104 protein-coding genes and 1 pseudogene (2 of these 105 cut by a window edge) are annotated in these 112615 nt (G+C 74.3%); 51 read left to right on the top strand and 54 right to left on the bottom strand.

Features of this window, described 5'->3' with window-relative positions; genetic code table 11:
- Positions 1–1012: the 5' portion of an amino acid permease gene (locus H7X46_RS17605; protein ID WP_186360439.1), read on the bottom strand. The gene continues 338 nt to the left of window position 1, outside the view; the window shows 1012 of its 1350 coding nt (coding positions 1–1012); the start codon lies at positions 1010–1012; the stop codon falls past the left edge of the window.
- Positions 1013–1292: 280 nt separating this feature from the next.
- On the opposite strand from H7X46_RS17605, the gene H7X46_RS17610 reads away from it, so the two are divergent.
- Together H7X46_RS17610 and H7X46_RS17615 are read left to right on the top strand one after the other, a co-directional pair.
- On the top strand, positions 1293–2798 hold the full coding sequence (locus tag H7X46_RS17610) for a leucyl aminopeptidase (protein WP_186362735.1): 1506 nt from the start codon (positions 1293–1295) through the stop codon (positions 2796–2798).
- Between the two features lie 187 nt (positions 2799–2985).
- Positions 2986–3840: an SDR family oxidoreductase gene (locus H7X46_RS17615; protein ID WP_186360440.1), complete on the top strand. Its 855-nt coding sequence runs from the start codon at positions 2986–2988 to the stop codon at positions 3838–3840.
- On the opposite strand, the gene H7X46_RS17620 is transcribed toward H7X46_RS17615, so the two are convergent.
- A complete protein-coding gene (locus H7X46_RS17620) occupies positions 3841–4212 on the bottom strand; it encodes an oxidoreductase (protein ID WP_186360441.1) in 372 nt (123 codons plus the stop codon).
- A gap of 211 nt (positions 4213–4423) precedes the next feature.
- Here H7X46_RS17620 and lpdA point away from each other — a divergent pair, with 211 nt between their 5' ends.
- The 5 genes from lpdA to H7X46_RS17645 all read left to right on the top strand — a co-directional run bounded on the left by lpdA (position 4424) and on the right by H7X46_RS17645 (position 9995).
- A complete protein-coding gene (gene lpdA, locus H7X46_RS17625) occupies positions 4424–5818 on the top strand; it encodes a dihydrolipoyl dehydrogenase (RefSeq protein WP_186360442.1) in 1395 nt (464 codons plus the stop codon).
- A 50-nt stretch (positions 5819–5868) separates the two neighbouring features.
- Entirely contained in the window at positions 5869–7647 is a 1779-nt protein-coding gene (sucB, locus tag H7X46_RS17630) for a 2-oxoglutarate dehydrogenase, E2 component, dihydrolipoamide succinyltransferase (protein ID WP_186360443.1), read from the top strand.
- A gap of 147 nt (positions 7648–7794) precedes the next feature.
- Positions 7795–8685, top strand: coding sequence for a TIGR01777 family oxidoreductase (locus H7X46_RS17635; RefSeq protein WP_186360444.1), 891 nt, complete (start codon positions 7795–7797; stop codon positions 8683–8685).
- 56 nt (positions 8686–8741) lie between these two features.
- Positions 8742–9467, top strand: a complete 726-nt coding sequence (gene lipB / locus H7X46_RS17640; protein ID WP_186360445.1) for a lipoyl(octanoyl) transferase LipB — start codon at positions 8742–8744, stop codon at positions 9465–9467.
- Positions 9468–9500: 33 nt separating this feature from the next.
- Complete coding sequence (locus H7X46_RS17645) at positions 9501–9995, top strand: ArsR/SmtB family transcription factor (protein WP_370588827.1); 495 nt, start codon at positions 9501–9503, stop codon at positions 9993–9995.
- Between the two features lie 24 nt (positions 9996–10019).
- On the opposite strand, the gene H7X46_RS17650 is transcribed toward H7X46_RS17645, so the two are convergent.
- Entirely contained in the window at positions 10020–10940 is a 921-nt protein-coding gene (locus H7X46_RS17650; RefSeq protein WP_186360446.1) for an LLM class F420-dependent oxidoreductase, read from the bottom strand.
- Positions 10941–11006: 66 nt separating this feature from the next.
- On the opposite strand from H7X46_RS17650, the gene lipA reads away from it, so the two are divergent.
- Positions 11007–12011: a lipoyl synthase gene (lipA, locus tag H7X46_RS17655; protein WP_186360447.1), complete on the top strand. Its 1005-nt coding sequence runs from the start codon at positions 11007–11009 to the stop codon at positions 12009–12011.
- A 173-nt stretch (positions 12012–12184) separates the two neighbouring features.
- Positions 12185–12922: a DUF4191 domain-containing protein gene (locus tag H7X46_RS17660; protein ID WP_186360448.1), complete on the top strand. Its 738-nt coding sequence runs from the start codon at positions 12185–12187 to the stop codon at positions 12920–12922.
- Between the two features lie 134 nt (positions 12923–13056).
- Here H7X46_RS17660 and H7X46_RS17665 read toward each other — a convergent pair whose 3' ends face one another.
- Both H7X46_RS17665 and H7X46_RS17670 read right to left on the bottom strand, forming a co-directional pair.
- Positions 13057–14013: a hypothetical protein gene (locus tag H7X46_RS17665; RefSeq protein ID WP_186360449.1), complete on the bottom strand. Its 957-nt coding sequence runs from the start codon at positions 14011–14013 to the stop codon at positions 13057–13059.
- A gap of 265 nt (positions 14014–14278) precedes the next feature.
- Positions 14279–14752 (bottom strand): RDD family protein, encoded by a 474-nt coding sequence (locus tag H7X46_RS17670; RefSeq protein WP_186360450.1) that lies wholly within the window; start codon positions 14750–14752, stop codon positions 14279–14281.
- Positions 14753–14937: 185 nt separating this feature from the next.
- Here H7X46_RS17670 and glnA (H7X46_RS17675) point away from each other — a divergent pair, with 185 nt between their 5' ends.
- The 4 genes from glnA (H7X46_RS17675) to H7X46_RS17690 all read left to right on the top strand — a co-directional run bounded on the left by glnA (H7X46_RS17675) (position 14938) and on the right by H7X46_RS17690 (position 20493).
- Entirely contained in the window at positions 14938–16359 is a 1422-nt protein-coding gene (glnA, locus tag H7X46_RS17675) for a type I glutamate--ammonia ligase (RefSeq protein WP_186360451.1), read from the top strand.
- Positions 16360–16582: 223 nt separating this feature from the next.
- Positions 16583–17989, top strand: coding sequence for a glycoside hydrolase family 32 protein (locus H7X46_RS17680; protein WP_186360452.1), 1407 nt, complete (start codon positions 16583–16585; stop codon positions 17987–17989).
- Between the two features lie 116 nt (positions 17990–18105).
- On the top strand, positions 18106–19392 hold the full coding sequence (locus H7X46_RS17685; protein WP_222131351.1) for an MFS transporter: 1287 nt from the start codon (positions 18106–18108) through the stop codon (positions 19390–19392).
- Positions 19393–19464: 72 nt separating this feature from the next.
- Positions 19465–20493: a LacI family DNA-binding transcriptional regulator gene (locus tag H7X46_RS17690; RefSeq protein ID WP_222131352.1), complete on the top strand. Its 1029-nt coding sequence runs from the start codon at positions 19465–19467 to the stop codon at positions 20491–20493.
- 18 nt (positions 20494–20511) lie between these two features.
- Here H7X46_RS17690 and H7X46_RS17695 read toward each other — a convergent pair whose 3' ends face one another.
- From H7X46_RS17695 to H7X46_RS17715, 5 genes are all read right to left on the bottom strand, one after another.
- Positions 20512–21342, bottom strand: coding sequence for a class II aldolase/adducin family protein (locus H7X46_RS17695; protein WP_186360455.1), 831 nt, complete (start codon positions 21340–21342; stop codon positions 20512–20514).
- 71 nt (positions 21343–21413) lie between these two features.
- The gene (locus H7X46_RS17700; RefSeq protein WP_186360456.1) at positions 21414–21797 is read right to left on the bottom strand and encodes a helix-turn-helix domain-containing protein; all 384 of its coding nucleotides are present in this window, start codon (positions 21795–21797) and stop codon (positions 21414–21416) included.
- A 41-nt stretch (positions 21798–21838) separates the two neighbouring features.
- Complete coding sequence (locus tag H7X46_RS17705; protein ID WP_186360457.1) at positions 21839–22447, bottom strand: TetR family transcriptional regulator; 609 nt, start codon at positions 22445–22447, stop codon at positions 21839–21841.
- 193 nt (positions 22448–22640) lie between these two features.
- Positions 22641–22907 carry a GlsB/YeaQ/YmgE family stress response membrane protein gene (locus H7X46_RS17710; protein WP_186360458.1) on the bottom strand — a complete coding sequence of 89 codons (267 nt, stop codon included), beginning with the start codon at positions 22905–22907 and terminating at the stop codon, positions 22641–22643.
- 632 nt (positions 22908–23539) lie between these two features.
- The gene (locus H7X46_RS17715; RefSeq protein ID WP_186360459.1) at positions 23540–24253 is read right to left on the bottom strand and encodes a M50 family metallopeptidase; all 714 of its coding nucleotides are present in this window, start codon (positions 24251–24253) and stop codon (positions 23540–23542) included.
- 86 nt (positions 24254–24339) lie between these two features.
- Between H7X46_RS17715 and H7X46_RS17720 the strand changes: the two genes are divergently transcribed.
- Positions 24340–25293, top strand: a complete 954-nt coding sequence (locus tag H7X46_RS17720; RefSeq protein ID WP_370588828.1) for a MerR family transcriptional regulator — start codon at positions 24340–24342, stop codon at positions 25291–25293.
- Here H7X46_RS17720 and H7X46_RS17725 read toward each other — a convergent pair.
- A complete protein-coding gene (locus tag H7X46_RS17725) occupies positions 25272–28307 on the bottom strand; it encodes a bifunctional [glutamine synthetase] adenylyltransferase/[glutamine synthetase]-adenylyl-L-tyrosine phosphorylase (protein ID WP_186362737.1) in 3036 nt (1011 codons plus the stop codon). The genes H7X46_RS17720 and H7X46_RS17725 overlap by 22 nt on opposite strands.
- Before the next feature lie 109 nt (positions 28308–28416).
- On the opposite strand from H7X46_RS17725, the gene H7X46_RS17730 reads away from it, so the two are divergent.
- Positions 28417–29622: an FAD-dependent monooxygenase gene (locus tag H7X46_RS17730; protein WP_186360460.1), complete on the top strand. Its 1206-nt coding sequence runs from the start codon at positions 28417–28419 to the stop codon at positions 29620–29622.
- Between the two features lie 19 nt (positions 29623–29641).
- On the opposite strand, the gene H7X46_RS17735 is transcribed toward H7X46_RS17730, so the two are convergent.
- The 3 genes from H7X46_RS17735 to H7X46_RS17745 form a co-directional block, all read right to left on the bottom strand.
- Positions 29642–30127 (bottom strand): cupin domain-containing protein, encoded by a 486-nt coding sequence (locus tag H7X46_RS17735; RefSeq protein ID WP_370588829.1) that lies wholly within the window; start codon positions 30125–30127, stop codon positions 29642–29644.
- Positions 30124–31467 (bottom strand): type I glutamate--ammonia ligase, encoded by a 1344-nt coding sequence (gene glnA, locus H7X46_RS17740; RefSeq protein ID WP_186360461.1) that lies wholly within the window; start codon positions 31465–31467, stop codon positions 30124–30126. Before glnA (H7X46_RS17740) ends, H7X46_RS17735 begins: the two co-directional genes overlap by 4 nt.
- Positions 31468–31530: 63 nt before the next feature.
- Positions 31531–33051 carry an alpha/beta hydrolase gene (locus tag H7X46_RS17745; protein ID WP_186362740.1) on the bottom strand — a complete coding sequence of 507 codons (1521 nt, stop codon included), beginning with the start codon at positions 33049–33051 and terminating at the stop codon, positions 31531–31533.
- A 315-nt stretch (positions 33052–33366) separates the two neighbouring features.
- Here H7X46_RS17745 and panB point away from each other — a divergent pair, with 315 nt between their 5' ends.
- Complete coding sequence (panB, locus tag H7X46_RS17750) at positions 33367–34230, top strand: 3-methyl-2-oxobutanoate hydroxymethyltransferase (protein ID WP_186360462.1); 864 nt, start codon at positions 33367–33369, stop codon at positions 34228–34230.
- On the opposite strand, the gene H7X46_RS17755 is transcribed toward panB, so the two are convergent.
- A complete protein-coding gene (locus H7X46_RS17755; protein WP_186360463.1) occupies positions 34221–35384 on the bottom strand; it encodes a glutamate-cysteine ligase family protein in 1164 nt (387 codons plus the stop codon). The two genes, panB and H7X46_RS17755, sit on opposite strands and share 10 nt — an antisense overlap.
- A gap of 181 nt (positions 35385–35565) precedes the next feature.
- On the opposite strand from H7X46_RS17755, the gene H7X46_RS17760 reads away from it, so the two are divergent.
- Positions 35566–35724, top strand: a complete 159-nt coding sequence (locus H7X46_RS17760) for a hypothetical protein (RefSeq protein ID WP_186360464.1) — start codon at positions 35566–35568, stop codon at positions 35722–35724.
- Position 35725: 1 nt separating this feature from the next.
- Complete coding sequence (locus H7X46_RS17765) at positions 35726–36511, top strand: hypothetical protein (protein ID WP_186360465.1); 786 nt, start codon at positions 35726–35728, stop codon at positions 36509–36511.
- A 9-nt stretch (positions 36512–36520) separates the two neighbouring features.
- Here the strand turns inward: H7X46_RS17765 and H7X46_RS17770 are convergent, their stop codons facing one another.
- Positions 36521–37426, bottom strand: a complete 906-nt coding sequence (locus H7X46_RS17770) for an ester cyclase (protein ID WP_186360466.1) — start codon at positions 37424–37426, stop codon at positions 36521–36523.
- Positions 37427–37597: 171 nt separating this feature from the next.
- Here H7X46_RS17770 and H7X46_RS17775 point away from each other — a divergent pair, with 171 nt between their 5' ends.
- Positions 37598–38422: a hypothetical protein gene (locus H7X46_RS17775; protein WP_186360467.1), complete on the top strand. Its 825-nt coding sequence runs from the start codon at positions 37598–37600 to the stop codon at positions 38420–38422.
- Positions 38423–38504: 82 nt separating this feature from the next.
- Here H7X46_RS17775 and H7X46_RS17780 read toward each other — a convergent pair whose 3' ends face one another.
- The 3 genes from H7X46_RS17780 to H7X46_RS17790 all read right to left on the bottom strand — a co-directional run bounded on the left by H7X46_RS17780 (position 38505) and on the right by H7X46_RS17790 (position 42560).
- Positions 38505–39272: a maleylpyruvate isomerase family mycothiol-dependent enzyme gene (locus H7X46_RS17780; RefSeq protein ID WP_186360468.1), complete on the bottom strand. Its 768-nt coding sequence runs from the start codon at positions 39270–39272 to the stop codon at positions 38505–38507.
- Positions 39269–40108: a fumarylacetoacetate hydrolase family protein gene (locus H7X46_RS17785; protein ID WP_186360469.1), complete on the bottom strand. Its 840-nt coding sequence runs from the start codon at positions 40106–40108 to the stop codon at positions 39269–39271. Before H7X46_RS17785 ends, H7X46_RS17780 begins: the two co-directional genes overlap by 4 nt.
- Positions 40109–40193: 85 nt before the next feature.
- Positions 40194–42560, bottom strand: coding sequence for a xanthine dehydrogenase family protein molybdopterin-binding subunit (locus H7X46_RS17790; RefSeq protein WP_186360470.1), 2367 nt, complete (start codon positions 42558–42560; stop codon positions 40194–40196).
- 113 nt (positions 42561–42673) lie between these two features.
- On the opposite strand from H7X46_RS17790, the gene H7X46_RS17795 reads away from it, so the two are divergent.
- Positions 42674–44323 (top strand): fumarate hydratase, encoded by a 1650-nt coding sequence (locus H7X46_RS17795; RefSeq protein ID WP_186360471.1) that lies wholly within the window; start codon positions 42674–42676, stop codon positions 44321–44323.
- 147 nt (positions 44324–44470) lie between these two features.
- Here H7X46_RS17795 and H7X46_RS17800 read toward each other — a convergent pair whose 3' ends face one another.
- Genes H7X46_RS17800 through H7X46_RS17810 form a run of 3 tightly spaced genes read right to left on the bottom strand, consistent with a single transcriptional unit; the run spans position 44471 to position 49394 of the window.
- Positions 44471–47224, bottom strand: a complete 2754-nt coding sequence (locus tag H7X46_RS17800; RefSeq protein ID WP_186360472.1) for a bifunctional GNAT family N-acetyltransferase/acetate--CoA ligase family protein — start codon at positions 47222–47224, stop codon at positions 44471–44473.
- Positions 47225–47248: 24 nt separating this feature from the next.
- Positions 47249–48421 (bottom strand): acetoin utilization protein AcuC, encoded by a 1173-nt coding sequence (locus H7X46_RS17805; protein WP_186360473.1) that lies wholly within the window; start codon positions 48419–48421, stop codon positions 47249–47251.
- Between the two features lie 43 nt (positions 48422–48464).
- Positions 48465–49394: a sulfurtransferase gene (locus H7X46_RS17810; RefSeq protein ID WP_370588830.1), complete on the bottom strand. Its 930-nt coding sequence runs from the start codon at positions 49392–49394 to the stop codon at positions 48465–48467.
- A 72-nt stretch (positions 49395–49466) separates the two neighbouring features.
- On the opposite strand from H7X46_RS17810, the gene H7X46_RS17815 reads away from it, so the two are divergent.
- Positions 49467–50189: a metal-dependent transcriptional regulator gene (locus H7X46_RS17815; protein ID WP_186360474.1), complete on the top strand. Its 723-nt coding sequence runs from the start codon at positions 49467–49469 to the stop codon at positions 50187–50189.
- Positions 50190–50312: 123 nt separating this feature from the next.
- Positions 50313–51281, top strand: a complete 969-nt coding sequence (gene galE, locus H7X46_RS17820; protein WP_186360475.1) for a UDP-glucose 4-epimerase GalE — start codon at positions 50313–50315, stop codon at positions 51279–51281.
- Between the two features lie 11 nt (positions 51282–51292).
- On the opposite strand, the gene H7X46_RS17825 is transcribed toward galE, so the two are convergent.
- Entirely contained in the window at positions 51293–52522 is a 1230-nt protein-coding gene (locus H7X46_RS17825) for a DUF4192 domain-containing protein (RefSeq protein ID WP_186360476.1), read from the bottom strand.
- A 224-nt stretch (positions 52523–52746) separates the two neighbouring features.
- On the opposite strand from H7X46_RS17825, the gene H7X46_RS17830 reads away from it, so the two are divergent.
- Positions 52747–54237 carry an FGGY-family carbohydrate kinase gene (locus tag H7X46_RS17830; protein ID WP_186360477.1) on the top strand — a complete coding sequence of 497 codons (1491 nt, stop codon included), beginning with the start codon at positions 52747–52749 and terminating at the stop codon, positions 54235–54237.
- Between the two features lie 85 nt (positions 54238–54322).
- Here H7X46_RS17830 and H7X46_RS30770 read toward each other — a convergent pair whose 3' ends face one another.
- Positions 54323–55237, bottom strand: coding sequence for a M23 family metallopeptidase (locus H7X46_RS30770; RefSeq protein ID WP_370588831.1), 915 nt, complete (start codon positions 55235–55237; stop codon positions 54323–54325).
- A gap of 560 nt (positions 55238–55797) precedes the next feature.
- On the opposite strand from H7X46_RS30770, the gene H7X46_RS17840 reads away from it, so the two are divergent.
- The 3 genes from H7X46_RS17840 (at position 55798) to H7X46_RS17850 (ending at position 58186) form a co-directional block, all read left to right on the top strand.
- Positions 55798–56607, top strand: coding sequence for an SGNH/GDSL hydrolase family protein (locus H7X46_RS17840; protein WP_186360478.1), 810 nt, complete (start codon positions 55798–55800; stop codon positions 56605–56607).
- Positions 56608–56844: 237 nt separating this feature from the next.
- On the top strand, positions 56845–57699 hold the full coding sequence (locus tag H7X46_RS17845) for a glycerophosphodiester phosphodiesterase family protein (RefSeq protein ID WP_186360479.1): 855 nt from the start codon (positions 56845–56847) through the stop codon (positions 57697–57699).
- A 40-nt stretch (positions 57700–57739) separates the two neighbouring features.
- The gene (locus tag H7X46_RS17850; protein WP_186360480.1) at positions 57740–58186 is read left to right on the top strand and encodes an SRPBCC family protein; all 447 of its coding nucleotides are present in this window, start codon (positions 57740–57742) and stop codon (positions 58184–58186) included.
- Here the strand turns inward: H7X46_RS17850 and H7X46_RS17855 are convergent, their stop codons facing one another.
- Positions 58187–59392 (bottom strand): RtcB family protein, encoded by a 1206-nt coding sequence (locus H7X46_RS17855; RefSeq protein WP_186360481.1) that lies wholly within the window; start codon positions 59390–59392, stop codon positions 58187–58189. It lies immediately after the preceding gene.
- A 136-nt stretch (positions 59393–59528) separates the two neighbouring features.
- Here H7X46_RS17855 and H7X46_RS17860 point away from each other — a divergent pair, with 136 nt between their 5' ends.
- Positions 59529–59993 (top strand): hypothetical protein, encoded by a 465-nt coding sequence (locus H7X46_RS17860; RefSeq protein ID WP_186360482.1) that lies wholly within the window; start codon positions 59529–59531, stop codon positions 59991–59993.
- On the opposite strand, the gene H7X46_RS17865 is transcribed toward H7X46_RS17860, so the two are convergent.
- On the bottom strand, positions 59966–60373 hold the full coding sequence (locus H7X46_RS17865; protein WP_186360483.1) for a YkvA family protein: 408 nt from the start codon (positions 60371–60373) through the stop codon (positions 59966–59968). The genes H7X46_RS17860 and H7X46_RS17865 overlap by 28 nt on opposite strands.
- A 47-nt stretch (positions 60374–60420) precedes the next feature.
- A complete protein-coding gene (locus H7X46_RS17870) occupies positions 60421–60864 on the bottom strand; it encodes a CBS domain-containing protein (RefSeq protein WP_186360484.1) in 444 nt (147 codons plus the stop codon).
- A gap of 106 nt (positions 60865–60970) precedes the next feature.
- On the opposite strand from H7X46_RS17870, the gene H7X46_RS17875 reads away from it, so the two are divergent.
- Complete coding sequence (locus H7X46_RS17875; RefSeq protein WP_186360485.1) at positions 60971–62578, top strand: thiamine pyrophosphate-binding protein; 1608 nt, start codon at positions 60971–60973, stop codon at positions 62576–62578.
- Positions 62579–62624: 46 nt separating this feature from the next.
- Here the strand turns inward: H7X46_RS17875 and H7X46_RS17880 are convergent, their stop codons facing one another.
- The 11 genes from H7X46_RS17880 to H7X46_RS17930 form a co-directional block, all read right to left on the bottom strand.
- Entirely contained in the window at positions 62625–63998 is a 1374-nt protein-coding gene (locus H7X46_RS17880; protein ID WP_186360486.1) for an MFS transporter, read from the bottom strand.
- A 71-nt stretch (positions 63999–64069) separates the two neighbouring features.
- Positions 64070–64534: a hypothetical protein gene (locus H7X46_RS17885; protein WP_186360487.1), complete on the bottom strand. Its 465-nt coding sequence runs from the start codon at positions 64532–64534 to the stop codon at positions 64070–64072.
- The gene (locus tag H7X46_RS17890; protein ID WP_186360488.1) at positions 64531–66177 is read right to left on the bottom strand and encodes a thiamine pyrophosphate-binding protein; all 1647 of its coding nucleotides are present in this window, start codon (positions 66175–66177) and stop codon (positions 64531–64533) included. Before H7X46_RS17890 ends, H7X46_RS17885 begins: the two co-directional genes overlap by 4 nt.
- A 34-nt stretch (positions 66178–66211) precedes the next feature.
- On the bottom strand, positions 66212–66994 hold the full coding sequence (locus H7X46_RS17895; protein ID WP_186360489.1) for an SDR family oxidoreductase: 783 nt from the start codon (positions 66992–66994) through the stop codon (positions 66212–66214).
- A gap of 20 nt (positions 66995–67014) precedes the next feature.
- Positions 67015–67779, bottom strand: a complete 765-nt coding sequence (locus H7X46_RS17900) for an SDR family oxidoreductase (protein ID WP_370588832.1) — start codon at positions 67777–67779, stop codon at positions 67015–67017.
- Positions 67776–68570, bottom strand: a complete 795-nt coding sequence (locus H7X46_RS17905; RefSeq protein ID WP_186360490.1) for an alpha/beta fold hydrolase — start codon at positions 68568–68570, stop codon at positions 67776–67778. The genes H7X46_RS17900 and H7X46_RS17905 overlap by 4 nt, the downstream gene beginning before the upstream one ends.
- Positions 68567–69322, bottom strand: coding sequence for an aspartate dehydrogenase domain-containing protein (locus H7X46_RS30775; protein WP_186360491.1), 756 nt, complete (start codon positions 69320–69322; stop codon positions 68567–68569). Before H7X46_RS30775 ends, H7X46_RS17905 begins: the two co-directional genes overlap by 4 nt.
- Positions 69319–70269 (bottom strand): VOC family protein, encoded by a 951-nt coding sequence (locus tag H7X46_RS17915; protein ID WP_186360492.1) that lies wholly within the window; start codon positions 70267–70269, stop codon positions 69319–69321. The genes H7X46_RS30775 and H7X46_RS17915 overlap by 4 nt, the downstream gene beginning before the upstream one ends.
- Positions 70266–71591: a recombinase-like helix-turn-helix domain-containing protein gene (locus H7X46_RS17920; protein ID WP_370588833.1), complete on the bottom strand. Its 1326-nt coding sequence runs from the start codon at positions 71589–71591 to the stop codon at positions 70266–70268. The genes H7X46_RS17915 and H7X46_RS17920 overlap by 4 nt, the downstream gene beginning before the upstream one ends.
- Before the next feature lie 29 nt (positions 71592–71620).
- Positions 71621–72571 (bottom strand): PDR/VanB family oxidoreductase, encoded by a 951-nt coding sequence (locus H7X46_RS17925; RefSeq protein ID WP_186360493.1) that lies wholly within the window; start codon positions 72569–72571, stop codon positions 71621–71623.
- Positions 72572–72603: 32 nt separating this feature from the next.
- The gene (locus H7X46_RS17930) at positions 72604–73116 is read right to left on the bottom strand and encodes a cupin domain-containing protein (protein WP_186360494.1); all 513 of its coding nucleotides are present in this window, start codon (positions 73114–73116) and stop codon (positions 72604–72606) included.
- A 169-nt stretch (positions 73117–73285) separates the two neighbouring features.
- On the opposite strand from H7X46_RS17930, the gene H7X46_RS17935 reads away from it, so the two are divergent.
- A complete protein-coding gene (locus H7X46_RS17935; RefSeq protein WP_370588834.1) occupies positions 73286–74812 on the top strand; it encodes an aldehyde dehydrogenase family protein in 1527 nt (508 codons plus the stop codon).
- Between the two features lies 1 nt (position 74813).
- Here H7X46_RS17935 and H7X46_RS17940 read toward each other — a convergent pair whose 3' ends face one another.
- Both H7X46_RS17940 and H7X46_RS17945 read right to left on the bottom strand, forming a co-directional pair.
- Positions 74814–75314: a MarR family winged helix-turn-helix transcriptional regulator gene (locus H7X46_RS17940; RefSeq protein ID WP_255426159.1), complete on the bottom strand. Its 501-nt coding sequence runs from the start codon at positions 75312–75314 to the stop codon at positions 74814–74816.
- A gap of 98 nt (positions 75315–75412) precedes the next feature.
- Positions 75413–75733: a hypothetical protein gene (locus tag H7X46_RS17945; protein ID WP_186360497.1), complete on the bottom strand. Its 321-nt coding sequence runs from the start codon at positions 75731–75733 to the stop codon at positions 75413–75415.
- A 319-nt stretch (positions 75734–76052) separates the two neighbouring features.
- On the opposite strand from H7X46_RS17945, the gene H7X46_RS17950 reads away from it, so the two are divergent.
- Positions 76053–76712, top strand: a complete 660-nt coding sequence (locus H7X46_RS17950) for a PadR family transcriptional regulator (protein ID WP_222131354.1) — start codon at positions 76053–76055, stop codon at positions 76710–76712.
- Between the two features lie 17 nt (positions 76713–76729).
- Here the strand turns inward: H7X46_RS17950 and H7X46_RS17955 are convergent, their stop codons facing one another.
- Entirely contained in the window at positions 76730–78031 is a 1302-nt protein-coding gene (locus H7X46_RS17955; protein WP_186360499.1) for a nitrate/nitrite transporter, read from the bottom strand.
- 134 nt (positions 78032–78165) lie between these two features.
- Between H7X46_RS17955 and H7X46_RS17960 the strand changes: the two genes are divergently transcribed.
- From H7X46_RS17960 to H7X46_RS17975, 4 genes are all read left to right on the top strand, one after another.
- Positions 78166–79134, top strand: coding sequence for a PAC2 family protein (locus tag H7X46_RS17960; RefSeq protein WP_186360500.1), 969 nt, complete (start codon positions 78166–78168; stop codon positions 79132–79134).
- 24 nt (positions 79135–79158) lie between these two features.
- A complete protein-coding gene (locus H7X46_RS17965) occupies positions 79159–80487 on the top strand; it encodes a serine hydrolase (protein WP_222132126.1) in 1329 nt (442 codons plus the stop codon).
- Between the two features lie 194 nt (positions 80488–80681).
- Entirely contained in the window at positions 80682–82490 is a 1809-nt protein-coding gene (locus tag H7X46_RS17970) for a BCCT family transporter (protein ID WP_186360502.1), read from the top strand.
- A gap of 261 nt (positions 82491–82751) precedes the next feature.
- Positions 82752–84500, top strand: a complete 1749-nt coding sequence (locus tag H7X46_RS17975) for a hypothetical protein (protein ID WP_186360503.1) — start codon at positions 82752–82754, stop codon at positions 84498–84500.
- A 6-nt stretch (positions 84501–84506) separates the two neighbouring features.
- On the opposite strand, the gene H7X46_RS17980 is transcribed toward H7X46_RS17975, so the two are convergent.
- Together H7X46_RS17980 and H7X46_RS17985 are read right to left on the bottom strand one after the other, a co-directional pair.
- On the bottom strand, positions 84507–85472 hold the full coding sequence (locus H7X46_RS17980; RefSeq protein ID WP_186360504.1) for an NADPH:quinone oxidoreductase family protein: 966 nt from the start codon (positions 85470–85472) through the stop codon (positions 84507–84509).
- A gap of 70 nt (positions 85473–85542) precedes the next feature.
- Positions 85543–85851 carry a hypothetical protein gene (locus H7X46_RS17985; protein WP_186360505.1) on the bottom strand — a complete coding sequence of 103 codons (309 nt, stop codon included), beginning with the start codon at positions 85849–85851 and terminating at the stop codon, positions 85543–85545.
- A gap of 198 nt (positions 85852–86049) precedes the next feature.
- On the opposite strand from H7X46_RS17985, the gene H7X46_RS17990 reads away from it, so the two are divergent.
- Positions 86050–86337: a hypothetical protein gene (locus H7X46_RS17990; RefSeq protein ID WP_186360506.1), complete on the top strand. Its 288-nt coding sequence runs from the start codon at positions 86050–86052 to the stop codon at positions 86335–86337.
- Here H7X46_RS17990 and H7X46_RS17995 read toward each other — a convergent pair.
- Complete coding sequence (locus H7X46_RS17995) at positions 86309–86737, bottom strand: hypothetical protein (RefSeq protein WP_186360507.1); 429 nt, start codon at positions 86735–86737, stop codon at positions 86309–86311. The genes H7X46_RS17990 and H7X46_RS17995 overlap by 29 nt on opposite strands.
- Before the next feature lie 330 nt (positions 86738–87067).
- On the opposite strand from H7X46_RS17995, the gene H7X46_RS18000 reads away from it, so the two are divergent.
- From H7X46_RS18000 to H7X46_RS18010, 3 genes are all read left to right on the top strand, one after another.
- Positions 87068–87619: a hypothetical protein gene (locus H7X46_RS18000; protein ID WP_186360508.1), complete on the top strand. Its 552-nt coding sequence runs from the start codon at positions 87068–87070 to the stop codon at positions 87617–87619.
- Positions 87620–87648: 29 nt separating this feature from the next.
- Positions 87649–88728 (top strand): DNA polymerase IV, encoded by a 1080-nt coding sequence (locus H7X46_RS18005; protein ID WP_186360509.1) that lies wholly within the window; start codon positions 87649–87651, stop codon positions 88726–88728.
- 700 nt (positions 88729–89428) lie between these two features.
- Positions 89429–89794, top strand: coding sequence for a hypothetical protein (locus H7X46_RS18010; protein WP_186360510.1), 366 nt, complete (start codon positions 89429–89431; stop codon positions 89792–89794).
- Between the two features lie 520 nt (positions 89795–90314).
- Here H7X46_RS18010 and H7X46_RS18015 read toward each other — a convergent pair.
- On the bottom strand, positions 90315–90764 hold the full coding sequence (locus H7X46_RS18015) for a DoxX family protein (protein WP_186360511.1): 450 nt from the start codon (positions 90762–90764) through the stop codon (positions 90315–90317).
- 171 nt (positions 90765–90935) lie between these two features.
- Here H7X46_RS18015 and H7X46_RS18020 point away from each other — a divergent pair, with 171 nt between their 5' ends.
- Positions 90936–91352 (top strand): hypothetical protein, encoded by a 417-nt coding sequence (locus tag H7X46_RS18020; RefSeq protein WP_186360512.1) that lies wholly within the window; start codon positions 90936–90938, stop codon positions 91350–91352.
- A gap of 50 nt (positions 91353–91402) precedes the next feature.
- Positions 91403–93376 carry a M13 family metallopeptidase gene (locus tag H7X46_RS18025; protein ID WP_186360513.1) on the top strand — a complete coding sequence of 658 codons (1974 nt, stop codon included), beginning with the start codon at positions 91403–91405 and terminating at the stop codon, positions 93374–93376.
- A 36-nt stretch (positions 93377–93412) separates the two neighbouring features.
- Here H7X46_RS18025 and ribA read toward each other — a convergent pair whose 3' ends face one another.
- Complete coding sequence (ribA, locus tag H7X46_RS29820) at positions 93413–94204, bottom strand: GTP cyclohydrolase II (protein ID WP_370589077.1); 792 nt, start codon at positions 94202–94204, stop codon at positions 93413–93415.
- Between ribA and H7X46_RS29825 the strand changes: the two genes are divergently transcribed.
- Positions 94106–94816, top strand: coding sequence for a creatininase family protein (locus H7X46_RS29825; RefSeq protein WP_255426681.1), 711 nt, complete (start codon positions 94106–94108; stop codon positions 94814–94816). The genes ribA and H7X46_RS29825 overlap by 99 nt on opposite strands.
- Before the next feature lie 114 nt (positions 94817–94930).
- Here the strand turns inward: H7X46_RS29825 and H7X46_RS29830 are convergent.
- From H7X46_RS29830 to H7X46_RS18050, 5 genes and pseudogenes are all read right to left on the bottom strand, one after another.
- Positions 94931–95788 (bottom strand): annotated as a pseudogene (locus H7X46_RS29830) (lysylphosphatidylglycerol synthase domain-containing protein); the annotation flags it as partial.
- Complete coding sequence (locus H7X46_RS18035) at positions 95785–96627, bottom strand: class I SAM-dependent methyltransferase (RefSeq protein ID WP_186360514.1); 843 nt, start codon at positions 96625–96627, stop codon at positions 95785–95787. The pseudogene H7X46_RS29830 and the gene H7X46_RS18035, both read right to left, overlap by 4 nt.
- The gene (locus tag H7X46_RS18040; protein WP_370588835.1) at positions 96624–97706 is read right to left on the bottom strand and encodes a glycosyltransferase family 4 protein; all 1083 of its coding nucleotides are present in this window, start codon (positions 97704–97706) and stop codon (positions 96624–96626) included. Before H7X46_RS18040 ends, H7X46_RS18035 begins: the two co-directional genes overlap by 4 nt.
- Entirely contained in the window at positions 97703–98101 is a 399-nt protein-coding gene (locus tag H7X46_RS18045; protein ID WP_186360516.1) for a 6-carboxytetrahydropterin synthase, read from the bottom strand. The genes H7X46_RS18040 and H7X46_RS18045 overlap by 4 nt, the downstream gene beginning before the upstream one ends.
- Positions 98068–99126, bottom strand: coding sequence for a zinc-binding alcohol dehydrogenase (locus H7X46_RS18050; protein WP_255426160.1), 1059 nt, complete (start codon positions 99124–99126; stop codon positions 98068–98070). Before H7X46_RS18050 ends, H7X46_RS18045 begins: the two co-directional genes overlap by 34 nt.
- Before the next feature lie 183 nt (positions 99127–99309).
- On the opposite strand from H7X46_RS18050, the gene H7X46_RS18055 reads away from it, so the two are divergent.
- From H7X46_RS18055 to H7X46_RS18065, 3 genes are read left to right on the top strand one after another with little or no spacing between them, the layout of a single operon-like run.
- Complete coding sequence (locus H7X46_RS18055) at positions 99310–99834, top strand: sigma-70 family RNA polymerase sigma factor (protein ID WP_370588836.1); 525 nt, start codon at positions 99310–99312, stop codon at positions 99832–99834.
- The gene (locus H7X46_RS18060; RefSeq protein WP_186360518.1) at positions 99831–100580 is read left to right on the top strand and encodes a zf-HC2 domain-containing protein; all 750 of its coding nucleotides are present in this window, start codon (positions 99831–99833) and stop codon (positions 100578–100580) included. Before H7X46_RS18055 ends, H7X46_RS18060 begins: the two co-directional genes overlap by 4 nt.
- Positions 100581–100585: 5 nt before the next feature.
- A complete protein-coding gene (locus H7X46_RS18065) occupies positions 100586–101290 on the top strand; it encodes a dihydrofolate reductase family protein (RefSeq protein ID WP_186360519.1) in 705 nt (234 codons plus the stop codon).
- Between the two features lie 76 nt (positions 101291–101366).
- Here H7X46_RS18065 and H7X46_RS18070 read toward each other — a convergent pair whose 3' ends face one another.
- Positions 101367–102704, bottom strand: coding sequence for an MFS transporter (locus H7X46_RS18070; protein ID WP_255426161.1), 1338 nt, complete (start codon positions 102702–102704; stop codon positions 101367–101369).
- A gap of 226 nt (positions 102705–102930) precedes the next feature.
- A complete protein-coding gene (locus H7X46_RS18075) occupies positions 102931–103830 on the bottom strand; it encodes a LysR substrate-binding domain-containing protein (protein WP_186360520.1) in 900 nt (299 codons plus the stop codon).
- A 327-nt stretch (positions 103831–104157) separates the two neighbouring features.
- Between H7X46_RS18075 and H7X46_RS18080 the strand changes: the two genes are divergently transcribed.
- From H7X46_RS18080 to H7X46_RS18110, 7 genes are read left to right on the top strand one after another with little or no spacing between them, the layout of a single operon-like run.
- A complete protein-coding gene (locus H7X46_RS18080; protein WP_186360521.1) occupies positions 104158–106314 on the top strand; it encodes an acetate--CoA ligase family protein in 2157 nt (718 codons plus the stop codon).
- 28 nt (positions 106315–106342) lie between these two features.
- Positions 106343–108463 carry an acyl-CoA dehydrogenase family protein gene (locus H7X46_RS18085; RefSeq protein WP_186360522.1) on the top strand — a complete coding sequence of 707 codons (2121 nt, stop codon included), beginning with the start codon at positions 106343–106345 and terminating at the stop codon, positions 108461–108463.
- Between the two features lie 16 nt (positions 108464–108479).
- Complete coding sequence (locus H7X46_RS18090; RefSeq protein ID WP_186360523.1) at positions 108480–109631, top strand: transporter; 1152 nt, start codon at positions 108480–108482, stop codon at positions 109629–109631.
- Positions 109632–109640: 9 nt separating this feature from the next.
- Positions 109641–110033 carry a Zn-ribbon domain-containing OB-fold protein gene (locus H7X46_RS18095; protein ID WP_186360524.1) on the top strand — a complete coding sequence of 131 codons (393 nt, stop codon included), beginning with the start codon at positions 109641–109643 and terminating at the stop codon, positions 110031–110033.
- Positions 110030–110518, top strand: a complete 489-nt coding sequence (locus H7X46_RS18100) for a MaoC family dehydratase N-terminal domain-containing protein (RefSeq protein WP_186360525.1) — start codon at positions 110030–110032, stop codon at positions 110516–110518. Before H7X46_RS18095 ends, H7X46_RS18100 begins: the two co-directional genes overlap by 4 nt.
- Entirely contained in the window at positions 110515–110970 is a 456-nt protein-coding gene (locus tag H7X46_RS18105) for a hypothetical protein (protein WP_186360526.1), read from the top strand. The genes H7X46_RS18100 and H7X46_RS18105 overlap by 4 nt, the downstream gene beginning before the upstream one ends.
- A complete protein-coding gene (locus H7X46_RS18110; RefSeq protein WP_186360527.1) occupies positions 110946–112067 on the top strand; it encodes a nitronate monooxygenase in 1122 nt (373 codons plus the stop codon). Before H7X46_RS18105 ends, H7X46_RS18110 begins: the two co-directional genes overlap by 25 nt.
- A gap of 16 nt (positions 112068–112083) precedes the next feature.
- On the opposite strand, the gene H7X46_RS18115 is transcribed toward H7X46_RS18110, so the two are convergent.
- Positions 112084–112615 carry the 3' portion of an alpha/beta hydrolase gene (locus H7X46_RS18115; RefSeq protein ID WP_186360528.1) on the bottom strand. It continues 407 nt past the right edge of the window, so 532 of the gene's 939 nt are visible here — the last part of the coding sequence; the start codon falls outside the window, past its right edge; the stop codon is at positions 112084–112086.

Genomic DNA, 112615 nt, shown 5'->3' on the forward strand with positions numbered 1-112615 from the left:
CGACCCACGGGGCCCCGCGGGGCCCGCCGCGGCCGAGGAACGCGGGCAGCTCGCCGGCGCGGGCCAGCCGGGCCGCCCCGGCGGCGGCCCGGGAGAGCGCGCCGAGCAGGGCCGCGGCCGTCGCCGCGGCCGCGGCGATCCGGACGAGCACCCCCACCGCGGGGCTGCCCCCGATGTCCATCAGCGACGCGAGCGGCGTCGCCGACCCGGCGAGCCGCTCGGCGCCCAGCCCGGACAGCAACGCGGCCGACAGGACCAGCACCAACACCGTCGTGATCAGGACGGCGGCCGCGGGAGCCCGGCGGATCGCCCGCATCGGGTCGCGCAGGCTGCCGCCGAGTTCCGCGACCCTGGCCAGCCCGGTGTAGACGAAGAACACGAACGCGGCCGCGGTGAGCACCCCGAGCGGGCCGGGTTCGACGGCCGCCTGCAGCGTCCCGACGACGGGTTCGGCAGGTGTCCCGGCACCCTCGGTGACGGCCGCGCCGGCGGCGGCCGCGGCCGACGACGGCCCGGTCTCGTCCGGCCCGGGCGGCCCCAGCCCGACCACCGCGACGACGGCCAGCACGAGCAGCGTCGCGGCGACCAGCCCGGTCGAGGCCCCCGGCGAGACGCGGATCCCGGCGGCGTTCACCCCGATCACCGCGAGCACCGCGACCACCGCGACCGGCAGCGGCTGGGACGGCAGGACGTACGCGCCGAACACCCCGGCGGCCGCCGCGGCCGCCGCGGTCCGCGAGATCACCCGGGCGACCGCACCGAGGCGCAGCATCGGGGCCGGCAGGTCCCCGCGGACGAGCTCCGGCCCGGCCGGGCGGGCCGTCGCGAGATGTGCGACGGAGGCGACGACGCCGAGCGCGACGAGCGCCGCGAGGACGATCCCCAGCGGGAACCAGGTGCCCGCGAACGCCGCAGCCGGGGCGAGCGCCGCGTACAGACCGGTGCCGAACATCGCCGCGAGCGCGACGACGACAGCCGTCGCGGTGCGGATCCGGTGCGGGGGCTCGGCCACCCGGTCACCATCCCACCGACCCTGTGCCTCATGGGGCCGCGGGGGTGTCATTAGCATTTCGGTCCGGTCTCGCCGGACCGCTCCCCACCCGACCCGGCGCACGGAGAGCACGGGCCGGTGACCGCGCGTGAGGGATGACCTGGGCGTTCACTCGTCCGGGCGCCGGTCGGCGCGGTCCGCCCGCCGCCCCGCCGCGACGACGCCGGGTCGCCGACCGGCCGGGACCGGACCCGGGCGGGACCGCGCCCGACAGCTGCGAACGAGGAGTGTGCCCGTGCCCATCGCCGAACCGACCGTCCCGGAGACCAGCGCACCGACCGGCGGCCCCGCGACCGCAGAGGCCGACGCGCTCGTCGTCGGCCTGCACCAGGCGGACGCGGAGGACGGCCCCGCCGCCCCGGTCCTCGCGCCCGGCGCCGAGGAGGTCGACGCGGCGTTCGGCGGCGAGCTGGTGGAGCTGCTGCGCGTCGTCGGCGCGACCGGAAAGGCCGAGCAGGTCGTCTCGCTGCCGACCCGCGGCGCGGTCGCGGCGCCGCGCCTGGTCGCGGTGGGGCTGGGCGCGCCCGCCGAGGGCGCCGCCGGCGCCGACCTGGTGCGCCGCGCCGCCGGTGCGGCCGCGCGTGCGCTGGCCGGGACGGAGCGTGCGGTCAGCACCCTGTCCGCGGTCGACGCCGAGGCCGCCGTGGTCGGCGCGCTGCTCGGCGGCTACCGGTTCGACGTCCACCGCACCCGCACCGACCCGGGGTCCGCACCGGTCGCGTCGTGGGCCTTCACCGGCACCGGAGCGGACGAGGTCCGCAGGGCGACCCTGGTCGCCGAGGCGGTCGTGACCGCGCGCGACCTGGTGAACACCGCCCCGAACGTGCTGGTCCCGGAGACGTTCGCGGCCCACGCCGTGGCGCTCGGCGAGCGCGCCGGGCTGGTCACCGAGGTGCTCGACGACGTCCGGCTGCGGGAGAACGGCTACGGCGGCATCATCGGCGTCGGCCAGGGTTCGGCGAACACGCCGCGGCTGGTCCGGCTGACCTGGAACGGCGGCACCGCCGCGACGAAGCGGGTCGCGCTGGTCGGCAAGGGCATCACGTTCGACACCGGCGGCATCTCGCTGAAGCCGAACGCCGGCATGGCCGACATGACCTCGGACATGGGTGGCGCGGCGGCCGTCGTCGCGACCGTGGTGCTGGCGGCGAAGCTGGAGCTCCCGGTCACCGTGACCGCCACCGTGCCGATGGCGGAGAACATGCCGTCGTCGACGGCGTACAAGCCCGCCGATGTGCTCACCATGTACGGCGGCACGACCGTCGAGGTGCTCAACACCGACGCGGAGGGCAGGCTGATCCTCGCCGACGCGATCGTCCGCGCCGCCGAGGACTCCCCCGACTACCTGGTCGAGACCTCCACGCTGACCGGGGCCCAGCAGGTGGCGCTCGGCCTGCGCACCGCAGGTGTCATGGGGTCCGACGACCTGCGCGACCGGGTGGCCGCGCACGGGGTCGCCACCGGCGAGGACGCGTGGGCGATGCCGCTGCCGGAGTACCTGCGCGGTGACCTGGACTCCCGGGTCGCGGACATCGCGAACGTCAGCGGGCAGCGGTTCGCCGGGATGCTGCTGGCGGGGACCTTCCTCAAGGAGTTCGTCCCGGACGGGCTGCCGTGGGCGCACATCGACATCGCGGGGCCGTCGTTCAACACCGGTGGGCCGCGCGGCTACACGACCAAGGGCGGCACCGGTGTGCCGGTACGCACCCTGATCGCCCTCCTGGAGGACATCGCCGCGCACGGCTGAGCCGCCGAGCCGGGACTCATGGAGCTTTGGTCCCGTGGCACAGGACCAAAGCTCCATGAGTCCCAACGGCGCGGAGGGCGAGCGGCGGGCACGGAGGGCGAGCGGCGCGGAGGGCGAGCGTCGGGGTGCGGGTGCTGCGGGGGCCGGGCGTCGCGGGGTTACCGGCGGGTAGGGCATACTCCCGCGCATGATCGGACGACGTCGGGCCGGCCGCCACGAGATCCCCGCGCACGCTCCCCGGTCCGCGGTGGTCACCGGGGCCGCCCGCGGCATCGGCGAGGCCGTCGCGGCCGAGCTGGTCCGGCGCGGCTACCGGGTGCTCGTCACCGACCTCGACGCCACGGCCGCGCGGGCCACCGCCGAGCGGATCGGTGCGGCCGGGGGGCTCGCCCACGACGTCACCGACCCGGCCGGGGCGCACGCCGTCGTGGCCGAGGCCCGCCGGCTGGCGCCGCTCGGGGCCTGGGTCAGCAACGCCGGTGTCGGTTTCGACGGCACGGTCACCGAGCTGTCCGAGGCCCACGCCCGCGCCCTCGTCGAGATCAACCTGCTGGGCCCGGTGTGGGGCGCGCGGGCCGCGGTCGCGGCGTTCCGCGAGCAGGCCGCCGCCGGGGTGGCGCACGGCGGCGAGATCGGGGTGACGGTGTCGCTGTCGGCGCTCGGCCCGGTGCCCGGCCTGTCGGTGTACGCGGCGTCGAAGGCGGGCGCGCTGTCGGTGGTGTCCGGGCTCGCGTCCGAGGTGCGGCGGGAGGGCATCCGGGTGCACGCGGTGTGCCCGGACGGGGTGAACACCGACCTGCTGCGCGGCATGAAGCCGGGCGGGCAGGCGCAGGCGCTGGTGCGCTCCGGGACGCTCGTCACGACCGAGCAGGTCGCGGCCGGCCTGGTCGGGATGTTCGGGACGAGCCGGGTCTACCGCACGATCCCGGCCTGGCGCGGGGCGCTCCTGCGGCTCACCGCGCTGGCCCCGGGCCCGGCGCTGCGGCTGGAACCGGCGATGCGGGCGCTCGGGGAGCGCAAGGCGCGGTCGCTGCGGCCGTAGCTACCCGTCGCGGTCCTTCTCCCGGAGCCGGCGCAGCATCTCCTCCTGCCGCTCCCGCTTCCGGATGGCGCGCCGCCGGGCGTCGTGCTCCCGCATCCGGTTCGGGTATCCCACCAGCTGGACGTCGTAGATCGGGATCCGCATCGAGCGGGCCAGCTTCCGGGCGCGGCCGGGGTTACCGACCCGGCGCCGGGTCCACTCGCCGTCGTGCGCGACGAACACGACCGTCGTCTCGGTCACCGTCGTCCGCGGCTCGACGAACGCCTCGACACCGATCCGCGTGCGCGCCCATTCCCGCAGGTAGGACTCCCCGTCCGGGGACTTCGTGCCGCCGGACGACCGGCGGGAACGAATCCTGTCCAGCAGGCCCATGCGCGTCATCCTCTCGTCCGGCCGTGCGGCGCCCGTACCGCCGGGCGGCCGAACGGACACACGGTGTCTCGCCCTTCCCAACGTGCGACGGCCGTGATCTGCTCCCGACACCCCCCTGGCGCGCCGGGCGGGTAGTGACAAGATGGGCGCCGCATCGCGGCGTCACGGCCGGCGGCGGACGAGCCGGGCGTGACCGGGAGGGAGCTGATCGGTGTCCGAAGAGGGCGCACAGGGCGTCGCCGACCTGGTGATCCTGGGTGGCGGGTCCGGTGGCTACGCGTGCGCGCTGCGCGCCGCCGAGCTCGGGCTGTCGGTCGTGCTGATCGAGAAGGACAAGCTCGGCGGGACCTGCCTGCACCGCGGCTGCATCCCGACCAAGGCGCTGCTGCATTCCGCCGAGGTCGCCGACCACGCCCGCGACGGGGCGAAGGTCGGCATCCGGTCCACGTTCGACGGTGTCGACATGGCCGGGGTGAACGCCTACAAGGACGGCGTCGTCGGCCGCCTCTACAAGGGCCTGCAGGGCCTGGTCGCCTCCCGCGGGATCACCGTGGTCGACGGCGCCGGCACGCTGGAGGGCCCGGGCGTCGTCCGGGTCGGCGAGGACCGCTACCGCGGCCGGCACGTGGTGCTGGCCACCGGTTCCTACGCCCGCTCGCTGCCCGGGCTCGAGCTCGACGACCGGATCGTCACCTCGGACGCCGCGCTGGCCCTCGACGAGCTGCCGGAGCGGGTCGTCGTGCTGGGCGGCGGGGTGATCGGCGTCGAGTTCGCCAGCGCGTGGCGCTCGTTCGGCGCGGAGGTCACCGTCGTCGAGGCGCTGCCCCGCCTCGTCCCGAACGAGGACGAGTTCTGCTCGACCCAGCTCGCCCGCGCCTTCCGCAGGCGCCGGATCACCGCCCGGACCGGCGTGCGCTTCGCGAAGGCCACCCGCAGCGGCGACACCGTCACCGTGTCGCTGGAGTCCGGCGAGGAGATCGAGGCGGACCTGCTGCTGGTCGCGGTCGGCCGCGGGCCCAACACCACCGGCCACGGCTTCGCCGAGGCCGGCGTCGCGATGGACGGCGGTTTCGTCACCGTCGACGAGCGGCTGCGGACCAACCTGGACGGTGTCCGCGCCGTCGGGGACGTCACGCCCGGCCTCCAGCTGGCCCACCGCGGGTTCGCGCACGGGATCTTCGTCGCCGAGGACGTCGCCGGGCTCGCCCCGGCCCCGGTCGCCGACGACGGCATCCCACGCGTCACCTACTGCGATCCGGAGATCGCCTCGGTCGGGCTGACCGAGGACGCGGCCCGCGACCGGCACGGCGAGGTGCACTCGTTCACCTACGACCTGGCCGGCAACGGGAAGTCCCAGATCCTGCAGACCTCGGGCGCGATCAAGCTCGTCCAGGCGGGCCCGGCCGGTGCCGGCGGGCCCGTGGTGGGCGTGCACATGGTCGGGTCGCGGGTCGGCGAACTCGTCGGGGAAGCTCAACTGGTCTACAACTGGGAGGCGCTCCCCGCCGACGTCGCACCGTTGATCCACGCCCATCCCACGCAGAGCGAGGCCCTCGGAGAGGCCCACCTCGCGCTGGCCGGGAAACCGCTGCACACCCACAGCTGACCCGGCCCCGACCCGAACACCCACGCGGAACAAGAGGAGCTCCACCCGACATGGCCGTCACCGTTGAGATGCCCGCTCTGGGCGAGAGTGTCACCGAGGGCACCGTCACCCGCTGGCTCAAGTCCGAGGGCGACACCGTCGAGGTCGACGAGCCGTTGCTCGAGGTCTCCACCGACAAGGTCGACACCGAGATCCCGTCGCCGGCGGCAGGCGTGCTCAAGCGCATCATCGCGGGTGAGGACGAGACCGTCGAGGTCGGCGGCGAGCTGGCCGTCATCGGTGACGCGGACGAGGCCGACGGCGGGTCCTCCGGCGGCGGCGCGCCCCAGCAGGCCGCCGAGCCCGAGCCCGCCCAGGAACCGGAGGCGGAGCCCGAGCCGGCGCAGGAGGCGCCGAAGCAGGAGCCCTCCGCCGGCGCCGGCGGCGGTTCCGGGACCCCCGTGACCATGCCCGAGCTGGGCGAGTCGGTCACCGAGGGCACCGTCACCCGCTGGCTCAAGCAGGTCGGCGACTCGGTCGAGGTCGACGAGCCGTTGCTGGAGGTCTCCACCGACAAGGTCGACACGGAGATCCCGTCGCCGGTCGCGGGCACCGTGCTCGAGCACACCGTCGGCGAGGACGAGACCGTCGAGGTCGGCGCGCAGCTCGCCGTCGTCGGTGACGCCTCGGCCGCGCCGGCGCAGGAGGCACCCCCGCAGCAGGCGCCGAAGGAGGCCCCGGCGCAGGCGGCCCCGACGCAGGAGAAGGCGCCCGAGCCGAAGCCCGAACCGAAGCCCGCGCAGCCCAAGACCGAGGCCCCGCCGGAGGAGAAGGCCGCGCCGGCCGGCTCGACCGACACCACGGCTCCGGCGCCGTCGTCGAACGGTGCCGGCGAGAAGCCGTACGTGACGCCGCTGGTCCGCAAGCTGGCCCAGGAGCACGGTGTCGACCTGGCCACCGTCACCGGTTCCGGGGTCGGCGGCCGCATCCGCAAGCAGGACGTGCTGGCCGCGGCCGAGCAGAAGTCCGCGCCGGCGCCCGCCGCCGCCCCGGCCGCCGCCGCCCAGCCCTCCGGTGGCGCGCCGCAGCAGCCGCAGGCGGTCCCGACCCGCTCGGGCGACGCCCCGGAGCCGGGCACGACGGTGAAGCTGCCGCGCCTGCGCCAGGTCATCGCCCAGCGGATGAGCGAGTCGCTGTCGGTGTCGGCGCAGCTGACCACCGTCCAGGAGATCGACCTCACCCGCATCGTCAAGCTGCGGACGCGGGTCAAGGACGAGTTCACGCGCCGCGAGGGCGCGAACCTCACCTTCCTGGCCTTCATCGCCAAGGCGACCATCGAGGCGCTCAAGGCGTTCCCGTCGCTGAACGCCTCGATCTCCGAGGACGCCAAGCAGGTCACCTACCACGGGTCGGTGCACCTGGGCATCGCGGTCGACACCCCGCGCGGCCTGCTCGTCCCGGTGATCAAGGACGCCGACGACCTGTCGCTGGCCGGGATCGCCAAGAAGATCGCCGACGTCGCGGCCCGCACCCGGGACGCGAAGATCGGCCCGGACGAGCTGTCCGGCGGCACCTTCACGATCACCAACATCGGGTCCGCCGGCGCCCTGTTCGACACGCCGATCATCAACCAGCCCCAGGTCGGCATCCTGGGCACCGGCGCGATCGCGAAGGAGCCGAAGGTCGTCACCGGCCCGGAGGGCGAGGACGTCATCGCCATCCGATCGGTGTGCTACCTGCCGCTGACCTACGACCACCGCCTGGTCGACGGCGCGGACGCCGGCCGGTTCCTCTCGGCCGTCCGGGCCCGCCTCGAGGAGGGCGCGTTCGAGGCGGAGCTCGGCCTCTGACGGTCGACCGTTCGTAGCCACACGATCGCGGCCCGTCCCGGTGCCCCCGGGGCGGGCCGCCGTCGTCACCCGGCCGGATGATGCGGTGATCACGGTCGCGGCATGTCCGGGTCGCGCGTCGCCGCCGGACCGGGAAGGATCACGGGAGTGCGAGTCGTCGTCGCCGGTTCGTCCGGACTGATCGGAACGGCCCTGGTCGCCCACCTGCGGGGCGCGGGGCACGAGGTGCTGCGCCTGGTCCGGCGCGGGTCCGCCGCACCGGACGAGCGGGGCTGGGACCCGCCCGCCGGGACGATCGAGGACGGCGCGTTCGACGGCGTCGACGCCGTCGTCAATCTCAACGGGGCCGGCATCGGGAACCGGCCGTGGAGCGGGGCCCGCAAGCAGCTGATCCGGGACTCCCGCAACGTGCCGACCGACGTCCTCGCGACGGCCGTCGCGCGGCACGGGGTGCCGGTGCTGGTGAGCGGCTCCGCCGTCGGCTACTACGGCGACACCGGCGACCACGTCGTCGACGAGTCGGCGCCCTCGGGCAGCGGGTTCCTCGCCGACGTCTGCCGGGACTGGGAGGCGGCCACCGCCCCGGCCGCGGACGCCGGCGTCCGGGTCGTGCTGGTGCGCACCGGCCAGGTGCTCTCCCCCTCGGGTGGCCTGCTCGCGCGGCTGCGCCCGCTGTTCAAGGGATTCCTCGGCGGCCGGATCGGGCCGGGCACCCAGTACCTGCCATGGGTCTCGCTGGACGACCACGTGGCGGCCCTGCAGTTCGCCGTCGAGACCGGTTCGCTGTCCGGCCCGGTGAACGTGACCGGGCCGGTCCCCGTCACGAACGCCGAGTTCACCCGGGAGCTCGGCCAGGCAGTCGGGCGGCCCACCCCGTTCCCGGTGCCCGCACCGGTGGTCACGGCCGTGCTCGGCGAGATGGGCCGGGAGCTGCTGCTGAGCGGGCAGCGTGCCGTGCCGACGGCGCTGCTCGACAACGGGTTCGAGTTCCGCCACCACACGGTCGCCGACGCGCTGTCGGCCGCGATCGGCACCTGAGCACCCGGTAGCCGACGTGAGCAGGCGTTCACGCCGCCGCGGGTAGCCTCTCCCCCATGCCCGCCCCGCACCTGAGCTGCCGTGCCGGAACCGACCCCGTCCGCGTGGACCGCCTGGGCCGCGTCGAGTACCTCACCGCATGGGACACCCAGCGCGCCCACGCCGCGGCCCGCAAGGACGGCACGGGGCCGGACGTCCTGATGCTGCTCGAGCACCCGCCGGTCTACACCGCGGGTCGGCGCACCCGGCCCGAGGACCGGCCGGCCGACGGCACCCCGGTGATCGACGTCGACCGCGGCGGGCGGATCACCTGGCACGGGCCGGGCCAGCTGGTCGGCTACCCGATCATCGCGCTCGGCGAGCCGATGGACGTCGTCGACTACGTCCGGCGGCTGGAGGAGGCCCTGATCCGGGTCTGCCACGAGCTCGGCCTGGAGCAGGCCGGCCGGGTGGAGGGCCGTTCCGGTGTCTGGCTGCCCGCCGCCGGCTTCACCCCGGAACGCAAGATCGCCGCGATCGGCGTGCGGATCCAGAGCGGGATCACCCAGCACGGGTTCGCGCTCAACTGCAACTCCGACCTGGGCGACTTCGGCCGGATCGTGCCGTGCGGGATCGCCGACGCCGGCGTCACCTCGCTGACCGCGGAGCTCGGCCGCGAGGTCACGATCGACGAGGTCACCGACGCCGTCGGCGCCGCCGTGCTGGACGCGCTCGAGGGCAGGCTGCCGGTCACCGAGCACCGGGTCGCGCGGATGGTCGACCTCATGTCGGGCCTCGGCTGAACAGTTCCTCCGTATTTCCGTAGTATCGTGACCGTGTCCGACGCCGATCGCCGCCTCACCGACCTGGAACGCCGGGTCGACGTCCTGGAGCAGCGGCTCGGCGGTGCGGACACCGGTGGCCGCGGGTCGGGGGGTGCCGCGGCCACCGGCGCCGGGACCGTCCGGTACGCCGGTGAGGTCGCCCTGCACGGTGAGGTCGCCTGGAGCATCCAGTACGACGCCGGCGCCGCGCTCGCCCTCGACGACGAGCCCCGCACCGCCGTGCTCGCCGCGCTCGGCCACCCGGTGCGGGTCCGGATCGTCCGCGGGCTGCTGCACGGCCCGCGCGGCACCGCCGAGCTGACCGAGGTCGCCGAGCTCGCCTCGACCGGGCAGCTCTACCACCACCTCCGGGCCCTGACCCACGCCGGCCTCGTCGAGCAGGACGGCCGCGGCAGCTACCGGATCGCGCCGCGGGCCGTCGTCCCCACCCTGGTCCTGCTCACCGCTGCGTCCGACATCGCAGGCCAGCTGCCCGTGAGTACTTAGGAGGGCCGGGACCCTCCGAAGCACTCACAGGCACAGGGACGCGAACTCCTCGATGTGGTCGAGGTCGGCCAGGTCGAGGATCTGCAGGTAGACGCGGGTCGTGCCGGTCCGTTCCGCCCACCGTCCGAGCTGGTCGACGACCTCCTCCGGGGTACCGGCGAGGCAGTTCTCGCGCACCTCGGCGACGTCACGGCCGACCGCCTCCGCACGCCGGGCCACCGCGGCGTCGTCCTTGCCGAGGCACAGCATCTGGGCCACCGAGTACGTCAGGTCCGCCGGGTCGCGGCCGGCCGCACTGCAGGCCTCGCGGACCCGGCCGAACTGGGCGGCGACGACGTCGGGCCGCTGGAACGCGACGTTGAACTCGGACGCGAACCGGGCCGCCAGGGCCGGGGTCTTCCGCGCCCCCGTCCCGCCGACGATGACCGGCGGGGCGTCCTGGACCGGGCGCGGCAGCGCCGGCGAGCCGGTCAGCGTGTAGTGCCGGCCCCGGTGGTCGAACCGCCCGTCGGGTGGGGTCGCCCACAGCCCGGAGAGGATCTCCAGCTGCTCGGTGAGCATCTCGAAACGTTCGCCCAGCGGCGGGAACGGGATGCCGTACGCGGTGTGCTCGGCCTCGAACCAGCCGGTTCCGATCCCGATCTCGATCCGGCCACCGGACATCTCGTCGGCCTGCGCGACCGCGACGGCGAGCGGGCCGGGCAGCCGGAACGTGGCGCTCGTGACCAGGGTGCCGAGGCGGATCCGCTCGGTCTCGCGCCCCAGCGCGGCGAGGGTCACCCAGGCATCGGTCGGGCCGGGCCGGCCGTCGCCGTCGCCCATCGCCAGCCAGTGGTCGGAGCGGAAGAACGCGTCGTAACCCGCCTGTTCGGCGGTCTGCGCGACGCGCAGCAGGTCGGTGTAGGTGGCGCCCTGCTGGGGCTCGGTGAAGATCCGGAAGTCCACGGCGGACGACGGTAGTACGCCTGCGGGCGTGGGGACCTCGCACGGTTCGGGAGGTAAGGTCGGGGCGTGACCGTCGCACCCGAAGGCCGCAAGCTGCTCCGCCTCGAGGTCCGCAACAGCGAGACTCCGATCGAGCGCAAGCCGTCCTGGATCCGCACCCGCGCGCGGACCGGTCCGCAGTACACCGAGCTCAAGGGGCTCGTCCGCTCCGGCGGGCTGCACACGGTGTGCGAGGAGGCGGGCTGTCCCAACATCTACGAGTGCTGGGAGGACCGGGAGGCGACGTTCCTGATCGGCGGGGAGCAGTGCACGCGGCGCTGCGACTTCTGCCAGATCGACACCGGGCGCCCGTCGGAGCTGGACGTCGACGAGCCGCGCCGGGTCGCCGAGTCGGTGCGCCAGATGGGGCTGCGGTACTCGACGGTCACCGGTGTCGCCCGCGACGACCTCGACGACGGCGGCTCCTGGCTCTACGCCGAGACCGTCCGCCAGATCCACGCGCTCAACCCCGGCACCGGCGTCGAGCTCCTCATCCCGGACTTCAACTCCCGCGACGACCAGCTGGGCCCGGTGTTCGACGCCCGGCCCGAGGTGCTCGCGCACAACCTGGAGACGGTCCCGCGGATCTTCAAGCGGATCCGGCCGGCATTCCGCTACGAGCGGTCCCTCGAGGTGATCACCAAGGCCCGCGACGTCGGGCTCGTCACCAAGTCCAACCTGATCCTGGGCATGGGCGAGACCCCGGACGAGGTGACCGCCGCGCTGCGCGACCTGCACTCCGCCGGCTGCGAGATCATCACGATCACCCAGTACCTGCGCCCGACCAAGCGCCACCACCCGGTCGAGCGGTGGGTCAAGCCCGAGGAGTTCGTGGAGCACTCGAAGGCGGCCGAGGAGATCGGGTTCGCCGGTGTCATGGCGGGGCCGCTGGTGCGGTCGTCGTACCGGGCGGGGCGGCTCTACGCCCAGACTGTCGCGCACCGCGGCGAGGAGCTGCACCCCGACCTGGCCCACCTGGCCGACTCCGGCCCGGCCGCCCAGGAGGCGAGCTCCCTGCTCGCCCGGAGCTGACTCTCCCGGCCTGCGCTCCGCCCGGCCTGCCACTCATGGAGCTTTAGTCCTGTGGCACGGGACTAAAGCTCCATGAGTCCCAGCCAGGTGGGGCGGATGTGGCAGGTGGTACGGATGCGGTCACTCGGCGACCACGGCGACCGTTGATCATGGCGGGGACGTAGTCTGGACCCATGCCCGGCAAGCCCCGCAAGCCCACGCCCGAAGAGAAGAAGGCGCTCAAGGCCCAGAAGAAGGCCGCGTCGAAGCAGCGTCGCCAGCAGATGTGGCAGGCGTTCCAGATGCAGCGCAAGGAGGACAAGAAGCTCCTCCCGATCATGATCGGCGTGTTCCTCGGTGCGGTCGCGCTGCTCACCCTCATCGGCTGGCTCCTCGGGTTCACGTGGTTCTTCGTCCCGTTCGGCGTGCTGATCGGCGGGATGGCCGCGTTCGCCGTCTTCGGCCGGCGCGTGCAGAAGTCGGTCTACCTGAAGGCCGAGGGGCAACCGGGCGCCGCGGGCTGGGCGCTGGACAACATGCGCGGGCAGTGGCGGATCACCCAGGGCGTCGCGGGCACCACCCATCTCGACGCCGTGCACCGGGTCATCGGGCGGCCCGGGATCATCTTCGTCGCCGAGGGCGCCCCGCACCGGGTGAAGAACCTGATCGCGCAGGAGAAGAAGCGCACCGCGCGGATCGCCGGCTCCACCCCGATCTACGAGGTCGTCGTGGGGAACGAGGAGGGGCAGGTCCCGCTGAAGAACCTGCAGCGGCACCTGATGAAGCTGCCGCGCAACATCTCCGCCGCGGAGATGGACACGCTGGAGAGCAAGCTGAACGCGCTCGGCAGCCGCGCCGCGGCCATGCCGAAGGGCCCGATGCCGCAGGGCGCGAAGATGCGCAGCGTGCAGCGCACCGTCCGCCGCCGCTGACCCCTACGCCCGCTCGCACCCCTACCCCCTGGACCCACTCATGGCCCTTTAGTCCTGTGCCACGGGACCAAAGGGCCATGAGTGGCGTCCGGTTCGGGGTTCGTGTGGTCGATGTGGCTGGTGTGGCTACCGGGTCAGGGACGCCAGAGGCTGGCGGTGACCGCCGGGGGTGGCATGGCCGCGGCCCGGGCGTAGGCGTCGGTCAGTTCGGCGACGACCATCCGAGGCTCGGACCGGAGCCGCTTCGCGAGCGTGGGCACGAGGACGACCCCCGCCCGCGGTAGGTCGACCTGCTTCTCGACGTCACGCTCGAAGGCCTCCGGCGCGAGGTGGTACGCGTTCGACTGGATCTCCCAGGCCAGGCCCACGTCATCCCAGTAGGCATCGACGACGCCGAGCATCCGGCCGTCGGGGGCATGCAGCGCGACGTTCCACTGCGGGGACGGCAGCGACGATCCCCTGATCACCTCCCGGGCCCAGGCCTCCGCCGCGGAGCGCGCCCCGCCGTCGATCTCGATCAACGCGGCGCGGGCACGGGCGGTGTAGGGACGCCGGGGCTCGTCGAGCTCCGCGGTCAGGTCCGCGACCCGGCACAGCCCGCGCTGGACGGCGTCAGCGAACAACGCCCGCACCGCGTCCCGGTCCGCGCATCGCGCCGCGGCGTCCACCAGGCAGCGGGCGAGCGGCGCAACCGGCAGTCCGCGCCGGGACTCCGGGTCCGGTGGCCGATCGGTCCGCATGACCAGGACGAAGTCCCGGCTCGCCACGCGCCGTCCCGCCGGGATCAGCACCGCGATCCGCCGCTCGTCCGGGGTCCGGACGACGCCGTGCAGGCCGGCCCCGGCGACCCCGGTCAGCATGGCGCCCGGCCCCGCATGCAGCAGCGCCGCCCTGCAGTACTGGTGCGGGGTCGTCCGCCGGCCGTCGAGCTGGACGATGCCCATGACGAGCTTCTTCCACGGACCGCCGGGGCGGCACCGGGCGTCGATCGTGTTCTTGCTGATCCCGAGGGCCAGCAGCTGGGCACGACTCGCGACGCCCTCCGGGAAGATCTCGGCGAGCATCGGGGCGCGGGCGAGGGAACGCGGCATGTTCCGAGGGTGCGGCCGGCCGAGCCGCCTGCGCCGACGAATGTCCGAGCCTGTGGATAACTCTCGGCACCGGCAGCCGCGGTGTGCCCGGGCCCGCGACACACTCATGGAGCTTTAGTCCTGTGGCACGGGACTAAAGCTCCATGAGTGTGCCTGGAGGCGGCGGGGTACGCGGAGGCTGCGGCAGCGGGGTGCGCGGAGGCGGCGGCAGAGTGCGCGAAGCAACGATGGAGGGTGCGGCGCGCAGGCGGCAGTGGACGAGGGCTCAGGCCCGGATGACGCGTACGACGATCGTCGAGCTGGCGCGGTCATGCCAGCCCCGCCCGTCGGCGTCGAGGAAGAACACCGGGATGACGACCGCGATCATCGCCGTCCGGAGCAGGGCCCGCGGGACGCCGACCTGCTCGGCCATGTCGGTGCGCGCGACCCGCATCCCCAGCGCGAGGTGCCCGGGCGACGACCCGAGGACGGCGACGGTCAGAACGGTGAAAACGAACCAGGTCCCGAGCACCCACCAGCCGACGTCGGCGGTGCCGATCACGTCGGTCCCCGCGACGAGCACGACCAGCAGGTAGGCGAGCAGCCAATCGAGGCAGACGCCCGCGATCCGGCGCCCCACACCGGCCACCGAGTAGTGCCCGGAGGCCGGCAGCCCGAACCGCTTCCCGGCGTGCCCGGCGGCGTCGTCGCCGGGTCCGGTGGGTGAACCGGGAAGCCAGGACTCGATCCAGCGGGCCATGGCTTCTAGCCTAGGCGTCGCGGCGGCACGACCGCCGCCGACGGGCGCCGGACATCGGACGCGTGTGTGACTGCAGTCGCGGTCGGGCCAGTTAACGTCGGTGAAACAGATGAGTGATGGGTGAGCAACACGGCGCTTCTACCGTCACCCACGATCTCCACCAGCGATTGAAGGAGCCCGCGAGAGTGTTCAGCAACGCCGAAGAGGTACTCAAGTACATCTCGGACGAGAAGGTCGAGTACGTCGACATCAGGTTCTGCGACCTGCCCGGCGTCATGCAGCACCTCACCGTCCCCGCCAAGACGGCCGGCGACCTCCTGGAGAACGGTGCCGCGTTCGACGGTTCGTCCGTCCGCGGGTTCCAGGCGATCAACGAGTCCGACATGGCGCTGTTCCCGGACCCCGCCACGGCCCGGGTGGACCCGTTCCGCAAGCACAAGACGCTGAACGTCAACTTCTTCGTGCACGACCCGGTCACCGGTGAGCCCTACTCCCGTGACCCGCGGAACGTCGCCCGCAAGGCCGAGGAGTACCTGGCCGCGTCCGGGATCGCCGACACCGCCTTCATGGCCCCGGAGGCGGAGTTCTACGTGTTCGACTCCATCCGGTTCGGCACCGACCCGCACCAGGCCTACCACCACATCGACTCCTCCGAGGGCTGGTGGAACACCGGCCGCGAGGAGGCGGGCGGCAACCTCGGCTACAAGGTCAACTACAAGGGCGGCTACTTCCCCGTCCCGCCGGTCGACCACTACGCCGACCTGCGTGCCGACATCGTCAGCACGATGCAGGAGTCGGGCTTCGACGTGGAGCGCGAGCACCACGAGGTCGGCACCGCCGGTCAGGCCGAGATCAACTACAAGTTCAACACGCTGCTCCACGCGGCCGACGAGATGATGCTGTTCAAGTACCTCGTCAAGAACGTGGCGTGGCAGAACGGCAAGACCGCGACCTTCATGCCGAAGCCGCTGTTCGGCGACAACGGCTCCGGCATGCACGTCCACCAGTCGCTGTGGAAGGACGGCCAGCCCCTCTTCCACGACGAGTCCGGCTACGGCGGGCTGTCCGACACCGCGCGCCACTACATCGGCGGCCTGCTGCACCACGCGCCGTCGCTGCTGGCCTTCACCAACCCGACGGTGAACTCCTACCACCGCCTGGTCCCCGGCTTCGAGGCCCCGGTCAACCTGGTCTACTCGGCGCGCAACCGCTCGGCCTGCATCCGGATCCCGCTGTCCGGCGACAGCCCGAAGGCCAAGCGCATCGAGTTCCGTTGCCCGGACTCCTCGGGCAACCCGTACCTGGCGTTCTCGGCGATGCTGATGGCCGGCCTGGACGGCATCAAGAACAAGATCGAGCCGCCGGCGCCGATCGACAAGGACCTCTACGAGCTCCCGCCGGAGGAGGCCAAGGACATCGCGCAGGTCCCGGGCAGCCTCGCCGCGGTCATCGACAAGCTCGAGCAGGACCACGACTACCTGCTCGACGGTGGCGTGTTCACCCCGGACCTGATCGAGACCTGGATCGCCTACAAGCGGGAGAACGAGATCGACCCGCTGCGGCTGCGCCCGCACCCGTACGAGTTCGCCCTGTACTACGACGTGTGATCGAGGCGGCCGCCCGACGCGGGGATCCCCCGCCGGGCGGCCGTGACGGGCCGCCCTCAGGCCCTGACGACACCGGAGGCCCGGTGTTCCGTCCCCGGACGGAACACCGGGCCTTCGTCGTGCGCAGGGTCCGCGCACGACGTGACCTAACTCGTATTAGGCAATCGAGCTTTCACGTGTTAGCTTCTTTCGCGCAGCCCCTCCGACGACGCATGGAGCTCCGATGACCGACCGCGACACCCCGCGCCACCACGTCCGTCCCGCCGCGGGGGGCTGGTGCAACGACCCGAACGGTCCGGTCCGGGCCGGGGGCCGCTACCACCTCTTCCAGCAGCACAACCCGGGCTCGACCACGTGGGGCGACATCCACTGGTCGCACGCCTCGAGCGCCGACCTGGTGACGTGGACCGACCACGGCATCGCGCTGGCGCCGACCCCGGGCGGGCGGGACGGGCTCGGGGCGTGGTCGGGCTGCGCGGTCGTCGAGGACGGGGTGCCGACCGCCGTCTACACCGGCATGGACCGCACCGACGGCATCGGCTCGGTGATGCTCGCCCGCAGCGCCGACGACGCCCTGTCGACCTTCGAGGCCGACCCCGTCCCGGTCGTCGACGGGCCGCCGCCGGGCACCGACCTGCTGGCGTTCCGCGACCCGTACCTGGTCGAGGCGCACGGAGCGCGGTGGGGCCTCATCGGCGCCGGGCACGCCGGTGGCGGACGGCCCGACGTGCTCGTCTACCGCGTCGACCGCCTCGACGAGTGGCACTACGCCGGCTCGCTGCTCGACGCCGGCGACCCGGTCGCCGCGCGCCTGGCCGGCCCGGCCGACGCCTGGGAGTGCCCGGCCCTGCTGCCGGCCGGTGACGGCCGGTGGGTGCTCGTGCTGTCGCTGTGGGTCGACGACATCACCTACACCACCGTCGCCCTCACCGGCACGCTCGACCACGGCGAGGGCCTGCGCTTCCGCCCGGACGGCGGCGGTGGCCTGCTCGACCACGGCCGCGACCACTACGCCGCGACCGCACTCGTCGAGCGGGACCGCACCCTGGTGTGGGGCTGGAGCTGGGAGTCCCGCTCCCCCGCCGCGTCGGCCGACGCCGGCTGGGCGGGCTGCGCGACCTTCCCGCGGGAGGTGGGCACGCACGACGACGGCGGGCTGCGGATCGTCCCGGCGCGCGAGCTGGTCGCCCTGCGCGGAGCCCCGCTGGACCCCGGCACCGAGCTCCCCCCGGCCTACGAACTGGACCTGCGCGCGACCACCGCCGTCCCGGAGACCCAGGTCGAGCTGTGGCTCGGCCCGTCGGTCGTCGTGCGCGCGACGCCGTCACGGGGGCTCGTCGAGCTGGACCGCTCCGCCGTACCGGCCGAGTCGTCCCACCCGGTGCCCCGGCCCGGATCGGTGACGGCGGCGGTGCCGGCCGGCACCGCGGTCCAGCTCCGCGTCCTGGTCGACGGCCCGGTCCTCGAGATCTACGTGAACGACCGGGCCGTGCTCACCGAGAAGGTGTACCCCGCGCCGGAGGGCACCGCGGAGGTGTCCGTGCCGCGCGGCGACGCCACGGTGGAGCTGCGCGGCTGGGCCCTCGACCCCGCCGTCGCCGGCACCGGCACGACCGGTCCCACGCTCTGACCGGCCACGAACTCCCGGGCCCCGCGCCCGCACGCCCCGCGACCACCGGTCGCCGGGTCACCCCTCTCGTCCACAACTGACCGTCACCGAAAGGAATGGTGTCCGGAGTGGCTTCAATGGAGCGGACACTCAAGAACACGTCGTACCTGCAGAGTTCACTGACCCTGCTTCTGTTCTTCTCCTCGTGGGGCATCTGGTGGTCCTTCTTCCAGATCTGGCTCACCAGCGAGGAGTCCGGTCTGGGAATGACCGGCTCCGAGGTCGGAATCGTCTACGCGGCGAACGCGCTGGCCACGCTGCTCATCATGTTCGCCTACGGGGCGCTGCAGGACCGGCTCGGCATCAGGCGCCATCTCACCATCCTGGCGGCGGTCGCGATGACGCTCGTCGGACCGTTCTTCATCTTCGTCTACGAGCCGTTGCTGTCGCACGCGTTCCTGCTCGGCGTGATCGTGGGAGCGCTGTTCCTCTCGCTGGGCTTCATGGCCGCGGCGGGACTGTTCGAGGCCGTTTCCGAGCGCCTGAGCCGGACCTACGGATTCGAGTACGGCCAGGCCCGCATGTGGGGCTCGTTCGGCTACGCCGGCGCGACGCTGGCGGCCGGCTTCCTGTTCACCGTCGACCCGACCCTGAACTTCGCCCTCGGATCGGTATTCGGCCTCGTCTGCCTGCTGGTCCAGCTCTTCTGGAGGTCGCCGGCAGCGCCGGAGTCCGGCACCGGCGCGCACGGGGTACCGACCGTCCCGGGCATCCGCGAGATGCTGGGCCTGCTCAAGATGGGCCGGCTGTGGCTGATCATCGTCCTCGTCTTCTTCACCTGGACCTTCTACACCGTCTACGACCAGCAGATGTTCCCGGACTTCTACACGACCCTGTTCGCCGCCGAGGCGCGCGGCCAGGAGGTCTACGGCGTCCTCAACGGTGTGCAGGTGTTCGCCGAGGCCGCGATGCTGGGCGTCGTCCCGGTCGTGATGCGCAAGGTCGGCGTGCGGACCACCCTGCTGCTGGGGGTCGCGGTCATGTTCACCCGGATCCTGGGCAGCGCCGTGTTCTTCGACCCGGTGACGATCTCGGCCGTGAAGATGCTCCACGCGATCGAGGTCCCGCTGTTCATCCTGGGAATCTTCCGCTACTTCACGCTGCACTTCAATTCCGCCCTGTCGGCCACCGTGTACATGGTCGGCTTCCAGATCTCGGCCCAGATCGGCAACGTGGTGCTCTCCACGCCGCTCGGCGCGCTGCGCGACTCGATCGGTTACCAGCCCACGTTCTACGTCATTTCCGCCGTCGTGGCCTGCGCCGCGGTCTACGCGTTCTTCATCCTGCAGAAGGACGACCAGGACGTGCACGGCGACCCGTTCGTCCGTGATTCCGGACGAACGAAACCGGCCACATCGGCGTAGCGCGTCCGGCGGGCGGGCCGCACAGTGGTCACGGAGTATCGTGCGGCGACGGCAACCGGGAGAGGGTGGGGTGTGGGCACGCGTCGATCGGGGCGGCCGACGTCGAAGGACGTCGCGAAGCTTGCCGGGGTCTCGCACACCGCGGTCAGCTTCGTGCTCAACGGCCGGGCCGAGGGCAACATCGCGCCCGCCACCCAGGAACGCATCCGGGCCGCGGTCGAGGAACTGGGCTACCGCCCGGACACCCTCGCCCGCGGGTTGCGCCGGCGCCGCACCGCCATGCTCGGCCTGGTCACCGATCACATCGCCTCGTCCCCGTTCGCCGGTGAGCTGCTGACCGGCGCGATGGACACGGCGTGGGCCGCCGAGCACCTGGTGCTCACCGTCGACTCCGCGGGTGACCCGGAGAAGGAGGCGGCGGCCGTCGACGGGCTGCTCGACCGCCGGGTCGACGGGATCGTCTACGCCGCGATGTCGCCGTACCGGGCCGTGCTCCCGGCGGGCCTGCGGTCCACGCCGACGGTGCTCGCCAACTGCCTGCCCGCGCACGGCGACCGGGCCGCCGTCGTCCCGGACGACCGGGCGGGCGGGGCCGCCGCGACCCGGGCGTTGCTGGAGGCCGGGCACCGGCGGATCGCCGTGGTCGGCGGGATCGACGACATCGCCACCGCCGAGCGGCTGGCCGGTCACCGCGACGCGCTCGCCGCGGCCGGTGTGGCCGAGGGTCCGGTCCGGCCCGGAGGCGGTGACCTCTCCGACGGCTACGCCCTCGCGCGGACGCTCCTCGACGGCCCGGACCGGCCGACCGGGATCACCTGCTACAACGACCGGGTGGCGACCGGTGTGCTGCTCGCCGCCGCCCGGCTGGGGATCCGCGTTCCCGACGAGCTGTCCGTGGTCGGCTACGACGACCAGCAGATCCTCGCCGCGCACACGACCCCGCCGCTCACCACGGTGGCGCTGCCGCACCGGGCGATGGGTGAGACGGCGGTCCGGCTGCTGCTGGACGCGCTCGCGGCCGGGACGGCGCCGGAACCGCAGCTGCTGCGGCTGCCCTGCACGCTGGTCGAGCGGGACTCGGTGGCCCCTCCCCCGGGCTGATCCCGGCCGCCGGCGTCCTCAGTCGAACAGGTCCGGGTCGGTGCGTACGACCTCGTCCCACAACGGCTGGAACGAGAACCAACCGGCGTGCGGGTTCCCGGTCGCCGCGCGGGTGTACCGCGCGTTGTCGGGGTCGATGAGCACCGGCGTGCCCGCGGCCTCGGCGAGCAGCTGCGCCTGGCAGTTGCGTTCCGTGCTCACGAACCACCAGGCCGCCTCGGCGACGGTCGAGCCGACGGTGAACAGGCCGTGGTTGCGGTGGAACGCGGCCCGCTTGTCCCCGAGTCCCTCGGCCAGCAGGCGCCCGGCCTCCTCGTCGACGACCACGGCGCCGGCACCGTCGGTCACCACGGCGTGGTTCTCGTAGAGGGCACACGCGTCCTGGGTGATCGGGTCCAGCACCCGGCCGAGCGCGGACCACGCCTTGCTGTGCACCGCGTGCGCGTGGCACATCGCCACCACGTCGGGGCGGGCGGCGTGCACGGCCGAGTGCAGCACGAAGCCCGCACGGTTCACCGGACGGCCGCCCTGCACGACCGTGCCCTCGTGATCGACGAGGATCAGGTCCGACACCCTGATGTGGCGGAACGACATGCCGAACGGGTTGACCCAGAACATGTCCGGCTCGCCGGGGTCGCGCACCGAGATGTGCCCGGCCACGCCCTCCCCGAACCCGAACCGGCCGAAGATCCGGAACGCCCCCGCGAGCTGCTGCTTGCGGTGGGTGCGCTCCTCCTCGACGGTGTCGAACACCGGCGGCCGGGGCAGGGCGAGGCCGTCCTGCGTGGGCTCGAAGGCGTTCTCCGGGGACGCGGTGGACGGTCCGGGACGCTGTGTCGGCGCTGCCATCCCGCCACCGTCGTCGACGCCGTGCCGCCGGTCAACACCTTTACAAACCGGTCGGTATGTGATGGACGTGGTCAGTCGCCGACGTAGGAACGGTAGACGGCGGTGAGCGCCGTCTTCTGCTCGTCGGTCAGGCGCCCGTCGGCGCGGATGGCGGCGACGACGTCGGGCGGCGCCGACCCGTCTCGATCGGCCGGGGACGGCTCGGGATCCGCGCCGGTGCGGAGCCCGGCCTCGGCGAGCAGCCGGTCGGGCGGCAGGCCGAGCGCCTCCGCGATGGAGCGGAGCACCCGCACCGAGGGCTGGTGCAGCCCTCGTTCGATCTGGCTCAGGTAGGCGTTGGAGACCTGCGTCCGCGCCGCGAGGTCCCGCAACGACAGCTCGGCGAGCTTGCGCCGGGCACGCAGGTACTCCCCGAACGCCTGAGCGTGGGACTCCCACACGTGGTCACTCCGCATGATGTGCCGAGTCTAGGCCGACCGGGCGACGGCGCCGCCGGTCAGCTCCCGGGGCGCAGGGCGGCGAGCAGCATGTCGGCGAACTCGGCCCCGATCTCCCGCGGCTCCAGCCGGCCGTCGGGCCGGTACCAGAACGGTAGATGGTGCACGGCACCGAAGAAGTACTGCGTGGAGAGGTCGGCCGAGACCTCCCGGCGGAAGATGCCAGCCGCCTGGCCGTCCTCGATCAGCCCGCGGAACATCTCGTGGTAGCGGCGCCGGTCCCGGCGCAGGGCCCGCTGCTGCTCCTCCCCGAGGTGGTGCAGCGACCGGAAGAAGACGGTGCTCGGCGCCAGGTTCTCGATCGAGGTGGTCACCACGTCGGCGGCCGCGTCGTGCAGCCGCCGCTCGACCGCGTCGGGTTCGGAGACGACCTTCTCCAGCCGGGCCGTCTGCATCGCCAGCACCGGAGCGTAGATCGCGAAGAGGAGATCCTCCTTGGACGCGAAGTAGTGGTACATCGCGCCCTTGGTCACGCCGGCGGCCTCCACGACGTCCTGCACGGAGGTGGCGTCGAACCCGCGCTCGGCGAACAGCTCGGTCGCCGCCCGCACCAGCCGCTCGGGAACGGTGAGCCCGTCGACCGACGAGCGTGGACGGCCCCGTCCCACCCGTTCTCGAGTCACTCGTCACCGTCCCGCATCCGTCCGCCGCAGCGTCGTCGCAGGATACCGACCGGTCGGGGTGCGCCGCCGGGACGAGCCGGGTCGCGCCGCACACCGCCTGCCCGACCGCCACGGCGGCCCGCCCGGACACACGACGGCGCCGCCCAGAGATCCGGGCGGCGCCGCAGGAGCCGTGGGGTCAGCGACCGACCCGCTTGCGTCCGGTCACCTTGTTGTAGACCACCAGCACGACGATCGCACCGATGATCGAGCCGATCCAGCCCGAGGGCTGGAAACCCTGCCAGCCGGTGAAGATGCTGGCCACGAGGCCACCGAGGAACGAGCCCGCGATGCCGAGGACGATCGTCATGACGATTCCGATGTCGTCCTTGCCCGGAACCACGGCGCGGGCGATGAAGCCCGCGACGAGGCCCAACACGATCCAGCCCAGAATGGTCCACAGCATGGCTTTCCTCCCTTATCCCGGTTCGTCCCCCGACGGACCGTTGCGACCTGTTGGAGTCGATCTGCCATCGAGTGACCAGCAGGAGGTCGCTCGAAACGCCGCCGACGGTATCCCTCACAGGTCACGGCAGCATCGCGGACGCGCGGCCGTGCCCCGATCCGGTGTCTCCCCGACCCGGATCGGGGTCGTCCCCGATGGCGGCGCCCCACCACCTCCACCTGAGCGAGTCCGTCCGGAGCAGCGGTGTCGCCGGATCGGTTCAGCCCTTCTCGCGCCGCGGCGCGGTCCGCGCAGCCGTTGACACCGGCCGAACCGGCTGGTTGACTCGCCTTCACCGTGTTCCGCGTCACATCGAGTGAAGGTCGGACCGGCCCGCCACGAACCGTGACGTCCACCTGCGCACCACCGCAGATCACTGCCATGCCACACCCCGCACGCGCGAGACCGCCGCGTGCCCACGATCGTGCACGGCCCTTCCTCGGCGGCAGGGTCGTGTCCCCTCCGCGCCCCCGGGCTGCCTCGTCGCCCGGGGGTGCGGCTCGTACCGACAACGTCCCCTCCGCGACCGCGACATCGGGCTGCCTCGTCGCCCGCGGGTGCGGCTCGTCCCGACAACGTCCCCTCCGCGACGGTCAGGCGGTCGCGCCGCCCGGGGCGAACACCACCCAGCCGGCGACGGCGGCCGCGGCCACCGCCGCGAGCAGGAAGAACGAGGCCCACACCCCGCCGGACACCGGGGTCAGCTCGGCGAGCCGGTCGGCGTCGGAGTGCCGCAACCGGCCACCCCGGCGGCCGTGGCGCAGCTCCGTGCAGGCCTTCACCCCGCCGAACAGCAGGAACCAGGACAGTGCCGCCGCGAAACCGGTCCGCAGGTCCTCCTCGGCCCGCAACGCCACCAGCACGAGCAGCGCCCCGGTGAGCACCACCGCGAGCCCGCCGTAGAGGTTGCGGATCTGCAGCAGCGTCGCGGCGAGCAGCACGACACCGATCCACAGCATGGCCTCGGTCGCGTCCGCGGCCACCAGCACGGCCCCGCCGAGGCCCAGCAGCGGCGGGAACACGTAGCCGGCCAGGAACATCACGACCACCCCCGGGCCGCGCCCGGCACCGGTCGAGTAGGTGACACCGGAGGAGTCGGCGTGCAGCCGGATGCCGGTGAGCCCGCGCCCGACCAGCACCGCGACCAGCGCGTGGCCGCCCTCGTGGGCGATCGTCACCGCGGTGCGGGTCAGCCGCCAGGTCGGGGTCCACGCCACCACCACGAGTGCGAGCAACGCCGCCAGCAGCGACGCGGGCCGGGCGGCGAGGAGCTCGTAGCCACGCGTGATCAACTCGAGGGGCTCCACCGGTCCAGTGAACCAGCGGGCCGCCGGAACCCGATCCCGGGGCACACGCTTGACCTCCAGTCGCTGGAACCCGCCAGGCTGTCGCCGTGACCGCGTTGCACGACCACGACCGCCCCGTCCCCCTCACGATCGGGCACCTGGCCCGGCGGACCGGGGTTCCGGTGCGGACGATCCGCTTCTGGTCGGACGAGGGCCTGGTGCCCTCCGACCGGAGCAGCTCGGGGTACCGGGTGTACGACGCGGCCGCGGTGGCCCGGCTCGACCTGGTCCGGACCCTGCGCGAGCTGGGGCTGGGCCTGGACGACGTGCGTGCCGTGCTGTCCCGCCGGCGGGGGGTCGGCGAGATCGCGCAGGCGCACGTCCGGGCCCTGGACGGCCGGATCCGGGAGCTGAAGGCGCAGCGCGCGGTGTGCGTGCTGCTGGCCCGGACCACCGGCGAACCCGACGAGAGGAGCGTGGCCCTGATGAACGACCTGGCACGCCTGTCCGCAGGCGAGCGGCAGGCCCTGATCGACGACTTCGTGACCGAGGTCTTCGCCGGCGCCGACCCGGCGGCGCCCGGCGCCGGCATCGCCGACGGGATGCGGACGCTGCCGTCGGAGCTGCCCGACGACCCGACACCCGAGCAGGTGGCGGCCTGGGTGGAGCTGGCCGAGCTGGTCCGCGACCCGGACTTCCGGGCCCGCTGCCGGGAGATGGCCGTCGCCGGAACCACCGAGCCGGCCCACGCCGGGCGCCAGGCCGACCCGGCGGCGGTGGCCGAGCACGCGGGCGCCGCGGAGGGCGCCGGTGTCGACCCGGCGAGCCCGGAGGCGGCGGAGGTGCTGGCCCGCATCCCCGGCGTCGCCGAGCTGGACGCCGGGGCGCGGTCGGCGATGGCGGACACGGTCGAGCTGTTCTCCGACCGGCGGGTCGAGCGGTACTGGGCGCTGCTCGGGACGCTGAACGGCTGGCCGGCCCGGGAGCCGGTGATCCCGGCGTTCGAGTGGTTCGCCGCCGCCCTGCGTGCGGCCCCGGCTCAGTCCTCGGTCCAGCCGTAGAACACCCGCTCGACGACGTGGCGGGCCCGGCGGGTGGTGCGCCGGTAGTCGTCGAGGAACTCGCCCGGGTCCCCGCCAGCCGGGTACCCGAGTGCGACGGCCACGGCGGCCAGCTCCCGGCCCGAACGCGGGAGCTGGTCGCCGGGCTTGCCCTTGACCAGCATGATCGCGTTGCGGGCGCTGGTGGCCGCGCGCCAGCCCGCCTCCAGCTCCGCGGCGTCCTCGGCGGAGATCAGGCCGGCCTCGCTCGCCTCGCGCAGCCCCTCGAGGGTGGAGGTGGTGCGCAGCTCGGGGAGGTCGCCGGCGTGCTGCAGCTGCAGCAGCTGCACCGTCCACTCGACGTCGGCGAGCCCGCCGTGGCCCAGCTTGGTGTGGGTGGAGCGGTCCGCGCCGCGGGGCAGCCGCTCGTCGTCGACCCGGGCCTTGATCCGCCGGATCTCGGCGACCGAGGACGCGGGCAACCCGTCGGCCGGGTACCGGATGGGGTCGATCAGCGTGGTGAACTCCCGGCCGAGCGCCCGGTCCCCGGCGATCGGCCGAGCCCGCAGCAGCGCCTGTGCCTCCCACACCTCACCCCAGCGGGCGTAGTACTCCCGGTAGGACGCCAGCGTCCGCACCATCGGGCCGGACCGCCCCTCCGGGCGCAGGTCGGCGTCCACGGTCAGCGCGGGGTCCGGGCTCGGGGAGCCGAGCAGCCGCCGGACCTTCTCGACGACCCGGGTCGCCCACTTGACCGCCATGTGGTCGTCGACGCCCTCGGCCGGGGCGCACACGTACATGACGTCCGCGTCGCTGCCGTAGCTGGACTCGCCGCCGCCGAGCCGGCCCATCCCGATCACCGCGAGCGCGGCGGGCCGCTCCGGCTCCGCGCGCAGCACCGCGTCGAGGGTGGACGCGACGACCGCCTCGTTCACCGAGTTCAGGGCCACGCAGACCTCGTCGACCCGGAGCAGGCCGAGCAGGTCGGCGCAGGCGATGCGGAGCATCTCGTGGCGCCGGTAGGAGCGCGCCGACGCGACCGCGGCCTCCGGGGTGCCCTGCCGGGCCACGGTCCGCCGCAGCGCCACCGACACCTCGGCCGGGTCCCGGGTCAGCTCCGGGCTCTGCACCCCCGACGAGATCGCCAGCATCCGCAGCACCTCGGGTGCGCGCTGCAGCAGGTCCGGGACCAGCGCCGAGGTGCCCAGCAGGGTCATCAGGCGCTGGGCGACCGCGCCCTCGTCGCGCAGCAGCCGCAGGTACCACGGCGTCGAGGCCAGTGCCTCGGACACCCGCCGGTAGGCGAGCAGGCCGCGGTCCGGGTCGGGGCTCTGGGACAGCTCGTCGAGCAGCACGGGCAGCAGCGCGCGCTGGATCGACGCCGCCCGGGACACCCCGCCGGTCAGGGCCCGCAGGTGCCCGAGCGCACCCTCCGGCGACGCCCAGCCCAGCGCGGCCAGCCGGGCCTTCGCCGCGTCCGGGGACAGGACGGCCGCCGCCTCCTCCCCCGCCAGCCGGGACACCGCCGACAGCAGCGGCCGGTAGAACAGCTTCTCGTGCAGCCGGGTGACCCGGCGGGCGTTGCGCTGCCACTCGTCGACCAGCACCCCGACGACGTCGCGCCGGCCGTCCGGGCGGATCCGCGCCGACCGGGCGAGCCAGCGCAGACCGTCGAGGTCGTCGGCCGCCGGCAGCAGGTGGGTGCGGCGCAGCTTCTGCAGCTGCAGCCGGTGCTCCAGCAGCCGCAGGAACCGGTAGGACGCGGCCAGGTTGGCGGCGTCGTCGCGGCCCACGTAGCCGCCCTCGCTGAGCGCGGCGAGCGCCACCAGCGTGTTGCCGGAGTGCAGCGTGTCGTCGGTGCGGCCGTGCACCAGCTGCAGCAGCTGGACGGCGAACTCGACGTCCCGCAGCCCGCCCCGGCCCAGCTTCAGCTCCCGTTCGCGCTGGTCGGAGGGGATGTTCTCGATCACGCGGGTGCGCATGGCCTGCACCTCGGCGACGAAGTCGTCCCGGGAGGACGCCTGCCAGACCATCGGGGAGAGCGCGTCGACGTAGGCCGCCCCGAGCTCCGGGTCCCCGGCGACCGGGCGGGCCTTGAGCAGCGCCTGGAACTCCCAGGTCTTCGCCCAGCGCTTGTAGTAGGCGACGTGCCCGTCCAGGGTGCGCACGAGGGCGCCCTGGCGGCCCTCCGGGCGAAGGTTGGCGTCCACCTCGAAGCACGCCTCACCGGCGATCCGCATCACCCGCGACGCCAGCTTCGTGGCGGCCCGGGTCAGCTCGCCGCCGGGTTCGGCGACGAAGATGACGTCGACGTCGGAGACGTAGTTCAGCTCCCGGCCGCCGCACTTGCCCATCCCGACGATCGCCAGGCGCAGCTCGTCCGGGGGGTCCTGCTCGGCGGCGGCGACGGCGAGCGCGGCCGCCAGCGCCGCCTCGGCGAGGTCGGCGAGCTGGGCGGCGACGTCGTCGACCTCCATCACCGGCAGCGTCGGGTCGCCGACGGCGGCGAGGTCGGCCGAGGCGAGGCCCAGCAGCTCGTCGCGGTAGGCGCTGCGCAGCGCGACGATCGCCTCGGCGCCGGTCAGCGTGGCCCGCGCCCCGCCGGGGGTTCCCGGCGGCGGGGCCGCCGGGTCGGCGCCGACCGCGCGCAGCAGGTTCGCGGTGCGCCGGGCCAGGTCCGGCGGCGGATCGAGGCGCTCCACGGTGTCGGCGAGCAGCGGCCAGCGGTCCGGGTGGGTGATCAGATGGTCGCCGAGTGCGGTCGAGGAGCCGAGGGTGGCGAACAGCCGCCCGCGCAGGCCCCGGTCGGTGCGCAGCGCGCGGTCGATGTCCGGCCAGGGCGCGGTGTGGGCGAGCCGCTCCACGGCACGCAGGGCGAGCGCCTGGTCGGGGCTGCGGGCCAGCGCCCACATGATCTCCTCGCACCCGGGGACCGGGCCGTCGCCGTTCCACCAGCCGAGAGTGCGCAGCGTCGCGTCCGCGCCCGGCCCGGGCAGCCCCAGCCGGGCCAGTGAGGTCCCCGCGCGCCGATTCATCACGGCTGCCGATCCTGCCCCATCACGGCCCCGGTACGCGGTCAGGGCTTGTCGGGCGTGCCCGCGGTCGGCAGGCTCGGACGCCGGGGCACGGACGAGGGGGTCACGGATGCCGGACGTGGTGGTCGTCGGGGGCGGGATCGGGGGGCTGGTCACGGCGTTGGCCCTGCACCGGCACGGGATCGGGGTGACCGTCCTCGAGCAGGGGTCCGGCCGGCGCGAGCTCGGCGTGGGGTTGAACGTGCTCCCGCACGCCGGGCGGGTGCTCGACGAGCTCGGCGTGCTCGACCGGGTCGCCGAGATCGGGGTCCGGACCGCGGAGATGACCTACGCCCACCGGCTCGGGATGCCGGTGCTGCGCCGCCCGGTCGGGATCGACGCCGGGTTCGCGTTGCCGCAGGTGTCCTGCCACCGCGGCCGGCTGCAGCGGCTGCTGCTCGACACGGTGCTCGAGCGGCTCGGCCCGGACGCGGTGCGCACCGGCGCCCGCGTCACCGGGGTCGACCCCGGCCGGGCGCGGGCGACGCTGGCCACCGGTGAGGTCGTCGAGGGCGGCGTGCTGGTCGGCGCGGACGGCATCCACTCCGTGGTGCGGGACCGGCTGTTCCCCGGGGAGGGCCCGCCGCGCTGGAACGGTGTCGCGATGTGGCGCGGCGCCACCGACTGGCCGGCGTTCCGCGGCGGGCGGTCGATGATCGTCGCGGGCGGGAACGACGCCAAGCTCGTCGTCTACCCGATCGGCCCCGGCTCCCGGCCGGGCACCGTGCTCACCAACTGGGCGGTCTGCATCCGCACCGGCGAGGCCGGGACCGCTCCCCCGCAGCGCCAGGACTGGGCCCGGGTCGCCGACCCCGCCGACCCGACCCGGCACGCGCACCGGTTCCGGCTCGGTGAGATCGACCACCACGGGCTGATCGCCGCGACCGCCGAGTCCTACGAGTTCCCGATGTGCGACCGGGACCCGCTGCCGCACTGGACGGACGGCCGGACCACGCTGCTCGGCGACGCCGCCCACCCGATGTTCCCGATGGGCTCCAACGGGGCCGGCCAGGCGATCCTCGACGCCGAGGCGCTGGCCCGCCACCTCGCCACCGGCCCGGACGGCGCCACCGCGCTGGCGGCCTACCAGGACGAACGCCTGCCGGTCACGTCCGAGGTCGTGCTGCGCAACCGCGTCGGCGGGCCCGAGCAGGTGATCGACGAGGTGGAGCGCCGCGCCCCGGACGGGTTCGACCGGCTCGCCGACGTGATCACCGACGAGGAGCTGGAGACGATCTTCTCCGGCTACCACCGGGTGTCCGGCAACACCCGCTGATCCGGTCGTCGGACACCGGTCAGTCGGCCCCGGGGACGCTTCCGGGCGGCAGGAAGTCGACGTCGTGCAGGGCCGACTGCCGGACCACCTCCGCCGGGTCGGTGAGGTCGTGCAGCCGGTCGAACAGCTGGGCCAGCCGGCCGGCCGGGCTCACCCAGAACAGCGCCCGGGCGTTCCCGTCCTCCTTGTTGTAGTACGCGTGCGGCAGGCCCTTCGGCATGAGCACGGTGTCGCCGGGCCCGGCCGTCTCCCACTGCCCGTCCAGGTACAGCGTGAACACCCCGTCGAGGACGTGGATGTGCTCGTCCTGGGTGGGGTGCACGTGCGGCGGCACGCCGGTGCCCGGCGGGTCCAGCGTCTCGAACGCGAAGCTGGTCTCGCTGATCGCCTTCGCCCAGTAGGTGTGGCCCAGCACGTTCCACACCCGCTTGTACTGGCCCTCGCCGGCCCGCGTGATGCCCTTCGGCAGCGGACCCAGGATGATCTCGTCCTCGAAACCGGTCACAACACGGGAAGATACGTGGCCAGCTCGTGCGGGGTCACGTTCCGCCGGTAGGCGTCCCACTCGGCGCGCTTGTTCCGCAGGAAGAAGTCGAAGACGTGCTCGCCCAGGTACTCGGCGACCAGCTCGGAGCGCTCCATCACGTCGAGCGCCTCGGTCAGGTTCTGCGGCAGCAGCTCGTAGCCCAGCGCCTTGCGTTCGGTGTCGGTGAGCGCCCAGACGTCGTCCTCGGTGGCGGGCGGCAGCTCGTAGCCCTTCTGGACCCCGGTCAGGCCGGCACCGAGGATCACCGCGTAGGCCAGGTAGGGGTTGCACGCCGAGTCCAGGGTGCGGACCTCCACCCGGCGCGACGACGACTTGCCCGGCGAGTACATCGGCACCCGGACCAGCGCGGACCGGTTCGCGTGCCCCCAGGACACCGCGGTCGGGGCCTCGCCGCCGGTGATCAGCCGCTTGTAGGAGTTCACCCACTGGTTGGTGACCGCGGTGATCTCCCGGGCGTGCCGGAGCACGCCGGCGACGAACGCCTTGCCGGTCGCCGAGAGCTCGTAGGGGTCGTCCGGGTCGTGGAAGGCGTTGTGGTCGCCCTCGAACAGCGAGAAGTGCGTGTGCATCGCCGAGCCGGGGTGCTCGGAGAACGGCTTGGGCATGAACGACGCCCGCACGCCCTGGGTCAGCGCGACCTCCTTCACGACGTAGCGGAACGTCATGAGGTTGTCGGCCATGGTCAGCGCGTCGGCGTAGCGCAGGTCGATCTCCTGCTGGCCGGGCCCGCCCTCGTGGTGGCTGAACTCGACCGAGATCCCCATCGACTCGAGGGTCTCGATGGTGTTGCGCCGGAAGTGCGGGGCGACGTCGTGGCTGGCCTGGTCGAAGTAGCCGCCGGAGTCGGCGGGGACCGGCCGGGACCCGTCGTCGGGCAGGTTCTTCAGCAGGTAGAACTCGATCTCCGGGTGGACGTAGCAGGTGAACCCGGCCTCGCCGGCCTTGTTCAGCGCCCGGGTGAGCACGTGCCGCGGGTCGGCCCAGGACGGGGAGCCGTCCGGCATCGCGATGTCGCAGAACATCCGCGCCGAGTAGTGGTCCCCGGACTCCGTCTCCCAGGGCAGCACCTGGAACGTCGACGGGTCCGGCTTGGCCACCATGTCCGACTCGTAGACCCGGGCGAAGCCCTCGATCGCCGAGCCGTCGAACCCGATCCCCTCGGCGAACGCTCCCTCCAGCTCGGCCGGCGCGACCGCCACCGACTTCAGGTACCCGAGGACGTCCGTGAACCACAGGCGGACGAAACGGATGTCGCGTTCCTCGAGCGTGCGGAGCACGAACTCCTGCTGGCGGTCCATGCGGCGGAGCCTAGGAACTCGGTGTTACGCGGATGTTTCCGGGGTCGCCCCGGCCGGTGCCGGTCACGCCGGCGGCAGCGCGCACCGCGCCCCCTGCTGCGGGAGCTTCAGGTCGACCAGGTAGTCCACGGCCAGCTTGTCCACGCACGGATCACCCTGCAGGGATGCGGTGTGCTTCTGGCCCTCGACCGTGACGAGACTGCCGCGGAGCTGGCGGGCCAGGTCCACACCGGCCTGGTACGGCGTCGCGGGGTCACCGGTCACCGACACCACGAGCACCGGCGGGAGCCCCGGTGCCTGCGGGACGTGCGGCTGACCGGTCGGTGGCACCGGCCAGAACGCGCAGGAGTCCCGGGCACCGACCGGTCCGCGGCCGGTGGACCGGAACGGCGCGGCCTCGTCGGAGCGCCGCGCGAGCTCGGCCGCCTGGGCCGGGTCGGTCACCGGCTGCTGGTTCACGCAGGTGATCGCCTGGAACGCCTGCAGCATGTTCGAGTACCGGCCCTGCGGCTCGCGCTGGTGGTAGTAGTCGGCCAGCATCATCAGGAAGTCGCCGTTGCCGCTCGCGACCTGCGAGATGCCCTGCTGCAGGGCCGGCCACAGCTCGGACAGGTAGAGCGCCTGGCTGACACCGGTCTGCGCGTCGGTGAAGCTCAGCACCCGGCCGTCGCTGGTCGGGACCGGCTTGTCGATCAGCGGCTGCATGATCGTCTGGAAGGCGCGGGTGGCCCCGGCCGGGTCGGTGCCCAGCGGGCAGTTCGGCTTGCGGGTGCAGTCCTTGGCGAAGTTGTCGAACGCCAGCTGGAAACCGGCGTTCTGCTTGACCGTCGACTCGAGGGTGGTCTGGGTCGGGTCGACCGCCCCGTCCAGCAGCAACGCGCGGACGTTGCGCGGGAACGCCTCGGCGTAGGCCGTGCCGAGCTCGGTGCCGTAGGAGAAGCCCGCGTAGGTCATCTTCTGGTCGCCGACGGCGGCCCGCATGATGTCCATGTCCTTGGCGACGTCGCGGGTCCCGACGTGGGCCAGCACCTGCGGACCGGTGCGCTGGGCGCAGCGGTCGGCGAACTGCTTGTAGTGCGCCTCGGCGGCCGCGACCCCGGCCGGGGACGGGTCGGCGAAGACCTTGGTGCGGTCCTGGTCGTTCTCCTGGTCGGTCAGGCAGCGGATCGCCGGGAGGCTCGCCCCGGTACCGCGCGGGTCGAACCCGATCAGGTCGAACCGGTCGCCCAGGCCGGTGGTCTGCCACGTCGCGGCCTGGCTCGCCATGAACGAGGTGCCCGACGCCCCGGGGCCGCCGGGGTCGGTGAACAGCGACCCGATCTTGTTGCCTCCTGCCTTCTTCCGCAGCAGGGCGATCTGCATGGTCTCGCCGTCGGGCTTCGCGTAGTCCAGCGGGACGGTGACCCGGGTGCAGTCGAGCTGCGGGTCGGCGAACGCCTGCCGGTCCTGGTCGGTCTGCGCGTAGTCGCCGCACGGGCCCCAGGTGAGCTTCTGGTCGTAGAACCGGGCGAGGTCCGGCGGGGTCGCCGGGGCCGGCGGGCCGCCCGCACCCGGAACCGCGTCCGCGCAGGCCCCGGCCAGCATCAGCACGGCCGCACCGAGCGCCGCCACGCCGGCCGCGCGGCCGCGCCGTCGCCGCCGGGCGGCGGGGGGCGGCGGTGTCGCGGGTCCGGGGCCGCGGAGGCGCAGCAGGCGGGGAACCATGACGGCGAGCATGCCATCGACCCCCGACCGTGACCGGTCGCGGGTCTCCGCGGCCGGTCGCCGAGACCCCGGGTGAGCGTTCCCACACCCGCGTCTCCCGGGGCCTCCACGCTGCCACCCTGGCGAACGCCACCGACGGCGAAACCCGGGGACCCGCGAGCAGCGCGGGCCTCGAGGCACGGAAGGAGCTCAGTGGTGAGCACACACAGCGGCACGCCCGCCGGGAACGCGGCCGAGGCCCCGTACCGGACGACCGCGGCGCCGAAGCGGACGCGCGTCCACCACCTGCTGCAGTGGAAGCAGGAGGGCCGGCACTGGCCCATGCTGACCGCCTACGACGTCTACTCCGCCGAGATCTTCGACGACGCCGGCATCCCGGTGCTGCTCGTCGGCGACTCGGCCGGCAACAACGTCTTCGGACACGACAACACCATCCCCGTCACCGTGGACGACCTGATCCCGCTGACCCGGGCCGTCGTCCGGGGTGCGCGCCGCGCCCTGGTCGTCGCCGACCTGCCGTTCGGCAGCTACCAGGTCTCCCCCGGCCAGGCCCAGGAGACCGCGTTCCGGTTCATGAAGGAGGCCGGCGCGCACGCGGTGAAGCTCGAGGGCGGCGCCCGGTTCGCGCCGCAGGTCGAGGCGCTCACCGCGTCCGGCGTACCGGTGATGGGCCATCTCGGGTTCACCCCGCAGAGCGAGCACGCGCTCGGCGGGTTCCGCATCCAGGGCCGCGGCGACGCCGCCGACCGGCTCGTCGAGGACGCGCTCGCGATCCAGGAGGCCGGCGCGTTCGCGATCGTGCTGGAGCTGGTGCCCGCGGACGTGGCGAAGCGGGTCACCGCGGAGCTGCGCGTGCCGACCGTGGGGATCGGTGCCGGCCCGGACTGCGACGCCCAGGTGCTGGTCTGGTCGGACATGGCCGGGATGAACCGCGGGCGGATCCCGCGCTTCGTGAAGCGCTACGCCGACGTCGGCACGGTGCTGCACGACGCGGCGGCCGCGTTCGCCGCCGACGTCCGGGCCGGCGAGTACCCGGCCGAGGAGCACAGCTACCGCTGAGCCGGCTCCCCTGCGGCGGCGGGGGCGACGCCCACGATCCCGCCGCCGCAGCGGTGGCGCGCGAGCATCCGGCCGGCGGGGGTGTCCCGCCGGCCCAGCCGGTCCCGGAGCAGCGCGAGCGCGGCCTCGTGGGCCGGCTCGCCCGCCAGTGCGGCCGCGGCGGCGCCGAGCACGGCGAGCGACCCGGCCCGCAGGCCCGGGTCGGCCCAGCCGCGCAGCGCCGCGCGCCGGTGCGCAGCCGCGTCCGGGGTGCGGCGGCGCCCGCCGAGGGTGTCGTCCCGCAGCAGGCCGGTGAGCAGCGTCAGCAGCGCGCCGAGCAGGCCGGTCCCGCCGCCGTCGGCGGGCTCCTCCCCGGCGACGGCGGCGACCGCGTCGAACGCCTTGAACTCGATCCGCCCGATCTCGCCGGGGATGCCGGCGTGCCGGACCAGGCTCGGGTCCGACGGCAGCAGCGGCGCGCCCGGCTCCAGGTAGGCCAGCGCGGCCGGCCGCGCGCCGGTGCGCAGCGAGGTCCGGGCGGACAGCCCGCCCCAGGGCCGCCCGCCCCGGAACGGCGCCGAGAACGACCACGGCACCAGGTACGGGCTGTAGTAGGTGAGCTTGGCGGCCGCGTCGGCCAGCACCGCCGGGTCCGTGCCGGACTCGGGGAACGACAGGTTCAGGTCCGGGCCCCAGGTGACCATGTGCAGGTGCGCGGTGCGTTCCTCGGGCGAGCCGGCCATCACGGCCCGCTCGTGCGCGTTCGGCGGCGGGTCCAGCCGGTACGACGACCGCACCGGGTGGAAACCGATCGCGACCGGGCGCAGGCCGTGCCGGGCGGCCACCGTCGCCAGCGTGCGCGCGTCGGCGGCGAGCGCGGCCTCCGCCGCGGCGGCCGAGTCGTGCACCGCGGTCCGGATCTCGATGCCCTTCGGGACGAAGCGGAGCAGCTCGCCGTGGGCGTCGAGCCGCTCGTACCCCTCGGCGTACCACCGCTTGCGGCGGATGCCGGCGTCACCGATCCGCAGGTCGGTCTGCGTGTCCGGGAGGTCGGGGAGCTCGTCGACGATCGCCGCGACCTCCGCGTGGGTCAGCGAGGCGAAGTCGGCGAGTGCCCCGTCCGCCCGCAGCAGGGCCAGCTCGTGTTCGATCCCGTACCGCGCCGCGCCCCGCATCGATCACCCCTCGTGTCCGCCCGGTGCTGCACGGTACCGGTGGCGCGGGCCCGGGCCGGCGTGATCGGCTTTCCGGCCGAAACACCCGTTCCGCGCTGGACAACGGCGCGTCGAGCGGTCAGCCTGGTGACGGCGGACACACGACGGGCTCCGCCGGGACCCCGGAACTCGGGAGGGCGTCATGAGGCTGGGTCGCAAGATCTCCGAGGGATACGTCGTCGATCACGAGGCCGAGCGGCTCGCCGCGGACCGTCCGGAACCCGCCCCCGCACCGGCGCCCACCGACCCGTCACCGGTCGAGCACGAGCAGCCGGCGCGCTCGGGGTCGCGCGAGGACTGAGATGCCCGGCGGTCTGTTCCGCCGCACCCCGCAGGAGCGGCCGACCGGTCCGCTGACGGGCCACAAGCTGGCCTTCCCGATGCTGTCCGCGGACGGCCGGACGGCCGGGTTCAGCGGCGTCACCCTCGGGCGGGCCCACGTGTACCGCACGGTCGACGACGCCATCTGCGCGCACGGCTGCCGGCACTCCTGCCCGTCCCGCTGGTGCGACTGCGGCTTCTACTGCTTCCACTCCGACTCCGACGCCCGCGAGCTCGCGTGCGCGCCCGAGCACCAGGGCGCGATCCTGCTCGAGGTCGCCGTGTCCGGCCGGTTCCGGCGCTACGAGCTGGGGCTGCGGTACTCCCGCCAGCGGGTGCGGGCGATCCGGATGCGCCCCTGCCGGTGCGGGGCGACGGTGTCCGCGCTGGCCGACACCGGCACCGGGCAGCACGGGTGGCGGCGGCTGGAGCCGGTGTGCGCGCGCTGCGCGGGCGCCCGCCCGGTGCTGACCCCGGAGCGGTTCGCCCGGCTCGCCGCGGTCACCCTGCTGCCCGACGACGTGCCGGCCGGCCCGCTGTCCCCGGCCGACCCGGGCGCTGCCGACCGGCCCGGCGAGGACCGCCCGTTCGACGACTCCGCGTTCGGCCGCCCGGACCCGATCGACGGCGACCCGGTCGCGACCGCCGGGGCGGTCGCGGTGCTCACGGCGGAGATGGCGCTGCTGCAGGCCCGGCTCGACGAGATGGCCCGCCAGCTCGGGCGGGCCACGGCCCGGTTGGACGAGCTGGAGGGCCGCGACGCCTGACCCGGGCCGCTACAGGTACGACCCGACGGTGAGCTCGGCGCCGCAGTCGCAGCGCGGCGCCGCGCCCGGGTCGAACCACACCTTGGTGCCGCACGCCGGGCAGTCGGTCTGCTGCTGGTTGAGCCGGTGCGGGACCCAGATGCTGGTGAAGCCGCGCGGCAGCAACCCGTCCCGGCGTACCCGGGCCACCGCTTCGCGGTGCCCGGCACTGCGTGCCATCGCCGATGCCGCGGCCTCGGGGCTCGTCCAGGCCGTCACGGTGTGCATGCGGCGGCCGGACGCGGTGCCCAGCCAGGCGATGAAGCCCGGTTCGGCGGCGACCTCCTGGACGATCTGCCGGCTGCGGATCTGCACCTCCTCCTGCTCGGCGTCCGAACCGACGTCGGTCCAGGTCATCGAGAGCGCGCCCGGAACCGTCGGGTTCCCCAGGTCGGTGCGCACCGAGTAGCCCCACGTCATCGGCGGCTCGTCCGCGGGGACCACGAGCGCCTGCAACCCGAGCTGCTCCACGAACGTCTTCTGGTCGAAGTAGCCGACCACGCTGGTGATCCCGCCCTCGCCGACCGTGATCACATCGACCCCGGGCAGGTCGCAGGTACCACCGGTCGGCTCCGGGGCACCGGGCAGCGGGCCGGTGTTGGTGCCCTGCATCCGCCACCGGCCGATCACCCGGTCGCCGTCGACCGCGACGTCCTCGAGCGCGAACCGGAGGTCCGGGAACGCGGCCACGAGCCCACCGACGTAGCCCGCGAGGTGGTCGCCGCCGATCGGCCCCGGCAACGTCGGGTCCAGGTAGGTGCCCGCGGGCGCGAAGGTGCCGACCACGGCGATGCCGTCGTGGGCGTTCCACGCGTCGAAATAGGCCTGGGCGAGCTGCAGTGGCGCCGAGGACACCGCTGGGATCGTGTCGGTCATCGTCGTCTCCCATGAGTCCGGATGTGCCGCAGCGCTCGGGACGATCTCTACGCGTGTTACTCCCCGAGGGTCAGATGTACTCAAGAATGACGAAGGCGGTCGCGTCGAATCTTGACCGCGCGTATCCCGCACGGAAACATGGGGTGTCCACGCCTTCGATCGGGGACCGACGTGTGGAAATGGATCCGTGAGCACGGGATTGTCGCCACCACTATCGGTGTCGTTCTCGCAGGTGCACTGACCTTCACCCTCGCGCCCCTACAAGAAGTCTTTGCGCAGCGAGCGGTCGACCGCGATCAGGAGCGATCCGACGCCGCGCGTGCGCCGATATCGGTTGAAGGTGTGCGCCGGGACGAGGAAGTACTGCGCTCGCTGTCGTTTCCCGGCATCGTGCCGCCCGAGTACGTGCACAAGAGCGCCCAGCCCGGATTCCTACCCCCGGAGGTGGTGGAGACGGGGATGGTCCAGGACTTCGAGGAGGGGACCGGCGATCCACCTCGGGTCTTCGACCAGTTCTTCTTCACACTGGTCGGGCAGCACAGCGAGACAGTGAAGATACGCGACATCGACGTCCGCGTTACGTACCGTCAGGAGCCGTTGTCCGGCAGTCTCGGATACTGGACGCCGCAAGGCGCAATGGCGCAGGAACCTCTCGGGTTCGACCTGGACTCCGCGAACACGCGAGCCCGGCAGATGGTGCCGGATTCCAGCCCGCCGGAAGAGACCGGGCGAATGTACTTCGACGAGCGCCAGGTCACTCTCGAGAAGAACGAGAAGATCGAATTCAAAGCGGCAATCATGACGAGAAGCTGCCGATGCGAGTTCGTTCTCGACGTATCGACGGACGACGGGCGCACTGTCGAGGTGAACAACGACGGAAAGCCGTTCAAGATTTCAGGCTTCGCGCATGTGTACGACGCTCCGTATGCCCACGACATATCTGTCGATCGAGTGGTTCCGTGCCGGTGGCCGGATGAGTGTCTGACGAGGTACTAGTACGAGCCCTCCCATCCGGGAGAGCGGGATTCTCAACAGCCTCTCCGCCCACCGTCGTCCGGACATCACGAGACCCCTGCTCCTACAGCCAGTCGGGCAGCCGGGGTGGGAGGCGGCCCTCGGCGTCGCGCAGGCCCTTCCCGAACGGCCTGCCGAGCAGCCACGCGATCAGGTCGGGGGCCCTCCCGCGGACCGTGCCCAGGTCGCCCGGATCGCCGTCCTCGGTGGCCGGGCCGGGCCCGAACTCGCGGGCCTGCCCGGTGCGGGCCTCCACGATCCGGACGTGCGGGCAGCCCGGCCGGGTCTCCAGGGTCGTGACGACGTCCGCGACGAGCACCCGGCGCATCGGGATCGGGAGGTCCTTGAACGACGCCCCGACGTCGAGGTCGACGGCGTGGATCCACACCTCGCGGGCCCGCGCCCACGGCACCGCGGTCGCCGGGACCTCGACGCCCTGTGCGTTGCGGACCCGCGCCGACCAGGCGGTCTGCGGGAACTTCCGTACGGCGTCGGCCAGCCGGTCCGAGCTCGCGACGACGTCGGCCCGGATCTCCTCGGGGCTGCGCCCGGCGCCCGCGGCGATGTCGGCGTCCCGCGCCGCCCGGTCCCGGTAGGCCGGCGTCTCCACCCCGGTCCGCGCCCAGGTCAGCAGGTTGACCATGGCGTCGGCGTTGCGGGCGATGTGGGTGAGCACGTGCGCTCGGGTCCAGCCGGGCAGCAGCGAGGGCGCCGTGTAGGCCTCGTCGCCCATCCGGGACATCAGGCCGCGCAGGTGTGCCTGGCCGTCCGCCGCCCAGGCCAGCGAGTCGGCCAGCGGCGGCGGGACGGCGACCGGATCGGCGGTGGTCACTTCACGGCCCGGGCCACGTTGCGGCACTCGCCGACGCCCTCGACCGCGGTGACGATCTCGCAGCCGTCGGTGAGGTAGCGCGGGGGCGTGCGCGCGTCGCCGACGCCGCCCGGGGTACCGGTCGCGATGACGTCGCCGGGGTTCAGCGTGACGATCGTCGACAGGTAGACGACCAGCTCGACCGCCGAGAAGACCAGCTGCTCGGTGGTCGAGTCTTGCATGACCTCGCCGTCGAGCTCGGAGGAGATCCGCAGCGCGCCGCCGTCGGCCGGGTCGGCCGGGAGCTCGTCGGGGGTGACGAGCTCGGGGCCGAGCGGTGTCGAGTGCTCCCAGGTCTTGCCCTGGAGGAACTGCTTGGTGCGCCGCTGGTAGTCGCGCATGCTGACGTCGTTGAGCACCGTGTAGCCGGCGATCGCGGCCCGCGCCGCGTCGGCGTCGGCGTGCCGGACCGGACGCCCGATGACGATCGTCAGCTCGGCCTCGTAGTCGACCCGGTCGGACTCGGCCGGCAGCTCGATCTCGTCCCGGGCCCCGATGAGCGCGGGCGCGAACTTGGCGAACAGCGTCGGGTACTCGGGCAGCTCGTTGCCCATCTCCTGCACGTGGTCGCGGTAGTTCAGGCCCACGCAGATGATCTTCTCGGGCGCCGGGACCAGCGGCGCGAGGTCCAGCGTGGACGCCTCGTGCACCGGCCCGTCGGCGGCCGCGGCGTGCTCGGCCCAGTCCGGGCGCTCGAGCAGCGCGCGGACGTCGGCCTCCCCCGTCTCGACGGCGTGGTCGCCGTCGATCCGCACCGCCCGGTGCCCGGTCGCCGTCCGGATCGTCGCCAGCCTCATCGTGCGGGTCCCTCCCGTTGTCGCTGTCCGTGTCCGGCGGTGAGTCTGCGCCACCGGGCCCGCCGGGCACAGCCAGGGGTGGGTATCAGATCGCGGCGGTGTCGTCCTCGGCCGCCGCCCCGCCGCGGACGGGAAGGCCGTCGAACACCGCCGGGGGCTCGCGCCACGCGCCGTCCGCGGTCCCGGCGCGGGCCGCGGCGACGGCCCGCCACACCCGCTCCGGGGTGCAGGGCAGGTCGATGTGCCGCACCCCGAGGTCGGCCAGCGCGTCGACCACCGCGTTCTGCACGGCGGGAGTCGAGCCGATCGTCGCGGACTCACCGATCCCCTTGGCGCCCAGCGAGTTCAGTGGCGTCGGGGTCTCGGTGGTCGCGGCCTCGAAGCCGAACAGGTCGGCTGCCGTCGGGATGGTGTAGCCGGCGAGGCTGGAGGTGAGCGGCTGGCCCTCGTCGTCGAACAGGACGTGCTCGTAGAGGGCCTGCGCGATGCCCTGGGCCAGGCCGCCGTGCTGCTGGCCCTCGACGAGCAGCGGGTTGAGGATCCGGCCGCAGTCGTCGACGGCGACGTGCCGCAGCGGCGTGACCCGGCCGGTCTCGGTGTCGACCTCGACGACCGAGACGTGCGCGCCGAACGGGTACGTCGCCCCGCTCTGCTCGGAGTCCAGCCCGACGTGCAGGTCCTCCCCCGTCGCGGCGGCCCTGCGGTGCACCTCGGTCCAGGTCACCGTCGGCCCGGACGGCACCCCGGCGACACCGAACGTGCCCTCCTCGGTGATCGTGACGTCCTCCGCGGAGGCCTCCAGCACCGTGGCGGCGATCTTGCGGGCCCGCTCGTACAGCTCGTGCGCGGCCTCGGACACGGCGGTGCCGCCGAGCTGCAGCGACCGCGACCCGCCGGTGCCGGCGCCGCGCGGCACCCGCGCCGTGTCCGACTGCACGTAGGTGATCTTCTCCAGGGGGATCCCGAGCCGGTCCGAGACGAGCATCGAGAACGACGTCGCGTGCCCCTGCCCGTGCGCGGACGTGCCGGCCGAGACGGTGGCCGTCCCGTCCTCGTGCACGGTCACCGAGCCGTACTCGCCGCCGCCCCCGCCGGCCGTGACCTCGACGTACACCGAGACGCCGATGCCGAGCCGCACCGGGTCCCCTGCCGCCCGGCGGCGGGCCTGCTCGGCGCGGAGCTCGTCGTACCCGACCCGGTGGAGCGCCTCGCGCAGCGGCAGGTCGTAGTCACCGGCGTCGTAGGCCGCGCCGGTCGCGGTGGTGTGCGGGAACGACTCCGGCGGCAGCAGGTTCCGCCGCCGCAGCTCCACCGGGTCGATCCCCAGCTCGGCGGCCGCGACGTCGACGAGGCGCTCCAGGTGCGCGGCGGCCTCGGGCCGGCCGGCGCCGCGGAAGGCGCCCATCGGGGTGGTGTTGGTCAGCGCGGAGGCCGCGTCGAAGCGGACCGCGGGGATGTCGTACACGCCCGGCGCCATCAGGTAGGTCATGTACAGCGGCAGCGCGCCGCCGAAGCCGGCGTAGGCCCCGGCGTCGCCGATCACCCGGGCCCGCAGCCCGGTCATCCGGCCGTCCCGGGTGAGGCCGAGCTCGTAGTAGCCGACCTGGCCGCGGCCGTGCGGCATCGAGACCAGGTTCTCCGAGCGGGTGTCCACCCAGGCGAGCGGGCGCCCGAGCGCGCGGGCGGCGCCGACGGTGGCGGTGTGCTCGGCCAGCACCCCGGCCTTGGCGCCGAAACCGCCGCCGACGTGCGGGGCGATCACCCGGACCGTTCCGGGGTCGAGACCGAGCACCTCGCACATCTGGGCGTGGAAGCCGTGCGGCATCTGGGTCGACACGTGCAGCGTGAGCCCGAAGTCCTCGGTCGTCGGGTCGGCGACGATCGCGTTCCCCTCGAGCGGGACGGCGGCGACCCGCTGGTTCTCCATCCGGGCCCGGACGACGACCTCGGCGCCGTCGAGCGGGTCCCCCTGCCCGCGCAGGCCCGCGGCCAGGTTGCTGCCGTGGTCGGGGAACTGCAGCTCGGCGCCGTAGGCGAGCGCCTCCTCCGGGTCGGTCACGGCGGGCAGCGGGTCGTAGTCGACCTCGACGAGCTCGGCGGCGTCGACGGCCGCGGCCCGGGTCTCGGCCACGACCATCGCGACGGCCTCGCCGGAGAACCGCACCCGGTCGGTCGCCAGCGGCGGGCGCGGCAGGTCCGGGTTGAGCACCATGAGCCCGTGGTGGGCGGGCAGGTCCAGGTCGGCGGCCGTGTAGACGGCCAGCACACCCGGCGCGGACGCCGCCTCGCCGGTCTCGATGCCGGTGATGCGGGCGTGCGCCAGCGGCGAGCGGACGAACACCACGTGGGCCAGGCCGTCGAGCCGGAGGTTGCCGACGTAGGTGCTCGCACCGGTGACCAGGTCGGCGTCCTCGACGCGGCGGACGGAGGTTCCCAGGATCGATCCAGGCATGTGAGCCACGCTACCGCACCAACCGGAGGGTCGTCCGGTTACGGTGCGGGTCACGCGTCGCCTGCGTCTCCACCGGAGGTCACGGCGGTACGGCGCCCGGTAGCGTCCCGGCCATGCCCGACTTCCACCACACCGACGTGCTCCCGCTCGGACCGGACGACACCGAGTACCGCGAGCTCGATCTGCCCGCGGGCTCCGTCGTCGAGGCTGCGGGACGGACCTTCCTGGAGGTCCCGCCGGAGACGCTCACCGGTCTGGTGCGCGCCGCCGTCACCGACATCCAGCACCTGCTCCGGCCGTCCCACCTGAAGCAGCTGCGCGCGATCGTCGACGACCCGGAGGCCTCCGCCAACGACCGGTTCGTCGCCACCGACCTGCTCCGCAACGCCTGCGTGTCGGCCGGTGGCGTGCTGCCGATGTGCCAGGACACCGGCACCGCGATCGTCGTCGGTAAGAAGACCGAGACCGTGCTGACCGGCGGCGACGACGAGGCCGCCGTGTCCCGCGGGGTGTTCGAGGCCTACCAGGAGCTGAACCTGCGCTACTCGCAGATGGCGCCGCTGTCGTTCTGGGAGGAGCGCAACACCGGCACCAACCTGCCGGCCCAGGTCGAGCTGTACGCCAAGCCCGGCCGGGACCCGTACTACGAGTTCCTGGTCATGGCCAAGGGCGGCGGCTCGGCGAACAAGACCTTCCTCTACCAGGAGACGAAGGCGCTGCTGAACCCGAAGCGGCTCGCGGCGTTCCTCGACGAGAAGCTGCGCTCGCTGGGGACGGCGGCCTGCCCGCCGTACCACCTCGCGATCGTGGTCGGCGGCATGTCGGCCGAGTACAACCTCAAGGTCGCCAAGCTCGCCTCGGCCCGCTACCTCGACGGGCTCCCCACCGAGGGCTCGCCGCTCGGCCACGCGATCCGGGACACCGACCTGGAGCAGCAGGTGCTCGAGCTGACCCGCAACTTCGGGATCGGCGCCCAGTTCGGCGGCAAGTACTTCTGCCACGACGTCCGGGTGATCCGGCTGCCCCGGCACGGCGCCTCGCTGCCGGTCGGGGTCGCGGTGTCCTGCTCGGCGGACCGCCAGGCCAAGGCCAAGATCACACCCTCCGGCGTGTACCTGGAGCAGCTCGAACGCGACCCGGCGCAGTACCTGCCCGAGACCACCTCCGAGGACCTGTCCGACGAGGTCGTGCGGATCGACCTCAACCGGCCGATGGACGAGATCCGGGCCCGGCTCTCGCAGCTCCCGGTGAAGACCCGGCTCTCGCTGACCGGGCCGCTGGTCGTGGCCCGCGACATCGCGCACGCGAAGATCGCCGAGCGGCTGGACGCCGGGGAACCGATGCCGCAGTACCTGCGCGACCACGCGGTCTACTACGCGGGGCCGGCCAAGACCCCGGAGGGCTACGCGTCCGGGTCGTTCGGCCCGACGACCGCCGGCCGGATGGACTCCTACGTGCGCCAGTTCCAGGAGGCCGGCGGCTCCCTGGTGATGCTGGCCAAGGGCAACCGTTCGAAGCAGGTCGTGGACTCGTGCGCCGCGAACGGCGGGTTCTACCTGGGCTCCATCGGTGGCCCGGCGGCGCGGCTGGCGCAGGACTGCATCCGCAAGGTCGAGGTGCTCGAGTACCCGGAGCTCGGCATGGAGGCGGTCTGGAAGATCGAGGTCGAGGACTTCCCGGCCTTCGTCGTGATGGACGACAAGGGCAACGACTTCTTCGCCGACACGTCCGCACCGACCCTGCAGGTGACCTTCCGGACCTGAGCCCCTCCGCCCTGCCCGCGCCCACCCAATCCCGCTCCCACCCCCGCCCCCGCGAGCCACTCATGGAGCTTTAGTCCTGTGGCACGGGACTAAAGCTCCATGAGTCCCAGGGGTGGGGCGGGGGCAGGGGGCGGGCGCGGGGTCCGGTCAGGCCAGGCGGCGGGGGCCGGTGTCACGGCGGTTCGGCACCGGGCCGACGGTGACCCGCACCCCGGTGACGAACACGCCCTCCGGTGAGGCCAGCACCGGGTCCAGGGCAAGCGACCGGACCTGCGGGATGTCCTCGGTGAGCCGGCCGACCCGCAGCACGACGTCCTCCAGCGCGTCGGTGTCCACCGGGTCGGCGCCCCGGTAGCCGGTGAGCAGCGGGGCCGCCCGGGGCGACCGGATCAGCCGCTTGGCGTCCTCGGTGGACACCGGCAGCACCCGGTAGGCGCGGTCCTCGAGCAGCTCGGTGGCCAGGCCGGAGAGCCCGAACGCGATCAGCGACCCGAACGACGGGTCGTCCACCACGTCGATCTTGCAGGACGTGCCCTTCGGGGCCATCCGCTGGACGTACACCTCCTCGGAACCGGTGACCCGGACCAGCTCGGCGTGCGCCCGGCGGACCGCGTCCGGCGACACCAGGTCCAGGCGGACACCGACGAAGTCCCCGCGGTGCCGCCACCGCTCACCGGTCGTCTTGAGCACGACCGGGTACCCGACCTTCTCCGCGGCCGTGACCGCGGCCTCGGCGCCGGTCACCCGCTCGAACTCGGTGACCTCCAGGCCGTAGCAGGCCATCAGCTCGACCGCCTCGGAGTCGGTCAGCTCGTGCTCGCCGGGGCCGAAGGAGGCGACGAGCCGGCGGGCGCGTTCGGTGTCGATCCCCTCGGGGACGACGAACTCGCCGACCGGGGTGTTCCGCCACTCCGCGTAGCGCACGACGCGGCCGAGCGCGGTCGCGGCCCGCTCCGGGCTCGCGTAGCTGGGCACCGACCCGCGGCCCGGTGTGCCGTCGACCGGGGCCACCGTCAGCTCGGCCGGGATGCCCTCCGCGGCCAGGAACACCGCGAGCACCGGGACGCCGGCGTCCCGGGCGGCGTCCCGCAGGGCGTGGGCGTGCGCCGTGCCCTCGACGGCCACCGGCGGCACGAACACGGCGATGAGCGCGTCCGGCCGGTCGGGGCCGTCGAGTGCGGCGTGGACGGCGTCGGCGAACTGCTCCGGCGACGCCTGCGTACCGACGTCGACGGTGTCCCCCACGGGTTCCAGGCCCTCGTCGAGCAGGCCGTCGACGACGAGCAGGTTGACCGCCCGCGAGTTCCCGACGACCGCGACCCGCCGCCCGGTCGGGAGCGGCTGGTAGGCCAGCAGCAGCGCGGTGTCGAACAGCTGGGGCAGCGTCTGGACCCGGATGACACCGGACTGCTCGAACAGCGCCTGGACGCTGGACTCGTCGATCTGCGCCCCGACCGACGCCAGCGAGGGCAGCGGGCCGGTGTGCCGCCCCGACTTCACCGCGACGATCGGCTTCGTGCGGGCCAGCCTGCGCGCGACCCGGGCGAACTTGCGCGGGTTGCCGAACGTCTCCAGGTAGAGCAGCACCTGGTCGGTGCCCGGGTCGGTCTGCCAGTACTGCATGAGGTCGTTGCCGGACACGTCGGCCCGGTTGCCGGCCGAGACGAACGACGACAGCCCCAGCCCCCGGGACCGGGCGTTGGCCAGGATCGCGGTGCCCAGCGCGCCGGACTGGCAGAAGAAGCCGGTGCGGCCGGGGCCGGGCAGCGCCGGGGCCAGCGTCGCGTTGAGCCGGACGGCCGGGTCCGGGTTCGCGACCCCGAGCGCGTTCGGTCCCACCACCCGCATGCCGTGGGCGCGGGCCTCGGTCACCAGGCGCCGCTCGGCGACCGTCCCGCCGCCGCCGGCGTCGGCGAACCCGGAGCTGATCACCACCAGCACCTTGACGCCCTTGGCGAGGCAGGAGTCCATGACCTCGTCGATGTTCGCCGCCGGGACGGCGACGACGGCGAGGTCCACCTCGTCCGGAATGTCGATCACCGACGGGTACGCCCGCACGCCCCGCACCGAGCGGGCGTCCGGGTTCACCGGGTAGACGGGCCCGGTGAACCCGGCACGCAGCAGGTTCGCCAGGACCGCGTGCCCGATCTTGGTCTCGTCCGCGGACGCGCCGATCACCGCGACCGAGGTCGGGTGCAGCAGGTTCGCGACGCTGCGGGCCTCGGCCGCCTGCTCGCGGGAGTCCCGCACGGCGATCGACTTCTCGGTCGGGTCGATGTCGAACTCCAGGTGCAGCACGCCCTCCGCGAACGCCCGCTTGACCTGGTAGCCGGCTTCCCGGAACACCCGCACCATGGCGTGGTTCTCGACGAGCACCTCGGCCTCGAACCGGGACAGGCCATTCTCGCGGGCGGCTGCGGCCAGGTGCTCGAGCAGGATCGAGCCCAGGCCGCGGGACTGGTGGTCGTCGCGCACCACGAACGCGACCTCGGCCGAGGTGACCGGCTTGTCGGTGCCGGCGCCCTCCTGGGAGGCGGCGCCGCCGTCCGGGGTGAGCCCCTCGTACCGGCCGACGGCGATGATCTCGTCGCCGAGCAGCGCGAGGAACGCGACCCGGGTGCGGTGGTCGACGACGGTGAAGCGCTCCAGGTCGCGCGGCGAGATCCGCGGGTAGGGGCCGAAGTAGCGCAGGTACCGGGTGCGGTCGGAGAGCCGGGAGTGGAAGTCCAGCAGGGCGTCGGCGTCGTCGGGGGTGATCGGTCGCAGGTGGACGATCCCGCCGTCGGAGGCGACGACGTCGGCCTCCCAGTGCCGGGGATACGGGTGCTCGGTCCTCTGCTGCCCGGTCCTCGGCTGCTCGGTCGTCGCCTGCTCGGTCTTCTGCGGCTGCTCGTCGGGCATGGGTGTGCTTTTCCTGTCCGCCCGTCAGTCCCGCGGGTCGTCGGGGTCGAGGCCGTGCAGCGGGAACACCGCACGGCGGGTCTCCAGGATCGCGGAGTCCACCCGCTCGCCGAACGACCCACCCCACTTCTCGAACGACGGGTCGGCCTCGTCTGACATCGACACCGGCAACGGTGCCCGGGTGTGGGTGGACGCCGTCGCCATCCAGTCCGCGGGGATCGGGGTGTCCGGGTCGACGTCCCGGTCGAGCGCGACGGCGAGCAGGTGGGTCCACGAGCGGGGCACGACCCGGTAGAGGGCGTACCCGCCGCCGCCGAGCACGAGCCACTTGCCGTCGGCCGTCGTCTCGGCCAGCTCGCGCAGCGTCTGGTAGATGGCCCGGTGTCCGTCCACCGAGAGCTCGAGGTTCGCCAGCGGGTCCTCGGCGTGGGTGTCCGCGCCGCACTCGGTGACCAGGACCTGCGGGCGGAACTTCTCCAGCAGCGACGGGACGACACCGTGGAACGCCCGCAGCCAGCCGGCGTCGCCGATGCCCGGGGGCAGCGCGACGTTCACCGCGTAGCCCTCGCCGTCACCGCGGCCGAGCTCGCCGGCCCAGCCGGTGCCGGGCCACAGGGTCAGCGGATGCTGGTGCATCGAGATCGTCAGGACCCGCGGGTCGTCGTAGAACGACGTCTGGACGCCGTCGCCGTGGTGGACGTCGACGTCGACGTAGGCGATCCGCTCGTAGCCCTGGTCGAGCAGCCAGGCGATCGCGATCGAGCAGTCGTTGTACACGCAGAACCCGGCCGCCCGGTCCGGCATCGCGTGGTGCAGGCCGCCCGCCATGTTCACGGCGCGGTCGGCGCGTCCCTCGGCGATCTCGCGGGCCGCGGCCACCGATCCCCCCGCGATCAGCGCCGCCGCCTCGTGCATCCCGAAGAAGATCGGGTTGTCGGCGGTGCCCAGGCCGTGGCCCACCCCGAACGGCGTCTCCGGGGCCGACCGCACCGCCGTCTGGTAGCCCGGGGTGTGCACGCGGGTGAGCTCCGCGTCGGTCGCCGGCGGCGGCTCGATCAGGTCGACGCCGTCGAGCACCCCGAGCTCGCGGGACAGCTCCATCATCAGATCGAGCCGCACCGGGTTCAGGGGATGGTCGTCGGACAGCTGGTAGGTCAGGAACTCCGGTGTCCACACGACCGACGTGCGCGCGCTCATGGCACGGGACCGTATGCCAGGGGGACGGTCCCGGTCACTCCTCTCACCGGTCCCGGGCGTGGGGACGTTCGCCCACCGCCGCCGGGCGCGCCGGGTCGGCGCTCCACTCCGACCAGGAGCCCGGGTAGAGCGCGGCCGGAGCCTCCGGCGACGTCAGGCCGGACTCCTCCAGCGCCAGGACGAGCGCGCAGGCGTTGATCCCGGAGCCGCAGTAGGCCCCGGCCGGGACGCCGGGACCGACACCGGCGGCGCGGAACCGGTCGGCGAGGACGTCCGCGCCGACCCAGCGGCCGTCCGGGCCGGTGCTGGCCGCGGCGGGCACGTTCCGGGCGCCGGGGACGTGGCCGGCCCGGGGGTCGACCGGCTCGGTCTCGCCGCGGAACCGGGCGGGCGCGCGGGCGTCGAGCAGCACCCCGTCCCGGGCCAGGGCCGCGGCCCCGTCGGCGTCGACGGTCGGCATGCCGCCGGGCCGGACGACGAGGTCCCCCGCGGGCAGCGGCGCCGGCTCGGCCGCGTCTCCCCCGCTGCCCGCGACCGGGAGCCCGGCGGCCTCCCAGGCGGCGAACCCGCCGTCGAGCACCCGGACCCGGTCCGGGGCGACCCCGGCCCAGCGCAGCAGCCACCAGGCACGGGCGGCCACCGAGCCGTCGCGGTCGTCGTAGGCGACCACCGGCTGGCCGGGGTCGTCGTCGCGGACGCCGGCCGCCCGCAGCACCGCCTGCAGCGCGGCCGGGTCCGGGAGAGGGTGCCGGCCGCCGGGTCCCGGGGTGGCGGGTCCCGCCGCCAGCTCGGTGTCGAGGTCGACGAAGACGGCGCCGGGAATACGGCGGGCCGCGTGGTCGTCCCGACCGGGTGGCCCGGTGAGCCGCCACCGCACGTCGAGGAGCACCGGCCGCGCGGCCCCCGCCCGCCCGGGGGTCAGCACATCGGCGAGGGTCTCGGGAGAGATCATGGAGCCGGACACGCGACCCATCCTGCCCCGGATGGGTGCGCCGTGCCCGGGGCTCGCCCTGGGTAGACTGGCCATCGAACGAAGGGGCCCCACGTGAACGACCTCATCGACACCACCGAGATGTACCTCCGGACCATTTACGAGCTCGAAGAGGAGGGCGTCGTCCCGCTGCGCGCGCGGATCGCCGAACGCCTCGGGCAGAGTGGTCCGACCGTCAGCCAGACCGTCGCCCGGATGGAGCGGGACGGTCTGGTCGTCGTGGCCGGGGACCGCCATCTGGAACTGACCGACGACGGCCGCACCCGCGCCGTCGCCGTCATGCGCAAGCACCGCCTCGCCGAGCGCCTGCTGATCGACGTCATCGGCCTCGAATGGGAACTCGTCCACGCCGAGGCGTGCCGCTGGGAGCACGTGATGAGCGAGGACGTCGAGCGGAAGCTGCTCCGCCTGCTGGACAAGCCGACCGTCTCCCCGTACGGCAACCCGATCCCGGGCCTGGAGGAGCTCGAGCGCGGCGGCGACGAGCTGTCGCCGGCCTCCTCGGTCCCGCCCTCGCTGGAGGTCGGCCTGCAGCGGCTCGACGAGCTGGCCCGCCGCGGCGGCGGCCGGGTCGAGGTGCGCCGGATCGCCGAGCACGTGCAGAGCGACGCGGACCTCATGTCGGAGCTGAAGCTCGCCGGCATCGTGCCGGGCCTGGTCGTCGAGGTCGGCGCGATCCCGCGCTTCGGCGACCCGGTCCCGGTGACCTCCGCGGAGGACGAGAAGGCCACGGTCGCGCCGCTGGTGGCGCACGCCGTCCTCGTCAAGTCGCAGTAACGCCGGCCGCGCGTCCCGCCCGGGTGCGCGGCTACCGCCGCGCGGCCCCGTGAGAAGGTCGTGCCGACACCTCGGCGCCGTACGGGACGGTGCCGTACGGATCGGCAGGCGCGGAGGACCGGAGTGAAGCTGCTCGTCACCGGCGGGGCGGGGTACGTCGGCAGCGTGTGCGCAGCACACCTGCTCGAGGCCGGCCACCAGGTCGTCGTGCTCGACGACCTGTCCACCGGCCACCGGGACGCCGTCCCGGACGGGGCGCGGTTCGTCGAGGGCGAGCTGGGCGCCACCGCCCGTGCGGTGCTGGGTGAGGGCGGGTTCGACGGGGTCCTGCACTTCGCGGCACGCTCGCTGGTCGGCGAGTCGGTGGAGGCACCGGAGAAGTACTGGGACGGCAACGTCGTCGCGTCCTTCCGGCTGCTGGAGGCGATCCGCGAGCACGCGGTGCCCCGGCTGGTGTTCTCCTCCACGGCGGCCACCTACGGCGAGCCCGACCAGGTGCCGATCCCGGAGAACGCGCCGGCCCGGCCGACCAACCCGTACGGGGCGAGCAAGCTCGCGATCGACCACATGATCACCTCGTACGCGGCCGCGCACGGCCTGGGCGCCACCAGCCTGCGCTACTTCAACGTGGCCGGCGCGCACGTGACCGGCACCGTGCACCTCGGTGAGCGGCACGCGGTGGAGACCCACCTGATCCCGCTGGTCCTGCAGGTCGCCTCGGGCACCCGGGAGTCGATCTCGATCTTCGGTGACGACTGGCCGACCCCGGACGGCACCTGCGTGCGCGACTACATCCACGTCGACGACCTGGCCGACGCGCACCTGCTGGCCCTGCAGCACGCGAGCGCCGGCCGGCACGACGTCTACAACCTCGGCAGCGGCCACGGCTTCTCGGTGCGGGAGGTCGTGGACGCGTGCCGCACGGTCACCGGGCATCCGATCCCCGCCGTCGTCGCCCCGCGCCGCGCCGGAGATCCCGCGGTGCTGGTGGCCTCCAGCGACCTGGCCGCCTCCCAGCTGGGCTGGAAGCCGTCGCGGACCGAGCTGGAACGGATCGTCGCCGACGCGTGGGAGTTCGCCCGCGGTCGCTGACCCCGCACCCGTCACCGGTCCGCACCCCGCTCGAGCAGCGCGGTGAGCAACCGGCGCAGGCCGGCCGGCCCCGCGTACGAGGCCGGAGCGGTGCCCGGGGCGAGCACGCCCCGCAGCGAGCTGCACACCACGGCCGCGAGGACGTGGTCCGGCCGGTCGCCGAGCGCGCGCTCGACGGCGAGGGTCGCCAGCGCGCCGTCCCCCCGGAGCAGGGCGCAGACCGCCAGCAACGCGGACGGCCCGGCCCGGTCGGGCGCGGGCAGCGCCCGGGTCAGCGCCGCCCACAGCTGCTCGGCGTGCGGGGCCTGCGACCCGAGACACACGCGCAGCGCCTCGTCTCGGAAGTCGGGATCGTCGAAGGCCGCGCAGAACTCGAGCGCGAGCGGGTCGTCGATCACGAGGCGGCCTGCTGCCGCGGCCGACAGGCAGGTGTCGAGCAGGGTGGAGCCCGACCGGCCGGCATCCGGTTCCGGGCGCCCGGTGGCCGGCGACCGGTCCGGTTGACGAGCCCCGGCGCGGAGCCGGGCTCGCCGCTCGTGCGCCGCCGGGTCACCGTCGAGCTGGGCGCGGACGGCGGCACGATCCGGCAGGACCGCCCGGCCGCGCACCGCGGCCGCCACCGCGATCGGGCTCGCCGTGGGATCCGGCACCGTGCCCGCGCACCGGCAGTCCTGCCCCGGCAGCGGGTAGCAGCTCCAGCGGTCACCGGCCCGGGTGCCGGAGGCCCACAGCACCGCCGTCGGCGTGATCCCCGCCCACCGCAACGCCCGCCGGGCGGCGACCGCGACGTCACGGCGGACCCGGCGCTGCATCGCGGCCCCGGGCCGGCCCCGGACGACGACGGCGACCGCCCGCGCCGCACCGCTCCCGGCCAGCGCCGAGACCGCGTCGTCGCACACCGCGCGGACCTGCCGCGCGTACGGCAGGTCGACGCGGACGGTGAGCCCGACCCGGCCGCGGAGCTCCGGCCCGGCCATCCCGACCAGGATCAACGAGTCCTCGGGATGGAAGCCGATCAGCACGGGCACGGCGGCGATCAGCTCCGCCGGCCCGGCGAGCCGGATCCGGGTCACGGCGGTGCCATCCGGGTCGGCCCACGGCCACGGGTCGGCCGGTGTCCCGCCCGGTGGCCAGGGAGGCGCGGCCTGCGGGCCGGGTGGGCCGGCGGTGGAAGCCGGGCGGCCCGCACGGATGCGGGACGGCGAGTCGGGGTCGGGGTCGGGCTGCGGCAGCGCGGTCATGGCGTCGAGCGTGGGGCAGCGGCCCGGCTCCCGGGGCGGTCCCGGGCCGAGCCTGTGGACGGAGCCGGCAGAACCGGCTTTCCGAGGGGGTGTCGTGGACAACTCGCGGCGTGCGAGGGCCGATGCCGCCGGATCGTCGGTCCCCTGTGCTATGGCCGCAACCGGCACCGATGTTCACGGCCGGCCCGGTGCACAGCGGCCCGCGCACCCGGTAGGAAGAGGCCATGCAGGTCTATCTCGGCGTCGACATCGGAACCTCGGGCTCGAAGGGCGTCGTCGTCGACCACGGCGGGCGGGTGCTCGCGCGCGCCGACCGCGCGCACGACACCGCGCAGCCCCGCCCCGGATGGGTGGAACACGACGCGGAGACGATCTGGTGGGGCGACTTCACCGCGATCGTCCGCGAGCTGGCCGCCGCCGTCCCGGACGCCGAACCCGCAGGCCTGGGCGTCTCCGGGATCGGCCCGACCCTGCTGCCCGCGGACGCCGACGGTCGCCCGCTGCGTCCCGCGATCCTCTACGGCGTCGACACCCGGGCCGCCGCGGAGATCGACGAGCTGACCGCCGAGCTGGGCGCCGAGCAGATCCTGCGCCGGGCCGGGACCCCGCTGTCCTCGCAGGCGGTCGGCCCGAAGTGGCGCTGGCTCGAGCGGCACGAGCCCGAGGTGTTCGCGCGGACCTCGCTGTTCCTGATGTGCTCGTCGTACCTGGTCCACCGGCTCACCGGCGAGTACGTGCTCGACCACCACTCGGCCAGCCAGTGCGACCCGATGTACGACCTGGCGGCCGCGGACTGGGCCCGGGACTGGGCCGATGCGGTCGCACCCGGGATCGCGCTGCCGCGGCTGCTGTGGCCGACCGAGATCGCCGGGCACGTCACCGCCGCCGCGGCCGCCGAGACCGGGCTGCCGGAGGGCCTGCCGGTCACCGCCGGGACCGTCGACGCCTGGGCCGAGGCGACCAGCGCCGGCGTCACCGCACCGGGCGAGGTCATGGTCATGTACGGCACCACGATGTTCCTGATCGAGGTCATCGACCGCCCGCGGCCGCACCCGGCGATGTGGACGACCCGCGGGGTCGTCCCCGGCACGTTCACGCTCGCCGCGGGGATGGCGACCTCCGGCGCGATCACGAACTGGCTGCGAGATCTCACCGGCGAGGGGTTCCCGGAGCTGGTCGCCGAGGCGGGCGAGGTCCCGCCGGGCAGCGGCGGCCTGCTGCTGCTCCCCTACTTCGCCGGGGAGCGCACGCCGCTGTTCGACCCGGACGCCCGCGGCGTCCTCGCCGGGATCACCACCGCGCACACCCGCGGCGAGGTGTACCGGGCCGCGTTGGAGGGCATCGCGCACGGCGTCCGGCACAACCTCGAGGTCATGCGCGAGGCGGGCGGCGGGACGAAGCGCCTGGTCGCCGTGGGTGGCGGGGTGCAGGGCGGGCTGTGGACCCGGATCGTCACCGACGTGACCGGTGTGCCGCAGGACGTCCCGGAGCAGACCGTCGGTGCGGCGCTGGGCGACGCGTGGCTGGCCGCCGTCGCCACCGGGGCGGAGCCGGAGCTGCGCCGGTGGAACCCGGTGGCGCGGACCATCGAGCCCGACCCGGTCGCCCGGGAGGTGTACGACCGCTTCCACCGGCACTACCGCTCGCTCTACACCGCGACCCGGGAGACCGCGCACTTCCTCGCCGCGGAGCGCAGGCGCTCCTACGACGCGTGACGCGTCGCCCGGCCGCGGGGCGACCGGCCGCGGCGGCTCGCACGGGCCGGTCGCCGTCCCGCGGACGGTGCGGCGCTGACGGGGATCAGGTGTAGGAGAACCCGTTCGCGTCCAGCCACGGCTTCGGGTTGATCTTCGTCCCGCTCGGGTCGACGACCTCGATGTGCAGGTGCGGCCCGGTGGACTGGCCCTTGTTGCCGACCTCGGCGATCTGCTGTCCGGCCGCGACCTTCTGCCCGACCTTCACCAGCGAGCGGTTGATGTGGCCGTAGACGGTGACCGTGCCGTCGTCGTGCTTGACCCGCACCCACATGCCGAACCCGCTGGCCGGGCCGGAGCTGACCACCGTGCCGGCCAGCGGGACGTGGATCGGCGTGCCGATCGGGGCGGCGATGTCCAGGCCCATGTGCTTGGTGCCCCAGCGGGAGCCGAACCCGGAGGTGACCCGGCCGGACACGATCGAGGTGCCACCACCGGCCGAGGCGGACTGCGCCGGGGCGGACTGCAGCGACCCGGTGGCGCCCGCGGCACGCGCGGCCTCGGCGGCGCGGGCCCGCTCGGCGGCGGCCTGCTGCGCCTTCGTGACCGACGCCGCCGCACCGCGCACCGCGTCGGTGGCACCGGTGTGCGCACCGGAGGCGGTGGTCACGGCGCGCGCGGCGGCCGACCCCCCGGTGGCGGCCGGGGTGGCCAGCGACGCGATGGTCGCCGAGTCGGCGATCGGGGCCGCCGGAGCGGCGTCCGTCGCGGCGGGGACGGCGGCCGCGGCGTGGGTGGTGGCCGCGGTCGTGGCGGTGCCGGTCTCGAACCACGCGGCCGGGGACGGGAGCCCGCCGGAACCGGCGGTGACGTGCGCGGCGCCGGCGATACCGCCGACCGCGACGACCGCCGCCGCGATCCGGGTGGACGCGGAGACGCGGGAACCGTCGTCGGAGGTGCGGGCGTGCCGGACGTGCGGACGGGCGGGGAACGCGTCGACCGTTCCTCCGACTCCTGCCACCGCGAACTGCGATGGCAGGAGCCCGAGGCTCGCGCTTCGGCCCTGGGGGGAGCGATGCCGTGCCACGATGTTTCCTTCCAGATCGCGGAACGGCGGACAAACCCGTGGGGAGCGGGCGGGCCCGTCGGGGATCGGGCCGCGTCCGGTTCGTGACCGTTCCGTGATCCGACGCCACGCTAACCACGGCCCCGGAGCCCGCAAACCCGAACGAGTGATCACGAGACCACCGGAACGCGGCGCGCGGTGAGCGGACGCTCCGTGACCGAACCGGAAGCAACCTGCCGTTCACCGCAGCGACGACCGCCGCTCGACATCCAGGACGAGGCCGTGACCTGGGACGATGCCGGACACTCGTCGACTGGCGAGTGGTTCGGCCATTTGTCGGTATGTGGGCGCGGTCACCCAGGGTGGTCGAGGTCGCTGGTCACGGGGCCGCGGCCCGGTGGTGCCCGCGCCCCGTTCGGCCCACATGACGGTCACACCCCGGTCCACCGGCCCGGTGACCGCTCACCCGGAACCGTGATTGCCCGCGCCCGCGGCGGCCGGGTTGGGTGGACGTCGTGCGCCGACTCCTCGTCCCGCTGCTGGCCTGCGCCCTCGTCGTCGCCCTGGCCCCGGCGGCGGCCGCGGCACCCGTGGCCGGGCAGGCCGCGACCCGGTACGTGGCTCTGGGCGACTCGTACGCCGCCGGCGTCGGCGCCGCCCCCGATCCGGCGACCGGCGCCTGCCGCCGAAGCGACGCCTCCTACCCGGCGCTGTGGTCGGCCCGGAACGCGCCGGCGTCGTTCACCTCGGTCGCGTGCAGCGGCGCGACCAGCGGGGAGGTCGTCGCGCGGCAGGTCCGTGCGGTGGCGCGGGACACGACCCTGGTGACGATCACGGTGGGCGGCAACGACACCGGGTTCGGTCCGGTGCTCGCGACCTGCAGCACCGCGCCCGACGACGAGACCTGCTTCCGCGCGATCCGCGGCGGTGAGCGGATGGCCCGGCTGTTCGCCCCCGGCGGGCTGATCTCGGTGATCGTCGGCGTCCGGTTGCAGGCCCCGCAGGCACGCATCGTCGTCCTCGGCTACCCGCGGCTGTTCGAGCCCGGCGCGTCCTGCGACGTGCCCGGCGTGCCGAACGCGGCCCGCCGCGCCGCGCTGAACCGGGCCGCCGACACCCTCGCCGCCGCGCTCGCCGACGCCGCCCACCGGTTCCGCGGGCAGTTCGTCGACGTCCGGGACGCGTTCGCCGGGCACGGGTTGTGCAGCCCCGACCCGTGGATCCACCCGCCGTCCGCCGGGCGGCCGGCCGCCTACCACCCCGACCCCCGGGGCTACGCCGACGGCTACCTGCCTGCACTCACCGCGGTGACCACGCGTCCCTGACCGGCCGGCACCGCTGTGCCGCCGGTCGTCACCTGATCCCCGTCGGCGTGCCGCGCTGCAGGTCCGTGCTGCGGCGACGCAGATCACGCCGATGGGCCGCAGCGAGCCGGGCGGCCTGTGCGACGATCGGGATGCGGCTGAGACCCGGAACCGATCGACGGGCCCGGACGGCTGCCAGCTCCCCACACACCGGCACGCAGGGTTGCACCGGATCATGTCCGCCCGCCCGGAGGTCCCGTGCGCCCGACGTGCCGCCCGCCCGGCCCGCCGCTCCCCGTCTCCCTCGACCCGGCCGCCCGGTCCGCGGTACCGAGCGTGCACGCGGCACCGGCCGAACCGGAGCGGGCCCGCACCGGTCCCGAGGTCGTCGCGCACCGCGGCGCGTCCGGGGACTCCCCGGAGAACACCCTCGCCGCGGTCGACGAGGCCCTCCGGCAGCGGGCCGACACGATCGAGATCGACGTCCGGCGCACCGCCGACGGTCACCTGGTCGTGCTGCACGACAGCACCCTCACCCGTACCACCGACGTCGAGCGGGTGTTCCCGGGCCGGGCACCCGACCCGGTCGGCACCTTCACCCTCGCCGAGCTCAAGCGGCTCGACGCCGGTTCCTGGTTCGGGCCGGCGTTCGCCGGGGAGCCGGTCCCGACGCTCGCCGAGGTCGTCGCGCACACCGGGGACCGGGCCGGGCTGCTGGTCGAGCTGAAGGACACCGCCCACTACCCGGGCATCGAGCAGGAGGTCGCCGCGGTGCTCGGCGCGCCCCGCGCGGGGGTCGCGGTGCAGTCGTTCGACCACGACACGATGCGCCGCTTCGCTGAAGCCGCACCGGACGTCCCGGCCGGGTGGCTGTTCGACGACCGGCCCGGCCGGGCCCGGCTCGACGAGGCCGCGGCCGCCGGTGCGCACCAGATCACCCCCGGCGTCGAGGGCACCGACGCGAGCCTGGTCGCCGCGGTCCGGATCCGCGGGATGGAGACCGGCGTCTACACCGTCAACACCGGGTCCGACATGCGGCGGCTGCGCGACACCGGCGTCGACCGGATCATCACCGACCACCCCGGCCGCCTGCGCGCGGTGCTCGACGGCTGAACGATTGCCCTCCGACCGCGCCGGCTGGGAGGCTTCCGGCGTGGCCCAGGTGGACGTGACCAGCGACATCAATATCGACCGCCCGCGGGCGGAGGTGGCGGCGTTCGCCGTGGACCCGGACCACGCGACCACCTGGTACCGCAACATCAAGGCGGTCACGTGGGAGACACCGCGACCGCTCGCCGTGGGCTCCCGGCTCGCGTTCGAGGCCGAGTTCCTGGGCCGCCGGCTGGCCTACACCTACGAGGTGCGCGAGCACGACCCGGGCCGCCGGTTCGTGATGAGCACCGCCGAGGGGCCGTTCCCGATGGAGACCACCTACACCTGGGACGACGCCGGGCCGGGCGCGACCCGCATGACGTTGCGCAACCGCGGCGCGCCCTCCGGGTTCGCGAAGGTCGGCGCGCCGCTGATGGCCGCGGCGATGGGCCGGGCGAACCGCAAGGACCTGGCCGAGCTGAAGCGGGTCCTGGAGGGCACGCCGTGATCACCCCTTGACGCAGAGGATCGTCCGGAGCCGGTGCTCGACCCGGACCAGATCGGCCTGCTCGGTCATGACGGTGTCCAGGTCCTTGTAGGCCCCGGGGATCTCGTCGAGCACGCCGGCGTCCTTGCGGCACTCGACCCCCTCGGTCTGCGCCTGCAGGTCCGCCACGGAGAACTGCCGGCGCGCCGCCGCCCGGGACATCCGCCGGCCGGCACCGTGCGCGGCCGAGCAGTACGACTCCGGGTTCGCCAGGCCGGACACGATGAACGACCCGGTCCCCATCGAACCGGGGATGATCCCCTTCCGGCCGCCCTCGGTGGAGATCGCGCCCTTGCGGGTCACGACGAGGTCGACGCCGTCGTAGGTCTCCTCCGACACGTAGTTGTGGTGGCAGGACACCTCCGGCTCGAACGCGACCGGCCTGCCCAGCGCGCGGGCCAGCGCGGCCTTGAACAGCTCCGTCATCACGTGCCGGTTGAGCCGCGCGTACTCCTGCGCCCAGTACAGGTCGGCCCGGTAGGCGGCCATCTCGGGTGTCCCCGACAGGAACACCGCGAGGTCGCGGTCGGGCAGGTCCCGGTTGTGCGGCAGCTCCTTGGCCCGCTCGATGTGCCGGTTCGCGAGGACGTTGCCGATCCCGCGGGACCCGGAGTGGAGCATCAGCCAGACCCGGTCGTCGCCGTCGGTGCACAGCTCGAGGAAGTGGTTGCCGCTGCCCAGCGAGCCGAGCTGCTGGTGCGCCTTGCTGCGCAGCCGGTCCCGACCGGCCCCGGACGCGTCGCGCAGGTGGTGCAGCCGGTCGAAACCCGACCAGAACCCCGCCCAGTCGTAGCCGCGGTCGATGCCGAGCCGCGCCAGGTCCGGGCCCTCGCGGTGACCGGCCCGGCCGACCGGGACGTTCCGCTCGACCTGCGCGCGGACCCGGGACAGTGAGCCCGGCAGGTCGGCCGCGGTGAGGTCGGTACGGACCGCGGACATCCCGCAGCCGATGTCGACGCCGACCGCGCCCGGCGACACGGCGTCGCGCATCGCGACCACCGATCCGACGGTCGCGCCGTAGCCCTGGTGCACGTCCGGCATCACGGCGACACCGTGGGTCCACGGCAGGTTCGCGCAGTTGCGCAGCTGGGCCAGCGCGCCGGGCTCGACGGAGTCCGGGTCCGTCCACAGGCGTACCGGCGCCGTGGTGCCGGTGAGCGTGTGCATGCCTCCTCCTTCTCGATCGTCGAGGCCTGCCGCGGGGCCTCCGGATCGTCCCGCTCCGGGTGACGGGCGTCGGCGGCGTCGGCACCGGGCCGGAACTAGACTTCAGGTACGGAACGGGCACGTGGAGGCGCAATCGATGACGGCTGTTCGGCGGCTCGGGCTGCTCCTCCCGGCGGTACTGCTGGTGCTCGCCGGGTGTGGCGACTCGCTGGCCACCCAGCCCGGATCGTCCCGCCCGCCGACGACAACGCAGGCCCGGGCCACGACGCCGTTCTGCGAGGCGCTGCAGGACAGCGAGGAGGCCGCGGAGCCCGTCAGCGGCATCGCGATCGGCAGGCCGGTGGAGAACATCGGGGAGATCGCGGCGGACGTCCGCCGGGCCAACGAGCAGGTGACCGCGCTGGCCCCGCAGGAGATCCGGCCGGACTTCGACCGGGTCAACCAGCTCGCCGAGCGTCAGCTGGACCTGCTGGAGGCCAACGGGGGCGACACGCTGGCCGTCGCCCGGGACCCGGAGATCGCCCGCGCCCGCGCCGACCCGAGCTACCAGGTGGCGACGCAGCGGATCAACGACTACGTGCGGTCGACCTGCCCGCGGTGAACGCCACCGTCGACGACCATCGGGGTCTCCCGGCGCCAGCCGAGGTACCGGTCGGCCTCGACCAGGAGCGACCCGCCCAGCCACATCGCGACGACCGCGTCGTCGGTCAGCCCGAGGACGGTCAGGAACACCTCCGGCACGACGTCCACCGGGGAGACCAGGTAGGCCAGCGCGAGCAGGAACATCGCCATCCGGCCCTTGGCCAGGTGCGGGTAGCTGCCGCGCCAGGCGTCGCGGACCATCGCCGGCAACGCCCGGACGCGGTCGACGGGGCCGGGCGCACCGGGTCCGCCGCGTCGGGTCAGGGCGCGGACGAGCGTGGCGAGGGCCGCCGTGCGGCCGACCCGGCGGCCACCGGACGAAGCAGGTGCAGCGCTCATGTCCTCCACAACGCCGGCGCCGCCGCCGGCGTTCCCGGCGGGACCGGTCAGTGACTCGCGAGGTAGATGTCGCGCAGGACGCCCGCCTCGGTGCTCATCTCCGCCAGCCGCTGCTTGACGACGTCACCGATACTGATCAGCCCGCAGAGCTTCCCGTTCTCGACGACCGGTAGGTGTCGGTGCCGCCAGCGGTTCATCGTCGCCATGACCTCGGCGATGGAGTCGTCCGGTGAGCAGGTGATGACGTGCCGGGTCATGATGTCGGCGACGGTGAGCTTCACCAGGCCGGCGCCGTCGGACGCGAACCTGCGGACGATGTCGCGTTCGGAGACGATCCCGTCGACGCGCTCGCGGAACCCGTCGTCGGAGACCACCAGTGCGCCGATGGCCGGCGGCCCTGCGAGCCGGGCGGCGGCCTCCGGCACCGTGTTCCACGACAGCACGGTGTGCACCGAATCGCCCTTGAACTGCAGGATGTCGGACACCTTCATGGGACGCTCCCTTCCCCTGGACCCGAACACTCGAAGTGTCCGCCCTCACAGTCGTGTTGTACAAGCGATCGAGCCCCGTGATCGGCGGAGGAACGGGAGGACCCGGGTGAGCAGGACGAATGCGACCGTGGCGGCCGACATCCTCGGCGTGCTCCACCAGTCGGGCGCGACGACCGTGTTCGGCCTGCCGGGGGTGCACAACCTCCCGTTCTTCGGGCCGGGCCCGGGCTCGCCGGTGGTGGTGCGGCACGAGCAGGCGGCCACGTTCGCCGCGGACGGCTGGGCACGCCGGTCCGGCCGGCTCGGTGCGGCCGTCGTCACCACCGGGCCCGGTGCGACCAACGCGCTCACCGGGTTCGGCGAGGCGGCCGCGGCGGGCTCCCCGGTGGTGCTCGTCGCCTCGGAGATCCCGCAGCGGCTGCGCCGCGACGGCCGGCTGCGCGGGGTGCTGCACGAGTCCCGCGACCAGGCGGCGGTGTTCGCGCCGCTGGCGAAGGCGGTGTTCACGCCGCGTACCGCCGCCGAGGCGGCGACGGCGATCCGGGAGGCGGTGGCCCTCGCGACCGCCCCGCCGCGGGGGCCGGTGTACGTCGACGTCCCGGCCGACGTGCTCGGCGCCCCACCCTCGCCACCCGATCCGTGCGGCTCGGGCACGACGAGCGGTGGCCGCACGAGGCCGGACCGCACCGCGGCCGGCGACGTGCGGGCGGTCGCCCCGGTCGTCGGGGGTGCGCGGACCGTCGTCTGGGCCGGGCCGGGCTGCCTCGACGCGCCCGGGCCCGTCGCCGCGCTCGCCCGGCACCTCGGCGCGCCGCTGGTCACCGCGTTCGGCGCCCGCGGGCTCGACGGCGCGCTCGCCGCTCCCCCGCACGAACCGGAGGTCGCCGAGCTGATCGGCGCGGCGGACGTCCTGCTCGCCGTCGGCGGCGGCCTCGACGGCATGAACACCCGCAACTGGACGATGCCCCGCCCGGCCACGCTGGTCACGCTGGATCCGGTGCCGCCGCCCGACCCACCGGAGTGGGCCGACGCGCACGCCCTGACCGGTGACGTCGGCGAGCTGGCCGGGGCACTGCGGGCCGCGACCCCCGCCCGCGCGCCGTGGTGGGACACCGACCTCGCCGTCCGGGTGCGCGACCGGCTGCGGGCCGATCCGGCCACCGCGGAGGCGTTCGCGCTGGTCGAGGCGGTGGAGTCGGTGACGACGGCCGGTGCCGCGCTGGTCTGCGACATGGCCGTCGCCGGCTACTGGACCGGCGGATACGCCCGGCTCGCCGGTCCCCGCGGGCTCGCCTACCCGGTCGGCTGGGGCACGCTCGGGTTCGGGCTGCCCGCGGCGATCGGGGTCGCCGCCACCGGGACACCCACGCTGGCCGTGGTCGGGGACGGCGGGCTCGCGATGGCCGTCGGCGAGCTCGCGACGCTGGTCCAGGAGCGGCTGCCGGTGACCGTGCTGGTCGTCGACGACGGCGGCTACGGGATGCTGCGCTACGACCAGGACCGGGCCGGGGCGCCGCACGCGGGCGTCGACCTGCACACCCCGGATCTCGTCGCGCTGGCCGGGGCGTACGGGCTGGACGCGGTGGACACCGGGATCGACGGGCTCGGGGCCGCGCTGCGCGACGCCGCCGGGTCGGGCCGCCCGCGCCTGGTGCGGGTCGCGGCGGCGCTGCTGCCGCCGCGCACCACGTCCCCACGCTGGCACGACACCTGAGGGCGGTGCCGGGCGACGGCCGGTCGGGGCCGCAGCCGGCGTCCGCTCAGGGAGAGACCTCCTCCAGCTGCCGGTTGCGGGTCTCCGGCCCGAACAGCACGATGAGCGCCCCGAGCGCGGCGACCCCGCCGAGCAGCGCGAACGCGGTCGCGATGCTGCCCGCGGTGACCGCCCCGGCGACCACGATCGGCCCGAGGATGACACCGACCCGGTTGAACGCGGCCCCGATGCTGGTGCCCAGCGCCCGGGAACGGGTCGGGAACAGCTCCGGCGAGTACAGGTACAGCGTGATGTTGGAGGCGAAGCTGCACAGGGCCGCGATCGTGGTGAGCGCCGCGACCTGGGCCACCCCGGACGCGCCGAGCGCGGCCAGCACGATCAGCGTCCCCGCCGTGAGCGCCATGCCGAGCCCGAGGACGGCCCGCCGGCCGATCCGGTCCACGCCCAGCGCGGCCAGCACGCAGCCGAGGAAGCCGGCCGCGGTCGCCAGCAGGGACAGCTGCAGCGCCTGGTCGAGCGGGAGCTTGTAGCTGCCGGTGTAGATCGTGGGCAGCCAGGAGGTCAGGCCGTAGTTGACGAAGAACGCGGTGAACCAGAGCCCGCAGACCAGCAGCAGCCGCCCGCGGTAGCGGCCCGCGACCAGCTCGCGGACCCGGTCCCCCGCCGGCGGTGCGTCCTGCACGGTGACCGTCTCGGCGGCCGCGGGCAGGTCGCGGCCGGTGGAGCGTTCCACCGCGGTCTCGATCCGGTCCAGCTCGGTCTCGGCCTCGGCGTACCGGCCGCGGGCGGCGAGCCAGCGCGGGGACTCCGGAACGTGCCGCTTGATCAGCACCAGCATCACGATCGGCAGCGCACCGACGAGGTAGATCGACCGCCACCCCAGGGTCGGGACCATCCAGGTCGCCAGCAGCGCCGCGAACAGCGTGCCGGCCGGGAACACGAGCTCGTAGAGCAGCACGAACCGGCCGCGGCCGTGGGCCCGGGCCAGCTCGCCGATGTAGGCGGCGGCCACCGGGACCTCACCGCCGATGCCGAGGCCCTGCACGAACCGCAGCAGCACGAATGCCGCGAACGATGGGCTGAAGAACAGCCCGATGCTGGCGAGGACGGTGAGCGCGAGGGCGATCCGGATCGTCCGGACCCGGCCGAGGGTGTCGGCGGCCCACCCGGACATCAGGGCACCGACCAGCATGCCGACCGAGCCGGCGGTGACGGCGAGGGTCATCTGGCCGGGGCCGAGCCCCCACTCCGCGCGGATCGGGGGCAGCGTGTAGGCGACGAGCAGCTGGTCGAAGGCCTCGAAGAAGGTGACCACACCGATGATCAGCCGGACCTTCACGTGCCAGCGGGAGTGCGGGATCCGTTCGAGCCGCGCCATCAGCGAGTGGGCGGCTCCGGTCGAGTGCCGTGCAGAGGTCATCGTGGCGTCCTTGTCACTGTGGCGTCCTTGTCACTGTGCCGTGTCTCTGTGGCGTGTCTGTCGGGGTTGTGTCACCGGGGTGTCAGGTGGTGGTGCCCGTCGACGAGGTCCGGCCCGGGCAGGCCGAGCCGGTCGGCGGCGCGGGCCGCGGCCGGCATCCCGGCACCGGCCCCGGCCAGCCGGATCGCGGCGGGCACGATCCCGAGCCGGCCCGTGAGGTGGTCGACCGCGCCGTCGACGTCGGCGTCGACGTCGGCCGGGTCGAGGCCCGCGTACGCGGCCGCGGCGCGGTCGGGGTGCGGGTAGTCGGGTCCACCGTCGCGGAAGTACAGGTAGGGCACGACGACGAGCGACCCGCCCGCCGCGGTGGCGCGTGCGCGGGCCTCCAGCTCGGCGTCGATGCCCGGCTCGCCGTGCACGATCACGACGGCGCCACCGGGGGCCCGCTCGTCTCCGGTGACGAACAGCGGGGCCGACGTGGTGTGCACGACGCGGCCGCGGTTGGCCGGCCCGTGCGCGTGGTGGTGCTCGCTCACCGGTCGTCACCACCGTCGGGCACGTGCACCGGTGGCACGAACGGCACCGCCATCGGCCCGATCGCGGTGAGGTCGACCTCGACGATCGACGGCGCGTGCTCGGCGAGCGCCTTGGCCAGCGCCTCGTCGAACGCGGGGGCGTCGGTCACCAGCCGGTGCTCCAGCCCGACCGACCGGGCCAGGGTGCCGAAGTCCGGGGTGTACAGATCGACCCCGGCCCGCCGGCTGCCGGTGGCCTCCTGCATGGAACGCAGCACGCCGTAGCCGCCGTCGTTGAACACGACCAGCACCAGCCAGGGCCGCTGCTGGGCGAGCGTGGCGATCTCGCCGAGGTGCACGGACAGGCCGCCGTCGCCGGCCATCACCAGCGTGGGGACGTCCGGCCGGGCCTCGGCGGCGCCGAGGCCCATTGCCAGGCCCTGCCCGATCCCGCCGCCGAGCGGGAACACGTTCGTCGCCGGGTCGAGCACTGGCAGCAGCCGGTTCCCCCAGGTGCTGGACGGCACGGTCACGTCGCGGGCGATCACCGACCGCGCGGGCAGCCGCTCGCGCACCGCGTCGCAGACGACGTCGTAGGGGGCGACCGCGGCACGGTGCGCGGCCCGGACGGCGGCCCGGGTCTCGCGGGCCCGGTCGGCCCAGCCCGGTTCGGCCGTGTGGTCACCGGTCCGGTCGAGCAGCCCGGTGAGCACCTCGGCGGCGTCACCGACCACCCCGGCCGTGGCCGGGTAGCTGCGGCCGATCGCGCGCGGGTCGACGTCGATCTGCACCGACCGTGCGGGCAGCAGCAGCGAGAACTGGGCGGTCTCGTTGGACCGGAAGTGCGAGCCGATGCCGATCAGCAGGTCGGCGTCGATGACGAGCTCGCGGGCGGAAGGTGCGGTCCCGTAGTTCCCGACGACGAGCTCGTGCGTCTCCGGCACGGCGCCGCGGCCGGCGTTGCTGGTCAGCAGCGGCGCGCCGAGCCGCTCGACCAGCTCCCGCAGCTGCGGGCCGGCCGCGCGGGCGCCGCCACCGGCCCAGACCAGTGGACGGCGGGCGGAGCGCACCAACTCGGCCGCCGCGTCCAGCGCGGCCGGGTCCGGTGCCGCGGGGCGCCCGGGCGGGACCGGGGTCGCGGGCGCGCCGGCCTGCGCGGCGTACTGCAGGTCGATCGGCCATTCGACGCTGACCGGGCCCTGCGGCGGGGTGAGCGCGCGGGCGGCGGCGTCGCGCAGCGCCGGCCCGGCCGCGGCGGGCGTCCGGATCGTGGCCGCGTGGGCCGAGACCGCGCGGAGCATGCCGGCCTGGTCGGGCGTCTCGTGGATCACGCCGCGGCCCTGGCCGAGGTACTCGCTGTCGATCTGGCCGGTGACGTGCAGGACGCGGCTGCCGGCGGCGAGCGCCTCGATCAGCGCCCCGGCCGCGTTCCCGGCACCGGTGCCGGTGCTGGTGACGGCGACTCCGAGGCCGCCGGAGGCCCGGGCGTAGCCGTCGGCGGCGTTGACGGCGGCGGCCTCGTGCCGCACCGGGACGAACATCCCCGCCGCGTCGAGCGCCTCGACGAGCGGCAGGTTGTGCACGCTGACGACACCGAAGGCGCGGGTCACGCCGTGGTCACGTAGCAGGGCGACGAGCAGGTCGCCGCCGTTCGGGCGGGCCATGGTTCCTCCGTGGTGGGCGGTCGGTTCGGGCCGGTCAGACGTAGCGGGCGACGCCGCCGCCGACGTCGAGCGTCGCGCCGGTGACGTAGGAGCTGCGCGGTGAGAGCAGCGAGACGATCGGGAAGGCGACCTCGTCGGCGGTGCCGAGCCGCCCGAGCGCGACGCCGCGGTCGGCGGCGAGCGCGCCGGCCCAGGTGTCGAAGTCCTGCGCGGAGCCGGATTCGGCGTACCGGCGCCGCCACTGGCCGGTGTCGATCAGGCCGAGGCAGACCGAGTTGACCCGGATGCCGTCCGGGGCGAGCTCGGTGGACAGCGTGGTGGCCAGGTTGAGCAGCGCGGCCCGGGCCGCCGAGGTCGCGGCCAGGCGCGGCTCGGGCTGGCGGGCCAGGATCGCGTTGACCGCGACGACCGCGCCGGCGTCGCTGCGGCGCAGCCAGGGCAGGGCCGCGCGCACCGGGTTCAGGACGCCGGCCAGCTTGAGCCGGACCTCCTCGTCCCACTGGTCGTCGGTGGTCTCCAGCACCCGCGACATCAGCGAGCGCCCGGCGTTGGCGACGATCCCGTCGATGCCGCCGAGGTCCCCGGCTGCCTCGGTCACGAACTCCTCGACCGCGGCCGGGTCGCGGACGTCCGCCGCGGCGGCGAACACCCGGCCGGGGCCGGGCAGCGGGTCGAGCGCGGCGCGGAGCCGGTCGGCGTCGCGAGCGCAGGCCGCCACGTGGGCGCCCTCGGCCCGCAGCAGGCCCGCGACGGCGAGCCCGACACCGGAACTCGCCCCGGTGACGACGACCGTGCGGCCCTTCAGCCCGAGATCCATGGTGTTCCCTTCAGCGTCCTTCAGCGGCAGACGAAGCCGCCGTCGACCAGCAGCGTCTGCCCGGTGACGTAGGCGGCGGAGTCGGAGAGCAGGAACCGGACGGCGCCGGTGACGTCGTCGGGCTGCTGGGTGCGGGTGAGTGCCCGGTTCAGCCGGAACAGCTCGTGGCGTTCCGCGGGGATGCTGCGGGTCGCCTCGGTCTCGGTGATGCCGGGCGCGACCGCGTTGACCGTGATCCCGTCCGGGCCGGCGTCGCGGGCCATCGCCCTGGTCATGCCGACCACGGCGTTCTTCGAGGTCACGTAGTGCAGCAGCCGCGGGGGCCCGTAGAAGGCGACGTCGGAGGCGATGTGCACGATCCGCCCGGCGCCGGCGGCCCGCATGCCCGGGTAGAGCGCGCGGGCGACCAGCCAGGGTCCGCGGACGTTGACCCGCAGCACCCGGTCGAAGTCGTCGGCCGGCAGGTCGGCGAAGTGCTTCCCGCCGACGCCGTCGGCCAGGGCGGCGTTGTTCACCAGACCCCAGGCGCCGCCGAGCCCGTCGACGGCGGCGGCCAGCGCGGCCACCGAGGTCTCGTCGGCGACGTCGGTGTCGTGCCGGTGCACGGTCCCTCCGGCTGCGGTGAGCTCGGCGGTGGCGGACGCGGCCGTGTCCGGGTTCCGCTCGGCCAGCACGATCCGGGCCCCGGCGCGGACCAGCTCGTGGGAGATCGCCAGGCCGAGCCCGCGCCCGCCCCCGGTGACGACCACGACCCGGCCGGCCAGGTCCCCGAACGCCGCGCTCACCGGGACACCCCGGTCCGCACGCCGGCGAGGAACCCGCCGACGATCCGGTCGAACTCGGCCGGCTGCTCCTGGTTCGCGGCGTGCCCGGCGCCGGGGACGAGCGCGAACCCGGCCCCGGGGATCGCCGCGGCCAGCGCCCGGGCCTCCTCGACACCGGTGACCACGTCGTGCTCGCCGACCACGACCAGCGTGGGCACGCCGATCCGGGCCAGGTCGGCGGAGTGGTCGGTGGCCGCCATCGAGGCCGCGGCCAGCGCGTACCCGGCGGGCCGGACCCCGGCCATGATCGCCTCCACCCGGGCGCGGACCGGTGCGGGGGCGTCCGGTGCGACCAGGCGCCCGGCCCGGCGCGCGGCGAACTCCCCGGCGCCGAGCTCGGCGAGCTCCTCGACACGGCGGGCCATCCCGGCCCGGCCCTCGGGGGTGCGGCCGGAACCGCGGGTGGAGTCGGCCAGCACCAGGCTGCGCAGCAGGTCCGGGCGGCGCAGCGCCATCCGGGTCGCCACCACCCCGCCCCAGGAGACGCCGACGACGTGCGCCGGGGTGCCGTCGAGCACGGCCAGCGCGGCGTCGGCGAGCCGGTCCATGACCGTCTCCGGGGGCGTGCCGGGAGGCGGGTCGGGCGAGTCGCCGTAGCCGGGGGCGTCCCAGGCGAGCAGCCGGTAGGTGCCGGCCAGCCCGCCGTCGAGCTGGGGCCGGAACGACTCGGCCGCTCCCCCGATGCCGTGCAGGAGCAGCACGGTGTCCCCGGACCCGGCGGCGCGCACGGCGACCGGGTACCCGCCGGTCACCGGAGCACCGCCGGGGCGCCTGCGAGGTCACCGACCGCACGCAGCACCGCGTACGGGGTGATCGCGCTGGTGGTCGGGGTGCGTTCCGAGGGCCGGTTGGCGATCTCGATCCGGTAGTCGCCGGACGGGCCGGTCGCCTCGATCACGTGCCGGGTCAAGGTCGCCGCCGGGTCCGCGACGACGGCGGCCTCGACGACGTCCCACCGGCCGGTGGCCAGCGCGACCGCGGCGACGACGTTCGTGGAGCGCGGGAAGCGGGCGGCCACCTCGCGGGCCGTGCCGCGGAACAGCTCGACCGGGCCGTCCGGGGCGGGCCGGTCCGGCAGCAACGCGGAGGCGGCCTTGGTGGTGGTCACCGTGACCCGCTCCGGGCCGCCGTCCATCAGCGCGGCCGCCCGCAGCACGTCGAGCCCGCCGATCGCGCCGGTGCACAGGTGCACCCGGCCCGGCCCGGCCGACAGGGCGGCGAGCAGGTCGTCGTCGGTGAGCGCGCCGATCGACACCACCAGCAGGTCACCGCCCGCGGCGATCACCTCCGGCGCGGTCGCGGCCAGCGCGGCGTGCCCGGCGCACTCGACGACCAGGTCTGCCCCGCGCACCGCGGCCGCGGTGTCGATCACCGGCAGGCCGGGCGGGTCTGCCGGGTCGCGGTGCACGACGCCGATCAGGTCGGCGCCGGGCACCGCGCCGCCGGCGAGCGCGCGGGCCACGACCTCGCCGATCGCCCCGCAGCCGAGGACCGCGACCTTCACGAGTGCACCTCCGCGCCGCGGCGGCGGGCGAAGTACCCGGGATCGGGTTCACCGGCCATGTGCGCGCGGACGTCCGCCGACGGCGGCCCGGCCGTGCCCCACAGGTCGGACAGCTCCGGGGTGCGCCGCCACACCCGGCACAGCCAGGCGTCCTCGGTGACCTGGTCGACCTCGGAGGTGTACTCGCACACCAGCCCGGCCGGGTCGGCGAAGTAGGAGAAGGTGTTGTTGCCGGGCCCGTGCCGGCCCGGCCCCCACAGCGGCAGCATCTGGTGGTGCCGCAGCCGCCCGATGCCGCGCATGAAGTGGTCGATCGAGCCCATCTCGTAGGCCACGTGGTTGATCGAGGTCCAGGCGGCCTGGTTGAACGCGATCACGTGGTGGTCGGAGTTGCAGCGCAGGAACGCCATCTGGTGCTCGGACCAGTCGGAGATCCGCATGCCGAGCACCGAGGTGTAGAACGCGCAGGCGGCGTCGATGTCGACGGTGTTGAGCACGACGTGGGCGAGCTTGCGCGGCCGGGCCGCGCGGCCCTCCGGGTCGCCGGGCACCACGGCGTAGGTGTCGCAGGACAGCTCGACCAGTCGGCCCTCCGGGTCGACCAGGCGCAGCCCGTAGCCGCCGCCGGCCTGGTCCAGCGGGCCCGGCCCGGCCACGACCGGGACTCCGCGGCGCTCCAGCTCGCGGGCTGCCGCGTCGATCTCGGCCGGGGTCGCGACCGCGAACGCGATCTTGTCGAGGCCGTTGGCCTCGTCGTCGACCAGCTGCAGGATGTGGTGCTCGGGTCCGGTTCCGCGCAGCCACACGGCGCCGGTGTCGGTGTCGGTGGTCTCCAGCCCCCAGACCTCAGAGTAGAAGTCCGCGGCGTCGCGCAGCGCCGTCGTGCGCAGCGACGCGGAGCGCAGCGCGCGCAGCCGGACCACGGGGCCCTCCGCCGGGGCGGTCACCGGGCCGCTCCCGCGGTCGCGGCCGGGCGGGAGCCGGTGGCCGGCGGGGCGGGTTCCCGGTGCTCGCGCAGGTACCGTTCGGCCCGGTTGCGCAGCAGCCGCCGGACCCGCACCAGGGCGATGTCGTGCTGGTAGAGGCCTTCGCGGACGGTGGCGTCCTCGGGCATGTCCTCGAGCATCACGCGGTCCTGCTCCAGCACGGCCCAGTGCCGCTCCTCGAGCAGGGTCCGGTAGAGGAACCGCCAGGAGTCCCGCTGCCAGCCCTGCACCTTGCGGCAGCGCCAGAAGAACGCGGCGTGCCGGCCGGCCGAGATCGGCGTGACCATCGCGATGATCGCGAACGGGCCACCGGGGCCGGCCGACGGCGGGTAGGGGATGTCGAGGCGGACGGCCTGGAAGCCGTCGTCGATCCACTCCGACCAGTCGAAGTTGACGGCCTTCTGGTCGGTCTTCTCGAACACGAAGCCGGTCGCGGTGTCGCGGACCTGGAACACGGCCTCGCGCTTGCCGCCGAACATCGAGTGCGACTCGCGGTGCAGGAACGCGCCGTGCATCGGGTCCATGAGGTTGTCCAGCGACAGTGCGTACGGCGCGTCCCACTCGACGTAGCAGAGGAAGCTCGACCAGTCCGGCGCGGCGATCTGCTCGGGCAGCGCCAGCGGGGCCGGCGGGGTGCCGTCCTCGGTGATCCAGGCGAACACCGCGCCCGCCCGTTCCTGGGCCGGGAACGTGGTGACCGCTCGGCGGCCCTCCAGCGCGCAGCCGGGGCTGCCCGGTACGGACACGACGGTGCCGCCGGCGTCGACCTGGACGCCGTGGTAGTTGCAGGCCACCCGGTCGCCGAGGTGCACGCCGCGGGACAGCGGGGCGTTGCGGTGCGGGCAGCGGTCGCGCTGGACGTGCACGGTGCCGGCGCCGTCGCGCCACAGCAGCAGGTCGATCCCGGCCCGGTGCAGCCGGACCAGCTCGCCGGACGGCACGGCCGCCGACGGGCACAGCGCGTACCACTGGTCGGGCAGGCCGCGGGCCAGCAGCTCGGCGGCCGTGCCCGGCCGGCCGGCCCGCTCGCCGGCCGGGTCCAGCGCCAGCGGCGCGGGCGGGGCGGCGCCGTCGGCGCCGAGCCGGGCAAGCTCGGCGACGACCGACTCGGCGGTCCAGTCCCCGCCGTCCGGCGGGCGGGTACCGCCGGTGTTGAGCCCGGCCGCGAGCGCGGCGGGATCGGCGGCGCCGGTGGCGTAGACCCGCTCGAGCTCGGCCGCGAACGTGCTCTCGTAGCTCGTCGGCGGGCGGCTGCGGGACTGGTGGATCTGCAGGTGCGACACGGTCGCCTCCGGTGGTGGGTCGGTCGGGGTCAGAGGTCGAGAACGAGCTCGGGGCCGCGGCAGCGGGAGACGCAGACGAACATCGATCCGCCGGCCGCGCGCTCGTCGTCGGTGAGCACGAGGTCGCGGTGCTCGGGCTCGCCCGCGAGGACCTTGACCTCGCAGGTGCCGCAGATGCCCTCCTCGCAGGAGGACGGCACGGAGATCCCGGCACCGCCGAGTGCGGCCAGCACGCTGCAGCCCGGCTCCACCCGCACCCGCACGTCGCTGGCGGCGCAGTGCACGTCGAACCCGGTGTCCGCGGTGGCGCTGGGCGCGACCTCCGGTGCCCGGAACCGCTCGACGTGGACCCGGCCGGGGTCGGGCGCGAGCTCCAGTACGGCGTCGATCATCGAGGTGGGGCCGCAGCAGTGCACCGTGGCCCAGGGCCGCCCGGCCAGGACGGCAGCCAGGTCGGCGGGGCCGCCCGCCTCGTCGTCGAGGTGCACCCGGACCCGGGATCCGTCCGGGTCGAGCGCGGCCAGCTCGTCGAGGTAGGCCAGCGCGGACCGGGTGCGGCCGCAGTAGAGCAGCGACCAGTCCGCGCCCGCGGCGGCGAGCGCGCGGGCCATGGCCAGGATCGGGGTGATGCCGATCCCGCCGGCGACGAGCAGGTTCTCCGCCCCGGCCTCGAGCGGGAAGTCCTGGTGCGGGCCGCCGACGGGGAGGAGGGCGCCGATCCGCACGCCGTCGTGCACGTACGCGCTGCCTCCGCGGCTGTCCGGGGCCCGGTGCACGGCGACCGTCCACCCGGTGCGGTCGGTGGGCGGGCCGCACAGCGAGTACTGGCGGGTCAGCCCGACCGGCAGGTCGAGCGTGAGGTGCGCGCCGGGCTCCCAGCCCGGGAGCTCGCCGCCGGCCGGGTCGGCCAGGCGCACCTCGACGACGTCGTCGGAGAGGCGGGTCAGCCGCTCGACGCGCAGCGTGCGGGTCTCGGACATCGGTGTCCTCCTCGGCTCCGGTCCGGCGTGGCTCAGCGGCGGACGCCGTGCATCGGCGAGGTCGGGGGGTAGGTCGGCAGCTGCGGCTTCGGCGAGCCGATGACCACGCAGAACAGCGCGTCGGTGTCGCCGATGTTGCGCAGGCTGCGCGGGACGCCGGCCGGGACGCGGATCAGGTCGCGGTAGCCGAGGACCCGGCTGGCGGTGCGGGTGCCGTCCTCGACGTCGTGCACGGTGACCTCGAGCTCGCCCTCCAGGACGTAGAAGACCTCCTCGACGTCGTGGTGGGTGTGCTCGGGGCCGATCGCGCCGGCCGGGAGCCGCATGTTCGAGAACGTGAAGTGCTCGGCCGGCAGGATCCGGTTGTCGGTCTCGTGGTTGCCGGTGGCGCCGGATCCGATGTAGCGGATCTGGGCCCGGCGGAACTGGTCACCGGCCGCGGCGGCCTGGAAACCCAGCGTGTCCCAGTCCTCGTGCCGCGAGGCGGCACCTGCGATGCAGCTGTCGATCAGCTGCTCCAGGTCGGTGCGGGCGGGAGCGCTCATCGGGAACCTCGTTTCTCTTAGCCCTAAACCATCGGACGAGGAGATTGATAGCAGCGACCCACGCCACACCACAAGCCTTCCGGGCACGATTCTTTCCGTGTCGACCCAATCACTGCTGGTCAGAGCGTCGAGATTGTTCATCGCTAAACGATCAGGCACACTGCGCCAGGTGACGACCACCGCCGTTGAGCCCCTCGCCCCGCCCGCGCAGATCCCGGCAGACGAGCTCCTCGTCGCCGGCGAGTGGCGCCCCGGAGCCGGCCCGGAGATCACCTGCACCGACCCCGCGACGGGCTGCACGATCACCACCCTGCGCGGCGCGTCGGCGTCCGACGTCGACGCCGCCGCACGGGCCGCCCATGCGGCCGCCGACGCCCCGGCCTGGCGCGACCTGCTGCCGCACCGGCGGGCCCGGCTGCTGCACCGGATCGCCGACGGGATCGACGGGGCCGCCGAGGAGCTGGCCCGGCTCCAGACCCTCGACACCGGCAAGACGCTGGCCGAGACCCGGGCGCTCGCCGCGAGCGCCGCCGGCACCTACCGCTACCTGGCCGCGGCCTGCGAGACGGCCGATGGCGAGCTCCCGACCCCGCGCGGGGAACACCTCGCGATGACCGTCCACGAGCCGGTCGGCGTCGTCGCCGCGATCACCCCGTGGAACTCCCCGATCGCCAGCGACGCCCAGAAGATCGCGCCCGCGCTCGCGGCCGGCAACGCCGTGCTGCTCAAACCCGCCCCGTGGGCGCCGCTGGTGTCACTGGCCGCCGGCCGGATCGTGCACCGCGCGCTCCTCGACGAGGGGCTGCCACCCGCCCTGGTGTCCGTGCTCCCCGGCAGCGGCGCCGAGGCCGGCGAGGCCCTGGTCCGGCACGACGACGTCGGGATCGTCTCGTTCACCGGCGGCACGGCCACCGGGCGGCGGATCGCGGAGATCGCGGGCCGGCGGCTGATCCCGGTGTCGCTGGAGCTCGGCGGCAAGTCACCGGCGATCATCTGCCCGGACGCGGACCTCGACCACGCGGTCGCCGGCACCCTCTACGGGATCTTCTCCTCGAGCGGCCAGAGCTGCGTCGCCGGTTCCCGGATCTTCGTCCCGCGCGACCGGCACGACGAGCTCGTCGCCCGGCTCGCCGACGCGACCCGCCGGCTCCGGGTCGGGCCCGGCACCGACCCCCGCACCCAGGTCGGCCCGCTCGTCCACCACGACCACCGCGACCGGGTCGCCGCCATGGTCGACCGCGCCGTCGCCGCCGGGGCCCGGGTCGTCACCGGCGGCCGGATCCCGGACGACCCCGCGCTCGCCGGCGGCGCCTACTACCTGCCGACCGTCCTCGACCGGGTCGAGCCCGCCTGGGAGATCTGCCGGGAGGAGGTGTTCGGACCGGTCGCCGTCGTGCTGCCCTACGACGACGAGGACGACCTGGTCCGGCAGGCCGACGACACCGCGTACGGCCTGGCCTGCGGGATCTGGACGGCCGACCACCGCAGGGCCTGGCGGATCGCGCGCCGGGTCCGCGCGGGCACGGTCTGGGTCAACACGCACAAGCAGTTCAGCATCTCCACCCCGTTCGGCGGGGTGAAGGACTCCGGCCTGGGCGTGGAGAAGGGACGGCTCGGCCTGCGGACCTACAGCACCACCAAGAGCGTCTACTGGAGCCTGGCCGAGGACCCGATCCCGTGGGCGGCGCCCCGCTGAGCTACTCGCCGGAGCGGGTCGCCGCGTCGTCGAGCGACCGTTCCAGCTTGCGCAGCAGCCGGGCGAGCTGGCGCTGCTCGGCCTCGCCGAGCCCGGCGAGCATCTCCTTCTCGTTCGCGAAGTGCGCCCGCGAGACCCGGTCGATCAGCTCCAGGCCGGCCGGGGTCAGCTGCACGTGCACAACGCGGCCGTCGGCGCCGTCCCGCTCGCGGCGCACCAGGCCGGCCGCCTCCAGCCGGTCCACGCGCTGGGTGAGCCCGCCGGCGGTGACGAGCGTGACCCCACCGAGGTCACGCATCGTCTGCCGGTAGGGCTCGCCGGAGCGCCGCAGCGCCGCCAGGACGTCGAAGGCCGCCATCGAGATGCCGTGCGCCTCGAAGACCGGTGCGAGCTGGGCCTGGTAGCGCAGGAAGCTGCGGTGCAGGCGGCCGAACACGGCCATGGCCGACGGGTCGAGCTCCGGGTCGTGGCGGGCCCACTGCTCCAGGATCCTGTCGACCATGTCCGGTTCACCCGAGCGCCTGCGCGCCGCCATCACTCTCCTCCCACGCGGGCGTTCAGGTTAGTGGAGCGCCGCGACCGCCCGGAGCACCCGTGCGGTCAGGCGGGCCCCGGCCGGCGCGTCCGCCGCACGACCAGCAGCGCCCCGACCCCGGCCGCCACCGCGCCACCGGCGAACGGCGCCGCGGCGCGGGCGATCTCCCCCGCCCGTCCGACCAGCGCGGTCCGCCGCTGCGCGATCCCCGCACCGAGCCGGTCCAGGCTCCTCCGCAGCTCCACCGCCGCGCCGACCACGCGCGCGTCCCGGCCGTCGGAGAGTGCCGCCAGCCGGTCGCGCAGCTCGGCCGCCGACACGGAGGTCAGGTCAAGCTCCTCCGCGGAGTCGTCGACGCCCTCACCGTTCCGCTCGTGCCGCCCCACGCGTCCTCCTCTCGCCCGGCCGGGCACCCTCCCGGACCTGCGGATCAGTCAACGTCATCGGCGTCGGAACGGCCACCGCCGAACGGGACACCGCTCAGCAGATTCTCAGACATATCTCGTTGCTACGGCGACACTTCACGATATATCGTGATGACACGCGAGCCGATCGAAGGGAAGGCTCACGAGGACGAGGAGACCCATCATGATTCCGCGAGACATGCCCTGGGGCCCGCCCGCCGGGCGCCGGGGGCACGGACACCGGCGCCCGCCGTTCGCCCGGCCGGCACACCCCGGCCCCTGCGGCCCCGAGGAGGCAGACATGCACGACGAGAGCAACGAGGAACACGGCCCGCATCGCGGGCACCGGCCGCACCGAGGCCCGCACGGTCGCGGACGCGGGTTCGGGCCCGGCGGCCCGTTCGGTCGCGGCTTCGGGCCGGGCGGCCCGTTCGGCCCGGGGGGCCCGTTCGGGCCCGGCGGGTTCGGCCCGGGCTTCGGGCCGGGCGGGCGCGGGCGGCGCGGCCGCCGGACCGCCCGCGGCGACGTCCGGACGGCGGTGCTCGCCGTCCTCGCCGACGGGCCGCGGCACGGCTACGAGATCATCCAGGAGATCACCACCCGCTCCGGAGGGCAGTGGAAGCCGAGCCCCGGCTCGGTGTATCCGATGCTGTCCCAGCTCGAGGACGAGGGCCTCGTCCGGTCCGAGCAGACCGAGGGCCGCCGCGTCGTCCACCTGACCGAGGAGGGCACCCGGCACGTCGCGGAGAACCGTGCCGCGCTCGACGCGGTCTGGGCCCCGTTCTCCGAGGAGGGCGCCGCCTCCTCCGACGACCCGGCCGACGTGCTCGGCGAGGAGCTGTCGAAGCTGCTCGCCGCCGCCCAGCAGGTCGCCGCGGCGGGCACGGCCGAGCAGGTCGCCGCGGCGACCGAGGCGCTGGCCGAGGCCCGCAAGGCGCTCTACCGGCTGCTGGCCGAGTGAGCCGCGGCTGACCCGGATCAGGACCCGTCGCGCCGCCGCTGCCGGGACCGGCGCAGCACCTCCCGCAGCGGCGGGACGACGACGCCCTCCTGCGCCATCACCCGGCGGGCCTTGCGCCGGGCCACGACCACCCCGACCGTGGTCACCGCCCAGATCGGGAACTGCACCAGCCAGGCCGTCCGGAACGCGTCCGGGGTGTACCCGCCCGCGGCCCCGAGGACCGCGCCGACGAGCAGCGTCGTGAGCAGCGACGCTGTGAACCCGCCGACGTTGACGATGCCGACCGCGGTCCCGCGCCGGTGCTCCGGGTTGAACGTGCGGGCGAAGTCGAAGCCGACCGCCGAGCACGGGCCGTTCGCGGCGAGCACCAGGACCAGCAGCACCAGCAGCCACAGCGGCACCGGCGGGGGCACCAGCAGCACGACGGTCCACATCAGCGCGGTCGCCGCGATCACGAACAGCACCAACCAGGACCGGCGCAGCGGGTGCCGGGCGGTGAACTCGCCGAACACCGGCCCGACCACGCCGCCGGCCAGCACCAGCACGGTGAGCATCACCGACGCGCCGGACGGGCTCATCCCCTGGCCCGCGACCAGGTACGGCACGCCCCACAACAGGGCGAAGACCAGGCCGGAGAACTGCGTCCCGGCGTGCGACCACAACCCGAGCCGGGTACCCGGGTGCCGCCACGCGCCCTTCAGGCCGTCGAGGACCTCGCGCGGGCTCGCCACCGTGGTGGGAGCGGGCGTCCCCGGTGGCCGGTCCCGGAACACCGCGAGCACCGCGATCCCGGCGACCGCGCCGGCAGCGGCGGCGGCGAGGAACGCCGTCGTCCAGCCGTAGCCGTGCAGCAGGGTCGCGAGCGGCACCGCGGACAGCACCTGCCCGAACTGGCCGAGCAAGGCGGTCAGCTGCGTCATCAGCGGCACCCGGCGGGCCGGGAACCACACCGACACCACCGACAGCACCGAGATGAAGGTCAGCGCGTCCCCGATGCCGACCAGCACCCGGGCCGCGATCGCCAGCGGCAGCGCGGTCGCCAGCGCCACCAGGATCTGCGCGGCCGTCATCGTCACCGCCCCGGCCAGCACCATCGTCCGGGCACCGAACCGGTCCAGCAGCAGCCCCACCGGGATCTGCAGCGCGGCGTAGACCAGCAGCTGCAGGACCAGGAAGCCACCGAGCACGGTCGGGGACGCGCCGAACCGGTCGGCCGCGTCCAGCCCGGCGACGCCGAACGAGCTGCGCTGCAGCACCGCCACCACGTAGGCGAGCAGACCGGCGGACCAGACCAGGTAGGCGCGTGACGGTGAGTGCATGACGACTCGCAGTCTGGTCCATCCCGGCGCCGGGTACCCGCCCGGACGGCCGGTTTCACACCACCGTCCGCGAGCCCACCACCCGCCGGGGCCGGATAGGGTCGGCCGCGCACGCCACGACACGGAGGACGCCGGTGCTCGATCCCGCCCAGCTCTACCAGGTCGATCCGGCCGCGCCGCAGCTCGACGAGCCCGTCCTGATCGTCGTGCTGGACGGGTTCGTGGACGCCGGGAACGCCGGCGCGCTCGCGGTCGGCGCGCTCACCGACGATCGCGAGACCACCACGGTGGCCACCTTCGACGTCGACCAGCTCGTCGACTACCGCTCCCGCCGCCCGCCCCTGCGGTTCGAGACCGACCACTGGGCCGACTACGACGCCCCGTCGCTCGACGTCGTCGCGGTCACCGACACCGCCGACACCCGGTACCTGCTGCTGTCCGGCCCCGAGCCGGACGCCCAGTGGGAGCGGTTCGTCGCCGCGGTCGGGCTGCTCGTCGAGCAGCTCGGGGTCCGGCTCGTCATCACCCTGCAGGGCATCCCGATGGCGGTCCCGCACACCCGGCCGATCGGGGTCACCGCGCACGCGACCCGGCAGGAGCTGGTCGAGGGCCACACCCCGTGGTTCGCGACGGCGGACGTCCCGGGCAGCGCGGTCGCGCTGATGGAGTACCGGCTCGGCCAAGCCGGGCAGGACGCGATGGGCTTCGCCGTGCACGTCCCGCACTACCTGGCGCGCTCGGCGTACCCGCAGGCCGCGCGGGTGCTGCTGGACCACGCGGGGCTCGCGGGCGGCCTGTACCTGCCGACCGAGACGCTGACCCGCGCCGCCGAGCAGGCCGATGCCGAGATCGCCGAGCAGATGGCGGAGTCGGACGAGGTCGTCCAGGTCGTGAAGGCCCTCGAGGAGCAGTACGACCAGGTCGCGGCCGCCCGCGAGTCCGGGGAACCCGGCAGCGGGCCGGACCTGGGCGACCTGCCCAGCGGGGACGAGCTGGCGGCCGAGTTCGAGCGCTTCCTCGCCGAGGGCGACAAGTCCGACGGCGACAAGAGCGGTGGCGACGACCCGCCGCAGGAGCCCCCGGCGCCGCCGTCGCCGTCCTGACTACGGTGCGGGAGCGTGCCCGTACTGCTCCCCACCACCCAGCGCACCCTGCTCGCCCGCGTCGCCCGCGCCCAGCGCGATGGCCGCGTGCCCTCCCTCGTCGCCGGGGTCGTCCGCGACGGCGAGCTGGCCTGGCACGCCGGCCGGGGCGCGCTGCCCGGCGGCGCGGACGCCGACGACGTCCAGTACCGGATCGGGTCGATCACCAAGACGGTCTGCGCGGTCACCGTGCTGCGGTTGCGCGACGAGGGCCTGCTCGACCTCGACGACCCCCTCGACACGCACCTGCCCGGCACCCCGTTCGGCGACCGGACGGTCGGCCAGCTGCTCGCGCACCTCGCCGGCGCCGGCGCGGAGAGCCCGGGGCTGTGGTGGGAGCGCACGCCCGGCGGCCCGCTGGCGGAGCTGGGCCTCTCCGACGACGACCGGGTACTGCCCGCGGCGCGCCGCTTCCACTACTCCAACCTCGGCTTCGGCCTGCTCGGTGAGCTGGTCGCGCGCCGTCGCGGGCGGTGCTGGACCGAGGTCGCCCGCGACGAGGTCCTGCTCCCGCTGGGAATGACCCGTACCTCGACCCGGCCGCAGGACCCCGCGGCGGCGGGACACGCCGTCCACCCGTGGGCGGATCTCGTCCTCGCCGAGCCGGAGCACGACGCCGGGGTGATGGCCCCGGCCGGGCAGCTGTGGTGCACCGCGCGGGACCTCGCCCGGCTCGGCGCGTTCCTGCTCGGGGACACCGGCGGGGTGCTGTCCCCCGCGACGGTCGAGGAGATGACGGTCCCGGCCGGCATCGACGCGTCGTCGCCGGTGTGGGCGGCGTACGGCCTCGGCGTGCAGGTGCACCGCGTGGAGGGCGCCACCCTGGTCGGGCACGGCGGCTCGATGCCCGGCTTCCTGGCCGGGCTCTGGGTCGACCGGGAGGAGGGCACCGGCGCGCTCGCCCTGGGCAACACGACCGCGGGAATGGACCCGGGGCTCGGCGCCGGGCTGCTCGCCGACCTGCGCGCGGCCGAGCCCCGCATCGTCGACGAGTGGTCGCCGGAGCCGTCGCCGGTGGACCCGGCGCTGCTCGGCCCGTGGTTCTGGGGACCGTCGCCGTACGTGCTGCGCGCGGTCCCGGGCGGGCTGCTGCACCTGAGCGGGCTGGGCCGTCCCGGACGGACGTCGCGGTTCCGCCCGGGCCCGGACGGGACGTGGGTCGGCCTGGACGGCTACTTCGCGGGCGAGACGCTGCGGATCGCCGACGGCCATCTGTGGCTGGCCACGTTCGTCTTCACCCGGACGCCGTACGACCCGGCGGCGCCGGTACCCGGCGGTGTCCACGAGTCGGGCTGGCACCACCGAACCGGATGAAACCGGACAAACAGGACGGCTATATCGAATCGCAACAGTCGGCCGCGGGCCCATGACCAGGAACGACCCGCACGGGCGGCCTGTAGTGCAACGACACCGCCCGGTTGGGTCCCTACACTTGCCCGGCCACGACTTGTGCACGTTTCATCGTTTTCAACTGGGAGGGGGGACGCGCCCGAGGGGCGTTACCTGTCATGACACAGGCGGAACCACGCACGGACGCCGGCACTGCCGGGTCCGGTGAAGGTCGGTCACGCACCGACTGGACGATTTTCGGGGTGGGCGCGGCGCTCGCCCTGATCTTCGTCGCCTGGGGGATCGTCGCCCCCGACAGCCTGGCGAACACCGCGACCACCCTGCTGAGCGGTGTGATGCGGGGCGGCGGCTGGGGGTTCATCCTCGCCGCGACGGGCTTCGTCGCGTTCTCGCTGTTCCTGGCGTTCAGCAAGTTCGGCCGGATCAAGCTGGGGACCGACACCGAGGAGCCGGAGTTCCGGACGGTCTCCTGGATCGCGATGATGTTCTCGGCCGGCATGGGCATCGGACTGATGTTCTTCGGCGTGAACGAGCCGCTGTCGTTCTTCACCACCTCCACCCCGCCGGGGACGGCAGCGCCGGGCAGCACCGAGGCCATGCAGGTCGCCATGGCGACCTCGCTGTTCCACTGGACCCTGCACCCGTGGGCCATCTACGCCGTGGTCGGCCTGGCGATCGCCTACTCGACCTTCCGCAAGGGCCGCAAGCAGCTGATCAGCCAGGCGTTCATCCCGCTGATCGGCAAGCGCGCCGCCGAGGGCCCGATCGGCAAGGTCATCGACATCCTCGCGATCTTCGCGACGCTGTTCGGTTCCGCGGCCTCGCTGGGTATCGGCGCGTTCCAGATCGGTGGCGGCATGCAGAGTGCCGGCTGGACCGAGGGCGCGGTCGGGCCGGGCGTGCTGGCGGCGATCGTCGTGGTGCTCACCGCGGCGTTCATCCTCTCGGCGGTCTCCGGGATCGCCCGCGGCATCCAGTGGCTGTCCAACATCAACATGGTGCTGGCCGCGCTGCTGGCCCTGTTCGTGTTCGTGTTCGGCCCGACGGTGATCATCCTCGACCTGATCCCGACCTCGATCGGCGCCTACTTCTCCGACTTCTTCGAGATGGTCGGCCGCACCGAGGCCGTCGGCGGTGAGCCGATGCTGGAGTGGCTGTCGAGCTGGACGGTCTTCTACTGGGCCTGGTGGATCTCCTGGACCCCGTTCGTCGGCATGTTCCTGGCCCGCATCTCGCGCGGGCGCACCATCCGCGAGTTCGTCGGCGGGGTCATCCTGGCTCCCAGCCTGGTCTCGCTGGTCTGGTTCTCCGTGTTCGGCGGTACCGCGATCACCCAGTCCCAGCAGGGCGTGCAGTTCTCCGACGACTCCAACGTCCAGCTGTTCGAGCTGCTCAACGCCTACCCGTGGGCGGCCGCGACCGGGTTCCTGGTGATGCTGCTGGTCGGCATCTTCTTCGTCTCCGGTGCCGACGCCGCCTCCATCGTGATGGGGACGCTGTCGCAGCGCGGCACGATCGAGCCGAGCCGCTGGGTGGTCATCTTCTGGGGTTCGGTCATGGGCGCGGTCGCCGTGCTCATGCTGGTCACCGGCGGCGAGGACGCCCTGTCCGGCATCCAGAACCTCACCATCCTGGTCGCCGCCCCGTTCGTGGTCATCATGGTCATGCTCTGCATGGCCCTGTACCGCGACCTGCGCCGTGACCCGCTGATCCTGCGGGAGAAGAAGGGCGCGGAGGTCCTGGAGCAGGCCGTGGACTGGGCCACCGACCGGCACGGCGACGACTTCTACGTCAAGGTCGGCGCGTTCCCGCCGGACTACAAGGAGGAGCCGCCGGAGGGCGGCTGGGTCAACGGACCCGGCACCGGCCCCGGGTACACGATGCTCGAGCCCGGTGAGGGCCCGATCGCACCCGACGACCCGGACACCGGATCCGACCGGAAGGACAGCCCGGTCGGCGGCGACTGAGTACCTCGTCGGCGCACGGACACGGCGGCCGGACACCCTCTGCGGGTGTCCGGCCGCCGCCGTCCGTGGCAGCGTCCCGAACGGGTCCGGTGAACGGCCGGGGAGTCACCGGCGCCGCACCCGCTCGTTGCACGGGTAGCACCCTCCGGGCCGCGGGTCCCGTGTGCGCCGGAGAGCATCGGCCGCGGTGCGCCGCAGCCGGAGTGGATCATCGACCACCCCGCGACGGAACGGATGGAGGGACCTGACACAGTGGGCCGGATGCGTCTCGTGTTCACCCCCGGGGACGACCAGGGGTATGCCGAGGCCCGGAGCAGGCTCCTGGAGCAGTTCCTCGTGTGGGCGCGCCGGCGCCGGGTCGAGGTGGACACCGCGCTGGTCGCGGCGGCCGTCGACTACAAGTACGCGCGCGACCGGCGACTGGGCCGGTGGACCCGCGCGCACATCGCGGACGCGCTCGGCATGTGGTTCCCGCGCAAGGTGACGGTCCTGGAACCCGACGACGTCGCCCCCGCGTTCCACGCCCTGATCGACTTCCTGGACGACCACGACTGGTTCGACCCGCAGTCGTCCCCGGTCGACGCCCTGCACCGCCAGGTGGTCGACTCCACCCCCGCGCTGCACGACGGCCTCGCCGACGAGCGCAACTACGACCTCGGCAAGTTCTGGGGCGTCCAGCTGCACCGCAACGGCGTCGACCCGGCCGACCCGGTCGCCGTCCAGCGGTTCCTGGACCGGGCCGGCGCCGGGGAGGCCGACGTCGACCGGCACGCGCTCGCCGAGATCATGCGCCGGGACGCGGCCCGTCCCGAGCGGCCCGAGTGGAACCCGGAGCTGCCGCCGGTCCCGATGCCGAGCGCGGCGACCCTGGTCGAGGCCGCGGAACGCTCCGAGGGCCTCGACCTGCTGCGCAAGCTGACCGTGTGGGTGCGGGCGGGCCGCAGGCTCACCTCGGACGGCCGGCTGGGCCGCGCGGACGCCCTCGACCTCGCCGCGCACCTGCAGCTCGACCACCTCTACCGGGAGACCGCCCGCACCAGCGACGACCTGCCGGAGGTCTCGCTGCTCCTGCGCTGGGCGCGGGCCGCCCGGCTGGTCCGGGTCGTCCGCGGCCGGCTGCTGCCGGTCAAGAGCGCGGGCCCGCTGCTGAACCGCCCGATCGAGCTGTGGCGGCGGGTGTTCGAGTCGGTCGGCCGGCTGGGCGACAACCTGGGCGGCACCGACGTGTTCGGGGCCCCGTCGCTGTTCGGGATGTCGATGTCCGAGGCGTTCCCGATGCTGTGGGTGGGCCTCTACGGCACGGGCGGCGGCCCGGTCCCGCTCGAGCACTTCCACCGCCAGGTCCGCGACACCGTCAACGACGAGGCCGGCTGCGTGGTCGACGACCTCGCCGGGGACGTCGAGCAGCGGCTGTGGCGGCGGGACGTGACCGCGCTGCTGGACGCCTGCGAGCTGCTCGGGGCGATCGAGCTGACCGAGACCCTGGACGCCGACGAGCTCGACGAGCTCGCCCGGATCGCGCACCGGGACGACCCGGACCCGACGGTCGTCACCCTGACCCCGATGGGCCTGTGGGCGGTCCACGAGTACCTGCTGGAGCAGGGCGTGCACGTCCCCGCGCCCGGCGAGCTCGCCGACGAGGACCTCGAGTACGTCTGCGTCCGGATGAGCGGGGTGCGCCAGGAGGTCGCCGAGGCCGAGCTGGCCGCCTGGGCCCGCGCCCGGGCCACCGGGGACGCGGTGCGTGAGCTGGACCGGTTCCTGCGCCGCTGCGAGGTTCCCGCGCACCGGGCGCTCGCCCTGCACGCGCTCGGCGAGACCGGGCCTGCGGGCCGGGCCGTGGCCGCCCGGCACCGGCTGCACGTCGCCGAGCCGGTCGTGGCCGCACCCGGGCCCCGGCCGCACTGGTCGGGCCCGGCCCCCGCCCCGCGCGACCCGGCGGCCGGCCGGCCCCCGGAGACCCCGCACCCGCGAACCCCGGTGCGGCAGAACCTGGAACCGGCCGGCTGAGGCCCGTCAGGTTTCGAGGACGACCTTTCCGGTCACGACCCGGTCGTCGATCCGGGCCAGCGCGTCACCCGCCCGCTCCAGCGGGAAGCGTTCGCTGATCAGGGGGTCCAGCGCGCCGGAGCGCAGGTGCGGCAGGAGCGCCTCCCACTCGGAGCGGAGGAAGTCCGGCCGGCCCAGCGCGTAGGCGCCCCAGCCGACGCCCCGGACGTCGATGTTGTTCAGCAGCAGCCGGTTGACCTTGACGGTCGGGATCTCCCCCGCGGTGAACCCGATGACCAGCAGCCGGCCGAGCGGGGCCAGGCAGCGCAGCGAGTCGGTGAACCGGTCACCACCCACCGGGTCGACGACCATGTCGACGCCGGCCCCGCCGGTGATCTCCTTGACGGCGTCCTTGAACCCGTCGGCAGCGACCGTGTGCGCGGCACCGGCCCGCTTCGCCACCTCCGCCTTGGCCTCGGTGGAGGTCACCGCGATCGCGGTGGCGCCGAGCGCCGTGGCCAGCTGGATCACCGCGGTCCCGATGCCCCCGGCCGCACCCTGCACCAGCACGGTCTCCCCGGCCCGCAGCCCGCCCCGGACCTCCAGGGTGAAGTGCGCGGTCAGGTAGTTCATCGGCAGGCAGGCGCCCGCCGCGAACCCGACCTCGTCGGGCAGCGGGAGCACCATCTGCTCCGGCACCGACACGACCTCGGCGAACACGCCGGACATCGTGAACGCGACGACCCGGTCCCCCGGCGCGAACCGGCTGTCCGGTGCGGCCTGGCGCACCGTCCCGGCGCACTCCGAGCCGAGCGTGAACGGCGGCTCCGGCTTGTACTGGTACAGGCCCTTGGTGAGCAGGACGTCCGGGAAGTTCACCCCGGCCGCCGCCACGTCGATCAGGACCTCGCTGTCCCCACGCACCGGCGGGTCGACCTCACCGACCCGGACCGACGACGGCCCTCCCAGCTCGACGACCTGTACTGCGCGCACGTGCTCTCCCCGTGGTTCGACGGCGGTCTCGCCGCCATCGAACCACGGCCGGTGCGGGTGTGTGGATGATCTACAGCGGCTGCGCGTCGCCGTAGCGCGGGACCGCCGGCTCGGTCAGCGACTCGCACAGCTCGGACAGCCGCTGGTCGATGCGGTCCTGCACGCGCTCCAGCGCGTCCAGCTCCAGCATCAGGTCCAGCGCGTCGGCGCCGCCCTCGCCGCCGGCGAGGATCCGTTCCAGGTCGGCGCGACGCTCCAGGGTGCGCCGCCGGCACGCGTCAGCCGTCGCCTTGTGCGCGGCGAGCCGGGCGCGGGCCGGGTCGGCCAGGCCGGTACGGCTGACGGTCGCGACTCGCTCCTCCAGCAGATGCGGGTTCACTCGGGGTCCTCCGATGCGTCGGCGTGCGGTGGGTCCGCCTCGGTTCGGGCGTGACGGGTGACCGTCACCACACCCACGCTAGAGGATCAGCATGTGCCGTGCATCACACCAGGCTTTCGTCAAGCGTGACGACGCCCCGCGCCGGGCGGGCGCGGACACTGTGCGGATCACGTTGGGCGCGCCGCGGAGGAGGCTCCCGTGACGATCAAGCTGTTCCCGGGGCAGCCCCCGATCACCGGCGACGCCCCCGGTCTCGCCTTCCACGAGAAGGCCAGCTACCGGGCCGCGGCCGGGCACGCCCGCCGCGCACTCCCGGGACCGGTGGGCGAGCTGGTGCACCGCGAGCTCACCGCCTACGCCGAGTTCGGCCACCGTTTCGGGGACGGGCTGATCCCCCGCCTGATGGCCGCGGTGCTGGCCATGCCCTCCGACGGACGGCCGGACGCGACCAGGGGGCTCAGTCGCCGCGACGCGGACGCGGGATGAGCTCGGCCGGGGTCCGCCGGCGCTCGGCGACCTGGTCGGTCGTCAGGTGGAAGTGCCCGCGCTTCGAGCGCCGGCACAGGTAGGCCCGCTGCGGGCGTCCACCGAGCGCCTCCAGCTCGCGGGCCGCGCACTCGGCGGCGGCCCGGTCCGGGTAGATGACCTTGCCGTCGCTGCCGGCGAGACCACCCGCACCGAGCCGCTCGCGTTCCTCGATCTCCCGGCGCCCCGGGCGGCACACCTCGGGTCGCCCGGACCGCATGAGCCGCGCGTACCGGGCCAGCACCCGGCCCCGCTCGGCGTCGACGACGCCACGACCCGACGGCAGGTCCTCCACCGGGCGCCGGGCCGCCGGGACGAGCCCGGGGTGCACCGCCGCCGTCCTGTTCCACTGGCCGTCCATGTCGCCTCCACGTCGCCGTCACTTGTGGATCGCTGGCCACATCCTGCCTCGTTACCGGACCCGGCGGGGTCGCACGATCGTGTCACGCGCCACCGACCGCCACCCGATCCGGTGGCGGACCGTCACCCGGACGCCCGCACCGGCGCGGTCCGTCGGCGATCCGTCGGCGGTTCGCGGTCGCCCCTCACCTCAGTGGGTACAGCCGTTCGCGCTGGCCTGCGCACCCGTTCGGCGGCACGTATCCTGGAAACCCGGCCCGCGCGTGACCTGCGTCACGCCACGTGGGCGTGCGTGGCCCGGCCGGACTCGCGAGCGGCCCCGGGGGACGAGATGGCGATCCAGCCCGAGACAGGTGTCGGGGGTCCGCGCTGGGACGAGGTGTTCGTCCCGTCGGACCTCGGGAGCGGGGTGTTCGAGGTCCGCTGGGACCTCCGCCCGCGGCTGCGCCGCTGGCTCTCCGCGCAGGACCTGCCCGCCGCGTCCGGCCGCGAGACCCACCGGCCCGCGATCGACGCCTGGGCGTTGCTCGACGGTGGCGTGATCGCGGTGTCCGCGGTGACGCTGCCCGGCGCGCCGCCCGGCGCCGTCCCGCTGCCGGGCCGCCCGGCCACCGCGGGGCTGGTGCCGGGGCCGCCCTCTCCCCTGCTGACACCGGGCATGCGGGTGATCGGCTTCCGGGCGCTGCGGCTGCTGATCGCCCGGCTGCGGCTGCCCGGCCCGGAGCAGGCGCTGCGTGGTGAGCACCTGGACGTCCCGGGAGTTGTCGAGGACCTGTTCGACGCCCGCCGCCACGACACCGCGGCCGTCGAGCAGGCCGAGCTGCTCGCCACCTGCACCGACCGCTCCACGCTGCGCTGGGTCGTCACCGCGCTGCGGCCCTGACCGCCGGCCCGGTCCGGCATCCTCGCACCGTGAGCCGCCGGATCCTGCACGCCGACCTCGACCAGTTCCTGGCCGCGGCCGAGCTGCTGCGCCACCCGGAGCTCGCCGGGCGGCCGCTGGTCGTCGGCGGGGAGCCGGAGCAGCTCGACGACCCCGAGGCACGCACGGTCGTCGCGACGGCGTCGTACGAGGCCCGCGCCCACGGCGTCCGGTCCGGCATGCCGATGCGGCTGGCCCGCCGCCGGCTCGCCGGGGCCGACGCGGTGTTCCTCCCCTCGGACAAGGCGTACTACGAGCAGGTCTCCGACGAGGTGATGCGCCTGCTGCGTGACCTCGGCGAGCCGGTCGAGGTGATCGGCTGGGACGAGGCGTTCGTCGGCACCGACGGCGAGCCGTGGGCGCTCGCCCGCCGCATCCGGGAGACGGTGGCGAGCACCGGACTGTCCTGCGCCGTCGAGATCGGGGACAACACGCTGCGGGCGAAGACCGCGACCGGCTACGCGAAGCCCGGCGGCATCCACGAGCTCACCGCCGCGAACTGGTTCGCCACCCTCGGCTCCGACCCGCCCGAGGCGCTGCCGGGGATCGGCCGCGCCACCGCGCGGGCGCTCGCCGAGCTGGGGATCACCACGGTCACCGCGCTCGCCGAGGCCCGCCCCGGCGACGTCGCGGCCCGGCTGGGGCCGAACCGCGGGCCGTACTACGTCTCGCTCGGCCGCGGGATGGGCCGCACCGAGCTGGACACCGGTCCGTGGGTGCCGCGCTCCCGCAGCCGGGAGACGACCTTCCCCGCCGACCTCACCGAGCGGTCCGCACTGCACGCCGAGCTGCACACGCTGGCCCACCGGGTCGCGGCCGACGTCGTCGCCGAGGACCGGGACTGCGTCCGGGTCGGCATCCGGGTCCGGACCCGCCACTTCCGCACGACCACCCGCAGCCGGGCGCTCGACCCGCCCGGGCGGGACGCCGGCGCGATCGCGGCCGTCGCCGCGGCGCTGCTCGACGAGCTGGACCCGGATCGCCCGGTGCGGCTGCTCGGGGTGCGGGCGGAGCTGGGACCGCCGCCCCCGGCAGGTGCCGCGGCTCGCGCCGGATCGACGCCGGCCTGACCGCCGGGGAGCCACGGCTCGCGGCGACCCGGGCGACTCGCACGGTCCCGCCCCGCACCAGGCGAACACGTGCAGATCAACACCTAATGCCCCGGGCGACTCGCACGGTCCCGACCCTCTCCCGGCGAGAACGTGCTGATCGACTCCGTGTCGACCGACGAGTCGCACGTTCCCGCCCCGCCCGGGACGAGAACGTGCAGATCGACTCCCTACGCCACGGCGACACGCACGGTCCCGCCCTCCGCCCGGCAAGAACGTGCAACTCGACTCCTTGCCACCGCGTGAGTCGCACACTCCCGCCCACCGCCAGGCGAAAACGCGCAGATCGACTCCATGAGCCCGGGTGACTCGCACACTCCCGCCCTCCGCACGAGAAGACCGTGCTGATCGACTCCCCACGCCAGGGCGACTCGCACGGTCCCGCCCTCCGCGGCGAGTACGTGCAAATCGAGTCCATGAGCCCGGGTGAGTCGCACGCTCCGGCCCCACGCGGGGCGAGAACGTGCAGATCGATTCCTTGCCACCGGGCGACTCGCACGTTCCCGCCCTCCCACCGACGAGAACGTGCTGATCAGCTCTCCACCCCTAGGGTGAGCTGCACGTTCTCGCCCGCCCGGGCGCGAACGCGCCGACCAGCCGCCGCGACCCTCTGCAGACGTCCTCGAGGACCGAGAACCGCGGCTCTGCGACGCTGTCCCCCGTGACGACGTGGACCAGCGACGAGTGCGCCGCGCACTGGGGCGTGCAGGTGGGCACCTGGAACTCCTACGTCAGCCGCGGGCAGGCGCCCGCGCCCCTGCCGGACCCCGGCCCGGACGGCCGCAAGGTGTGGGACGCCGGCGAGGTCCGGTCGTGGCCGCGGCCCGGCGCCGGGCGGAAGCGCACCTCCGGCGACGCCGAGGCGCTGCTCACCCGGATGCACGAGACCGGGGCCGAGCTCGCGGCGCTGCGGGACCGGCAGCGGGAGCTGCTGCGCGCGGGTCGCGCGGCGGGCTGCGAGATCAGCGCGATGGCCGCGGCGCTGGGGATCTCCCGGCAGACCGCGTACGCCTGGTTGAAGGACTGACTGCTCGGCAGCCCGGCCCAGCGGCCCAGGGCCACCCGGCCGTACACCGTCGAGGTTGATCGTCAACCGTGACGATTCCGGAACGGAGTTGCGATACCCGGACGTAATCTCGGAGATCGGTCGGCAGGACGCCGACGGTGCCGGGGGGGCGGGCGACACATGGCTGCATTCGTGATGGCTGCTGCCGCACAGGGCGGCGGCAACGGCGGACAGACCCTGCTGATCATCGTGGGGCTCCTGCTCCTGGGCTACATCGCCTCGCTGTACCTGCACCCGTACTCGAGGTGCGGCCGGTGCAAGGGAAGCCCGCGGCAGTACGGGGCGGTCTACACGAAGTCGTGGCGACACTGCGGCCGATGCGGAGGATCGGGCCGCGAGACGCGACTCGGAGCCCGCATTCTCGGAATCGGCGACTGACGGGAAGAGGTGGCACGCTCGCCGGAGCGATCCACCCGGCACACCTGCCGACACGGAACCCGTCGCGCCGGCTGGGGCCGGCTCCCTCGGTGATCGAACCGCGTCAGCCGCGGTGGGGCGCGACCGGCTCGCGCGCAGCCGCACCGCGGCCCGCCAGCAGGTGGTCGACGGAGAACCGGCCCGGCCCGGCGGCGGCGAGCGCGAGCGCACCGGCCGCGATCACCCCGACCAGCTCCCACCCGCCGTCGGCGACGAACACGGTCGTGCCGAAGTGCGCGAACAGGAACGCCCCTGCCATCGCGACGACCGTCGCGAGCCCGGCCGCGGTCGTCGCGGCACCGGCGACGAGCAGGACGCCACCGACGTTCTCGACGACCATGACGAACAGGGCCGAGACGGTCGGCAGCGGGACGCCCATGCCCGCGAAGCCGTCGGCGACCCCGCCGACACCGCGACCGAGCTTCTGCAGGCCGTGCGCGACGAGCACGGCGCCGATCAGGAGCCGGGCGGCCAGCAGGGCGGCGTCGGCGACGGGAGCGGGGAGCGCACGCATCGGAAACCCCCCTCAGTAGTTGAATGCTCAATCTGGCGGCGCCGACGATACCGGGCGCCCCGCCCCGTGCCACGACCGGCCGCGATCATCGGGCACCCTGTACGCGTGCCCCGCCTGCGACCCGCCGCCGAGCCATCGCCCGCCCCGCTGTCGCGGTACTGGAGGAGCTACGTGGCCGACTGCACAGAGCAGGTCAACCGGTACCACCGGATCACCGCGGTGATCACCGCCGTGCAGATCCGGTCCTGGCTGGCCGAGATAGGGAAGCGGCTCGACACCGAGCTGGAGGCCGTGCACCGGCTCGCCGCGGTCGGCGACTCGATCGAGCCGGCCCGGTACCGGATCACCGAGCCGCCTGCGAAGCGGATCGCCAACCGGCTCGACAAGGCGAAGGCGTCCCTCAAGCGCTCGGTCGACCAGGCCGCCGAGATCGCCGAGCAGGCGGTGCTGGACCCGACGCACGACGACGTCCGCGTCCACCTCCAGGTGCTCGGCGAGCAGGTCGGCCGGCTGGCGATCGCCGCGCCGCTGGAGGACGACCCGGAACCGGAACCCCGCCGGCGCCCGTGGCGGCGCACGGCCCGGTAGCCCGCGAGGGCTCCTCGAAACCGTCGGACCCGGCAGGCAGGATGGGCGCCATGACGACCACCGAGCCGAAGCACTCCGGCCTCGACCTGGCCTGGGTCGACCCGGACATCCGCCCGCAGGACGACCTGTTCGCCCACGTCAACGGCCGGTGGCTGGCGACCCACGAGATCCCCGAGGACCGCTCGCAGGACGGGGCGTTCCGGGTGCTGCGCGACCGCGCAGAGGAGCAGGTGCGCGAGATCGTCCAGGAGTGTGCGGCGGGTGCACCCGGTTCCGGCCCGGACGCCCGCAAGGTCGGCGACCTCTACACGTCCTTCATGGACACCGAGCGGGTCGAGCAGCTCGGCGTCGATCCGCTGCGCCCGCTGCTGGACGAGATCCACGCCGCGACCGGCAAGGCGGAACTCGCGGCCGTGCTGGGCCGGCGCCAGCGTGACGGGCGGGCCGCCCTGTTCGGCGAGTTCATCGCCACCGACGCCAAGGACTCGTCCCGCTACCTGGTCAACCTCAACCAGGCCGGGCTGGGCCTTCCCGACGAGGCGTACTACCGGGAGGAGAGCTCCGCGGAGATCCGCGCGGCCTACGTCGAGCACCTGCGGCGGCTCGCCGGGCTGGTGGGCCTGGCCGAGCCGGAGCGGGTCGCCGAGCAGGTGATGGACCTGGAGACGGCGCTCGCCGCGGCATCCTGGGACCGGGTCACCAACCGTGACGCCGAGAAGACCTACACGCTCATGACCCGCGAGGAGCTCCGCGCGGGCGCGCCCGGGTTCGACTGGGCGGAGTGGGAGACCGCGCTCGGGGTGCCGGCCCACGCCTACGACGAGGTGATCGTCCGGCAGCCGAGCTTCGTCACCGCCGCCGCGGCGCTGTGGGCGGACCGCCCGCTCGAGCAGTGGCAGGCCTGGCTGGCGCTGCAGGTCGCGTCGTCCTGCGCCGAGTACCTGTCCTCGGACCTGGTCGAGGAGGACTTCGACTTCCACGGCCGCACCCTGTCCGGCACCCCGGAGCTGCGCGAGCGGTGGAAGCGCGGCGTGTCGCTGGTCGAGGGTGCGCTCGGCGAGGCCGTCGGCAAGCTGTACGTCGAGCGGCACTTCCCCCCGCGGGCGAAGGACCGGATGGAGGAGCTGGTCGCCAACCTCGTCGAGGCGTACCGGCAGTCGATCTCCACGCTGGACTGGATGAGCCCGGCCACCCGCGAGCGGGCCCTCGACAAGCTCGGCAAGTTCACGCCGAAGATCGGGTACCCGGCGAAGTGGAAGGACTACTCGACCCTCGAGATCGACCCGGCCGACCTGCTCGGCAACGCGGGCCGGGCAGCCGAGTGGCGGCACGACTTCGAGTACGCGAAGCTCGGCGGCCCGGTCGACCGCGACGAGTGGCTGATGACCCCGCAGACGGTCAACGCCTACTACCACCCGCGGCTCAACGAGATCGTCTTTCCGGCCGCGATCCTGCAGCCGCCGTTCTTCGACGCCGACGCCGACGACGCCGCGAACTACGGCGGCATCGGCGCGGTGATCGGCCACGAGATCGGGCACGGCTTCGACGACCAGGGCTCCCGCTACGACGGCGACGGCAACCTCACCGACTGGTGGGAGGAGGCCGACCGCAAGGAGTTCGACTCGCGCGCGCAGATGCTGATCGACCAGTACAGCGCGCTGTCCCCGATGGGGCTGCCCGACCACAAGGTCAACGGCGCGCTCACGGTCGGCGAGAACATCGGCGATCTCGGCGGGCTCACCATCGCGCTGAAGGCCTACCGGATCGCGAACGAGGGCGCCGAACCGCCGGTGCTGGACGGCCTGACCGGCGAGCAGCGGGTCCTGTTCGGCTGGGCGCAGGTGTGGCGGGCCGTCACCCGGGACGCGGAGGCGATCCGCCGGCTCGCGACCGACCCGCACTCGCCGCCGGACCTGCGTTGCAACGCGGTCGTGACGAACCTCGACACCTTCCACGAGGCGTTCGGGGTCACCGAGACCGACGCGCTGTTCACCGAGCCGGGCCGGCGGGTCCGGATCTGGTGAGCCGCCCGGCGCCGGTTTCGCTCGTCCGGTCGGCCGCTACCGGACGCGGTTGCCCGGGGCCGCCCCGTCCACGTGCGGCAGGTGGTGGCCGAGCCGGTCCCGCTTCGCGGACAGGTACCGCGCGTTGTGCTCGGTCACCGGTGCCAGCAGCGGCACGCGCTCGGCCACCCGGATCCCGTGCCGGGTGAGCGCCGCGGCCTTGTCCGGGTTGTTGGTCAGCAGCCGGACCGCGCCGACCCCCAGGTACCGCAGCACGGCGGCCGCCGCGCCGAAGTCGCGCACGTCGACCGGCAGCCCGAGCGCCAGCGCGGAGTCCACGGTGTCGAGGCCGTCGCCGTCCTGCAGCACGTGGGTCCGGATCTTCGCCAGCAGCCCGATGCCACGGCCCTCGTGCCCGCGCAGGTACACGATCACCCCGCAGCCCTCGGCGACGACGGCGTCCAGTGCGGCGGCCAGCTGGTCACCGCACTCGCAGCGCAGCGCCGCGAAGACGTCGCCGGTCAGGCACTCGGAGTGCACCCGGACCAGCGCGGCGGCGGCCGCCGCCGGCTCGCCGTGTACCAGGGCGAGGTGTTCGGGCCCGTCGTCGTCCTCGCGGAACGCGACCGCACGGAACCGTCCGTGCCGCGTCGTCAGCTGCGACTCGGCGACCTCCAGCAGACCGCCCCGATCCGGTTCGTCCACCGTTCCTCCTCCGTCACCGGGCGGGCGAGTGGCAACCTCGCCGGCATGGATCCCCTCCCGACCGACACCACACTGGACGTCCGCGGCCGTCCCGTCACGGCCGCCGTGCTCCCGGTGGGGAGCTTCGAGCAGCACGGCCCGCACCTGCCGCTGACCACCGACACCCTGGTCGCGTGCGCCGTCGCCGGTGGTGTCGCACGGGCGTACCCGGTCCGGCTGCTGCCCCCGGTGACGATCTCGTGCTCGCACGAGCACGCCGCCTGGCCCGGCACCGTGAGCATCTCGGCGGCCACGCTGACCGCCGTCGTCACCGACGTCGCCGCCTCGCTGCGCGCCGCGGGCGTGCCCGCGCTGGTGCTGGTCAACGGCCACGGCGGCAACCACGTCCTGCGCAACGTCGTGCAGGAGGCCTCGGTCGGCCCGCTGCCGATGGCGCTGTTCCCCGGCGGCGAGGACTGGGTGGCGGCGCGGGCGGCCGCCGGGATCGTCACCTCGCACGCCGCCGACATGCACGCCGGCGAGCTGGAGACCTCGATCCTGCTGCACACCCACCCCGACCAGGTGCGGCCGGGGTTCGCCGGGGCCGACCACGACGCCGACGAGCGACCGCACCTGCTCAGCCGCGGGCTGCAGGCGTACACGGACTCCGGGGTGGTCGGCAGGCCCTCGCTGGCCACGGCCGGCAAGGGACGCGCGGTACTCGACGCCCTGGTCGCGGCGTTCGCGGGTCACCTGCGAGCGCTCGCTCCCGGCTGAGCCCCCGGCCGTGCTGCGGGCGCGCCGCAGCAGCACCAACCCGCCCGGCGCGCACGCGACCAGGCCGAGCACGCCGTAGATCACGGCGGTGGCCAGGCCCTCGGCGGCCGGGAGCCCGACCGCGGCGAAGCCGGAGGCCGCCGCCGCCTCCCGCGGGCCCCAGCCACCGACGTTGAGCGGCAACGTCATCGCCACCATCGCCAGCACCAGCAGCGGGAGCAGCTCGACGAGCCCGGTGACCGATCCGGCCGCCCGGGCCGCCAGCACGAACATCGCCAGGTAGCAGCCCAGCCCGGCCGCGGACGCCACCAACACCGCGGCCGCGGGCCCGGCCCGGAGCAGGGCACGGACCTCGGCGGCGACGCCGGCCAGCCGCCGCCGGAGGGACCATCCGGCCGCGGCCACCGCCACCACCAGCGCGAGCAGCAGCGGGCCGGCCCCGCCGGGCACCAGCGCGCCGGCCGCACGCAGCAGGGCCGGCTGCCCGGCGAGCACGGCCACCGCGACGGCCGCGAGCACCAGCTGACCGGCGAGCCGCTCCAGCACCACCGCGCGGACCCCGCCGCCGACCTGCCCGACCCGCCGGCCGTGCCCGAGCGCCCGGTGCACGTCACCGAGGACGCCGACCGGCAGCACCGAGTTGAGGAAGGCCGCCCGGTAGCACTCGCCGACCGCCTCGCCCCAGCGCAACGGCAGCCCCAGCGCCCGGGCCACCGCGCACCACCGCCACGCGGTACACGCCGTGCCCAGCGCGCCCAGCACGAGCGCGGCCAGCACGGTCGTGATCTCCACGGCCGCCAGCCGCTCCAGCACCGCACCGGCGCCGACCTGCGCGGCCAGCAGCACGAGCAGCGCGATCCCGGCGGCCGGGCGCAGCACCCGCCAGGCGCGCCGCCACCCGCGCGACCGCGGTGCCGCGGTCACGCCCGCTCCCCCGCCGGGCCACCCGCGCGACCGCGGTACCGCGGTCATGTCCGCTCCCCCGCCGGTCCGGCGGCGCCGGGCAGCGCCAGCAGGTCCGCGTGCCCGACCGAGACGGTGAGCCGGCCCTCCGCCAGCTGACGGTGCCGCCGCTCCCGGTACCCGGCGGCCGGCCCGCGCAGCTCCGGCCGCTGCGCGCACGCCGCGTCCAGCCAGCCCGCCAGCCACTCGCGCAGCAGCGCGGCCCGGTCCGGACCCAGCCGCCACGGCGTCGGCGCCGACCGGACCCGCGCGCCGTGCCGGGCGAACGCGGCGTTCGCGACCGGCACCGCGTCCGGGCCGAGCAGGCGCCGCCCGCCGGTCCGCCGCCGCTGGTGGTCGTCGAACGCGGCCGCCAGGTCGCGGTCCAGCGGATCGGGCGGGTCGAGGCGCACCTGCCCGGTCACGGTCAGGGTCAGCAGTGCCGGGCAGCCGGCCCCGGCGCAGGCCCGGGCGAGCTGCTCGACCTCCGCCGCCGTCAGCAGGTCGAGCAGAGCCGACGCGGTGACCAGCGACGTCCCGGCCAGTGCGGCGGCGTCCAGCCGGGCCACGTCCCCGCAGCGGGTCTCACCGGTGACCCCGACCGGCAGCCCGGCGACGGCGTGCCCGAGCAGGCCGGGGTCGCGGTCGTGCAGGATCCAGTGCTGGGTCGCGGGAAGCCGCGGCGCCAGCCAGCGGGCCATCGCCCCGGTCCCGCAGCCGAGGTCCCGCACGGTCAGCGGCGCGCGGAGGTCGCGCAGCTCGCCGGCGAGTGCGGTGGACCGGGCGTCGGCGTCCGCCGGTTCCCGTAACGCCAGCCAGGCCGGTGGGCACGCCGGCGAGCCGGCCGGACCCTGCAGGGGCGCCGTCACGCCAGCACCCGGTCCATCCGGCGCGCCGTCTCCGCCCAACCGGTGAGCGCGGTCCGGCGCTCGTGGGCGGCCGTGCGCGCGGCCGCCCGGACCGCCGGGTCGGTCAGCCAGGTCCGCAGCCCGTCCGCGAGGGCGGCCGGGTCCCCGGGCTCGACGAGCAGGCCGGGCAGGTCGCCGTCGCCCCCGAGCGTCTCCGGCACCCCGCCGACCGCGGTCGCCAGCACCGGCACGGCCCGGGCCAGCGCCTCGGTGACGACCATGCCGTACGACTCGGCCCGTGACGGCAGCACCAGCAGGTCCGCGCCGGCGTAGGCGTCCCGGAGGGCGCGCCCGGTGCACGGCCCGTCCACGCTGATCCGCCCGGCCAGGCCGTGCCGGTCGACGGCGGCGCGGACCGCGGCGGCGTGCGCCGGGTCGCGGTCGTCCGGGCCGACGAACCGGGCCGTCCAGTCCAGGTCGGTGCACCGGGCGAGCGCGGCCACGAGGAGGTCGTGGCCCTTGGTCGGGGTGAGCGCGCCGACGGACAGCAGCCGGGTCCCGGCCGGGCCGGCGGCGGTGACCGGGGCCGGGTCCGCCCCGGGCGGCACGACGTGCAGCCGGCCGGGTGGCAGGCCGTGCTCGGCGACGAGCCGCCGCGCCGTCCACGGCCCGGTGGCGACCACGGCCGCGGCGAGGTGCAGCGCGGCGCGCTCGCGGTCGCGGCGCCCGGCCGCGACGCCGGCGGGCAGGCCGCGCTCGTCGCCGAGCGGGAGGTGGACGAGCACGACCGTCCGGACCCGCCCGGCGTGCCGGGCGAGCACGTCCGGCAGGCCGCAGATCACCAGGCCGTCGAGCAGCACGTCGGCACCGTCGGGGACGCCGGCGAGCAGCCGGTCCAACCGCTCGCGCGCGGCCGGGTCCGGGTCCGGCCAGTCGCCCGCGGCCACCAGCTCGTGCACGGGACGGCCGAGGGCTGCCAGCCCGGCGCAGAGCCGCCGGTCGTAGACGTTGCCGCCGCTGGGCGAGCGGGGGTCGTCGATCCCGGCCGGGACGACCACGTGCACGGCGGTCCTGCCGGGTTCCGCGCAGGGCGCGGTCACAGCGACCGCTCGTAGTTCGCCCATGCGACGTGCGACTCGTGCAGGGTCACGACCAGCCCGGTCAGGCCGGCGGCGCCCGCGCCGAGGGCCCCGGCCCCGATCCGGTCGGCGAGCCGGTCGGCGATCAGGCGGGCCAGGAACTCGGTGGTGGTGTTGACGCCGGCGAGCTCGGGGTGCTCGTCGAGGTCGCGGTACCGCAGGTCGGCCAGCACCTCGCCCAGCTGCGCGGTGGCCAGCCCGATGTCGACGACGATCCCGTCCGCGTCGAGGTCGGGGCGCCGGAACGTGGCGTCGACCAGGAACGTGGCCCCGTGGCGCTGCTGTGCCGGACCGAACACCTCCCCGCGCAGGCTGTGCGCGATCATGACGTGGTCCCGGACGGTGATGCTGAACAACGCGGCTCCCGGTGCGGTGACGGCTCTCGGTGTCGGACGTCCCGGTGGCGGGCGTCCTCGTGGAGTACACGGACGCAGAGCGCCGGCGGTTCACCGGCCGCCATCCGCGCCAGCACCGCCGGCAGCTCCTCGAGCCGGCACTCGTCGCCGACCAGGGCGTCGAACCGCGGGTCGGCGAGCAGTCGCAACGCCAGCTTCATCCGGTCGGCGTAGCCGCGGCGGGCGCGGCGCGGCGAGACCGTCCCGACCTGGCTGGCCCGCACCGCGAGCCGGCGGCTGTGGAACGACCCGCCGAGCGCGAGGTCGACCCGGCGGGTCCCGTACCAGCTGAGGTCGATCACCTCGCCCTCCGGCCCCAGCAGGTCCAGCGCGGTCTGCAGGCCGGCGCCGGTGGCGCTGGCGTGCAGCACGACGTCCCGGTCGCCGGCCGCGTCGTCGGGTGCGGCGAACCCGACGCCGAGCGCGGCCGCCACCGCCGCCCGCCCGGGGTCCGGGTCGACGAGCTCGACCCGGGCGCCGGGCAGCCCGGCGAGGACGGCGGCCACGCACGAGCCGACCATCCCGGCCCCGACGACGGAGATCCGGTCCCCGATCAGCGGCGCGGCGTCCCACACGGCGTTCACCGCGGTCTCCACCGTCCCGGCGAGCACGGCGCGGCCCGCCGGGACGTCGTCCGGGACGGGGGTCACCGCGGCGGCGGGCACGACGAACCGGCTCTGGTGGGGGTACAGGCAGAACACGGTGCGGCCGACCAGCTCCGCCGGGCCGTGCTCGACGTCGCCGACGGCCAGGTAGCCGTACTTCACCGGGGCCGGGAACTCGCCCTCCTGGAACGGGGCACGCATGGTGGCGTGCTCGCTCGCCGGCACCTCGCCGCGGAACACGAGCGTCTCGGTGCCGCGGCTCACCCCCGTGCAGCGGGTGCGGACGAGCACGTCGTCCGGGCCGGGGTCGGGCACCGCGACCGTCCGGATCTCGCCGTGGCCGGGGGCGGCCAGCCAGAAGGCGCGTGCCGTACCGGCCATGCCGACCTCCCGGGTGAACCGGACCGGGGCGGCGTCCGTGTTCCGGGCATGGCCCCGTCCTCGGCGAGCACCCTATCCACCCGGCCGCACCGGTGGGACGTGCCGCGCGGTGCCCCGCCGGAGTCGCGGATGGCGCTGCGGGGTGCGGCCACGGGACGGCCGGGGCGCGTAGCGTCATCCGGCGTGACCCGCACGGTGCCGGCCGATCACCTCGAGCAGGTGTACGCCGAGCACGGCCGGGCGATGCACCTCTACGCGGCCCGGCTGCTCGGGGACGCCGTGGCCGCCGAGGACGTCGTGCAGGAGGCGCTGATCCGGCTGTGGCGCCGGCCGGAGGTGCTGGAGAACGACCGCGGCTCGGTGCGCGGCTGGCTGCTGACCGTGGTGCGCAACCTGGTCGTGGACCGGGCCCGGGGCCGCCGGGCCCGCCCCGCCGAGGTGCCCGCCGACGGGGGCCGGGAACCGGCGGGGCCCGACCACGCCGACGCGGTGTCGGCCTCGATCACCGTGCACCGGGCGCTGGGCGCGCTCTCGCCCGAGCACCGGGCCGTGCTGGAGCAGATCTTCCTGCACGGCCAGGACCTGGCCGGCGCGGCCCTGGCGCTGAACATCCCGAAGGGGACGGTCAAGTCGCGCTCGTTCTACGCCCTGCGTGCTCTGCGGGAGCTGCTCGCGCACGACCGGACGACCGAGGGCGGTGGCCGATGACCGGGCACGATCCGCAGCTGCTGGCCGCGCACGCGCTCGGCCTGCTCACCCCGGCCGAGGCCGAGACCGTCGATCGGCACCTGCGTACCTGCGCCGCGTGCCGGGCCGAGTGGGCGCGGTCGCGGGAGACCGCGGACCTGGTCGCCGGCGTCCCCCCGGAGACGCTGGTCGACGGCCCGCCACCCCGTGATCTCCCGCTGCGGCGGGCGTTGCGCGAGATCGGCGGGTCGCCGGCCGGCGACCACCGGTTGCCCGAGGCCGGCGGTCACCCGCGGCGGCGGGCCCGGCGCCGGTCCGGTGGTGGAACGCCGAACCGGCGGGTGGGACGGTGGGCGGCGGCCGCGGCCGCGGTGCTGGCCCTGGTCGGCGGCGGCGTGGTCGCCGGGCGGCTCACCGCGCCCGGCCCGGCCGGGGCGGTGCTCGCCGCGGCACCGGGTGCCCGCACCGTCACCGGGGAGCAGGGGGCTGTCCGGATGACGGCGAGCCTCGCCCCCGCCGACGGCTGGGTCCGGGTGGAGGCTGCTCTCCGCGGGGTCCCGCCTGGGCGGGACTGCACGCTGGTCGTCGTCGGTGCCGACGGGACCGCGCGCCCCGCCGCGCACTGGCGGACGGCCCCGCCCCGGGATCCGCCCGCGCCGCCGGTCGCCGGGTCCGCCCTGATCGAACCCGCACTGGTCCGTGCCGTGGCGGTGCGCGACGACGCCACCGGGGCGACACTGGTCGAGACACCGGTCGCGCTCGGGTGAGGTGCATGCCGACGGAGGGACGGAACGGCCGGCCGTTCGTGCTGGCGTCGGTGGCGATGTCGCTGGACGGCTACATCGACGACGCCGGCCCCCGCACGCTGACGCTGTCCGACGCCGACGACCTGGACCGGGTGGACGGCGTGCGCGCGGAGGTCGACGCGATCCTCGTCGGCGCCGGCACGGTCCGCGCGGACGACCCGCGCCTGCGGGTCCGCTCCCCCCGCCGGCGCGACGAGCGGGTCGCCGCCGGGCGTCCGCCGACACCGCTGCGGGTGATCCTCTCGGCCCGCGGGGACCTGGACCCGGCGGCGGCGGTGTTCACCCCCGGCGCGGGCCCCGTCGTGGTCTACACGGCGGGCTCGGCGGCGGCCCGGTTGCAGCAGCAGCTCGGGGACGCCGCCGAGGTCGTGGACCCCTGCCCGGTCACCGGTGGCCGGCCCGGTCCGGCGGACGTGCTCGCCGACCTCGCCCGGCGCGGCGTCACCCGGGTGCTCGTCGAGGGCGGCGGCACCGTGCACACGGCGTTCCTCACCGCCGGGCTGGTGGACGAGCTGCACGTGGTTGTCGCGCCGTTCTTCGTCGGGGACTCGCGGGCACCCCGCTTCGTCCGCGACGGCGGGTTCCCGCAGCGCCCGGACCACCGCATGGTGCTGGTCGAGGCGCGCCCGATGGGTGATCTGGTGCTGCTGCGGTACCGGATGCGTGGCTGAGCCTCGGCACCACATCGCAGTCTTCCGTCCGGCCGGCCCGGTGTGCACCGGCCATGAGACGTCCCCACGTCGCAGGTCAGTGCCCGGACGTCGCCGTCGACGGCGTGGCGGCCTCGTGCTCCGCGTCCCGGGCGCGCCGGCGCGAGACTGCGAGAAGCGCATGGGTCCCGGCCAAGGACAGGAGGACCGTGATCATCGCGTAGACGACGACCGGCGTGATCGTCCCGAAACCGGTCAGCAACGCCTGCCCGAGAACGGGCGCGGTCCCCCCGAGCAGCGTTCCGGCCAGCCCGTAGGCCAACGAGATCGCCGTGTATCGGACCGGGGCCGGGAACGCCTGCGCCAGCAGGCCGGCCAGGAGCGCGTAGAACATGACGTGCGGGAGCGTCGCCAGGACCATTCCCACCACGGCGAGCCAGTAGTCACCGGTGCTGATCAGCCAGAACATGAGCGGCAGCAACGGCAACTCGGCGAGCAGCAACACCGTCGCCGTCCGTCGGATCCCCCAGCGATGGGCGATGATCGCACCGAACGGCTGGACCGCGAACTGTGTGAGGGTGGCGATCAGTACCACGCTCAGGAACGTGTCCTTGGTGAATCCGACCTCGTTGGTGGCCCAGGACAGGGCGAAGGTGTTCTTGAAGTAGCCCGCGGTGAAGGCGATGGATGCCGCACACACCGCGAGCAGGACGGTGCCGATGTGGTTGCGCAGCACCTCGAGGACCGGTACCCGGGCGGCCTTGTTCCCTGCCTTGACCGCGGCCATGGCCGGGGTCTCCTCGATGCGCAGTCGGATGATCAACCCGACGACCACGAGGACCGCCGAGGCCAGGAAGGGCAGTCGCCAGCCCCACGCGTGGAGGTCACCGTGCGGCAGCTGCGTGACCAGGAGGAACGACAGGGTCGCCAGGATCTGTCCGGTCGGTGATCCTTGCTGCGCGAAAGCTCCGAACAGCACTCCACGGTCCTTCCTGGCGTGCTCGGTGGCGATCAGCACTGCCCCGCCCCACTCGCCACCGACGGCGACACCCTGGAGCGCCCGCAGCAGGGTGAGCAGGATCGGGGCCGTGACGCCGATCTGACCGTAGGTCGGCAGCAGGCCGATGCCACAGGTCGCAGCCCCCATCAGCAGGAGGGTGACGATGAGGGCGTGCTTGCGCCCGACCCGGTCACCCAGATGACCGAAGACGATGCCGCCGACCGGTCGCGCCAGGAAGCCGACCCAGAACGTGGCGAACGACAGCAGGACACCGATCGCGGGTGACACGTTCGAGAAGAACAACGGGGCGAAGACCAGCGCCGAGGCGGTTCCGTAGAGGTAGAAGTCGTACCATTCCACCGTCGTTCCCACGAACGATGCCACGCCCGCCTTCCGGGCCATCTTCTCGTCGTCGGGAAGTTTCCTTGACCGCATCTGCGAGCTCCTCTGCGGGAGAAGTGATCGACTGCCGGTGCCACGCGTACCGCTCGTCGGATCGCGGCGAGAATCCTCTCGACAGGGTCGAGCACGTGCCGCCGTGTGATGCGGCGCACGCTATATCGACGGCCGTGTGGGGTCTAACACCAACGGTCGTACGCATTGATAATCGTGGTGGGCATAATGCCCGCTGATCTGGGCCGGTCGACCTGCATGCGGGCGCTCAGGCGAGCTCCTCGCTCTCCTGTGCGATCCGGTCCAGCAGGTCGGTCAGTGCGCGCAGGGCGGGATTGTGCGTGTCCTGGCGCCAGACCATGCCCAGTGTGGTCGGGGGAAGATCGTCGACCGGCACGAGCACGACCCCCGGTGCGGCCAGACAGCTCACCGACATCGGCACGAAACCGATCCCCGCGCCGGCACCGACGAGCAGCATCAGCGTGAAGGTGTCCGGGGCCTCCTGCACGACATTCGGCGCGAGTCCCCGCTGCACGAAGGCGGCGCGAACGGCCCCCGAGAACACCACGCCACGCTGAGACGGATAGTCGATCAGAGGCTGGTCGGCGAGTTGCCGCAGGTCCACCCGCGAGGCCGTCGCGAGCGCATGGGATTGGGGAAGGGCCACGCAGATGGCTCCCGTTGCGATCGTGCGTACTGCCAGCCCGGTGGTATCGAGCGGGAGCCGCACCAGCGCGATGTCGATCTCGGCCTTGCGTACGGCCTCGACGAGCTCACCGCTGAATGCGGGCTGCCCGATCTCCAGCCGAACGCCCGGACGGTGCTGACGGAAGGTCTCGGCCACCACCGTCAGGACCTCGTACGAGGCCGGCCCGGTGAATCCGAGCCGGACGGACCCGAGATGTCCCTGGGCGGCCTGCTTGCCCACCCGGAACATCGCCGACGCCGCATCGAGCGCGTTGCGGGCCTCGACAAGACACGCTTCACCGGCCGAGGTCAGGACGACCTGGCGGGTGGTGCGACGGAACAGTGGTACACCCAGGTCCCGCTCGAGGCGCTTGATCTGCTGCGACAGCGGGGGCTGAGCCATCTGCAGACGCTCCGCCGCCCGCCTGAAGTTCAGCTCCTCGGCGACGGCGACGAACGCCTGCAGGTGCCTGAGCTCCATTGCTTCCGCTCCGTGCCGTCATGCCTCGTAGGTCGCCCCCGCCCGTACCGTCGCCGACGGTAGGACGAATCGAGTCGCTCACCGTGGCACGACTCCGAGGAACTGTGTCATCCAGAGATATCAAAGGGTGGCCCACTTCGTGTTGGACGGCAAGAACCTCCCGCCCTAGCGTCGCTCTCACACGCCGCCGGGTCGCGTTCGCCACCTGCCGAGGGCCACGTCCCCACCGGATTCTCCCGATGCGATGGCGGCCGTAGCGGCACCGGCGCGAGCCAGCCCGCGCCGGGCCCGACCAGGCGCGGGCGTCAGAGCAGGAGGACCGACGAGATGACCCAGCTCCAGTCCGCGGTGGCGGTCGACCGGGAGGACTCGCCCCGGATGGACCGGCTCCTCGCTCCCCGGTCGATCGCTGTGATCGGTGCGTCGAGCGACCCCCACAAGATCTCCGGTCGCCCCATCGCCTACCTCCGGCGGTTCGGCTACTCCGGACGAATCATTCCGGTCAACCCGCACAACGACGAGATCCAAGGTCTGCGGGCGTACCCCGAGATCGCGGCCGTCGACGGTCCGGTCGACCTCGCATTGATCATGGTCCCGGCCGAGCGGGCCGCCGGAGCAGTACGCGCGTGCGGTCGGGCAGGCGTCCCGTTCGTGATCGTGGTGGCGTCCGGGTTCGCGGAGGTCGGGACGAGGGGGGCCGCGCTGGAGGCAGATCTGCGGGCGGCGGTCGCCGAGACCGGAGTCCGACTGCTCGGACCCAACTGTCTCGGAATGATCTCGTTGCGCGACGGTGCGGTGCCGACCTTCTCCCCCGTTCTCGAATCGGCCGCCGATCTCCGTCCCGGGCCGGTCGCATTCGTCAGCCAGAGCGGCGCGTTCGGGTCGTTCCTCTTCGGCGAGCTCCACGACCTCCGGATCGGACTCTCGCACTACATCACCACCGGCAACGAGATGGACGTGTCGGGACCGGATCTGCTCGCCGGACTGGTGGCAGACGGTGGTGTCCGGGTCCTGCTCACCTACCTGGAGGGGGTGACATCCGGTACGCAGTTGTTGCAGGTCGCGCGGGACGCGCACGTCGCGGACAAGCCGATCGTGATGGTCAAGGCCGGCCGGTCGACGACCGGGGCGGCGGCGGCCCGGTCACACACGGCTTCCCTGGCCGGTGACGACCGGGTGTTCGACGCCCTGATGCGCGGACACGGCGTCGTGCGCGTCGACAGCCAGGAGGAGCTGCTCGACGCCGCCCAGGTGTTCGGCGCATCGCGGCGTACCAGCGGCCGTCGCCTGACCATCCTGTCCGAGTCCGGCGGAGCGGCTGTGATGATGACCGACACCGCGGTCGACGTGGGCCTGGAGGTGCCCGCCTGGGAGGATGCGTGGCAGGCCCGGCTCGACGAGTTCGTGCCGGCGTACGGCTCCACCCGCAACCCGGTCGACTTCACCGCGGCGCTGTTGACCGATCCCGGCATGCTTCGCGCCGGCCTGTCCACGGCGATCGCGCACCCCGGTACCGACATGATCGCGGTACTGGTCGGCAACGCCGACCACTTCGCCGACCCGCTGCTCGAGGCCATCGAGGATCTCTACGCCGCCACCGACCTCCCGATCGTCGTCGTGTGGACCGGCGGGAGCGGCAGGCCGCGGAGCCGGCTGCGCGAGTGCGGCATCCCGTGCTTCACCGATCCGGTCCGAGCAGCCCGCGCCCTCGGCCGGCTCGCCGACCACAGCCTGCGCCCGCCGCTCCCCACGCCCCTGCGTCCGGATGACGTCGACCCGGCCGCTGCCGCCCGGATCGTCGGGCACGCCCGGGCCGAGGGCCGGACGGCACTCGACGAGCAGGAGTCCGCGGCGCTGGTACGCGCCTACCGGATCCCGGTCACCGACTCCGCGGTCGCCCGGACGGCCGCCGAAGCCGTCACGTCCGCGCACCGGTTCGCGGCTCCGGTCGCGGTCAAGGTGCTCAGCTCCCGGATCGCGCACAAGAGCGAGATCGGTGGGGTCCGGCTCGGCCTGGCGACGCCCGACGAGGTCGCCGCGGCCGCCGCCGAGCTGCTCGACGTCGCGCGGGCACACGGCGAGCACGACCCCCGCCTGCTGGTCCAGCCGATGTGGTCCGGTCCCGCCGAGATGATCCTCGGTGCCCGCCACGACCCGGCTCTCGGCCCGGTGGTGCTGGCCGGGTTCGGCGGCATCCTGGTCGAGCTGCTGCGCGACAGCTGCGTGGCCGCGGCCCCGACCGACCACGAGACGGCGGCGCGAATGCTGCACGGCCTCACGGGCGCCCCGCTGCTCTCCGGTATCCGCGGGGGCCCGGCGCTCGACGTCGAGGTCGTCGTCGACAGCCTGGTGCGGTTGTCCTGGCTCGTGTCCGATCTCGGCGACGAGATCGCCGAGATCGATCTCAATCCGCTGCTCGTGGACGCCGTCGGCGCCGGGGCCTGCGCCGTCGACGCGCTCGTCCTGCTCCGTGAGCGCCGGTAGCGCATCCGTGAGAGAGGAGACGGAGTCCATGGACCGTACCGAGCGAACGACCTTCGACCGTGCCGTACAGGGCATCCTCGCCGACGTCTGGGGTGGACCCGGCTCGGCGGCCACGGGGTGCCTGGACCCGCTGTGGGCTGCGGCCGTCGACGCCGGCTGGCTCGACCTGGCCGGCTCCGGAGCGTTGGGCGCGCTCGTCCGTGCGGCACGCGGCATGGGACGGGTCGCCTGCCCGCTCCCCCTTGCCGACTCCTATGTGGCCGTCGAGCTGCTGGGCGAGCAGCACCCGGCGCTGGGTGCGCGGATCCGGGACGCGGTGGTGCGCCCGCTCGTCGTGTCCGGGCCGGACGTGCTGCGGACGCTCGACGCCGTACCCACTGCGACACATGTCGTCGAGCTACCGCCCACCGGGCCGGCCCGGGTCGTACCGATCGAGTCCTACCGGGTCCGGCCGGGCGTGCCCGTTCCGGCCCTGGCAGAGGCGCAGGTCGGGGAACCGGAGCTCGAGGCCGAGGTCTCCGATGCGCAGCGCCGGCACGCGTTCGCCGTCCTGCGTCTGGCGCTCGCCGCCCGGGCGATCGCGGCCGCCGAGCGGAGCCTCGAGCTTGCGACGGAGCACGCCATGGTCCGCCACCAGTTCGGCCGTCCGATCGGCAGCTTCGGCGCAGTACAGCAGCGGATCGCCGACTCGCACATCGACGCCAGGGCCGCGGGCCTGCTGATCGAGGAAGCGATCCGTCTGTCCCCCTCCGGGCATGGCGCAGGGAGCGGCGACGCCGGCGTGGACGCGTCCGAACGGTGGCTGCTCGCTGTCGCTCTCGCGGTCGAGCACGCCCGGACGGCGGCCTCGCACGTGCAGTTCGGCGCCCAGCACACGTTGGGCGCCATCGGGTTCTTCGACGAGCACGAAGCCCCCTGGCTGTTCCGGCGGGTCCACACCGACATCGCCCGCCTCCTCGACCTTCCGGCCGAGTCGGTGGCGGACCGGCTTCTCGGCGCCGACCGGTCACTGCCGCCGGTCGACCTCGACGCCGGCGCCGCGGAGTTCCGGCACCAGTTGCGCACGTTCCTGTCCGAGTCCGGACTCCGCCGGCACGCACCACAGCCCTTCATCGACGATCCGGACACGGTCCGGACCCTCGCCGATGCGAACCTGTTCGGCCTGGCGTGGCCACCTGAGCACGGAGGTCGCGGGCTGCGCGGGGCCGAGCAGGCCGTCCTGATGGAGGAGGTCGGCTACGGCCGGGTGGCGGCCTCCGCCGCCCTCAACGCAGTGATGTTCCTCGGCGACGCGATCATCCGGTTCGGCTCCGCGGCCCAACGTGACACGTTCCTGCCGCTCATCCGTCAGGGACGGCTCCGCTTCTGCCTGGGCTACAGCGAGCCGGAAACCGGCTCGGACCTCGGCGGGCTCGTGACCCGGGCGGTCCGTGACGGGGACGGCTGGGTGGTGAACGGCCAGAAGACATGGACCACCCGGGCCCACGAGTCGGACTGGATCTGGCTCGCGGTGCGTACCGACCCGGACCGCTCCAAGCGGCATGCGGGAATCAGCGTCTTCCTCGTCCCCCTCAGCACCCCGGGCATCACCGTCAAGCAGCACCGCTCGCAGGCCGGCGAGGTCTCCTGCAGCGTGTTCCTCGACGAGGTCCGCGTCGCCGACGACGCCCGGATCGGTGACGTGTCGGCCGGCTGGTCCGTCATCACGACCGCCCTGGCCGGTGAACGCGTCGCGATGGGGGCCGTCACCGGATCGCTGCACGCCCTGCTGGACGAGCTGCTCACCCTCCTTCGTCGCGAACCGGAACTCGCGGGACCGCCCGGATCGGTGAAGCGGGCCCACGTCACGACCCTCGCGACCCGGCTCCAAGCAGCACGTCTCCTGGTACGCGACGCCGTGGAGGCGATCACCGCCGGCACCGGGAGCCGGATCGAGGCACCCATGGCCGGCGTGATGGGCGGGGAGCTCGCCGAGCAGTTCGGCCGGACGGTTCCTGAGCTCCTCGGCCCGCAAGCGCTGCTGGAGGACGCGCCGGGGAACGGCACATTCGGCCACAACCTGCTGCTGTCCGTCAAGTATGTGGTGGGCGGTGGCACGAACGACGTCCTCCGGGGGCTCATCGCCCGCGGTCTCGGACTGCCGCGCTAGCACGGGAGGAACGTCCATGCCGTCACACCGGCACGCCGCCATCTCCGGGGTCGGGCAGACCGAGTTCTCCTCGTCCAGCGGCCGGAGCACGGTCCGGCTCGCCTACGAGGCGATCAGCGCGGCCGCCCGGGACGCGGGGATCTCCACCTCGCAGATCGACGGGATCGTGCCGTTCCCCATGGGGCCCACGAGCGAGGACCTCATGCCGCTGCTGGGCACCGTCGACGTCAGGTTCACCGCGGTGCCGCACCTGGGCGGCGCCAGCAGCACGGCGGGCCTGCGGCTTGCCGCGCTCGCCGTCGAGAACGGGACCGCCGAGAACGTCGCCGTGTTCGTCGCGCGCAACGGCCGCTCCGGCGAGCGCATCGACCAGCGCGTACGCCAGCTCACCGGGCAGCTCTACCGCCAGCAGCTGGAGTACGTCCACGGGATGAACACCCCCGCCCAGTGGTACTCGCTGCTCTGCCGACGCCACATGCACGAGTTCGGCACGACCCGCGAGGCACTCGGGACCGTCGCCCTGACGATGCGCCGGCACGCCCAGCTCAACGAGCACGCGCAGATGCACGGTCGTGAGCTGACCTGGGAGCAGTACCTGTCCGCCCCGGTGATCGCCGACCCCTACCTGAGGTACGACTGCTGCCTGGAGACGGACGGTGCCGCGGCGGTGATCGTCAGCTCGGTCGCGCGGGCACGCGACGCCGTGCACGCGCCGGTCCGGATCGCTTCGGTGGTCGAGGGGCACCCGGACTCGGCCGACGACCTCGCGAACCGGCGCGACTTCTTCAACACCGGCCTCACCAAGGCCGCGCCCCGCGGGTTCGGCATCGCCGGCCTCACGCCCGCCGACGTCGACGTCGCGCTCGTGTACGACTGCTTCACCTTCGAGGTGATCCAGCAGCTGGAGGAGGCCGGATTCTGCGACCGCGGTGAGGGTGGGCCGTTCGTCACCGAGGGCAACATCGCGCTGGACGGATCCCTGCCGGTGAACCCGCACGGCGGGCTGCTCTCCGAGGGGCACGTGGCCGGGATGAACCACGTCGTCGAGGCCGTGCACCAGTTGCGGAACGGCTGCGGCGCCCGGCAGGTACCGGGCGCACGCGTCGCCGCCGTGACCGGCTGGGGCGATCTGGGCGACGGCGCACTCGCCCTCCTGACCTCCGACTGAGGGAGAAGCATGACGACCGACAGCGAACTCGCGGGCTACCACGCCGGTCTCGCCGCCGGTGAGCTCCGCGCACCGTGGTGCCTGGCCTGCGAGCGGTTCTCCTGGCCACCGCGCCCCGTCTGCCCCCACTGCACGGCCGGCCACGTCGAGTGGCGACCGCTGGAACGCTCCGCGAGCCTGTTCACCTGGACCGTGGTCGGGCGTTCCACCCTGCCCGAGTTCCACGGCACCGAGCCGTACGCGGTCGGTGTCCTGGACTTCGAGGACGCCGGCATCCGCGTGGTCGGCTACATCGACGCGTCCCCCGACGAGCTCTACATCGGCGCGCCGATGACTCTGCAGGTCCGGCCACGCGGCTCGCTCGGACCGCAGGCCTGCTGGCGCATCGAGGAGGACGGATGAGCCTCCTGGCACCGGAGGCGCACGACTGGGTCGGGCGCTCCGAGACCTACGCCCCGTACCCGGTGACCCGCACCGACATCGCCCGGTACTGCCACGTCCTCGGCCTGGACGACGCGGTGTACCTCGACCCCGGGGCCGCGCGCGCGGCCGGCCATCCGGACGTCGTCGCCCCACCGGGCTACCACATGGTCATCCGGCACGCGATGCCGAACGTGCGGCCGCTGGCCGACCTGGCTCCGGACGGCGGCAGCCCCGACCTCACCCCGCCCAGCTCGGCGACCCGGCGGATGGCCGGCGAGACCACCACCGACTTCCTGTCCGACATCCACGCCGGGAACGAGATCACCCTGACCAAGACCCTGACCGCGGTGACCGAGAAGGCCGGGCGTTCCGGCCCGCTCGGCCTCGTCACCTACCAGCTGGACTACCGGACCGCCGCGGGCGAGCTCACGGTCCGCGAGACCTACGTCCGGATCCTCCGATGACGGCCCCCGCACCCGGGGTCGGGGACCCGCTTCCCTCGTTCAGCGTCGTCGCCGACGAGGTCCGCCTCTTCTGCTACTCGGCGCTCACCTGGAACCCGCACCGGATCCACTACGACGCTCCGTACGCGGTCGAGCGGGAGGGGTACCCCGGCCTGGTCGTTCACGGGCCGTTCATGAGCGGGCTGCTCCTCCGCGGAGCACAGCAGTGGGTCGCCGGCCGAGGCCGGATCACCGGTGCCCGCAGCCGGTCGTCGGTTCCGGCATTCAGCGGCGAGTCGCTCACCTTCGTCGGGGAGGTCACCGGTGTCGACGGGGATCTCGCCGAGCTGAGCGTGCGGCTGCTGCGTTCCGACGGCGCGGCGGCGTGCGAGGGCACGGTGCACGTCCGTCTCACCTGTCCCTCCTCGTCGACTCCCGGGAGCACACCATGCACACCGCCTTCAGGACGATGATCGGGCGCGAGTACCCGATCGTGGCCTTCAGCCACTGCCGCGACGTCGTGGCGGCCGTGTCGCGCGCCGGAGGGCTCGGCGTGCTCGGAGCCTCCCGGTACACGCCCGAGGAGCTGGAGGCCGAGCTCGACTGGCTGGACCGGGAGGCCGGCGACGCCGGCTACGGCCTCGACTTCCTGCTGCCCGCACGGTTCGACACCGATCCGCCGCCGCCCGACGAGCTGCCGGTGGAGCACCGGGAGTTCGTCGACACGTTGCTGGAGCGGTACGAGGTACCCGAGCTCACCGACTGGCAACGCGCCGAGGTCGTCGCCGAGCAGGAGAAACGGCGCACCATGGTGTCCGCGGCCCGGGAGATGTGGGAGCTCGCCGCGGGACGTCCGATCCGGCTCTACGCCAGCGCACTCGGCGCCCCGCCACCGGAGTTCGTCGCCGCCGCCCACGAGCGCGGCGCGATCATCGGGGGGCTGGCCGGGTCGGTACGGCATGCCGAGCGGCAGAAGGCCGCGGGGGTCGACTTCGTCGTCGCCGCGGGTACCGAGGCGGGCGGCCACTGCGGCGAGATCGCGACCATGGTCCTGACCCCCGACGTCGTGGACGTCATGGGGTCGACTCCGGTGCTGGCGGCCGGTGGCATCGGGACCGGCCGTCAGATGGCGGCGGCGCTCGCGCTGGGCGCCCAGGGGGTGTGGACGGGGTCGATCTGGCTGAGCACGCGCGAGGCCGAGACCCATCCGGTGGTCCTGGACAAGATGCTCCGCGCCGGCGCCGGCGACGCCGTGCGGTCCCGGGCGAGCACCGGCAAGTTCGCCCGTCAGCTCCGCTCGGCCTGGACCGACGAGTGGGCCGATCCGGCCGGCCCCGAACCGCTCGGTATGCCCGACCAGTTCCGGCTGATCGCCGAGGCCAAGGCCCGGATCGACCGGTCCGCCCACCGGTCCCCCGGGGCCGAGAAGCTGGTGAACTACTACGTCGGCCAGCTCGTGGGCCGCATGACGCGGACGACGACCGTGCGGGAGGTCGTCGAGGGATTCGTACACGAGTACGTCGAGGCCGTGGAACGCCTCGGGTCGATCAGCGGACTCGACCCGGGGTGAGACGGCACCGGTGACGTCAGCGTCTCGCGTGCCCGGGACCGGCCCCCGGGTGGGCGGTCGGCGGCAGCACGTCGGTCAGGAACTCCCCGATGACCGCGAGGCCGTCGGTGTGCCAGCTCTCGGTCGGCATCTGCAGGAAGCCGTGGGGCGCATCCTCGACCTCGACGTAGGAGTGCACGACGCCGCGGTCCGTCAGCTGCTTCGCCAGGGCCCGGCTCTCCCCCACCAGCGGGTCACGCCGACCGACGAGCACCAGTGTCGGGGGGAACCCGGCGCAGTGCCGTTCCGGGTGGAGTCGGGGATCGTCGACGAGCCGGCGGGCGTCGACCGGGTCGAGATAGAGCTGCGAGTCGGGGTCCGGCCCGCCCACGAGGCCGGAGAGCAGCGGGAGCGCGCGGTGGACGTCGTAGATCCCGTACGCCAGGACCGCGGCCGAGCAGCCCTCGGCACCGAGTGCCAGCGCCGCCGCGGCGAGGTTGGCTCCGGCCGAGTCCCCGGCCACCACCATGCGGTCCGGGTCCCCTCCCCACGTCGAGGCGTGACGCCGG

This window comes from Pseudonocardia sp. C8, assembly GCF_014267175.1.
Lineage (GTDB): Bacteria > Actinomycetota > Actinomycetes > Mycobacteriales > Pseudonocardiaceae > Pseudonocardia.

What these genes read in the sequence shown, in the direction of transcription:
- H7X46_RS17925 (WP_186360493.1), bottom strand. Translation starts at nt 72,571, where the DNA reads ATGTCCGAGACCCGCACGCTGCGCGTCGAGCGGCTGACCCGCCTCTCC.
- H7X46_RS17670 (WP_186360450.1), bottom strand. Translation starts at nt 14,752, where the DNA reads ATGGCCCGCTGGATCGAGTCCTGGCTTCCCGGTTCACCCACCGGACCC.
- H7X46_RS18100 (WP_186360525.1), top strand. Translation starts at nt 110,030, where the DNA reads ATGAGCCTCCTGGCACCGGAGGCGCACGACTGGGTCGGGCGCTCCGAG.
- H7X46_RS17970 (WP_186360502.1), top strand. Translation starts at nt 80,682, where the DNA reads ATGACACAGGCGGAACCACGCACGGACGCCGGCACTGCCGGGTCCGGT.
- H7X46_RS18065 (WP_186360519.1), top strand. Translation starts at nt 100,586, where the DNA reads ATGCCGACGGAGGGACGGAACGGCCGGCCGTTCGTGCTGGCGTCGGTG.
- H7X46_RS17890 (WP_186360488.1), bottom strand. Translation starts at nt 66,177, where the DNA reads ATGGCCCGCCCGAACGGCGGCGACCTGCTCGTCGCCCTGCTACGTGAC.
- H7X46_RS18075 (WP_186360520.1), bottom strand. Translation starts at nt 103,830, where the DNA reads ATGGAGCTCAGGCACCTGCAGGCGTTCGTCGCCGTCGCCGAGGAGCTG.
- H7X46_RS17800 (WP_186360472.1), bottom strand. Translation starts at nt 47,224, where the DNA reads ATGCCCGACGAGCAGCCGCAGAAGACCGAGCAGGCGACGACCGAGCAG.
- H7X46_RS17725 (WP_186362737.1), bottom strand. Translation starts at nt 28,307, where the DNA reads ATGAATCGGCGCGCGGGGACCTCACTGGCCCGGCTGGGGCTGCCCGGG.
- H7X46_RS17865 (WP_186360483.1), bottom strand. Translation starts at nt 60,373, where the DNA reads ATGAGCGCTGCACCTGCTTCGTCCGGTGGCCGCCGGGTCGGCCGCACG.
- H7X46_RS17955 (WP_186360499.1), bottom strand. Translation starts at nt 78,031, where the DNA reads ATGCACTCACCGTCACGCGCCTACCTGGTCTGGTCCGCCGGTCTGCTC.
- H7X46_RS17680 (WP_186360452.1), top strand. Translation starts at nt 16,583, where the DNA reads ATGACCGACCGCGACACCCCGCGCCACCACGTCCGTCCCGCCGCGGGG.
- H7X46_RS17615 (WP_186360440.1), top strand. Translation starts at nt 2,986, where the DNA reads ATGATCGGACGACGTCGGGCCGGCCGCCACGAGATCCCCGCGCACGCT.
- H7X46_RS17825 (WP_186360476.1), bottom strand. Translation starts at nt 52,522, where the DNA reads ATGACCGCGCTGCCGCAGCCCGACCCCGACCCCGACTCGCCGTCCCGC.
- H7X46_RS18085 (WP_186360522.1), top strand. Translation starts at nt 106,343, where the DNA reads ATGGACCGTACCGAGCGAACGACCTTCGACCGTGCCGTACAGGGCATC.
- H7X46_RS17810 (WP_370588830.1), bottom strand. Translation starts at nt 49,394, where the DNA reads ATGGGTCGCGTGTCCGGCTCCATGATCTCTCCCGAGACCCTCGCCGAT.
- H7X46_RS17950 (WP_222131354.1), top strand. Translation starts at nt 76,053, where the DNA reads ATGCACGACGAGAGCAACGAGGAACACGGCCCGCATCGCGGGCACCGG.
- H7X46_RS17760 (WP_186360464.1), top strand. Translation starts at nt 35,566, where the DNA reads ATGAGGCTGGGTCGCAAGATCTCCGAGGGATACGTCGTCGATCACGAG.
- lipB (WP_186360445.1), top strand. Translation starts at nt 8,742, where the DNA reads ATGCCCGCCCCGCACCTGAGCTGCCGTGCCGGAACCGACCCCGTCCGC.
- H7X46_RS17880 (WP_186360486.1), bottom strand. Translation starts at nt 63,998, where the DNA reads ATGACCTCTGCACGGCACTCGACCGGAGCCGCCCACTCGCTGATGGCG.
- H7X46_RS18090 (WP_186360523.1), top strand. Translation starts at nt 108,480, where the DNA reads ATGCCGTCACACCGGCACGCCGCCATCTCCGGGGTCGGGCAGACCGAG.
- H7X46_RS17975 (WP_186360503.1), top strand. Translation starts at nt 82,752, where the DNA reads ATGCGTCTCGTGTTCACCCCCGGGGACGACCAGGGGTATGCCGAGGCC.
- H7X46_RS18105 (WP_186360526.1), top strand. Translation starts at nt 110,515, where the DNA reads ATGACGGCCCCCGCACCCGGGGTCGGGGACCCGCTTCCCTCGTTCAGC.
- sucB (WP_186360443.1), top strand. Translation starts at nt 5,869, where the DNA reads ATGGCCGTCACCGTTGAGATGCCCGCTCTGGGCGAGAGTGTCACCGAG.
- H7X46_RS17755 (WP_186360463.1), bottom strand. Translation starts at nt 35,384, where the DNA reads ATGCGGGGCGCGGCGCGGTACGGGATCGAACACGAGCTGGCCCTGCTG.
- glnA (WP_186360461.1), bottom strand. Translation starts at nt 31,467, where the DNA reads ATGGACCGCCAGCAGGAGTTCGTGCTCCGCACGCTCGAGGAACGCGAC.
- H7X46_RS17730 (WP_186360460.1), top strand. Translation starts at nt 28,417, where the DNA reads ATGCCGGACGTGGTGGTCGTCGGGGGCGGGATCGGGGGGCTGGTCACG.
- H7X46_RS17930 (WP_186360494.1), bottom strand. Translation starts at nt 73,116, where the DNA reads ATGAGCGCTCCCGCCCGCACCGACCTGGAGCAGCTGATCGACAGCTGC.
- H7X46_RS17745 (WP_186362740.1), bottom strand. Translation starts at nt 33,051, where the DNA reads ATGCTGGCCGGGGCCTGCGCGGACGCGGTTCCGGGTGCGGGCGGCCCG.
- H7X46_RS17685 (WP_222131351.1), top strand. Translation starts at nt 18,106, where the DNA reads ATGGAGCGGACACTCAAGAACACGTCGTACCTGCAGAGTTCACTGACC.
- H7X46_RS17620 (WP_186360441.1), bottom strand. Translation starts at nt 4,212, where the DNA reads ATGGGCCTGCTGGACAGGATTCGTTCCCGCCGGTCGTCCGGCGGCACG.
- H7X46_RS18110 (WP_186360527.1), top strand. Translation starts at nt 110,946, where the DNA reads ATGCACACCGCCTTCAGGACGATGATCGGGCGCGAGTACCCGATCGTG.
- H7X46_RS17855 (WP_186360481.1), bottom strand. Translation starts at nt 59,392, where the DNA reads ATGCACACGCTCACCGGCACCACGGCGCCGGTACGCCTGTGGACGGAC.
- H7X46_RS17790 (WP_186360470.1), bottom strand. Translation starts at nt 42,560, where the DNA reads ATGCCTGGATCGATCCTGGGAACCTCCGTCCGCCGCGTCGAGGACGCC.
- H7X46_RS17700 (WP_186360456.1), bottom strand. Translation starts at nt 21,797, where the DNA reads ATGCGGAGTGACCACGTGTGGGAGTCCCACGCTCAGGCGTTCGGGGAG.
- H7X46_RS18000 (WP_186360508.1), top strand. Translation starts at nt 87,068, where the DNA reads ATGGCGATCCAGCCCGAGACAGGTGTCGGGGGTCCGCGCTGGGACGAG.
- H7X46_RS17665 (WP_186360449.1), bottom strand. Translation starts at nt 14,013, where the DNA reads ATGCCGCGTTCCCTCGCCCGCGCCCCGATGCTCGCCGAGATCTTCCCG.
- H7X46_RS17995 (WP_186360507.1), bottom strand. Translation starts at nt 86,737, where the DNA reads ATGGACGGCCAGTGGAACAGGACGGCGGCGGTGCACCCCGGGCTCGTC.
- H7X46_RS18025 (WP_186360513.1), top strand. Translation starts at nt 91,403, where the DNA reads ATGACGACCACCGAGCCGAAGCACTCCGGCCTCGACCTGGCCTGGGTC.
- H7X46_RS29825 (WP_255426681.1), top strand. Translation starts at nt 94,106, where the DNA reads ATGGATCCCCTCCCGACCGACACCACACTGGACGTCCGCGGCCGTCCC.
- H7X46_RS18080 (WP_186360521.1), top strand. Translation starts at nt 104,158, where the DNA reads ATGACCCAGCTCCAGTCCGCGGTGGCGGTCGACCGGGAGGACTCGCCC.
- H7X46_RS18050 (WP_255426160.1), bottom strand. Translation starts at nt 99,126, where the DNA reads ATGGCCGGTACGGCACGCGCCTTCTGGCTGGCCGCCCCCGGCCACGGC.
- H7X46_RS18015 (WP_186360511.1), bottom strand. Translation starts at nt 90,764, where the DNA reads ATGCGTGCGCTCCCCGCTCCCGTCGCCGACGCCGCCCTGCTGGCCGCC.
- H7X46_RS17870 (WP_186360484.1), bottom strand. Translation starts at nt 60,864, where the DNA reads ATGAAGGTGTCCGACATCCTGCAGTTCAAGGGCGATTCGGTGCACACC.
- H7X46_RS17830 (WP_186360477.1), top strand. Translation starts at nt 52,747, where the DNA reads ATGCAGGTCTATCTCGGCGTCGACATCGGAACCTCGGGCTCGAAGGGC.
- H7X46_RS17895 (WP_186360489.1), bottom strand. Translation starts at nt 66,994, where the DNA reads ATGGATCTCGGGCTGAAGGGCCGCACGGTCGTCGTCACCGGGGCGAGT.
- H7X46_RS18070 (WP_255426161.1), bottom strand. Translation starts at nt 102,704, where the DNA reads ATGCGGTCAAGGAAACTTCCCGACGACGAGAAGATGGCCCGGAAGGCG.
- H7X46_RS17770 (WP_186360466.1), bottom strand. Translation starts at nt 37,426, where the DNA reads ATGACCGACACGATCCCAGCGGTGTCCTCGGCGCCACTGCAGCTCGCC.
- H7X46_RS17765 (WP_186360465.1), top strand. Translation starts at nt 35,726, where the DNA reads ATGCCCGGCGGTCTGTTCCGCCGCACCCCGCAGGAGCGGCCGACCGGT.
- H7X46_RS17710 (WP_186360458.1), bottom strand. Translation starts at nt 22,907, where the DNA reads ATGCTGTGGACCATTCTGGGCTGGATCGTGTTGGGCCTCGTCGCGGGC.
- H7X46_RS18060 (WP_186360518.1), top strand. Translation starts at nt 99,831, where the DNA reads ATGACCGGGCACGATCCGCAGCTGCTGGCCGCGCACGCGCTCGGCCTG.
- H7X46_RS17940 (WP_255426159.1), bottom strand. Translation starts at nt 75,314, where the DNA reads ATGGTCGACAGGATCCTGGAGCAGTGGGCCCGCCACGACCCGGAGCTC.
- H7X46_RS17695 (WP_186360455.1), bottom strand. Translation starts at nt 21,342, where the DNA reads ATGGCAGCGCCGACACAGCGTCCCGGACCGTCCACCGCGTCCCCGGAG.
- H7X46_RS17660 (WP_186360448.1), top strand. Translation starts at nt 12,185, where the DNA reads ATGCCCGGCAAGCCCCGCAAGCCCACGCCCGAAGAGAAGAAGGCGCTC.
- H7X46_RS17785 (WP_186360469.1), bottom strand. Translation starts at nt 40,108, where the DNA reads ATGAGGCTGGCGACGATCCGGACGGCGACCGGGCACCGGGCGGTGCGG.
- H7X46_RS17860 (WP_186360482.1), top strand. Translation starts at nt 59,529, where the DNA reads ATGACGGCTGTTCGGCGGCTCGGGCTGCTCCTCCCGGCGGTACTGCTG.
- H7X46_RS18095 (WP_186360524.1), top strand. Translation starts at nt 109,641, where the DNA reads ATGACGACCGACAGCGAACTCGCGGGCTACCACGCCGGTCTCGCCGCC.
- H7X46_RS17805 (WP_186360473.1), bottom strand. Translation starts at nt 48,421, where the DNA reads ATGAGCGCGCGCACGTCGGTCGTGTGGACACCGGAGTTCCTGACCTAC.
- H7X46_RS17795 (WP_186360471.1), top strand. Translation starts at nt 42,674, where the DNA reads ATGCCCGACTTCCACCACACCGACGTGCTCCCGCTCGGACCGGACGAC.